The organism is Fibrivirga algicola (assembly GCF_011742925.1).
GTDB classification, from domain to species: Bacteria; Bacteroidota; Bacteroidia; order Cytophagales; family Spirosomataceae; genus Fibrella; species Fibrella algicola.
Genome location: NZ_WAEL01000012.1, coordinates 57,672 through 159,377 on the forward strand (window position 1 = coordinate 57,672; position 101,706 = coordinate 159,377).

General features: G+C 47.5%; 84 protein-coding genes (1 of these 84 cut by a window edge). 32 read left to right on the forward strand and 52 right to left on the reverse strand.

Annotated features, from left to right (window positions below):
• The 7 genes from F7231_RS25060 to F7231_RS27510 form a co-directional block, all read right to left on the reverse strand.
• Window positions 1-3,103: the 5' portion of a cellulose binding domain-containing protein gene (locus F7231_RS25060; RefSeq protein ID WP_166693979.1), read on the reverse strand. It extends 1,727 nt beyond the left edge of the window; the window shows 3,103 of its 4,830 coding nt (coding positions 1-3,103); its start codon is at window positions 3,101-3,103; the stop codon falls past the left edge of the window.
• Window positions 3,104-3,214: 111 nt separating this feature from the next.
• The gene (locus tag F7231_RS25065) at window positions 3,215-4,963 is read right to left on the reverse strand and encodes a RagB/SusD family nutrient uptake outer membrane protein (protein WP_166693980.1); all 1,749 of its coding nucleotides are present in this window, start codon (window positions 4,961-4,963) and stop codon (window positions 3,215-3,217) included.
• 78 nt (window positions 4,964-5,041) lie between these two features.
• Window positions 5,042-8,578 carry a TonB-dependent receptor gene (locus F7231_RS25070; RefSeq protein ID WP_166693981.1) on the reverse strand — a complete coding sequence of 1,179 codons (3,537 nt, stop codon included), beginning with the start codon at window positions 8,576-8,578 and terminating at the stop codon, window positions 5,042-5,044.
• 258 nt (window positions 8,579-8,836) lie between these two features.
• Complete coding sequence (locus F7231_RS25075; protein ID WP_166693982.1) at window positions 8,837-9,967, reverse strand: FecR family protein; 1,131 nt, start codon at window positions 9,965-9,967, stop codon at window positions 8,837-8,839.
• A 186-nt stretch (window positions 9,968-10,153) separates the two neighbouring features.
• Window positions 10,154-10,747, reverse strand: coding sequence for an RNA polymerase sigma factor (locus tag F7231_RS25080; protein ID WP_166693983.1), 594 nt, complete (start codon window positions 10,745-10,747; stop codon window positions 10,154-10,156).
• Between the two features lie 556 nt (window positions 10,748-11,303).
• Window positions 11,304-11,960: a recombinase family protein gene (locus tag F7231_RS25085; RefSeq protein ID WP_166693984.1), complete on the reverse strand. Its 657-nt coding sequence runs from the start codon at window positions 11,958-11,960 to the stop codon at window positions 11,304-11,306.
• Between the two features lie 1,558 nt (window positions 11,961-13,518).
• On the reverse strand, window positions 13,519-13,872 hold the full coding sequence (locus tag F7231_RS27510) for a recombinase family protein (protein ID WP_229370347.1): 354 nt from the start codon (window positions 13,870-13,872) through the stop codon (window positions 13,519-13,521).
• A 746-nt stretch (window positions 13,873-14,618) separates the two neighbouring features.
• Here F7231_RS27510 and F7231_RS25095 point away from each other — a divergent pair.
• The 6 genes from F7231_RS25095 to F7231_RS25120 all read left to right on the forward strand — a co-directional run bounded on the left by F7231_RS25095 (window position 14,619) and on the right by F7231_RS25120 (window position 21,472).
• Window positions 14,619-15,146 carry a response regulator gene (locus F7231_RS25095; protein ID WP_166693985.1) on the forward strand — a complete coding sequence of 176 codons (528 nt, stop codon included), beginning with the start codon at window positions 14,619-14,621 and terminating at the stop codon, window positions 15,144-15,146.
• Between the two features lie 40 nt (window positions 15,147-15,186).
• Window positions 15,187-15,513 (forward strand): hypothetical protein, encoded by a 327-nt coding sequence (locus tag F7231_RS25100; protein WP_166693986.1) that lies wholly within the window; start codon window positions 15,187-15,189, stop codon window positions 15,511-15,513.
• A 63-nt stretch (window positions 15,514-15,576) separates the two neighbouring features.
• Window positions 15,577-15,816, forward strand: a complete 240-nt coding sequence (locus F7231_RS25105; RefSeq protein WP_166693987.1) for an RNA polymerase sigma factor — start codon at window positions 15,577-15,579, stop codon at window positions 15,814-15,816.
• A 44-nt stretch (window positions 15,817-15,860) separates the two neighbouring features.
• A complete protein-coding gene (locus tag F7231_RS25110; RefSeq protein WP_166693988.1) occupies window positions 15,861-16,316 on the forward strand; it encodes a response regulator in 456 nt (151 codons plus the stop codon).
• Between the two features lie 958 nt (window positions 16,317-17,274).
• Window positions 17,275-17,769: a response regulator gene (locus F7231_RS25115; RefSeq protein ID WP_166693989.1), complete on the forward strand. Its 495-nt coding sequence runs from the start codon at window positions 17,275-17,277 to the stop codon at window positions 17,767-17,769.
• Entirely contained in the window at window positions 17,699-21,472 is a 3,774-nt protein-coding gene (locus tag F7231_RS25120; protein ID WP_166693990.1) for a CheR family methyltransferase, read from the forward strand. The genes F7231_RS25115 and F7231_RS25120 overlap by 71 nt, the downstream gene beginning before the upstream one ends.
• Here the strand turns inward: F7231_RS25120 and F7231_RS25125 are convergent.
• The 3 genes from F7231_RS25125 to F7231_RS25135 are packed head-to-tail and all read right to left on the reverse strand — an operon-like array spanning window position 21,453 to window position 23,921.
• Window positions 21,453-22,703, reverse strand: a complete 1,251-nt coding sequence (locus F7231_RS25125; protein ID WP_166693991.1) for an acetate/propionate family kinase — start codon at window positions 22,701-22,703, stop codon at window positions 21,453-21,455. The two genes, F7231_RS25120 and F7231_RS25125, sit on opposite strands and share 20 nt — an antisense overlap.
• Window positions 22,676-23,014 (reverse strand): phosphoribosylpyrophosphate synthetase, encoded by a 339-nt coding sequence (locus tag F7231_RS25130; protein WP_208295692.1) that lies wholly within the window; start codon window positions 23,012-23,014, stop codon window positions 22,676-22,678. Before F7231_RS25130 ends, F7231_RS25125 begins: the two co-directional genes overlap by 28 nt.
• A gap of 31 nt (window positions 23,015-23,045) precedes the next feature.
• A complete protein-coding gene (locus F7231_RS25135) occupies window positions 23,046-23,921 on the reverse strand; it encodes a universal stress protein (RefSeq protein ID WP_166693992.1) in 876 nt (291 codons plus the stop codon).
• Between the two features lie 202 nt (window positions 23,922-24,123).
• On the opposite strand from F7231_RS25135, the gene F7231_RS25140 reads away from it, so the two are divergent.
• Complete coding sequence (locus tag F7231_RS25140; RefSeq protein ID WP_166693993.1) at window positions 24,124-26,631, forward strand: cation-translocating P-type ATPase; 2,508 nt, start codon at window positions 24,124-24,126, stop codon at window positions 26,629-26,631.
• Window positions 26,632-26,869: 238 nt separating this feature from the next.
• Window positions 26,870-27,325: a hypothetical protein gene (locus F7231_RS25145; protein ID WP_166693994.1), complete on the forward strand. Its 456-nt coding sequence runs from the start codon at window positions 26,870-26,872 to the stop codon at window positions 27,323-27,325.
• Window positions 27,326-27,329: 4 nt separating this feature from the next.
• On the opposite strand, the gene F7231_RS25150 is transcribed toward F7231_RS25145, so the two are convergent.
• The 6 genes from F7231_RS25150 to F7231_RS25175 form a co-directional block, all read right to left on the reverse strand.
• Complete coding sequence (locus F7231_RS25150; protein ID WP_166693995.1) at window positions 27,330-29,912, reverse strand: cation-translocating P-type ATPase; 2,583 nt, start codon at window positions 29,910-29,912, stop codon at window positions 27,330-27,332.
• A 6-nt stretch (window positions 29,913-29,918) separates the two neighbouring features.
• Window positions 29,919-30,749, reverse strand: coding sequence for a universal stress protein (locus F7231_RS25155; protein WP_166693996.1), 831 nt, complete (start codon window positions 30,747-30,749; stop codon window positions 29,919-29,921).
• Between the two features lie 69 nt (window positions 30,750-30,818).
• Window positions 30,819-31,646 carry a DUF6544 family protein gene (locus F7231_RS25160; RefSeq protein ID WP_166693997.1) on the reverse strand — a complete coding sequence of 276 codons (828 nt, stop codon included), beginning with the start codon at window positions 31,644-31,646 and terminating at the stop codon, window positions 30,819-30,821.
• A gap of 224 nt (window positions 31,647-31,870) precedes the next feature.
• The gene (locus F7231_RS25165; protein WP_166693998.1) at window positions 31,871-32,245 is read right to left on the reverse strand and encodes a hypothetical protein; all 375 of its coding nucleotides are present in this window, start codon (window positions 32,243-32,245) and stop codon (window positions 31,871-31,873) included.
• A gap of 196 nt (window positions 32,246-32,441) precedes the next feature.
• Complete coding sequence (locus tag F7231_RS25170) at window positions 32,442-33,482, reverse strand: response regulator (RefSeq protein WP_166693999.1); 1,041 nt, start codon at window positions 33,480-33,482, stop codon at window positions 32,442-32,444.
• The gene (locus F7231_RS25175; RefSeq protein ID WP_166694000.1) at window positions 33,460-35,079 is read right to left on the reverse strand and encodes a sensor histidine kinase; all 1,620 of its coding nucleotides are present in this window, start codon (window positions 35,077-35,079) and stop codon (window positions 33,460-33,462) included. Before F7231_RS25175 ends, F7231_RS25170 begins: the two co-directional genes overlap by 23 nt.
• Before the next feature lie 199 nt (window positions 35,080-35,278).
• Between F7231_RS25175 and F7231_RS25180 the strand changes: the two genes are divergently transcribed.
• The 4 genes from F7231_RS25180 to F7231_RS25195 all read left to right on the forward strand — a co-directional run bounded on the left by F7231_RS25180 (window position 35,279) and on the right by F7231_RS25195 (window position 39,946).
• Window positions 35,279-35,617, forward strand: coding sequence for a thioredoxin family protein (locus F7231_RS25180; RefSeq protein WP_166694001.1), 339 nt, complete (start codon window positions 35,279-35,281; stop codon window positions 35,615-35,617).
• A gap of 164 nt (window positions 35,618-35,781) precedes the next feature.
• A complete protein-coding gene (locus F7231_RS25185) occupies window positions 35,782-36,429 on the forward strand; it encodes an HAD-IA family hydrolase (protein WP_166694002.1) in 648 nt (215 codons plus the stop codon).
• A 73-nt stretch (window positions 36,430-36,502) separates the two neighbouring features.
• Window positions 36,503-38,884 (forward strand): phosphoketolase family protein, encoded by a 2,382-nt coding sequence (locus tag F7231_RS25190; protein WP_166694003.1) that lies wholly within the window; start codon window positions 36,503-36,505, stop codon window positions 38,882-38,884.
• 3 nt (window positions 38,885-38,887) lie between these two features.
• Window positions 38,888-39,946 (forward strand): class I fructose-bisphosphate aldolase, encoded by a 1,059-nt coding sequence (locus F7231_RS25195; protein ID WP_166694004.1) that lies wholly within the window; start codon window positions 38,888-38,890, stop codon window positions 39,944-39,946.
• 169 nt (window positions 39,947-40,115) lie between these two features.
• Here F7231_RS25195 and F7231_RS25200 read toward each other — a convergent pair whose 3' ends face one another.
• The 7 genes from F7231_RS25200 to F7231_RS25230 form a co-directional block, all read right to left on the reverse strand.
• Entirely contained in the window at window positions 40,116-40,910 is a 795-nt protein-coding gene (locus tag F7231_RS25200) for an SDR family NAD(P)-dependent oxidoreductase (protein WP_166694005.1), read from the reverse strand.
• A 15-nt stretch (window positions 40,911-40,925) separates the two neighbouring features.
• Entirely contained in the window at window positions 40,926-41,480 is a 555-nt protein-coding gene (locus F7231_RS25205) for a Dps family protein (protein ID WP_166694006.1), read from the reverse strand.
• Between the two features lie 36 nt (window positions 41,481-41,516).
• Window positions 41,517-41,816 carry a hypothetical protein gene (locus tag F7231_RS25210; RefSeq protein WP_166694007.1) on the reverse strand — a complete coding sequence of 100 codons (300 nt, stop codon included), beginning with the start codon at window positions 41,814-41,816 and terminating at the stop codon, window positions 41,517-41,519.
• Window positions 41,817-41,922: 106 nt separating this feature from the next.
• A complete protein-coding gene (locus F7231_RS25215) occupies window positions 41,923-42,594 on the reverse strand; it encodes a BON domain-containing protein (protein WP_166694008.1) in 672 nt (223 codons plus the stop codon).
• Window positions 42,595-43,176: 582 nt separating this feature from the next.
• Window positions 43,177-43,899 carry a LytR/AlgR family response regulator transcription factor gene (locus tag F7231_RS25220; protein WP_229370349.1) on the reverse strand — a complete coding sequence of 241 codons (723 nt, stop codon included), beginning with the start codon at window positions 43,897-43,899 and terminating at the stop codon, window positions 43,177-43,179.
• A gap of 5 nt (window positions 43,900-43,904) precedes the next feature.
• Window positions 43,905-45,314, reverse strand: a complete 1,410-nt coding sequence (locus tag F7231_RS25225; protein WP_166694010.1) for a sensor histidine kinase — start codon at window positions 45,312-45,314, stop codon at window positions 43,905-43,907.
• Window positions 45,315-45,383: 69 nt separating this feature from the next.
• The gene (locus F7231_RS25230; protein WP_229370351.1) at window positions 45,384-46,352 is read right to left on the reverse strand and encodes a GNAT family N-acetyltransferase; all 969 of its coding nucleotides are present in this window, start codon (window positions 46,350-46,352) and stop codon (window positions 45,384-45,386) included.
• A 307-nt stretch (window positions 46,353-46,659) separates the two neighbouring features.
• On the opposite strand from F7231_RS25230, the gene F7231_RS25235 reads away from it, so the two are divergent.
• Entirely contained in the window at window positions 46,660-46,926 is a 267-nt protein-coding gene (locus F7231_RS25235; RefSeq protein WP_310589395.1) for a hypothetical protein, read from the forward strand.
• Window positions 46,927-47,075: 149 nt separating this feature from the next.
• Here F7231_RS25235 and F7231_RS25240 read toward each other — a convergent pair whose 3' ends face one another.
• Window positions 47,076-48,290: a tyrosine-type recombinase/integrase gene (locus F7231_RS25240; RefSeq protein ID WP_166694012.1), complete on the reverse strand. Its 1,215-nt coding sequence runs from the start codon at window positions 48,288-48,290 to the stop codon at window positions 47,076-47,078.
• A gap of 2,255 nt (window positions 48,291-50,545) precedes the next feature.
• Here F7231_RS25240 and F7231_RS25245 point away from each other — a divergent pair.
• A complete protein-coding gene (locus tag F7231_RS25245) occupies window positions 50,546-50,872 on the forward strand; it encodes a hypothetical protein (protein ID WP_166694013.1) in 327 nt (108 codons plus the stop codon).
• Window positions 50,873-51,159: 287 nt separating this feature from the next.
• Here the strand turns inward: F7231_RS25245 and F7231_RS25250 are convergent, their stop codons facing one another.
• Complete coding sequence (locus F7231_RS25250; protein WP_166694014.1) at window positions 51,160-51,651, reverse strand: hypothetical protein; 492 nt, start codon at window positions 51,649-51,651, stop codon at window positions 51,160-51,162.
• Window positions 51,652-51,678: 27 nt separating this feature from the next.
• Complete coding sequence (locus F7231_RS25255; protein ID WP_166694063.1) at window positions 51,679-52,650, reverse strand: replication initiation protein; 972 nt, start codon at window positions 52,648-52,650, stop codon at window positions 51,679-51,681.
• A 727-nt stretch (window positions 52,651-53,377) separates the two neighbouring features.
• Between F7231_RS25255 and F7231_RS25260 the strand changes: the two genes are divergently transcribed.
• The 4 genes from F7231_RS25260 (at window position 53,378) to F7231_RS27550 (ending at window position 56,559) form a co-directional block, all read left to right on the forward strand.
• The gene (locus F7231_RS25260) at window positions 53,378-54,223 is read left to right on the forward strand and encodes a hypothetical protein (RefSeq protein ID WP_166694015.1); all 846 of its coding nucleotides are present in this window, start codon (window positions 53,378-53,380) and stop codon (window positions 54,221-54,223) included.
• 818 nt (window positions 54,224-55,041) lie between these two features.
• Window positions 55,042-55,353: a hypothetical protein gene (locus F7231_RS25265; protein WP_166694016.1), complete on the forward strand. Its 312-nt coding sequence runs from the start codon at window positions 55,042-55,044 to the stop codon at window positions 55,351-55,353.
• Window positions 55,354-55,459: 106 nt separating this feature from the next.
• On the forward strand, window positions 55,460-56,188 hold the full coding sequence (locus tag F7231_RS27545) for an IS1096 element passenger TnpR family protein (protein WP_166694017.1): 729 nt from the start codon (window positions 55,460-55,462) through the stop codon (window positions 56,186-56,188).
• 8 nt (window positions 56,189-56,196) lie between these two features.
• On the forward strand, window positions 56,197-56,559 hold the full coding sequence (locus F7231_RS27550; protein ID WP_166694018.1) for a plasmid pRiA4b ORF-3 family protein: 363 nt from the start codon (window positions 56,197-56,199) through the stop codon (window positions 56,557-56,559).
• Window positions 56,560-57,370: 811 nt separating this feature from the next.
• Here F7231_RS27550 and F7231_RS25280 read toward each other — a convergent pair.
• Both F7231_RS25280 and F7231_RS25285 read right to left on the reverse strand, forming a co-directional pair.
• Entirely contained in the window at window positions 57,371-57,637 is a 267-nt protein-coding gene (locus F7231_RS25280) for a PIN domain-containing protein (RefSeq protein WP_166694019.1), read from the reverse strand.
• 532 nt (window positions 57,638-58,169) lie between these two features.
• On the reverse strand, window positions 58,170-59,495 hold the full coding sequence (locus F7231_RS25285; RefSeq protein WP_166694020.1) for a radical SAM/SPASM domain-containing protein: 1,326 nt from the start codon (window positions 59,493-59,495) through the stop codon (window positions 58,170-58,172).
• A gap of 158 nt (window positions 59,496-59,653) precedes the next feature.
• Here F7231_RS25285 and F7231_RS25290 point away from each other — a divergent pair, with 158 nt between their 5' ends.
• The gene (locus F7231_RS25290; RefSeq protein WP_166694021.1) at window positions 59,654-60,694 is read left to right on the forward strand and encodes a hypothetical protein; all 1,041 of its coding nucleotides are present in this window, start codon (window positions 59,654-59,656) and stop codon (window positions 60,692-60,694) included.
• 356 nt (window positions 60,695-61,050) lie between these two features.
• Here F7231_RS25290 and F7231_RS27520 read toward each other — a convergent pair whose 3' ends face one another.
• The 10 genes from F7231_RS27520 to F7231_RS25335 all read right to left on the reverse strand — a co-directional run bounded on the left by F7231_RS27520 (window position 61,051) and on the right by F7231_RS25335 (window position 70,941).
• Complete coding sequence (locus F7231_RS27520; protein WP_229370353.1) at window positions 61,051-61,575, reverse strand: transposase; 525 nt, start codon at window positions 61,573-61,575, stop codon at window positions 61,051-61,053.
• Between the two features lie 66 nt (window positions 61,576-61,641).
• A complete protein-coding gene (locus F7231_RS27525) occupies window positions 61,642-61,848 on the reverse strand; it encodes an IS110 family transposase (protein WP_310589397.1) in 207 nt (68 codons plus the stop codon).
• A gap of 513 nt (window positions 61,849-62,361) precedes the next feature.
• The gene (locus F7231_RS25300) at window positions 62,362-62,709 is read right to left on the reverse strand and encodes a hypothetical protein (RefSeq protein ID WP_166694022.1); all 348 of its coding nucleotides are present in this window, start codon (window positions 62,707-62,709) and stop codon (window positions 62,362-62,364) included.
• A 12-nt stretch (window positions 62,710-62,721) separates the two neighbouring features.
• Window positions 62,722-63,471 carry a hypothetical protein gene (locus F7231_RS25305; protein ID WP_166694023.1) on the reverse strand — a complete coding sequence of 250 codons (750 nt, stop codon included), beginning with the start codon at window positions 63,469-63,471 and terminating at the stop codon, window positions 62,722-62,724.
• A 5-nt stretch (window positions 63,472-63,476) separates the two neighbouring features.
• Window positions 63,477-64,949, reverse strand: coding sequence for a hypothetical protein (locus F7231_RS25310; protein ID WP_166694024.1), 1,473 nt, complete (start codon window positions 64,947-64,949; stop codon window positions 63,477-63,479).
• Between the two features lie 463 nt (window positions 64,950-65,412).
• Window positions 65,413-66,744, reverse strand: coding sequence for a tetratricopeptide repeat protein (locus tag F7231_RS25315; RefSeq protein ID WP_166694025.1), 1,332 nt, complete (start codon window positions 66,742-66,744; stop codon window positions 65,413-65,415).
• A gap of 11 nt (window positions 66,745-66,755) precedes the next feature.
• Complete coding sequence (locus F7231_RS25320) at window positions 66,756-67,916, reverse strand: matrixin family metalloprotease (protein WP_166694026.1); 1,161 nt, start codon at window positions 67,914-67,916, stop codon at window positions 66,756-66,758.
• A gap of 498 nt (window positions 67,917-68,414) precedes the next feature.
• Window positions 68,415-69,959: an RNA/DNA-binding domain-containing protein gene (locus tag F7231_RS25325; RefSeq protein WP_166694027.1), complete on the reverse strand. Its 1,545-nt coding sequence runs from the start codon at window positions 69,957-69,959 to the stop codon at window positions 68,415-68,417.
• 69 nt (window positions 69,960-70,028) lie between these two features.
• Window positions 70,029-70,601 (reverse strand): ImmA/IrrE family metallo-endopeptidase, encoded by a 573-nt coding sequence (locus tag F7231_RS25330; RefSeq protein WP_166694028.1) that lies wholly within the window; start codon window positions 70,599-70,601, stop codon window positions 70,029-70,031.
• Window positions 70,573-70,941, reverse strand: coding sequence for a helix-turn-helix transcriptional regulator (locus tag F7231_RS25335; RefSeq protein WP_310589398.1), 369 nt, complete (start codon window positions 70,939-70,941; stop codon window positions 70,573-70,575). Before F7231_RS25335 ends, F7231_RS25330 begins: the two co-directional genes overlap by 29 nt.
• Before the next feature lie 137 nt (window positions 70,942-71,078).
• Between F7231_RS25335 and F7231_RS25340 the strand changes: the two genes are divergently transcribed.
• The 3 genes from F7231_RS25340 to F7231_RS25350 all read left to right on the forward strand — a co-directional run bounded on the left by F7231_RS25340 (window position 71,079) and on the right by F7231_RS25350 (window position 73,788).
• Complete coding sequence (locus tag F7231_RS25340; protein WP_166694030.1) at window positions 71,079-71,303, forward strand: DUF2188 domain-containing protein; 225 nt, start codon at window positions 71,079-71,081, stop codon at window positions 71,301-71,303.
• 82 nt (window positions 71,304-71,385) lie between these two features.
• Window positions 71,386-72,138 (forward strand): SMODS-associated NUDIX domain-containing protein, encoded by a 753-nt coding sequence (locus F7231_RS25345; protein WP_166694031.1) that lies wholly within the window; start codon window positions 71,386-71,388, stop codon window positions 72,136-72,138.
• Window positions 72,139-72,150: 12 nt separating this feature from the next.
• Window positions 72,151-73,788, forward strand: a complete 1,638-nt coding sequence (locus F7231_RS25350) for a nucleotidyltransferase domain-containing protein (RefSeq protein WP_166694032.1) — start codon at window positions 72,151-72,153, stop codon at window positions 73,786-73,788.
• A gap of 3 nt (window positions 73,789-73,791) precedes the next feature.
• Here the strand turns inward: F7231_RS25350 and F7231_RS25355 are convergent, their stop codons facing one another.
• A complete protein-coding gene (locus F7231_RS25355) occupies window positions 73,792-74,148 on the reverse strand; it encodes a hypothetical protein (protein ID WP_166694033.1) in 357 nt (118 codons plus the stop codon).
• 257 nt (window positions 74,149-74,405) lie between these two features.
• Here F7231_RS25355 and F7231_RS25360 point away from each other — a divergent pair, with 257 nt between their 5' ends.
• The 6 genes from F7231_RS25360 to F7231_RS25385 all read left to right on the forward strand — a co-directional run bounded on the left by F7231_RS25360 (window position 74,406) and on the right by F7231_RS25385 (window position 83,634).
• Window positions 74,406-74,747, forward strand: coding sequence for a phospholipase D-like domain-containing protein (locus tag F7231_RS25360; protein WP_166694034.1), 342 nt, complete (start codon window positions 74,406-74,408; stop codon window positions 74,745-74,747).
• Window positions 74,748-74,824: 77 nt separating this feature from the next.
• Window positions 74,825-76,783 (forward strand): hypothetical protein, encoded by a 1,959-nt coding sequence (locus F7231_RS25365; RefSeq protein ID WP_166694035.1) that lies wholly within the window; start codon window positions 74,825-74,827, stop codon window positions 76,781-76,783.
• Between the two features lie 11 nt (window positions 76,784-76,794).
• Window positions 76,795-77,163 (forward strand): hypothetical protein, encoded by a 369-nt coding sequence (locus F7231_RS25370; protein WP_166694036.1) that lies wholly within the window; start codon window positions 76,795-76,797, stop codon window positions 77,161-77,163.
• 14 nt (window positions 77,164-77,177) lie between these two features.
• The gene (locus tag F7231_RS25375; protein WP_166694037.1) at window positions 77,178-79,664 is read left to right on the forward strand and encodes an Hsp70 family protein; all 2,487 of its coding nucleotides are present in this window, start codon (window positions 77,178-77,180) and stop codon (window positions 79,662-79,664) included.
• Window positions 79,665-79,763: 99 nt separating this feature from the next.
• Entirely contained in the window at window positions 79,764-81,560 is a 1,797-nt protein-coding gene (locus tag F7231_RS25380) for a DUF262 domain-containing protein (protein ID WP_166694038.1), read from the forward strand.
• A 562-nt stretch (window positions 81,561-82,122) separates the two neighbouring features.
• The gene (locus tag F7231_RS25385; RefSeq protein ID WP_166694039.1) at window positions 82,123-83,634 is read left to right on the forward strand and encodes a protein kinase domain-containing protein; all 1,512 of its coding nucleotides are present in this window, start codon (window positions 82,123-82,125) and stop codon (window positions 83,632-83,634) included.
• A 629-nt stretch (window positions 83,635-84,263) separates the two neighbouring features.
• Here F7231_RS25385 and F7231_RS25390 read toward each other — a convergent pair.
• Window positions 84,264-84,458, reverse strand: coding sequence for a hypothetical protein (locus F7231_RS25390; RefSeq protein WP_166694040.1), 195 nt, complete (start codon window positions 84,456-84,458; stop codon window positions 84,264-84,266).
• Between the two features lie 161 nt (window positions 84,459-84,619).
• On the opposite strand from F7231_RS25390, the gene F7231_RS25395 reads away from it, so the two are divergent.
• The gene (locus F7231_RS25395; RefSeq protein ID WP_166694041.1) at window positions 84,620-85,312 is read left to right on the forward strand and encodes a recombinase family protein; all 693 of its coding nucleotides are present in this window, start codon (window positions 84,620-84,622) and stop codon (window positions 85,310-85,312) included.
• 229 nt (window positions 85,313-85,541) lie between these two features.
• Here the strand turns inward: F7231_RS25395 and F7231_RS25400 are convergent, their stop codons facing one another.
• Window positions 85,542-85,871: a hypothetical protein gene (locus F7231_RS25400; RefSeq protein ID WP_166694042.1), complete on the reverse strand. Its 330-nt coding sequence runs from the start codon at window positions 85,869-85,871 to the stop codon at window positions 85,542-85,544.
• Between F7231_RS25400 and F7231_RS25405 the strand changes: the two genes are divergently transcribed.
• Together F7231_RS25405 and F7231_RS25410 are read left to right on the forward strand one after the other, a co-directional pair.
• Complete coding sequence (locus tag F7231_RS25405) at window positions 85,850-89,227, forward strand: T9SS type A sorting domain-containing protein (RefSeq protein ID WP_166694043.1); 3,378 nt, start codon at window positions 85,850-85,852, stop codon at window positions 89,225-89,227. The genes F7231_RS25400 and F7231_RS25405 overlap by 22 nt on opposite strands.
• A gap of 275 nt (window positions 89,228-89,502) precedes the next feature.
• Window positions 89,503-89,925, forward strand: coding sequence for a hypothetical protein (locus F7231_RS25410; RefSeq protein ID WP_166694044.1), 423 nt, complete (start codon window positions 89,503-89,505; stop codon window positions 89,923-89,925).
• A gap of 583 nt (window positions 89,926-90,508) precedes the next feature.
• Here the strand turns inward: F7231_RS25410 and F7231_RS25415 are convergent.
• The 9 genes from F7231_RS25415 to F7231_RS25455 form a co-directional block, all read right to left on the reverse strand.
• The gene (locus tag F7231_RS25415) at window positions 90,509-91,159 is read right to left on the reverse strand and encodes a hypothetical protein (protein WP_229370358.1); all 651 of its coding nucleotides are present in this window, start codon (window positions 91,157-91,159) and stop codon (window positions 90,509-90,511) included.
• Between the two features lie 301 nt (window positions 91,160-91,460).
• Entirely contained in the window at window positions 91,461-91,640 is a 180-nt protein-coding gene (locus F7231_RS25420; RefSeq protein WP_166694046.1) for a hypothetical protein, read from the reverse strand.
• 45 nt (window positions 91,641-91,685) lie between these two features.
• Window positions 91,686-92,051 carry a hypothetical protein gene (locus F7231_RS25425; protein WP_166694047.1) on the reverse strand — a complete coding sequence of 122 codons (366 nt, stop codon included), beginning with the start codon at window positions 92,049-92,051 and terminating at the stop codon, window positions 91,686-91,688.
• 106 nt (window positions 92,052-92,157) lie between these two features.
• Entirely contained in the window at window positions 92,158-92,571 is a 414-nt protein-coding gene (locus tag F7231_RS25430) for a hypothetical protein (protein WP_166694048.1), read from the reverse strand.
• Window positions 92,572-92,626: 55 nt separating this feature from the next.
• Complete coding sequence (locus tag F7231_RS25435; RefSeq protein ID WP_166694049.1) at window positions 92,627-93,016, reverse strand: DUF3846 domain-containing protein; 390 nt, start codon at window positions 93,014-93,016, stop codon at window positions 92,627-92,629.
• An 89-nt stretch (window positions 93,017-93,105) separates the two neighbouring features.
• On the reverse strand, window positions 93,106-93,774 hold the full coding sequence (locus F7231_RS25440) for a hypothetical protein (RefSeq protein WP_208295693.1): 669 nt from the start codon (window positions 93,772-93,774) through the stop codon (window positions 93,106-93,108).
• Between the two features lie 411 nt (window positions 93,775-94,185).
• Window positions 94,186-95,553: a toprim domain-containing protein gene (locus tag F7231_RS25445; RefSeq protein ID WP_166694051.1), complete on the reverse strand. Its 1,368-nt coding sequence runs from the start codon at window positions 95,551-95,553 to the stop codon at window positions 94,186-94,188.
• Window positions 95,554-95,605: 52 nt separating this feature from the next.
• Window positions 95,606-97,039 carry a DUF3945 domain-containing protein gene (locus F7231_RS25450; RefSeq protein WP_166694052.1) on the reverse strand — a complete coding sequence of 478 codons (1,434 nt, stop codon included), beginning with the start codon at window positions 97,037-97,039 and terminating at the stop codon, window positions 95,606-95,608.
• A 17-nt stretch (window positions 97,040-97,056) separates the two neighbouring features.
• Window positions 97,057-99,042 carry a DUF3945 domain-containing protein gene (locus F7231_RS25455; protein WP_166694053.1) on the reverse strand — a complete coding sequence of 662 codons (1,986 nt, stop codon included), beginning with the start codon at window positions 99,040-99,042 and terminating at the stop codon, window positions 97,057-97,059.
• 505 nt (window positions 99,043-99,547) lie between these two features.
• Here F7231_RS25455 and F7231_RS27875 point away from each other — a divergent pair.
• Window positions 99,548-99,946 (forward strand): M23 family metallopeptidase, encoded by a 399-nt coding sequence (locus F7231_RS27875; protein WP_166694054.1) that lies wholly within the window; start codon window positions 99,548-99,550, stop codon window positions 99,944-99,946.
• A gap of 10 nt (window positions 99,947-99,956) precedes the next feature.
• On the opposite strand, the gene F7231_RS25465 is transcribed toward F7231_RS27875, so the two are convergent.
• The gene (locus tag F7231_RS25465) at window positions 99,957-100,340 is read right to left on the reverse strand and encodes a helix-turn-helix domain-containing protein (protein WP_229370360.1); all 384 of its coding nucleotides are present in this window, start codon (window positions 100,338-100,340) and stop codon (window positions 99,957-99,959) included.
• Window positions 100,341-100,359: 19 nt separating this feature from the next.
• Window positions 100,360-101,706: TraM recognition domain-containing protein (locus F7231_RS25470; protein ID WP_166694056.1), on the reverse strand; the 1,347-nt coding region annotated here is incomplete at its 5' end.

A 101,706-nucleotide genomic window follows, 5' to 3' on the forward strand; every position in this document is an offset into this window, starting at 1 on the left:
CAACATCATTTCCAGTTCCGCCCTGGTAGGTTATCTGAAAGCGAATCGATCCTATTGTCACACTACTTCCTTCGGCTAGCTCAGCAAATGTTCCTGTAACGGGATTAGTCGACGTGTTGTCGATGATCACGTAGCTGGTGCCGACTGGCAGGCTGCCTGCGTTTCCAAGGTCACTGGAAACCAGGTTCGCCCCATTGAGCGAAACCCCGTTGGCCACTAGTTTATCCATAGTACTGTTGCTGCTGTTCGACTCAAGCTGATAGGTTGCACCGGTGCTGAGGAGTAACTCTGCTGAGGAAGTGAACGTACCTACTGAGTTACCTGGTGCCACGAATGCCCCACTGCCAATGCTGACTGAACCACTGGTCAGGCCAGTGCCAGCTAAGGTGCCGCCGGTTACAGACACCGGGCTGGCCAGCGAACCATTGACAACCAGTGTGCCGCTGTTGACGGTAGTAGCTCCCTGGTATTCGTTTGCGCCAGTTAGCACCAGTTTGCCGTTATTTACTGTCACCGACGAATAAAAAGGCGTTCCACCAATGGTTGTCGTTCCGTTTTTGATCGATCCCGTGATGGTTTGCGTACCGGTACCGACTTTTTCCAGATTGACCCGACCTTTATCTACGGCATCGGCCGTAGGACCCGATCCAATTGTGCCATCAAACGTACCGTCCTGATTATCAATACCAATCGCTAGGGTCGAAGCCCCGTTTGTCAGGTTGCTGCGCGAGATGATGTAGGCATCAGAAGTGCCATCGAGCGCGCCGATGGTTTGTTTGTTGGCATACAGGTTAGCCCCATTATAGACCAGTACAGCCGTCGCATCAGTTCCCATCGTCAGGCGGGTGGGGGGCAGCAGCACGTTGTTGGCATCGGTAAGGCTATTGGTGGTGTTGTGAAGTTCAATAGTACCCTGCGCCAGATTGAGGCCACCCTGCAAACCGCTCCAGTCCATAGCCGCCTGTATCCGCAGGCCTGCGTAGGAGCCGCTGCCCCCGTAGACCGGGGTCGTAATTTTCAGCCCCTGCGTCCCGGCGATTTTTAACGGTACCCGCGAGTTGTTGTTGGCATTTCCCATGAACAGCTTCCGGGCACCCGTGTTGATCATATTGATCGCGGGCGTGCCCGACAACGTTTGAAACGTTAACGTACCCCCATTCAGGCCACTGGCCAGCGTTAGTTCTGAGGTGCCGTTGGCGGCATAGGTCAACGTACCTACCGTGATAGTACCATCCAGCTGAACACCCCCAATATTTCCAAAACTGGTAGCCCCAAAGGTCGCGTTGGCCTGAACTCCGCCCGGAACCACTGAATTGCTCCAGTTGGTCGCCGTTGGCCATTTCAGGAACCGGTTACCCGTTCCGTTCGAGATGGTTGTAGTAGCCGTAATGGCCGTACCACCTGGCCGTTGTGAGAGCTGTATTGCCGATCCATTCACGGCCACAACGGCATAGTTTGTATTGGCCGTAAAACCACCCGGAACGGTTCCGCTCAGCCGCACGAAATCCCCGACAGTAAATGTCTGACCTGGCCAGTTCAGATTGGCGCTGCCAGCGACCGATGAAAGGGTGGTTGTCAGGATACCCGCCGTGTTCGTCCAGGTACCATCCGTAACCCCGGGAATTTGATTTACGGTAAAAACCTGGTAGACAACAGGTGCCGGATTGTATTGGCTGTCACCCATTTGCTGAGCCGTAATCGTTGCTGTTCCGGGCTTTGACACGTGTATTGTTCCATCGGCGTTGATGGAGGCCACGGTCGGATTTAAACTGGCATAGACAACGGGTAGCCCTGAACTGGCGGTTGCACCCGGCGAAAAATCGGCAGCGCCAAAGTCTTTGTTTGGAATAGGAGGGAACGTAATCGTTTGATTAGTAGGTTTTGCTACCTCCTCAAGCGAAAAGGTCAATGTGCCAAAACCCAACTGGTCGTAACCACCACTGTTGGGGCCGTAATTTCCTCCGCCCCCTTCCGGCCGTACAAGCTGGGCAAAACGAGCGGAATAGGGAGCACTCAATCCTTTCCGATTGACGTAGTGGTTGTAGACCATCTCCCAAACCGGGCGAAGATTACCGCGTTGATCTTCCGATACAATAGTCTGTACAACACCGATGCAGTTTCTGTAGGTCGTATATGGGACCTCGTAACCCAGGTTATATTTAGCGATATATTCAAACCCTTTCAGCATCCGGTTGTCGTCGTATCCGTATAGGTCGTCACCCTGACTCCAGGCCATCTCACAGAACGAACCAGCCAGCGCCACGCCCAGCACCGTATGTCCCTGATCGCGGCCGCTTTCCTGCCACTGACCCAGATCGCCATACACGTAAGGGACAACGTTCTTAATTGAGCCCGTTCCTGCTCCATTTTTGAAGTATTCAATAGCTTCGTTGTAAATGTCCCGACGATCGCAGAGAACACCGATACTGAGTATGGATGCCATGTTGCATAAATCCCAGTTAGCGTAGTAATTGCTGATGCAGGCCCCGTTGTGATTCACCAGAAAATCGTGGTTGATCGGATACCAAACGGTCAGCATCCAGTTTTGAAACCGGGTGAAATCAGTGGGTGCCCAGCCGCTGTATGAGCGCATAATCTCGGCAGCATTCGCCAGTTGATACCCCTGAATACCGGCCAGCAAAAATCGGTCGGCTGTACCACTGATGGTTGTCATCCCCGCCGACCAGGCATTTAGAATAGCGATAGATTTCTCAGCGTACGCATCATCGCCCGAAATTTTCCACCGAAGCGCTGTCTGGAAAGCCGAGGCTGCATCCCGGAAAATGGATGCATAGTTTTCTGGGTTTGTTCCGTTGAAGCCCCGGTAGATGGTGGCCGGAACCGGGTTGGTGAACGCGCGCGACAGTGACGAGTGCGAATTGGCAGTCAGCACGTCCCAACCGGCTTTCCAGGGTTGGGCACCGGCAGCTACCTTGCTTTTCATCCGGTCGAAATCGGCCTGCTTGTGCAACAACCCCGGATGAACAAATGGCTGTGCCTTTACGAAGGGCGTTACTGCTAATAGCAGCAAAATGAGGCAAAAGGCTTGTCGAAGGGCAATAAAACCCTTACCCCAGCCTATGGAGAAGGAAAATCGATTCATGATTGATTTAGGAGAATTGTTGAAGTAAGATTAAAGAAATGGCCACCCAGTGTGTGTGTTAACCTTATCTGGGTGGCCTTCCTGTAGCTAAGTAAGCGACAGTGTAGTTGCTTACCAGCCCGGATTCTGGCTAAGCTGTGGATTCAACTGGATCTGCTGCGTAGGGATGGGCAACAGGTAGTTTTTGTCACTGAAGGAGCGGTTGGCATCGACGATGATGTTGCCATTGGCATCCTTAGCCGTTGAGGCTTGCGAGGGCCATAACGTCTGGTATTCCGTTCCCGTCCATTTGATGCCGATCAAGGGCTTTTTCAATTCATCAATGGCGGCCCAGCGTTTCAGGTCGTCTACTCGGAAGCCTTCGTAAAACAGCTCCACGTTGCGTTCCCGGCGGATTTCAGTGCGCATATCTAGGCCGTTCGCCTGTGCGAAGGCATTACTCAGTTTTGGCATCGTTTTGTTGACGCGAAGCCGAACCAGATTAAGCGACTTGTCCAGGTCAACGTCGCTGATTGTGCCGTTCCGTTCATACACGGCCTCCGCGTAGTTGAGCAGGACTTCGGCATATCGGATAACGGGGTAATCATACGCTTCTTCGTTGTCGGCCACGGCCCGTTCCGACACCCATTTCTGATGCCCATACCCGCTGACCCCGTTGGCATAAGGCTTGAAGGGCGATGCATTGGCAGTGGCCCGGTCAGCGGCTCCACTCGTCCAGTCGACGCGGGGATTGTTGATACCAAACCAGTAGTAGCCACCCGGCACCTTCAGGGTGTACTTCATTCGATTCTCCCGGTTCTGAAACTCCGAAATCATGGTTGCGTACCCTTTGAAGAGCGGAGACTTCTCGATGGGAAGCCCATCCTGACACAGGAACTGATTAACAAAGTTCTTGGTCGGTCCTAACACCTGGGATTGACGCGATACGTTCTGGCGAATTTGCCGCAGCGTGAAGTCATAGCGGTTGGCCAGTATGTACTCGTTGTTGGCGCTTTTCGTAATGTTAGCCGGATTCGACTTCTGGTTTTCCAGGATGAACAGGTATTTCTGGGCTGAGTCGCCCAGGGCTGCTGGAGCAAACAACTGGTATTGCGCGCCCGTAATAACCGCCCCGCTAGCGGCTGCCGACGCATCGAGTAACGTGTTGGCGCGGGTGGCATTGTTGCGGAACTTCTGCCAGGTACCCTCGTACAAGGCTACCCGCCCCAGAAAGGCCTGTGCCGCCTCCTTGTTAATCCGGCCCTGTTCGGTCGATGCGTTCTGGGCCGTTTTAGCGGGTAGGGCCGTAATGGCTTCGTTCAGATCCTTCAGGATAAAGTCAACCACTTCGTCCCGCGTATTGCGCGGAGCCTGTAGTTCAGGCGCATCAGTTGCCAGTGGTGTGCTGATAATGGGTACGCCCCCAAAGATCTGAAGCAGGTCGAAGTAGACATAGGCCCGGAAGAACTTGGCTTCGGCAACGTATTTGGCAATGTCAGCCTGATTACCGTACGCGCCAGCCTTGCCCAGCATATAATTGATCGTGCGAATTCGACTGTAGTTATTGTTGTAGTTCGCATCGGTAGTGGGCACAGTATTCAGGCCCCGGCTAAAGGCGTTCTGAGTCGCCGCAAAGTCGCTTTTCAGATCAGAATGGTAATTCTGGGTAGATCCATTGGCGTCGTAGAGCACATCGATGAATGATCGCTCGTAAGTATAAAACTGGTTGGCGGCCAGCATAAAATCATTGGGCGACTGCCAGTAGGCCGCGTCTGAAAGCTGATCGAGCGGATCCAGATCCAGGGCTTTATTACAACTGCTCTGGGTTAGCGACAGCGACCCGGCCAGTAGTAGAATAGCTAGTTTACGAAAGAATGTCATAGTCTAAGTAGGTTTCAGGTGTAGCGTAGCGTCCAACCAACCAGGTTGCTGGACGCTACACAATGAGCCACCGATCAGTTAAAAGGTCAGATTTACACCCAGGGTATGAAGCCGGAAGAATGGATAGCGGCTAAACGTGGTCTCACTATTGGCGCGGCCAACGTTACGGGTTGCTTCAGGGTCCCAGCCATCCCGAATGTGGCTGGCTTCCCAAAGGTCATTGCCCGAATAATACACCCGAAGCCGGTCGACCTTGATCCGTTTGGTAACGACGGCGGGCAAGGTGTAACCAACCACCAGATTCTTCAATCGCACATAAGCACCGTTTTCTACTGACCAGTCCGAAATCTGATAGTTGTAGGTATTGTACGTAGTGCCGTTTTGCCCCGTCGACAGAATAGGGTAGTAGGCATCGGTGTTGGTTGGTGTCCAGGTTTTGCCAATCCAGAAATCAGTCTGGCCCTGGAAGATTGAGCCAAACGGTACCCGCCAGTTTCCTTCCCGGAAGATCGTCCGTTGTCCTACGCCCTGGAATACAGCCTGAAAGTCAAAGCCTTTCCAGTCGGCACCCAGATTCAGCGCAAAGCTGTAGCGCGGATCGTCACGCCCAAGGTATTTCAAATCGCCAGGTACGGTCAATTTACCGTCGCCGTTAAGGTCCCGGAAGCTGTTGTCGCCAATACGTACACCCGGCAGGGTAGCCGTGGTCAGGGGCATACTGATATTGTTGCCAGTGGCCAGCGCACGGGTAGCAGTCAGTTGCTCAGCTGTCTGAATACGTCCGGCGTACTCGAGTCCGAAATAAGAACCGAGGGGATACCCTTCTATGGAGCTGTTGAAACCGGCGTTGATGACATTGGCTCCACCGTAGCTAACCAGCACATTCTGATTATCCGTCAGGCTACCACCGATGCGATAGCCAAACTGACCGATCCGGTCGTTCCAGTTTACGGCCGCTTCCCAACCCCAGGTCTTCAGGTGCCCAATATTGGCGGATGGCGCGGTGGCTCCCAGTACAGCCGGAAACGTCTGCCCTAGCAGCATATTCCGGTTGTGTTTCACGAAGTAATCGAAGCTGCCCGACAAACGGCGGTTCAACACCGAAAAGTCAAGGCCGAAGTTTGTTGTTTCAACTCGCTCCCACGTACGGTTCAGACTGACCAGACTGGCCGTTGGCGATACAGTGACGACAGGGCTTGCACCGATAATCGGAAAGCCTGCGCTGGTTGCGCCACCCGTAGCGCCCACGTTCAGGAGCTGGACGTAATCGTACAGGCCAATGCCGCTTTGGTTCCCCACGGTTCCGTATGATCCCCGTACCTTCAAGTCGCTCAGGAATGTCAGATCCTTCATGAAGTTCTCCTGCGAGATGCGCCAGCCACCAGATACCCCGTAAAACAGCTGCCAGCGGTTCGAGGCATCGAACTTTGAGGAACCATCATACCGTGCGTTCACTTCGAGCAGGTATTTCTGCTGATAGGCATAGTTGAAGCGGCCAAAGTAAGACCCGATGGCGTAATGGTTCTGCCGCTCATCGATACTCTTGGTCGTTGCATCGCCAATGCCCAGATTCAATGAAGGTACGTTGTCATTGGCGATGTAGCTGGTGCGGGCCTGATACCAGTTAAATTCGTCCCGTTCGTAGTTGGCTCCAACCGTTAGGCTGATGTCATGATTCTGAGCAAACGTCTTCGCGTAATTCAGGTACGTATTCAGCGTGGTGTAGGCATCCTTATCCAGCCGGCGACGGTAGAACGAGTTTTGCCGGGTAGGGTTATCTGCCGCCTGGATGTTGCCTAGATAATTGTACCAGGTAATAACCTTCTGCTGTTCCTTGGTATCGGTAGCCGTCCAGTTATAGCCCGCCTGCCCCACCAAGGTCAGGTTGTTGCTCAACTGGTAGCTGAGCCGGAAATTAGTGAACACCCGGTTGTTGTACTCCTTATTCTCGCCCCCCAGTTCAGCCTGCCAGTTTGGGCTATACTGCGTTCCCCAGGCATAAGGTTTACCATCAATCGTCGACACCGGAAAGCCGGGTTGTTGATACTGTCCCATCACAGCGCCAATGAGCGTAGGCTGAATGATGTCGTTCTTCTCGAGTGAAATGTTCGACTCGAGTTTCAGCTTACTGGTGAACTGGTAATCGTGCGTCAGGCGAATGTTGTACCGACTGTTTGAGTTCTGCCCCCATTTCAGCATACTGCCGTCATTCAGATACCCTACCGATACCCGGTAGCCCGCCCGTTCACTACGCCCAGATATACTCAGGCTATGCTGGGTTGAGGTAGCTTTCCCCCACAATACGTCGACCCAGTTGGTGTTGAAAAACGTCTGATCTTTCACATCGCCAAAGCCTGGATTCAGTGGGTTATTAGCGGGCGATACAGTACCGTTATTCGTGTAATCAATATAGCCCGCAGCGGGTGGATTAAGCATCAGTTGCCCAAACTTATACCACAGAAACGAAGTGGGTGGAACGCCATAATAATCGTTGGTCGTTCCGTCAACCAGCCCCTGCCCAAACTGTTGAACGTTGATCAGATGCGGTTGCAAACCAAGCATTTTCTGCGAAACGGATCCATCGTATTGAATAGTCGTTTTACCGGCTTTTGCTCGTTTGGTCGTTACCAGTACAACACCCCCCGCAGCCCTGGCTCCATAGATAGCGGCTGACGCATCTTTAAGAAACGACATGTTTTCGATGTCGTTGGGGTTGATGGAATTAAGGGCAGCCGGGCCACTGAGCGCGACTCCATCAACAAGGATCAACGGTTCAGTGCTGTTGGTCGAGGTAGCACCCCGGATCTGAAAGTTCCAGCTGGCCCGGCCCGGTGCGGCTGAAGTGCGCGTAACAATTACGCCTGGTACCTGACCCTGCAGAGCCGAGAGCGGGTTATCGACAACGCCTCTATCCTGAAATACTTTATTATCGATCGTGGCGATAGAGCCGCTCAATGTAGCTCGCTTTTGTGTGCCATACCCTACAACTACCACCTCGTCTAACCCACGAACTTCCGCCTTGAGTTGTACTGTCAGCGACGTTTGCTTACCCACCGTTACTTCCTGCCGCTCATAGCCCACGAATGAAAAAACCAACACGGCACTCTCGTCCGGTACGGCAATCGTATATTTCCCGGTAGCGTCGGTCGTTGTGCCGCGCGATGTATTTTTGATGGCTACGGTAACCCCGGGTAGTGGTTCATTCTTTTCATCGGTCACCGTTCCAGAAAGAGTTTGTTCGGCAGCCGCTATCAGGATGGCCTTCTCAGACAAACTGGTTGTTGCCTGGCTTGTGCTACTACTGCGCAGTATGATTTGTGAACCGACAACCTCGTACGATACCTGAAGCGGCGTCAACAAGGAGTTCAGTACGTATGACAGCGGCTGACTCTGTACCGATAGATTTACCTTCCGTTCAGATTTAATAACCTGTGGACTATAGATAAAGCGGACTGACGCCAGTTTGCCAATTTGTTTGATGGCCTGCTCTACCCGTTGGTTCTCAATGGTGACGGATATAGAGCGATTCAGCACCTCCTGGCCTTTCCCATCCAGGGCCAGAACCAGACTGGAACACCAGATCATTACAAAGATCTGATAGCCTGCTTGTCTCATGATTCTAGAGAAAATCTCTCGTCGTTTTGTAGTGATTAACATAGACAAATTGAAAAATACTCGTTTAGGATTGGCACAAAAAATCCCCTTACCCAATTCATGACTGGATCATTTCACTAAAACAGGTGAGGGGGGAAAGTCAGCGGGCGGTCAGGCAAGTAGCCTGTTGCCGGCGGGTGGGCTATCTATTGAAGGATGAACGGATTTGGCCGACTGGAAACATCTTGTTAGTTAATGCTGGAATGTCAGATTGCTCCATTACCGACATCCTTTGCTGTATATAATTATCTGGGCATCAACGACTTCATAACGAGAATTGGTTGCCCGACAAATCAGATCGAGCTTCTCAAACAGGGACTCTGACCCAAATTCAGCAGTCAATTCACAACCGGCCAGCAGGTCGGCGTCATAGTTTATCGTAATTCCATAGGCGGCTTCCATTTTCTTAAAAACAGTTACGACCGGGGTGTGATCAAAGGCGATAGCCTGGGGTTGTCCCGTTGGGATTGCCAGCGGCTCCGGCAGGGCTACGAGTGACCGCTCCAGCTGTCGGTCGCTGGCTTGATAAGTTGCCTGCTGGTTAGGCGTAAGGATCAGTGCAGGTTCACTGCCAGCCATTTCACCCAGTTTCCCGTCGGGCTGTGTCTTAAAAACCGATACTTTCCCCGTCCGGACAATTACTTTGGCTTCTTTGTCATTGGGGTAAGCACGAACGGTGAAACTGGTACCAAGCACCTTCGTGGTCAGTTGGTTGGTATACACCATGAACGGTTGCTTTGGCCGTCGGACCACGTCGAAGAACGCTTCACCAACCAGGAACACTTCCCGTTGCTGAGCTGTAAATTTTCGGGGAAAACTGATCTTACTTCCCTGAAAGAGGGTCACTTTACTACCATCGGGCAAACGAACCAACTGACTGGCACTGCCAGTGTTATGTACTTCCTGTAATGTTCCGGCCTGTTGCTCAACCGTGTGCTGGTAAACGGCGAGGGGCGTAGCGGGAGTACGCCAGTAAAAGGTAGCTGTCGTTCCCAGTCCGATTATCAGCGCGATGGCAGCGGCGATACGTGTCCAGCCCGTAAAACGTTGTGGTAGCGGCTCCGACTGTAATTCGTCCAGGTCCTGCGCTTTTTGCCGATTGATGCGAATCCGGGCCGCCTCACTGGTTAACTCTTCATCAGACAGTTCTTCCTGTGCCTGCTGCATCTGACTCACAAACTGCCGGGCGGCCAATACCAGATCAACCTTATCCGGATGCTTCTGTAGCCACTCGGTCCAGAACGCCTGATCGATGGGTGTATTCTTCAGCACCCATCGCCGAAACAGATCGTCCAGCACAAGCTCTTCAAAGGTATACGTTGTGTAATCGGGCATATAAGCGTCTGACATTTTCCCTGGTCACAAAGAAGTAGACAAACACTTTTGGAGCATACCCTTTTTTTATAAACTTTTTTTAAGATTTTTTCAGCACAGCCTGATCCTTGGCTTTAGCCGTAAACTCAACATCCCGGCCACTTCTGATCTAATATAGGTAGGTCAGAGGTGGCCGGGATGTTGAGTTGGTTATCCAGTCGATCAGGAAAACAAGCGAACAGGTAGGATGGTCCGCAGTTGTGCCATGGCTCTGTACAGGAAATTGGCAACCGTTTGTTTTTCAATATCCATTACCTGAGCAATGTCGTCATTGGTCAGGCCTTCGTAAAACTTCAAAAACACAACTTCCTGTTGCCGTTTTGGTAACTGATCAACGGCTCGCCGAAGGCTCTGTTCCGTTGAAACCAGCATCTCATCGGCAATCCATTTATGATCAGCAGTTAACTCATCCGTTGCTATAGTCTCCCATTCTAACGGCTCATCGGTATTCAATGGGCGGACCGAATCACGTCGTATCCGGCGAAATAAGTTGTTTCGGAACGCTTTGATCAGGTAAATGGTCACATATGGTGTTTCAACAATGACAGTCCGGCGGTTCCAAAGCTCAAGGAATAAGTCCTGAAGACAGTCTTTGATCAGATCACGATCTTTCGTGAACCGAGTAGCGTAGTTGAATAGGACCCGGTACCGCGCCTGCACCAACTGATCGAATGCCCGTTCATCACCCGATTTAAATCGAATCCAGAGCTGCGCCATCAGCTGTTCATCCGCAGGAATTGACTGTGAGCTCGCCATAGTTAGTTAGTGTAAATCAGTAGACAACCCTCGTGCGTATGTGACACAATTGAAGCGAAAAATGTAGACAATGTTATGAGTCAGCTTTGTATTAAAAGGAATTCAATCCAGGTAAAATACAATTCAGGTGCTAGCATGACCAAGGTTGACTAGTACGTGTTATCACCCTTTAAATCTCTATTCTGGATATATTCTACTAAAATACTGTATAAGTACAAGCGATTAACACAGAATTCATTTAACGATGGCTTAATAGCGTTAAAAATTTATGCAAACGTTGCCGCAAACGTTTGCATTGTAGTATAATGACTAAAAAATAGAGGGATTTTCTTTCCAAGCATGACTATTCTAATTTTTATATCTCTGATAATCAGTACGTATTAAAATGGTCTTTTATTAGAATTGTTATATTTATCTGATTCGTATTCAGTTTCAACATATGGTTACATTACACTCTATTATAGACTAAGTGAATTGAAATTTTCATGCTGTATAACAATGTTAAACGTACTGTTACTAACTATTCCTTCGGGTTGTTATCGCCGCTACTTTACGATTAAATTGATTTGTTGACATCCAACCGTTGCACGGTCATGGCTAGAAACTCTTTACCCCGCCTAGTTCTGAACCCCATCCTATTGAGCCGAGTAGCAATGGCGTCATAGGTTAACCCTTCATTCCGATAAAGCCTGATTAACTCCGCCGCCTGTAAATTGGCTGGATGAGAGCGTGCGTTTTGCTGATGAATCTGCCGACCCAGTTCACTAATAGCTGGAGTCAGGTTAGGTGTGCCGAGTTTATGTCCCTGGGCTTTCTTGGCGGCCAGGGCTGCGCGGGTACGTTCTCCGATGAGTTCCCGTTCATGCTGGGCCAGTACGGCCATGATACCTACGGTCAGGGTGTTGGCATCGGGAATATCGCAGGCCACGAAGTCAACTTCCGAATTACGCAGCGAGAAGATAAAGGAGACGTTACGACTTAACCGGTCGAGCTTGGCGATCAGGAGTCGGGCCCCTTGCTGCTTGGCAGAGGCAATGGCCGCTTCCAGTTGTGGCCGGTCAGCTCGTTTGCCCGACTCGACTTCGACGAACTCATCTAGGAGCTCATCGCCCTGTTTGACGAAGCGATTGACGATCTCGCGCTGAGCCGATAGACCCAACCCAGACTTGCCCTGGCTGGCGGTCGAGACCCGATAGTAGGGAACGTACTTCATCAGTCAATAACGACACAAGACGAAAGGGAAAGAGAAGAGGTGAACTCGTGCCTATACCCAAGCCATCTTCGGATGGATCAGCCAGTGAGGGGTGTTCCACGGGCAAAGATAGGAGCGAAATTGGTTTTATAACATATTAAAAACGGTCGTTCTTACTATGTTATAAGCATTTGTAAGGTCTTGCCTGCTCAGACACAACATCGTGCCGTTTGGCTGGCCCTCCTCCCACACAAACCACGCATGCGCCGTTGGTGAACTGCTGCCCCGTTGATCGGCAGAAATATCATGCCGCCAACAGTCGGCATGATCTGAACAGATATAGATCCGGTTGGGCGGGTACTTCTGCCAGAACTGACGGCGACGTGCTGATTCCCACCACGCGAATCGCTGAAAGCAGACGATCCTCCGTGCACCCAGTTCAAACGAATTTTAAACAAACTGTACGGCTTTGGAAAACGGCGGATTCATAAAAACGGTATCACCGTCAATGCGTCGCTAATAATCAAGAAAGTCGTGCACGTACGTGTCTAAATAACCCCAACCCTGGATGTCGATTGACAGAGGGACGTACCCGGCGCGCAACGCTCCATCACTCAAGATACCTGATCCACAACATGGATCAATAACCCGTGATGATAGTATTTCCTCTTTTAGAATAGCATTAGCTGCCCATGTTGGCGTTTTAAAATGCTCAAAGCGTTTGCAGATTTCGGCCAGAGTTTCGGTCACTGATAAGCTCCTGTCATAGCGGTTTAAACAGGCCCTTTCAGTCTAACAGGATTGATCGACCTGCCGGGTATGCCTACCCACCAGCGAAGACACTAGAGCACAGCTACATAGGACGGTCAACAATTGTCAAAACGGACGAGGAGACGATGAATTTCATGCGCTGGAGGCGTCAGTAGAACGTTTTTAAATCATAACAACGTACTGATTTTCAAAGCTTTATAACAAGACATAACGGTGAAAAGTAGCGAAAAAACGGTCGAAAAAATGACTTTTGAGAAAACCAACGGTTTTTGGAAAGTTTTTTTTCGACCCATCTATTTTTTTATACCTTTGTATTACCATTTGCTTACATTTGATCGCATTTGTAAAAGCAAAAGCCCCCTGTCGGCTAAACAGAGGGCTTCGCTTCAGTCGGATTCAGAAGGGGTGTTGATGGAATAAAATCCAAAACCTTTCAAAAATCCCATCAGCCAGCAAAATCCACGGAATTGCTGATTGGTAATCCTTCATCAAGTCGGGGACTGACCTTCCCTTCTTGGTACGCTTGGGCTTAAGCATAAGTGCTTATGATTTAACCCGCACCTCCACACGAGAAGTGCGGAGAGAAAAGGCATCTGTTCGTATCAGGTGTCTTTTCGTTTTTAAAGATACGGGTATTACACATATATTTTTTGGTGTTACCAAAATTTGTATTTATATCAGCTTTACCCTACTCATTAAATAGACTAAAAAGGCTCCTTGTCGGGGCTTCTGCATTCATATTGCGTATTATCACTAAACGGTAATGCCGATGATCCCAAATGAAAGCCCGCCAGTGCCGCAAGCAGGGTCATAGATACCAGCGGGGCTGAGCGAAGTCTGGTACGTACGTCCATGCTGGAGGATTACTAATGCCGGTGAGATTTACCGTTTCAGCCACCGATAAGCCGCGCTCCAGAGCTTTCTTGACCTTGGCAAACTTCTCGGCATCCAGCCCGGCAGGCCGAACAATGTATTTACCCTTTGCTTTGGCCAGCCGTTGACCAGCCCGGGTTTTCTCCAAAATACTCTCCCGATCATTCTCGGCTAAAGCCGCAAAGATCTGTAAGACCAACTTGCCGGCTTGGGTGTTGCTGTCAACCCCTAGATCCAATGCCTTGAAATGAATGCCTTTCCGAGCAAACTCACCCAATAAGCCAATCAAATGATTCCGGCTCCGACCTAATCGAAAGAATCGGGCCACCATCACCATATCACCGGGCGTAATTGGGTCAGCAGAGTGTCGAGTGCCGGTCGGCTGGTACTGGGACCGGTGATTTTATTCTGGAAGATGTCGTCACGCCCTATTTTTTGCAGCGCATCCAGTTGCGTGTCCAAGTTCTAATCCAGCGTAGAGACACGGGCATACCCAAAAACTTTGTTCATAGAGGCTCAACAAGTCAGTATCACAAAGGTAAATACTCATTTATTTTAGGCCCTACTTTTTGAAACCTGTTTTTAGTGGTGCGGTAACGGTATTGGAACGAGTCAAGGGCAGGTTCAGAAAGGTATACCTTTTTGAACCTCTGGGAGATATGAATGTTAGTGAAGGATTGCGACCCACTTTACCGTGTCAATCTGCTTAAGTCTTGATCAATGCAAACCACTAAACGGCCCTTTTCTCAATCGCTTTATTGGTTTGCCTGGTAAACTCTCCACTAACTGGACTACATCTCTCTAATCCAGCCGGGTTATTCTATAAATGAGCATTAGGAAAAGGGCCAGTGTTTCAGACCGCTAAAACTCTTTCGTATTAAAGTTACCATCCAATAACTTCCTATCATTAATCATATGAATGATAATTGATAGGAAATTAGGTTACCTTTCACCCAATCAGTTTTACTGAGCCACTTCTCCGCCCCCTCTGCTTTCCAAGCTGTCGGTCTAGCTATCTCGCAATCTACAGCTCTTATGGTATCAGTTGATCTAATGCGTCATGTCCACCTGTGGGCACGTTTCTATATTGCTTATTCGGTGATCAGGAAATGGATTAAAGACTCAATCATCAATCATGAGCGGATGCATGCCGCACGGCTTTATCTGGCTCGTCGTCAAGTTAACGGATCACAGCTTACTTGTACTCATCCATCTAATGAGCTTCTAGTTTGGGTGGTTTACGACGACCAGCAAGAACACTGGTCGCACCAAAGTGACCAATTCCGGCCTGATTCAGGGCAAGCCAAGACCTTACCTAAGGTAATCTTACTGGACTTGAATATGCAGCGTCAGAGTGGGAGAGAGACATTGCAAGGGCTGCAAGCGACCATCGCTTATTATCGTTTGTCAATCGTGGTTCTAACAACCTCTAATGCTCAACTAGACGATAAAATGTCGATGGGGTTGGGGGCTAAAAGTTTCTTAATCAAGCCAGTAAAGAAAGCCCTTTCTGTAAAAATGCTTGAAGGCTTAGCCTTAAAACAGCATTTGAAATTACATTAATAAGTTTTGTTTTCAAGCATATTTTAATGATACTAATTTTATGAAACTGTCTTTAAAGCCGGTTGAAATTCCGTTTACAATTGGGGCTGCGGTCTGGGTCAATCAAGCTTGCGGCGATTTAGATCAATACCCTTATTTCCAAGCGACTATCATTCAAATAATTTTAGACGGTTCTTTGACTAATAGTATTGTTATTCGTCAAACTGGCGACATTCACGAACTCGTGATTAGTAGTGGTATCTATGATCTAAGACCAATTGGCCTTTACGATAAAGAGAGCAGGGTCACAGCAACCGTGAATTTTATAGGGCCACAAAATATATTATTCCAGACCGAGAAAGAATTACTAGCTTATCGAGCTAACTAACGGCGGGCTTTATTTACAGACGCATAACCAATTATGCAACAGAAATTAGCTTAGAAATATATCATGGCCGCCAATCAGCAAGCCCTTTTTATGAAATTATACGATCAATATGCACCAAGTATATATGGAGTGCTATTGCGTTCGCTCAACAATGATGCAGAAGCTGGACGACTACTCGAACTTACTTTTCTAAAAGCTTGGCATCAAATAGAAAAGATGCCTTCACAACACAAAATAAGTTGGTTACTTGGCTTGGCTCATTCAGTTGGCTTTCGGTTGAATCTTCCATTCATTATTCGTTGAGCTTAACATATCCTATCGAGTTATCTTCCTGAAATACTATAGTTATGCCTCGCAAATTTTCCATTCTTTTGATAGATGATGATATTGAGCTGGGCCCCATCATCAAACGTGCTTCTAAAGATGTTTTCCCTGAGGCAGAATATGTTCAAGTGTTTAGTTGTAGCGAAGCTCAAGCCTACTTCGAAAAGCTGAACACTTATGGACCTAATCTTATTTTATTAGACATTGATATGCCGTCTATTTCCGGCTTAGAATTTTTGGTTTATATAAAAAAGAGCACGCTTAAAGCGGAAAATACACCCGTTATTATATTAACGGTGAGCGAATTACCGGTTGATATTTTTAAAGCTTATCAACTTGGTGCAGTGGCTTTCACGACCAAGCCATTTTCCTATACAGACTGGAAAGATTATCTAAAAGTCTTGCGCGGTTACTGGTATAATACAGTTACCACCGAACAGATTATATTTTATCCCCAAGTCTCAATCCCTGCCGCTTAACTATTTCGCTTCAATTGGCTGATCGAAGAGTGTCATGCGTAAACGAACGTTTACAACCATGGACAGAACGTCGGCCAACGCGTTTCGGCCGACATGAAAATGTACCTAAGCTTCACGTTTGATAGCCCAGTTTGCAAGTTTTTGGTCTCTCTCTGCCTGTTCGGTTCTGTGCGTTATTGGTCAGCTCTGGGGGGGCACTTACCTCGGACCCGCCAGACTAATGCGGCAGTCCAACGTGGGCGAGGTGTAAAGGTCGAACGTATCTGAGCATGGTTTTACTTGACATCACTATTAAAATTTGAGGATGTTTTGCGAACTAGTCACAAAGTGCTCGCGGAACGGGGCGTAGGGGACAGGGAGGCGATTAGCTAATCAATGCAAAGGCATTAGATAATAAGGGTAGCAAAGTCTTAACTTATGTGCATTACATCCTTTTTGATACCCGTTTGATACCTAACATAAATTGATTATATAAGTATCTAGTAATCAGCACTGTTGAGTGGTCCCGTCCGGACTCGATCTGTAAATGTAAAGCCTCTATCTTGGAATAGTTCATTAACATAACATCTCGTCCACAACCCAACCAGGGATAGTACAATTCGCGTGCGTTTGCCACGTCGTATAAAACCTCCTGGTCACTTGGCAATCAGCCAGCGCGTAGCTAGACATTCATCGTGTGTATTTTGGTCACTAAGTAACACTTGGCGGTCAAGGGCCTACCAAAATTTTAATCCATTTAATGGTATTAAATAACTAGATTTAGTAGAATTTACTTAAATACTCAATTGCCAGCTATAAAATAGCGCAAAATGGGCTTTTACTTACTTCAACGGCCCAAGAGCCAGCCAACGAATGCACGTTCGATCAGTGCGTCCGCCTGTTCTTTTTATTGGTAAGCATTACTAGCTGACAGTAAGTTTCTCACCCCGTAACTCACTTGCTAGCGCAGGCCCCACCTATGAATACAAAGTCTATTCAGCTACTGCTGGCCGATGATGATGAAGACGATTGTTACTTTTTCAAAGAGGCATTACAGGGTTTGCCCATAACATCAATGCTGACCGTGGTCCACGATGGGGAGCAACTCATGGAGCTACTCCATAACAAGGCATCAGCCCTACCTTATATTTTATTTCTCGACCTTAACATGCCGCGTAAAGGGGGGCACGAATGTTTGATGGAGATCCGGCTTAGCACCCGACTAAGACACCTTCCAGTCATCATCCTGTCTACGTATATCAGTCCGGAAACGGAAGAAAAACTCTACAAAAGTGGAGCTACCCATTGCATCGTAAAACCGACCAACATTGGTCAACTCAAAGACGTTATTCAGCGGGAACTGACGTTATCCGGAGAAGCTGATAGTCTGCCAACAGCCAACGATGACTTCCTTGTCAAGGTCGTTCCGGCGCAAAAACAGCGTGAAAGAAAGCAAGAAAATACTATCCGATAACCTGTTCCCGGTGGTGGGTATCGGTGCATCGGCGGGTGGACTAAATGCCTTTCGACACTTCATCAAAGCCATTCCTGACCAGTCGGGGATGGCCTATGTCCTGGTGCAACACCTGGATCCTAATCACGATAGCCTGCTGCCCGACTTGCTGCAAAAGGTCACCACTATTCCGGTGCTGGAAATTGCTGACGACGTCAAAGTGCAACCCAACCATATTTATATCCTGCCCAGCAACAAAATGCTGGTGGCTAATGATGGCGTATTACAGCTCAGCCCCCGCACCACAAAAAAAGGGGAGCTCAATCTGCCCATTGACCTTTTTTTTACGTCACTTGCCGCCATTCATCATCATCATGCCATCGGTGTTGTCTTATCCGGTACCGGCAACGATGGAACTAACGGTCTGAAAGCAATAAAGGCTAATGCAGGAATCACCTTCGCCCAGGACGAAGCGTCGGCCATGTACCCAGGTATGCCCCGAAGCGCTGTGCGAGCCGGGGTGGTCGATTATGTGCTACCACCTGGCGAAATGCCCCGAAAGCTTCAGGAAGTCGCTCGGAGTATCAATGAGGTTTCCGCCGATAGCTCACCGGTTATACCAACTGATAACGACGTATTTGGCCAGATACTGTCGCTGCTACGTGCCCGTCGAAAAACTGACTTTACCTACTACAAACAGACGACGATCCGGCGGCGAATCCTGCGCCGGATAGCGATCAACAAAAACGAAACCCCGGCCGAATACCTTCAGTATCTGCGGGAAAACCCGCTGGAGCAGGACGCCCTGTATCAGGATCTGTTGATTTCGGTAACGTCATTCTTCCGCGATCACACGGTATTTGATAACCTCTGCGAAACAGTTTTTCCGCGAATTGCCCAAAAGGCGGCCAATAAACCCATCCGGGTGTGGGTAGCCGGGTGCAGCACCGGCGAAGAAGCCTACTCGATTGCCATGTGCTTTAGCGAGTATCTGGGCACCAAAGCGGAACGGGTGCAGATTTTTGCCAGTGATTTGAGCGAACAGGCTGTGGCCAAAGCCCGCACCGGCCTGTACACCAAAGCCGAGGTGAATGGGGTGAGCGCGAAGCGGTTACTGGCATTTTTTACAAAAACCCAGGGTAGTTACCAGATCAATAAATCGGTACGGGCTATGTGCGTGTTTGCCTCGCACAATTTCCTGACAGATCCGCCTTTCAGTAAGATGGATTTTATCAGTTGCCGCAACGTGTTGATTTACATGAATACGTACCTGCAAAAAAAGGTGCTCACCACCTTTCATTATGCCCTGAACCCGACCGGATTTTTACTGCTTGGCAAGTCAGAAACGATCGGCGGTGTACCTGACCTTTTTGCTGCCATCGCTAAAAATGAGAAACTATTTTCTAGGAAAGACACACCCACGCGCTTTATTCCAGTCGACCTTGGCCGGAAGGAGTTAACACTCCAGCCCATCAGGCAGAGTTCTGAGACTAAATCAATGAAAACCGATTTTCAGAAAGCAGCTGATGAACTAATTTTGAGCAACTATTCGCCTGTTGGCGTGATCGTGAATGAGTCGCTCGACATCGTGCATTTTCGGGGTAATACAAGCAATTACCTGGAACAATCGTCGGGTAAACCCACGCATAATTTGCTGTTGATGGCCAAAAACGGGTTGGCATTTGAGCTAAGGAATACACTGCACAAGGTCAAAAAAGAAAAAATTCCGGTTAGTAAAGAAAACATTCTGGTGGAGGTAAATGGACATCCGACCAACATTACCATCGACGCCATACCGTTGCCCAATACCATTGAGCCGCATTATCTGGTCCTTTTTCACAGTAGTCCGGCCGTTAGCGCCAAGTCGACACGGGGTAACCGGAAAACGGCCAACGCATCGGAGAAAGACGATAAAGACCGGCGCATTCTTCAGTTAGAGCAGGAATTGGTGCAGCTTCGCGACGATATGCGGAGCATCACCGAAGATCAGGAAGCCGCTAACGAAGAGCTGCAAAGTGCCAACGAAGAACTGCTGAGCGGCAACGAGGAATTACAGAGCCTGAACGAAGAGGTAGAAAGCAGCAAGGAAGAGCTGCAAAGCACCAATGAAGAGCTAACGGTAGTGAACCAGGAAATGTCGAGCCTGAATGAACAGGTAACCGCCGCCAGAGATTATGCCGAAGCCATCATTGCCAACATTCGCGAGCCGCTGCTGGTGCTGAACAGCAACCTGCGAATAAAACTGGCTAATCAGTCTTTTTATAAAACATTCCGGGTCAGTGAAGTCGAAACAGAAGGCATGCTGGTGTATGACTTGGGCAATCGGCAGTGGAACATTCCCCAACTGCGTACGCTACTAGAGCATATTCTGCCCGAAAAATCGACGTTCAGCGATTTTGAGATTACCCACAACTTTGCCACGATCGGCGAGCGGGTGATGCTGCTGAATGCCCGTGAGATTGTCGATAAGAAAAGCGCTGATCGACTCATTCTGCTGTCTATCGAAGACATTACCGAAACCGCCAAAGCGCGTGAAGTTGAACAGCAGGCAACAAGACGGTTTCAGTTTATTGCTAATTCCATGCCGCTGAAAGTCTGGACGGCCGATGCTGTTGGCAACATGGATTATTTTAATCAGAGCTGGTACGAGTATACGGGCCTTTCATTCGACGACCTGAAAGATTGGGGATGGATAAAAAATGTTCATCCCGACGACCGAAAAAAAACCAGAACATGTTGGCAGCAGTCTATTGATTCCGGCAGCGATTTCGAGATCGAACACCGCTTCATGAATGCCGCAGGTGACTACAAATGGCATCTCAGTCGCGCTGTTGCTTACAAAGACAAAAGCGATCAAATTACCATGTGGATAGGCACCAACACGGAAATTCAGGAGCAGACAGAACAAAAAGAGCAGTTGGAAAAAGCCGTTGTTTGCCGGACACAGCAGCTCCGATTAGCAAACGAAACGCTGGGCAGAAAGAATGACGAACTGAAGAAGATCAATAAAGAACTCGAATCATTCACCTATGTATCGAGCCATGATTTACAGGAGCCGCTCCGAAAACTACAAACCTTAGCCAACAGTATTCTTGATAAAGAGAGTCAGAATCTTTCGGTCAGCGGTAAAGATGCATTCAGGCGGTTGCAGAAATCAGCCGAACGGATGCAGCACCTCATTCAGGATCTGCTTGCCTTCTCCAAACTGAGCAGCCCTGAATTGCCCCGCGAGACCATTGACCCCGCCCTGGTTTTAAAGGAGGTGATCAAAGACCTAAGCGAGTCGATTGACGAGAAACACGCCATTATTGACGCCACTGACCTGTGCCCGGTTACGGTGGTTGCCTTTCAGTTTAGGCAGCTGCTGACCAATCTCATTGGTAATGCCCTAAAATTCTCAAACCCAGCCGTCCCCCCTCATATACGCATAACCTGTGTTTTGGCGAAAGGTAGCGACTTGCCAAATGGGCTGCTGGTGTCAAACGAGACGTACTATCACCTCACCGTTGCTGATAACGGCATTGGTTTTGATCCGAAATACGACGAAAAAATATTTGACGTTTTTCAGCGGCTTCATCGAAAAGAGCAGTATGATGGCACCGGTATTGGCCTGGCCATCGTAAAAAAGATTGTCGAAAATCACAATGGTATAATCGTCGCTACGGGTGAACTGACGAAAGGAGCCCGTTTTGATATGTACCTGCCTACGCCAGTTGCTGGCTAGCAAAACGGGCCGCCTGGCAAGTAAGGTGCTGTGACACCAACCTGGCTATTACCAGCTCCTCATTTGTTGGGATAATTCGAACCGTTACCCGGCTGGTTTTGGTCGATATAACAGCGCAATTAGCCTTGTTTCGAGGCTCGTCCAGGTCGATCCCTAAAAAACGAAGACCAGCGCAAATTTGAGCGCGGACTCCGGCCGCGTGTTCGCCGATGCCGCCTGAAAAAACCAGCGTATCGACGCCGTTGAGGGCAGCAGCGTAGGCACCGATGCCTTTTTTGATCTGGTAACAAAACAAGTCGACCGCTTCAGCCGCCCGGCTGTCAGTTGCCCGGCTTGCCAATAATGCCCGTATATCTGAGTTGGTTTCTGACACGCCCAGCAAACCAGATTCATGGTTGACCAGGTGATTGAACTGAGCAGGGGTCAATTTTTCCGTGTGCATCAGGTACGCCATTGTGCCGGGGTCGAGATCACCCGGCCGGCTTCCCATCATGAGTCCGCCCGTTGGCGTGAATCCCATGGTGGTATCCACACTCCTGCCATTCAGAACGGCCGCTAGGCTTGCCCCGCCGCCCAGATGGGCAAGAATGACCCGGCCATTAGCCGAATCTGCTCCGGCGATCCGGCTCAGTTCGCTCAGTAGGTACGTATACGATAGCCCGTGAAAGCCGTACCGTCGAATGCCCTGAGCGTCGAACCGGCGGGGAATGGGCAGCAGCTGGGCTACACGGGGCAGGGTACGGTGAAATGCGGTATCGAAACAGGCAATCTGGCGCAGGCCGGGATACCGCGACTGAATACATTCAATCAGGGCGATTTCGCCGGGTAAGTGATCGGGATCAATCGGGGTAATCGCCCGAAGTTCAGCTAGCAACTCGGGCGTAATGCGTTCAGGTTCCGTGTGCGCCATGCCATGAACAACCCGATGGCCAACGGCCTGAATAGTCTCGAAAACGCCTAGTCCTGCGAGCCAGTCAACCAGAAACGCAACGGCTCCCAAATAATCAGAGACAGGTACGTTTATCGGATCGGTGCCAGGAGGCCGGAGCGGCTGACTAGTATCCTGAAGACCAGGTACGTCATTGACCACCAGTGATGTACACTGCTGACCAATCCGGTCAAGCTGGCCGTGCCATTGTCGTTCAGGTACGTTGCCAATGGCATACAAGGCAAACTTGATGCTCGATGAGCCACCGTTAATGATCAGGATATATGTTTTAGGGGCAGGCATATAGGATCAGCTTTTAGTGGGTGCTCGGGCCAACGGGTCAACCTTGCTTCGATGACAGCCGTGAGGGCATCGGCAGAAAGCCCATACCCATTGATGAGCACGCCTTTAGTTCCGTATTTCGTTGACGACAACGCATATAAAATAGACTCGTCGTCAGGGTTGGTCGGCCCCTCAAACCGAAATATCTCATCGACTTTATAGGCTTCCGGGTCAAGCCAGAGTGGGTTATCCTCATGTCGATTCAAGTCTTCAGTATAGCCTTGCTGACGAAGCTGATTAATAACCTGCGAGAGTGTGTCGGGTGATTCCATAGGAAAGGGAGTATCGTTCGCACAGAGTCATTTATAACCCAGCGGCCACTACAGATACCTCATTGATCGGCCTGGGTTTATCGTCACTGTTGTCATCGTAGAGTGTCAGCAGCGGTACGGCTGGCGCGAAAGCCTGTAAGCGGGTGACCCGTCCACTGGTCAATGTCTGCGTCCCATCGTTGTATTTGGGGATGGTCACCAACAAATCAACCAGATGCGCGGCCAGGTAATCATTAATGCCTTGCCGCGCATCAGAAGCTTTCACGCGAGCGATGACTGGTTGTATCGGCTTTAAAAACTGACGGATATGGGTTTCCTGCTCAATCTCAATGATATGTTTGTCGGGCGTATCTATGGTCAGTAAAGTAAGTTGTGCCCCCTTGAGGATCACCAGCTCTTTAAGCGGGCCAAGTAATTTAGCGTTCTTCAGCCGGGCAAAATCAGCCGCCAGCACAATCTGGTTAACCGGGCGTTTTTGGTTCGTCAGCTCTTGAGGTACCACCAGTATATTTGCTTTGAGCCGATGGACCAGCTCAATGGCGCTGTTGCCGAACAAATCGCCGGTTTCCTCAGGCAGAGGGCCGACAACCACAAAGTCATACAACTCGGCAGCGAATGCCTGTTCGACCAGGTCTACCAACTGCCCAGGAAAGGCGGACGAGCGAAAGGTATGCCAGTCATTCGTAGCCTCCCGGCGTAAGGTGGTTACCACTTCATTAAGCTGATCGGCCTGAACAGAGGGAAGCAGTTTACTAACCAGTAGTGGATTACGCCGCCCTCCAGGTGTAATTGGATAGGCACAGAGCAGGTGAAAGTCGGCAATGGTATCACTAAAAAACGAACGGGCAAACGTCAGTGCCTGACGGGAGGCCTCCGACAGGTCGGTCAGCAGAAGAATCTTTTTCATAAACTATTGAGCGGGTAAAAGCTGGCTCAACGCCTGCACGTCGTGTTGTACCGTTTCGTCCGTTTTCATAGTCGTTGAGTGGGCTTTACCTGGCACCACCACAAATGTATCCCACGTGCACACGCCTACCCATGAGCAGCGTCAGTGCCGGGCTTGTTGCTACGCAGTGCATCCCATTGATGGGGTACCGTAGTTTGCGGCTATGCTGCCAACTTCTACGCCCACGACAGGCCTGACCGATGAAGCCGTGGCTAACTCACGCGTCGAATACGGCCAGAACAGTCTGTCTATCAAAGCCCGTTCCGGCTTAGTGGTAATCCTGAAAGAGGTGTTTACCGAGCCAATGTTTCTGTTACTGCTGGCCGCCTGTGCCCTATACGTTGGACTGGGACAGCTTGCCGAATCCATCACGTTAATCGTAGCACTAGTCCTGGTCGCTACCATTTCGATTTATCAATCGATTCGAAGTGATCGTGCCTTGGACGCCCTGCGCGAACTGACGCAACCCCGTGTACGGGTACGTCGACATGGTGAACAGGTTGGTGTTTTGGTTCAGGAGTTGGTTGTCGGCGATGCCGTGCTGATAGCAGAGGGCGAACGAGTGCCGGCCGACGGTATCATCAGCGAAGCAAACGATTATTCCGTAGACGAATCCATTCTGACTGGTGAGTCAATGTCGGCGGCTAAAAAACCGGGCGATGGGCTTTTTTCAGGGACAATCACGGTGTCGGGAAGCGCCTGGTTTACTGTATCAGCCGTTGGCGGGCAAACTAAACTGGGGCAAATCGGGCACAGCCTGGCCACGATTCCAACGGAGAAAACACCCCTGCAACGGCAAATCAGTCTGTTTGTCGGGCAAATGGCGTGGATTGGCTTTTTTGCCTTCGCGCTTGTCTGCGGGGTGAACTATACCCGTTCAGGTGATTGGGTTACGGCGCTGCTCTTCGGCCTGACGCTGGCCATGTCGATCCTACCCGAAGAGATCCCCGTTGCCTTCAGCAGTTTCATGGCGTTGGGAGCCGCCCGTCTGAGCCGGGCTGGGGTGCTGACCAAACAACCCCAAACGGTCGAAAGTCTGGGTTCGGCCACCGTAATCTGCACCGACAAAACCGGCACCATCACGCAGGAAGGCATGAGCGTGCGTCAACTCTACGACGGCACCACCAGTAAGCTGGTATCGTTGCCAGGCGAGCTGTCCTACACGGCTCAATCGGTGCTGGCCTACGCGCGTTGGGCCAGTGAAACAACCCCCTTCGACCCGATGGAGAAAGCGATCATCGAAGCGTTCAGCACCGCATTTGCTGACATTGATCCGACAACCATTGCCGACACGTACCCCATGCTTCACGAATACCCGCTGGCTGGTACGCCCCCTATGATGACCCACGTCCGGAAAGCACCAACGGGCGAGGTGATTGTGGCCGGAAAGGGAGCGGTAGAACATATTCTGGCCGTTTGCCACCCCGAACCGGCGAAGGTTGACCAGATTCGACGGGTAACCCAAACGCTTTCTCGAGACGGATTGCGCGTGCTGGGCGTAGCCCGTGGAACGTACCTGACGCCCAACTTCCCGGCTGACCAGGACGGATTTAGCTGGTCGTTTCTGGGCTTGATTGCCCTTGAGAATCCTCCCAAACCCAACGCTAAAGCGGTAATACAAGCCTTTGTTGACGCCGGTATCCAGGTGAAACTGATCACCGGCGACTTTTCAGAAACGGCGCAGGCCATCGCCCGGCAGACGGGTTTGCCTTATGCAGATACACTGTTGACGGGTGGTCAAATTATGGCCATGGACGAACTAACCCTACGACAGCAAGCCGGGCAAACGGCCGTTTTTGCCCGCATGTTTCCCGAAGCTAAACTGAGAGTCGTGAACGCGCTCAAAGCCAACGGCGAGATTGTGGCGATGACGGGCGATGGGGTCAATGATGGGCCGGCCCTGAAAGCGGCACATATTGGCGTGGCTATGGGCAAGCGGGGTACCGAAGTCGCCCGGCAGGCCGCGTCGCTGGTGCTGGTAGATGATGACCTCGGCAATATGGTTGAGGCCATTGCACAGGGGCGCAAGATTTACCAGAACCTCAAAAAAGCCATCGCTTACATCGTTTCCATCCACATCCCGATTATACTCACCGTAGCCGTACCCTTACTGGCCAATTGGCGGTGGGAAAACCTGTTCAGCCCCATTCACGTCATTTTTCTGGAATTGGTCATGGGGCCAACCTGTTCGATCGCTTTCGAGAATGAACCCGCCGAGCCTGGACAAATGCAGCAGCCTCCCCGCCGGGCTACCGAAACCTTTCTGGCTGGTAGGGAACTAGGCCGAAGTATCGTGCAGGGATTGGGAATTTCGGGGGCTGTGCTTGGGGTTTACTACATCGCCATGCAACAGGGCGAATCTGTGGCGGTTGTGCGAACCCTGGTCTTTGCGACGCTGGTACTGAGCAATATGTTGCTGACGCTGGTTAACCGGTCGTTTACGCAGTCGATCGTTAAAACGATCCGAATCCCCAATCCGATCCTATTTCTGATGGTAGGGCTGACGTTCGGACTGCTGTTGGCCACGCTGCTTGTGCCTGCTACCCGGCAGTTGTTCGGTTTCGCGCCGGTCTCAGCATCAGCGCTGGGGTGGTGTGGACTAGCCGCGCTGATTGGTGTGGGCTGGATCGAGCTATACAAGGCAGTTCGGTTAACAAAAGCTACTGAATAATACTCTATGATTACCCATATTGCAGGAGTCTGCTGCCTGTCAGTAGTAGTCCAGCCACGTGCAGCGCAGTAGCCACACCACTTTTCGGCAAACCACCCATATTCCTTCCGACTACCCCTGTGTTGAATCGTCATCCGCACTGATACATGACAGTAAAGCGGAGTTGGGACCGAAATAGAGCTTGAATAAGCCTACTTCAGCAGATTAACGATAAACTCAACAGCCAAACAACTAAATCATGACGTATAAAACCAACCCTAACTCAACTGTCCTGCTCTACCTGCTGGGATTCCTTGGCTTAGGGGCTATTGGCGGAGGAGGGCTATTTATACTGTCACCTAGTGGCAAGCTATTCGGAATGCCGCTGTCGATGCTTGATACATCACCATTCCCGGATTTTCTAATTCCCGGTATCATCTTATTCGTCGTGCTGGGGTTGATACCTTGTGGACTGGTCGTTGCCTTGCTCAAAAAACCAGTGAGTAAATTGGCCGAGCGCATCAATTTCTTTTCGGATATGCACTGGACCTGGACCGGAACCGTTTACGTGGCCTTCGCGCTGATCATATGGCTACAGGCCGAAATGATGTTTCTGCAAGCGGTGGGTTGGTTGCATACGCTCTACATGGTTTGGGCTATTGCTATTTTGTTTTTCGCGCTCCTGCCGGATGTCCGTGGTTTATACAGAAAATAACCAGCTACTTACTCTGGTTTGCACGCACCCGCACAAGTAGCTTCTTACCCTCTACTGCCCAGAATACCAGGCTCGACACGGCTACGGTGATACCCAATTCGGACCATGACAGCGGTTGGGTATGAAAAAGGTCATTGAAAAAAGGAACGTAAATGACCATCAGCTGCAAAGCAACAGTTAGCGTAATGGCGTACAGCATGGGTTTATTGGCTAGCAAATTCAGACTGAACACTGACTCCCGGTGCGATCGGATAGCGACGGCGTTGCCTAACTGAGCAAAACACAACACCGTAAAGGTCATCGTTTGCCAGTGTGGGAGGCCGCTTCGAATAGCCCACGCCTGAATGCCGATGGTTACGGTCCCGATTAGCCCGCCTACACCCAAAACAAACCAGGGCAGCTCACCCGTAAAAATGGTTTGCCTAGGATCAATCGGTGGGCGTTTCATGGTATCTACTTCGGCAGGTTCGTAGGCTAAAGCCAGGCCGGGCAGTCCGTCGGTGATGAGGTTGATCCACAGGATATGAATGGCCAGCAGGGGAATGGGTAAGCCAAAAAAGGGGGCCAGGGAAATGGCGAAAAGCTCACCCGCGTTGCCCGACAGGATGTAGCGGATAAATTTGAGGATGTTATCAAAAATACGTCGCCCGTGCCTTACTGCTTTCACAATAGTAGCGAAATTATCGTCCAGCAGAATCATGTGAGCGGCTTCTTTCGCGACCTCCGTGCCGGTAATGCCCATCGCCACACCAATGTCTGCGTTTTTAAGGGCGGGCGCATCATTGACGCCGTCGCCGGTCATGGCCACAAACTGGTGGCGAGCCTGCAACGCACTGATAATGCGAAGTTTCTGCGCCGGGTCGACGCGGGCATATACCCGTACTTTTTCCACGATTGCATCGAACGCAAACTCATTCAGCTGACTTAATTCTGGGCCCGTCAGCACTTTATCGTCATCTGAGGTAATGATGCCGAGTGTTTCGGCGATGGCTTTGGCCGTCAGCTTGTGGTCGCCGGTAATCATGATGGTGATGATACCCGCTTCCCGGCATTCAGTTACGGCTTGCCGGGCTTCGTGGCGGGGTGGGTCCATCAGGCCAACAAACCCAATGAAACGCAGCCCGGTCTCGATGGTGGCAACATCAACGGATTGGGGCAGTTCGGGCAGCAGTTTGCCGGCGTAGCCCATGGTGCGGAATCCCCGTTCGGCCAACGCATCCACGCGCGTCCGCAACCCAGGTACGTCGGGTTGCTGGTCCGCATCGAGCTGGGTGATCAACGTACCAACGGCTCCTTTGGTGACGACCAGCACGCCCTGATCGGTCTGATGCAACGTAGTCATACACTTGCGGTCCGAATCGAAGGGTAGCTCAGCAATGCGCGGAAACCGGCTTTCGAGCTGAGTACGTACATAAGCCCGGTCGGCAGCATATTGGGCCAGACCTACCTCCGTCGAATCGCCCAGTAGCTTCCCATCCTCACCGGTTGAAACGTCGTTGTTGAGCGCCATGGCCGTTAGCAGTGCGTCGTCGTTGGCCAGCATCGGCAGCGAAAAATCGGGCGAGGCCTCTGTTTCGTCCACCGTCATTTTGTTGAGAGTCAGCGTGCCTGTCTTGTCTGTGCAGATATAGGTGACTGAACCAAGCGTCTCAACGGCCGACAGTTTTCGGACCAGCGCCTGACTTTTTACCAGCCGTTTGGCACCAAGGGCCAGCGCAACGGTCACCACAGCAGGAAGGGCTTCGGGTATGGCAGCCACGGCCAGCGAGATCGACACCAGCACCAAATTCAGCCACGGCTCACCACGTAATAGACCTACCCCGAAGAAGATCAGGCAAATGACCAGGGCCGCTGCCGCCAGCTGCTTACCGAACGTGCCCAGCCGCTTTTGCAAGGGCGTAGCCACTTCGTCGGTCTGAACGAGTTGGGCAATCTTCCCCAGTTCAGTGCTCATTCCCGTAGCCACCACATAGGCGGTGGCTCGTCCGTTGGTGACGAATGTGCCTTTGTAGCCGATGTTGAGCCGGTCGCCAAGCGGATATTCCCCGGCGGGCAGCGTATCGGCGTTTTTCTCCACGTTATCCGACTCGCCCGTCATCGACGATTCATCGACTTTCAGGGCGTGCGTTTCCATAAACCGGACGTCAGCGGGAATGATATTCCCCGCGTCGAGCAAGGTCACATCGCCCGGCACCAGGTCAGCCGCGTCTATGTCGATGGTCTGTCCGTTGCGCAGCACCCGCGCCTTAGTGGCAGCCATCTTTTTAAGGGCTTCGACCGCTTTTGTAGCCTGGTATTCCTGCGCAAACCCGATCAGAGCGTTCAGCAAGACAATGGCCAGAATGACATAAGCTGAGTTGAGCTCACCAATTACCGCCGATATAATCGCGGCTGTAATCAGTACCAGCACCATCACATCGGTAAACTGATGAAACAGCATTAGCCAGATGGTTTTCTTTTTCGCGTCGGCAATCTGGTTCTTTCCTGTCTCGGTCAGCCGCTGTTGGGCAGTGGTCGAATCAATCCCGGCGGGGGTCGTGTTCAGCGACTGAGCCACGTCGGCAATTTGGGAAGTGTAATACTCCATGCAGGCTTAGGCTTTACTAAAAACCAGCAGCGGCACCGTGGTCAGAAATGAGTAGTCAATCGAGTTGCCAGACATGAATAATTGGGAAAAGAAACCTTCCTGCTGTGTGGTGAACATAATCAGCACCGATGGCTTGTGAGCGTTCATTGCCCCTTCGATGTCTTCAGTCAATGTTTTCACTACGTGGCGGGGTGTCAGCTGCACCGCCACAGGATAGTCGGTCTGTTTTTGAACAGCTACACGGATAATGTCCGGATCAATAATCGGTTCCAGGGGTTCGCTGAAGTGGAGCAGCCTGACCGCTGCTGAGACAGGCCGGGCAAAATCAACCACTCGTATTAGTTCGTCGAGACGGGTCAGATCTGATGCGTATAGCACGTTGGTCAGTTTGGTTGACCGGTAGTGGCCTGGTACAATAATCACCGGTATCTTTGACTGATTGATCAGATTCGAGGTAGTGGTGCCAAACAGTTTATCCAATAGGCCCGCACCGTGTGTGCTAATGCAGATATAATCGAAATCGTGGTCAGTCGCATAGTCCAAAATGGTGCTATCAGTAAAGGGCGAGTTTTTGATAACGCAGCTGTAGTCGAATGGATCAGTATTTCGGCTTTTATACACCGCTTCGACGAAGTGGTCAAGGGCCTCTCGTTTAGCCCCTATCTCGCTTTTTTCATGCGCTGTGTATGCGGCTTCCGTCCAGGTTGTAGGACGAGGAATGTGGCTAACGTGCAAAAAAGTGAGGGCGATGTCGCACTGCGAAGCCAGTTGAATGGCGAAACGCATGGCTGCTTTCGAGCTACTGGAAAGGTCAGTGGTGACGAGGATCTTTTTCATAACGAAAGGGGGGGGGGTGACACGTTTTCTTTTAGCTAAAACGTGTTTGTATTATTGAAGGAATAGTGCTTAAAAAAGCTTGGGTTGATCGTATTTGATTTCACGAACCGTAAACCGGGCATAGGGTTGTTCTACCCCGTCGATTACCCAGGCAGCTGTAGCCTGGAACGGGATTTTAACGCCATTACATTCGCGGTAGTCAGCTAGCTGCCCGGTCCAGGGAAGTCGGTGCGTGGTATCACTGTATCGTTGCGCCTGATACCGCACGATTTCGCCTTGCTCGTTAATCTGCATTGTACAGGAAACAGTGATGCCGTTATCGGTGAGGGTCAGCGTGGCGGAATCGTTGTCGATGGGTGACCATACGGCCGGCCCGCCAGGCAATAAACTGGTTGGAAACCAGACTGCTTCGGCCAAATAGCGTAACAATTCGCCCTCGTCGACAGTGGGGCCGCTGGCGTGTTGAATGGGGAACGTACCTACCAGCTGGACGGTCAAGCTTCCCCGTCCCGCTACATACTGGTCGCAGGCCGTAAACCAGGTGGTGGTACCAACCCAGATATAGGCCGGTTTGTCAGCTACAAAATATTCGTCGCCGGTAATGGAAATCCAGTCCTTTTTCAGATTCGTCTTAAACTGGCCATCGTGCCGAAGCCGAACCGAGCGGATGTAAGGTTGGCTGGGCGTCAGCACATGCCGGAAATAGCGTTGCACGGGAGCAGGCAGACCGGTCAGTTGAACGGGATCATAGGTTTTAACTAGTCCGGTCTCGACCTGAGAAAATAAAGTCGTCATCTGCTTACGCGTCTGACGGGCAGCTAGCCACTTGCCAATCAGCAGCGCACCCAAAGGAAGCGTTAATGCTGAAAGTATCAGCCAATTCGTACTGCGTCTCATACTGATCGTTGAGGTTTTGTAGACGATGAACCCAAGTACTGGAGCCACGATCCAACGCGTAGGGAATAGCAATTTTTCCCATATCTCTATCATGTCAAAGCTACGGATAGGGATATGCCGCAGGCATTGATACGGAACAGCAGGCATCGTGATTGCAATTAGTCTCCGGTAGCAGCACAGCCCTTTGTTGCGACGCTACCAGAGACTAATCGTAATCACGGTACCTAATTTTGATTCGATTTAGCAGTAGACTGAGCGGCTTTTGCCGCCAGCTTATCGGCCTTGATGCGTTGCTTTTGTGCTTTCTTTTCAGCTGCTACTGCTCGCCTGGAATCTCGGGCGGCGTCGGTAGCATCGTGATCTACCTTACTGGCGGCCTTAGCAATGGCTTTATTTTCTTTCGACAGGCTCTGTGCCTCCTGTAGGCGACTGGCATTTTTCTGCGCAGCGGTCTGTGTTGCTTCGTTCTTCTGAATTTCTGCTTTCAATAGAGCCGCATTTTTGGTGGCCTGGGTCGTATCAACTTGCGCTGTGGCCCCAATTGACAGGAAACAAAAGCAGCCGATGAATACGGCGGAATAGATAACATTGTTTTTCATACGATGTGATTCCCCCGGTAGGAGTCTTATCCGGATTGGTCATAAAAGCATCGCTTTATTTAGCGTAACTTTCTGTAAATCAAAAGTATGAACAAGGTAATTAGTAGCCACTAAGGCCCGTCATGTCAACCCCTGACCTTGCTCACGATACAGGTACGCTATCGTGAACTGCGCACGAACGACCGTCCGCTCTAGTTTACCAGTTGGCCTGCCGAAGTTTTTTAGGTTCGGTAACCAGAATCCCGCCTGTAGGGGGCAATTCGATGAGGCCATCCTGTTTGAACTCACTCAATGTACGGATCAATGACTCGTTGGCCGTGCCAACGATGCCTGCCAGATCGGTGCGACTGAGTTGGATAAGACCATCGGGCTGGTGCTCGTGTAAACGTAGCAGCGTATCGGCTACCCGACGGCGCAACGAATTGTAGGCCATGCCCAGCAGTTGTACCTCACGGTCACCTACCTGACTCGCCAGTAGCTTAATGAACTGCGCACTTACGGCCGGGCTGGCCGCCAGGAGCTGCCGAAAATCATCTTGTGGAATGTAAACAAGTACCGAATCTTCCAGCGTCAAGGCTGAATCGGTGTAATCGCTTTCTTCGAGCAGGGCAAAATAACCGAAGAAATCACCCGCGTTGTAGATGCCCGTAACCAGGCCTTTCCCGTCGGCGGTGCTGCGCATGGTTTTGACCGTACCTGACTGGATGAAAAACAGGCGCGAGGGTTGGTCGCCTTCCAGATAAACGTACTGCTTCTTCGGTACGGCATGTACCTTCCGATCGGTTGATAAGCTTTGTAAATCACCCACCTGATGGGTCTCGGCGATGAGCGCCTGGAGCTTGTCTTGCTCCAACTCCGCCTTCAGATTGGTAAAGCGGTTCAACCTACCCTCGATGGCGCTGATTAGCTCCGAATCGTCAAAGGGTTTAGTAAGGTAATCGTCGGCCCCCAGTTCCATGCCTTTCCGGAAATCAGTCCGCTCGTTTTTTGCCGTCAAGAAAATGAACGGGATGCTGGACAGGAGCGGATTTTTATTGAATATATGCAGCACCGCGTAGCCATCCATCACTGGCATCATAATGTCGCAGATGACCAGATCAGGTCTGCAAACCAAGGCTTTCTCTACACCGACACGGCCGTTTTCAGCCATTACTACCGTATATCCGGTCATTTCCAGAATCTCGGCGGTGTTTTCCCGGATGTCTTCGTTGTCTTCAATCAACAGAATGGTGTTCATAAGGAAGGTGTAAAGTGACGCGTGTACCCTGATTCAATTCACTCTGTAATACAACATGGCCACCCATGATGGCTACGTAACGACCAACGATATGCAGGCCAAGGCCGGTACCGGCAATGTTGCTTACATTGTTGGCCCGGTAAAAGCGCTCGAAGAGGTGCTGCTGGTCCTCACTGGAAATGCCGATTCCCTGATCCTGCACCGACAAAGTCAGCACCGACGCCGTACAGCTTCCCGCCACGGTGACGGTTGAGCTGGGCCCCGAATACTTAATGGCGTTGGTCAGTAGATTGACCAGCACTTTATGCAACAGGGATGGGTCGAGCCAGACCGGCTCCGGACAGCTGATCTGAACAGTTACCGTCTGCTCAGGTTTCATCAGCTCCTGCATATCGGCTACGGTTTCCTGTACCAACTGATCCAGATTAACCCCGGCGACGTGCAGCTCTACTTTGCCTTCTTCCAGCTTACCCACTAGAAGAAACTCCTCCAGAATATCATTCAGGTGCTTAATTGACGAACGGATACGGTCGAAATGCTTTTTACGCTTATCGAACTGGGGTACGTCGATCAGTTGCCTTTCCAGGATGGAGGCCGACGTTTTCAGCACGGTCAGGGGCGTGCGAAACTCGTGGGAGGCCATCGAGACAAAGCGGGATTTCAGTTCGCCCAGTTTCTGCTCCGTGACCAGGGCGCGTGCCAGTTCGTCTTTCGACTGCCGTAACTGATCAAGGGTGTTCATCAGCGCATGTGTGCGGTCAGCTACTTTATGTTCCAGTTCAGCGTTGAGTTGCACGATCTGGTCACGTTTTGTCACAAGTTGCTGCTCGGCCTGCTTCTTGAGTGAGATATCCACGATGTAGGCTACGGCATACAGTTCGTCCTCGAGCCTGAAATAGCTCAGACTAATTTCAACGGGAAACGTGGTACCATCCCGACGGCAGGCCTGCAGGTCAAGATGTTGGCCCATCATACGTACCTGGGGAGCTTCATTGAACTGACGTCGAAGTAGTTCATGATGGCCGCTCAAGCCCTGAGGTACCAGTTGTTCGATAAGTAGCGTGGTTAACTGACCGGGTGAATAGCCGAACACAACCTCAGCCAGTTGATTAGCCGACACAATTACGCCTTGCCGGTTGCAGACAACAATCGGCAGGGCCGCGTTGCTAAAGATCGCCTCGTAGCGCCGGTGGCTGTGATCTACTTCACGCTCAGCGTCGTGCAGCCTACCCTGATCAATCAGTCGAATCAGGGCGTAGGGGCGTTCCTGGGCTATAAATGATGTGACAGTGAGTTGTCCCCAGAATATCCGTCCATCCCGACGGTCAATCTGGACCATCTCCTGGTATTCCTTCCCCTCCCGGAGCCGGGACGCTAACAAGGCCCGGTGGTACGCATCCAGGGGCAGGGTCCGCAGTGACTTTGAGCGAATGGGGTCCAGTAATAAGTCATCCTCCAGCGTGTAGCCAAGCATCGTCAGGCCAGCTTGATTGATGCTCACGAACCGCTCGGAAGTCAGGTCATAGATGCCGATACAATCTACATTCGTCTTGAACAGCAAGTCAGTCAATGCATTCGAATAGAGATTGGGTAGCATATCGGGTTCTACACGGATAGGGAAGATACGGGTGAGTTTATCGGATTAGGTGAATAGTTTGGAATCTGACTCAACGGGCCAACAATCACGGGCTCTGCTGATGTGCGTCAAGATCATTTGTGGGGTAAACAGTCAGTTTTGTATCCGTTTAAGCGGTTGTCTCTTCACAGCTGTTGAAGCCAATCCGTACCCACCAATCATGAAAAAAGCATCCGCTACTCAACCAAATACAGCGCTACGGTCGGCTCAGTCTGCCGTTTTGCTGATCTTTTTTATGCCTGCCAACCTGAATACCCATCCGCACCGTGCGCTACTTACGGCACTGGCTGAGTCAATTCAAGCGCAGTTTGGCTCGCACCTGCGCGTGCTTCAGATCGATGAAGTCGAGAATCCTGACGTAATGTCGAGTTTCGGCATCACCGAGACCCCCACGTTTGTGCTCGTTAAACAGGGCGTCGAACTCTGGCGGCAGGTAGGGATTTGCACCGAGAAAGTGCTGGTCAGTCTAATTCGCCAGCATCTTACCGACAACAAATAGGCCCACCAACGGCCAGCACGTAGTCCTTCACGATTAATCCAGGGCTCTAGTAGCGAATCAGTGGGCTGCCTGACGGGTGTCATGGATACACCTCACGGCAGTGCTCACCTTTGTGGTACCCGATGTCAGCAACGGCTTTGGGCTGATGCTGACACTCAACCACTATGACCGAACAAACTGGCAACAAGCGGCTTACCACACTCTTCATCGACATTGGTGGCGTGTTATTGTCCAATGGATGGGGCCACGAAGCCCGCCAACGAGCGGCCATTCGGTTCAAGCTCGATCTGCCCGAGTTGGAAAAGCGACACCTGCTGACCTTCGCCACCTACGAACTGGGTAAACTAACCTTGACGGACTACCTTGGCTTCCTGGTTTTCTACGAAAAGAAGGCGTTCTCAATGGCTGATTTTCGGGCCTTCATGTTTGCTCAGTCAACACCCATGCCCGCCATGATTGCGCTGATACGCCAGCTAAAACAGACGTACCAGTTAAAAATTGTGGTGGTCAGCAATGAAGGGCGCGAACTGAACCGTCACCGTACTCAAACGTTTGCTCTCAACGGCTTTGTCGATTGCTTTATCTCGTCCTCCTTCGTGCAACTACGCAAACCTGACGCGGATATATACCGGCTTGCCCTCGACATCGCCCAGGTGTCAGTTAATGAAGTCCTCTATCTGGACGATCAGCCCCTGTTCATCGACGTTGCCCGGAAACTGGGCATTCAAAGCATTTGCCACCTCGATTACCCCACTACGGCTGCTGAATTGGCTTCACTGGGTTTTTCGGTTACGCATCACGAACGCGTTTAGTTCGGCGCTTACGCTTTACAAAGCGTTGTAAACCCTCATTTTCTGTCTCTTACCTACTCAATATCTATACGTTATGCATACTACCGATCAGGCCGTTGACGCCCTATCGCCGACGCTGCTGCACCAAATTGATGCCTACTGGCGTGCGGCCAACTACCTGTCTGTCGGCCAGATTTACCTACGCGACAATCCCCTGTTGCACGAGCCGCTTGCGCTGAACCACATCAAGAAAATGCTGTTGGGCCACTGGGGCACTACACCGGGGCAAAACTTCATTTACGTACACCTGAACCGGGTCATCAAGGCGCATGATCTGAACATGATCTACCTCTCCGGGCCAGGTCATGGCGGCCCGGCGGTGGTGGCCAATACGTACCTGGAAGGCACTTACAGCGAGGTGTACCCCCACATCACGCAGGATGAATCGGGGCTCCAAAAGCTGTTTACGCAGTTCTCCTATCCCGGCGGCATTTCGAGCCATGCGTCTCCGCAAACACCGGGCTCCATTCATGAAGGCGGTGAACTAGGGTATTCGCTCAGCCATGCTTTCGGCGCCGTGTTTGACAATCCCGATTTGATTGCAGCCTGTGTCATTGGCGATGGAGAGGCCGAAACCGGCCCACTGGCCACGGCCTGGCACTCCAATAAGTTTCTGAATCCAGTCAGCGACGGGGCTGTGTTGCCCATTTTGCACCTGAACGGCTATAAAATTTCGAACCCCACCGTGCTGGCCCGTATCTCGCATGAGGAACTGGATCAGTTACTGCGTGGCTATGGCTGGACTCCCATTTTTGTGGAAGGGCACGAGCCGGCACTGATGCACCAGGCTATGGCAGCCGCCCTTGATACGGCCATTGCCGAGATCAAACGGTACCAGTATGAAGCCCGAAGTGAAGACAGTACCGACCGTCCCCGCTGGCCGGTTATTGTGCTGAAGTCTCCCAAAGGCTGGACTGGCCCCAAAGTCATCGACGGCTTGCCCAATGAAGGCACGTTCCGGGCGCACCAGGTTCCCTTGTCGGTGTCGGCCACTACGCCACCAGCACATCTGGAACAGCTCGAGGCCTGGCTCAAAAGCTACAGGCCCAACGAGCTCTTCGACGCGACGGGGCGGTTGCTGCCCGAATTGGCCGGCCTGGCTCCGGCCGGTGACCGGCGGATGGGAGCCAACCCCAACGCGAACGGTGGGCTTTTACTGCGTGGACTACTCATGCCCGACTACAGGGATTATGCCGTACACGTACCTGCGCCCGGGGTTACTCTCGCCAGCGACACGGGCGTTAGTGGCCAGTTTCTGCGTGATGTGGTCCGGCTGAATCAGGAGCCCCGCAACTTCCGCGTGTTTGGTCCCGACGAAACCCTGTCGAATCGACTGGAAGCCATTTTTGAAGCTACCAACCGGCAGTGGGATGCCCCCGTTGCCGAAAACGATCAGTTTCTGGCCCCGGAGGGTAGCGTATTGGAAATGCTCAGCGAACACCAGTGTCAGGGTTGGCTGGAGGGCTACCTGCTCACCGGGCGGCACGGGTTATTCAACTCCTACGAAGCCTTCGTGCACATCGTCGATTCGATGTTCAATCAGCACGCCAAATGGCTGAAAACAAGTCTGGCAATACCTTGGCGCCGTAACATTGCCTCGCTCAATTACCTGCTGACCTCCACCGTCTGGCGGCAGGATCATAATGGATTCACGCACCAGGATCCTGGCTTTATCGATCACGTGATCAATAAAAAGGCGGGTATCGTGCGGGTGTACCTGCCTCCCGATGCCAACTGTCTGCTGTCGGTGATGGATCATTGCCTGCGTTCGCGTCATTACGTCAACGTGATTGTTGCGGGCAAGCACCCGGCTCCGCAATGGCTCTGCATAGAGGATGCCCGCATTCACTGCGCTCAGGGAATCGGTATCTGGTCGTGGGCCAGCAACGATCAGAACGTTGAACCCGATGTGGTGATGGCGTGCTGTGGCGACGTACCCACGCTGGAAACACTGGCGGCCGTAACCCTGCTGAGGGAGCACCTCCCCGAGCTTAAAATCCGGGTTGTCAACGTGGTCGACCTGCTCAAGCTGGAGCAACGCACCAACCACACACATGGACTGACCGATGCCGATTACGATGCCCTGTTCACGAAAGACAAACCGGTGATTTTTGCGTTTCACGGCTACCCGTGGCTAGTCCACCGGCTGACCTACAACCGTAGCAACAACGTGAACATGCACGTGCATGGTTACCGGGAAGAAGGCACCATCACCACCGCTTTCGACATGACGGTTCTCAACGAACTCGATCGGTTCCACCTGGCGATGGATGTATTGGACCGGTTACCTCAACTCGGTAACCGGGGAGCGTATCTGAAGCAACTGCTGAAGATAAAGCTGGTTGAACATAAACAGTACATCACGGAACACGGCGAAGATATGCCCTCTGTCCGCCACTGGACCTGGACCCTTTGAGCTATGAACACACACGAACTATTGATTACGACGCACGCCCTGCTCTCTGCTCATAAGGGCTTACTGGCTATGGACGAGAGTACGTCTACCTGCAACGCCCGCTTTGCCGAACTGGGCATTGCCCAAACGGTCGAAGCCAGACGGTCGTATCGGGAGCTGCTCATCACTACCCCCCGTCTGCACGAATGTATCAGCGGGGCGATTCTCGTCGATGAGACGATCCGGCAGTCAATGCCAGACGGACGGTCATTTGTAGACGTGCTGACTAAGGCGGGCATTTTACCTGGAATCAAAGTGGATCTGGGCGTAAAGGAACTGGCTGGTTTTCCGGGCGAAAAAATCACTGAAGGGCTGGACGGGCTCCGTCAGCGGCTAACCGATTACCGACAGATGGGGGCCCGGTTTGCCAAATGGCGGGTTGTCATCTCGCTAAGCGAATCAGGCAGTAAGCTGCTGCCAACGACGGCTTGCGTGGAGGCCAATATGCACGACCTGGCCCGGTTCGCGGCCCTTTGTCAGGAAGCAGACCTGGTTCCCATCGTGGAGCCGGAAGTGCTAATGGCTGGCTCCCACTCGATTGCTCGTTGTGAAGAGGTAACTGAACGGGTGTTGCGCACCCTTTTTCGTCACCTCAATGAACAGCAGGTACAATTGGAAGGCATGATCTTAAAAACGGGAATGGTTGTTGCCGGTTATTCATGCACGGATCAGGCGACGGCTGACGAAGTGGCAGCAGCTACGCTACGTTGTTTAAAACGAACGGTACCGGCCGCAGTACCGGGTGTTGCCTTTCTGTCGGGTGGTCAAACGCCCGACCAGGCTTCCACCAATCTGAATGCCATGCACGTGTATACGGATAAACAGGTGCCCTGGGTGTTGACCTTCTCATTTGCCCGAGCGATTCAGCAGCCCGCCATGGCCCTTTGGAATGGTCAGTCTGAAAACGTGGCGGTTGCGCAGAAGTCTCTTCTCTATAGGGCCGGTTGTAACAGTGCGGCAACCATGGGCAAGTACCGGACAGCAGATCATACGGTTATCCCAGCACGGGCTCTTCAAGCCTGAGAAGGACAAACACCGGATTTGCAGGAAGAAAAAGGAAGCTGGAACATACCTGACTCAGGTACGTTCCAGCTTCCTTTTTCATAAGTCTCTAATCGGACTAAGCATTTTCAATAGTCTGCTCGCCTTTGCAATCCGGATAAATCCACAGGAGAAAGCAGTCAAATCGCTATTAGCACATAGCGCCCCCGTCAATCACCAGTTGAGTTCCGTTGCAATAGGAAGAGTCGTCGGAGGCCAAGTAGATAAATGCTTTGGCTATTTCATCGGGCAGGCCGAGCCGTTTCATGGGTGTACCGTCAATCCAGCTTTGGCGAATGGCAGCTGGAGCCTGCGCCAACAAGGGCGTATCGATGTAATAGGGACAAATGGCATTGGCCCGAATACGCTGTTCGGCATATTGCACGGCAATGTTCTGTGTCAGCCCAAGCACGCCATGCTTCGCTGCTGTATAGGGAGCTAAACCGTGTTCGGCCTTCAAACCGGCCAGCGAAGCCATATTGACGATTACGCCACCACCCTGCTTCAGGAACTGCTGCAACTCATATTTCACGCAGTAAAACTGACCCGTCAAATTCACATCGATGATTCGCTGCCAGACAGCATCGTCCATGTCATGAATACCCCCGTATGGTCCGCCAATACCAGCATTATTCAGGGCAATGTCCAGCCGGCCAAACTGAGCAACGGTTGCCTCGACGGCGGCTTTTACACTGGCGGAACTGGCTACGTCAATGGGAACGAAAAGGGCGGCCGAGGCTATTTCGCTCAGTTCACGCATGGTTTCTTCGTGGGCACTGTTAGCCAGATCAGCGATAACGACCCTGGCCCCTTCTCTGGCTGCCTGCAGGGCGCAGGCTTTACCGATACCGGCATTGCCACCGGTAATAAACACTACTTTGTCGGCTAGTCGACGCAAACGTACTGGGGCAACGGGATAAGCCGACGCAAAAATTGGGTTTTCCATAAGGTTGTTTTGTGGTTACCGCATGTGGCTACGTAACTGCCAGACCTGTTTGTCAAGCATACGGCTTAGTGTGTCTAACAGCTGAGAGGTAGTACTATCCACTGAGCCAAGTTGCTCGATACGCTGACGAATCCGAACCGCTACAATGTAGGTACGTTCGGTCATGCTGGTCAACAAGTGACATTCAGCCAGAAAGCCTGTTGGTAACTCGCCGAGATTGGCGGTTTCGGCCACGGTTGCCAGCCGCAGATCAACCGGTGAGCCAATGTGCAGCGACCGTTCAGCAATCTGATCACTAAAGTTCAGGTACTCGGCCGCGTATTCGTTCATTCTATCGTGGAGTGCGTAAAAAAGTGCCCCCTGAACATTCCATCGTGCCTGTTTGGCACTCAAGTGTAGCGCTACCAATTCTGCCAGCGTTGCCTGAAGGATCCCGACGACGAGAATTTTCTGGTCTGGGTTAGCTACATCAAAGGGTACCCACTCGTTAGCCTCGAATTGGTTGAAGTTGGCCAGTTCGTCGGCATTACGAGTGGATGCTACCGGAACGGCTGCGTGATCTTTTTTCATGTATCCAGGTACGTTCCGGCTAGCTGCCTGTAAACCTTAAATTTTCGCCTTAACCTTCGAGACATCTTTTTTTACCTGGTCTTTCAGGAGCTTTTTCTTTCCTGTTCGCAGTGCTTTTCGGTCAGCCTGAACAGCAGGTTTATCCTCGTTCACTTTATCATATTCTTTTTGGTCCCTCAGGGTGGTCAGCGTTGCTTTGTCCTCAGCTACCGTTGCTTTTCGGGTGACCAAAACAGCTTCGTTGCGGGCTTTCGTGTTTTGTTTCTTGGTTTGAGCCTGAGCTGCTGAAAAGAGCGTTGCCAGACAGAGCGCGCTACAAATGATTATTTTTTTCATGTTCGTATATTATCAATGAACTACCAATTGTGAGAGAGGGAAATCGATCGGGCGGGGTAACCACCCGTGAAATCTTAGAGCGGAGATTAGTCCCCGCTCTAAGTAATTAGGCCATCGCGTAGCTGTAATCGACAATCAGTTCGTTGTCTACGGTCCAGACGCCAGGCGCTTGCCAGGCTAGGTGGGCTGCTTCGTCTTTCTGGAAAATTGAATCGACGGTACCAGTCAATATTACCCGGTTCTCGGAAACACTGACATAGATATCCTGGTCGCCAACAGACCAGCTCCGTTGTATGGCCCGTTCGATCGCCGTTTTCTCGACATGGTCTTTAATCGACGAGTTGATCCTGATCAGGTTGGTAACGCCCTTCACACCGGCCAGATGCTTCACGGCTTTTTGCGCTGCTTCTTTCTGGTAATTCCACTCCGTGGTACCTTCCAGTTTAACCCATCCGTTTTCAACGAACACCTTCACCATGTCACTGGGAACCTCCCAATTCCACTTAAAGGCGGCCATTATTTCTCGGGCTATATCGTTATCAGTATGCGTGCTTGTTCCACTATACTCGACGGTGATCTTCTCGACCAGTGCGTTTACGCCAGCTACGTTTTTTGCCGCTGATTCAGCTTCCACTTTCTTGGCGTAGCTATCGACTATACCTGTAAGCGTGACGATTCCGTCCTGTGCCGTAACACCAATCTCGGCTGCATGCAGTAATGGCTCCCATTTAATAGCGGCCATCACATCTTTCTGCAGCTCTTCGTTTGACTTGTTCATAATGTTGGGGTTGTTTTAAGACACCCCAAACCTACTATCCCTTTGTAACCCCCATCTTGATTTGAATCATCATACCTGGTGATTCGTACTGAAGACGATCTACCTGTCAGGCCAGACGCCGAAGGGGTGCCATCTTAATGGATTCGAATCGGCAAGATTACCTACTTTTCTTAAGTCAGATCATGCCGCTACCTGAGTGTGCTCATAACGGAGTAAAACAAGGGGCTACTTTTGATGCCGTAGCTGATTAATCACAACAACCTCAATGAAAGATGGTGATGAAATCTCCTTTAAGATCTTAATTGTCAGTGTTTTAATATATAAGAGGTGCTAATTTTAGCAGTAGACTAAGGCTTTGGCTGCAAGAAAGAAATCTCTACAAATGCTCGTTTTTTAAGACAGCATACGCGAGTCGTAGTGAATCATGTGTAATACGGAAGAACCACTCAGTTTACTGAATCTGCCCAGATTAACATAATTGGCTTTATTAGCACGCAAAATGAACCCCTAATCTGTTAAGCTAATTCAAAATGGCTCAAAGGCTTAATACACAGAGTCTACTTGTAGCTTATAAAGGCGGGCCTATTTCTTCATGATTTTATTCTCAATGAAATTTATGAACTCTTTCCTGTAGGTGTCACCAATGGGTATTTCCTGTAGCTTGCCTTGCCGCCGAACGCAGATCGAGTCTTTGTTGATTAATTCAGCTTTAATGACAGGGATGATGTATGATTTGTGAATGCGGAAGAACTGATTTTGAGGGAGACGAGAACCAATGTCCCCAATTGTTAAAGCGGAGTGGAAGCGGTTGGTTTCCGTGTAGAACCAGATACCGTTACGTTCACTCTCAATCCAGCATAAATCGTCAAAATTAACCCGTTGTAAATTCCCTTCTACCCGTACGAATGTGTACGCGTCAGATGCTACTGTATCTTCCCTTTTAAGTATGTCCAGGAGCTGTTTAGCCCGTTGAACAGCTTTTGTGAAACGCTCAAACGAAAAAGGTTTCTCAAGAAAGTCAATGGCTTTATGTTCATAGCTGGGCGAGGCGTACTTAGGATGTGCCGTAGTAAAGATGTAATTCTGGGAATCTCCCATAATACGGACAAAGTCTAACCCATCAAGTGCCAGGTTAGGCATCTCCATATCTACAAAAATGAGGTCAACCTTTTCGTGCTCAAGGTACAAAATGGCGTCACTAGGATTGGTAAAACAAGCTTTGAGGTTTAGCGTGGGTACTCGCTCAATAAACTTGCGCAGCTGATTCACACTCATTTCCTCATCGTCGAGAATTAAGCAGGTCATGACCATTAGTTAAATAACTTGAGGGTACAGGAGAATGTATCATCCGTTTCATCGATCTCAAATGTGTAGTTTTCATAGGTTCGCTCAAGCCGTTGCCGGGTGTTGGCTAGCCCAATGTTGTTGCTCTCGAATCGCTGTTTTCTGTTCTTCAAATTAGTGGTGAAAAATTCAATCCGATCGTCAAATGCTTTAATATCAATGACAAAAGGGAAGTCTGGATCAGTCATATTACCATGTTTAAAGGCATTCTCAACCAGGCCAATAAGCAGGAATGGAAGTATGCCTTTAGCTTCTACGTTCCCCGTTACCGAAAATCGTATATGCATACGATAACGTAGCTGGTGAAGACTGATGAACTGCTTCATATAGTTGATTTCTTCGGATAGCTTGGCCGTATTGAAATCCTCACGCATGCTGTATCGCATGATTTCAGAGAGTTTAATAATTGAGTCAGCTAACTCCGGATCAACTTCCTGTGACCTGATATAAAAGTAGTTTAAGGTATTATAAAGAAAGTGCGGGTTCACCTGTGCTTTGAGAGCCTTTAGTTCAGTGGTCAACGTTTCCTGTTGTTGCAACAGACGACGTTCTTCTGCCACTTTGGTGGCATCGATGGCATCTTTTATGTCATCGGTTACTTCGGGAATAACCTTGAAGAGATCAAGAGCTACGCCAGCGAAGAAATAGGCAGTAGCGGTGGCCACACCTATAAAGATTATCCAAACATTAAAATAGCGCGAAGCCTGTGGCGGATTAAGATGATTAGCTTTGAGAACAGCCTGTCGATTAAGCGCCCATGCCTTTCGTTGTACCAAAGCAGATTCATAGCTAACGGATTCTGTCGGTGTCAGGTAATTGAATCGATACGAATAGCCTAACTTTCCAAACGTCACCCATGTTAATATTGCCACTATCACTACTGACCATGTAAGCATGGCCGTCCTGCCTAGGATTAGAGCGGCTAAGACAATGAGCGAATGGGCAAAGGCAAAATCGGTCAGTAACGAATCGGTCGATGGATTGCCAATGCCTAATGTGTTAACCACGCTCAAACACATCACCGATACAACACTCATCCATCGGAGTACCTTGTCAATGCGTGAGTCGCGCTTTAGTTTGGATGAGTCCAGCCGTTTCCCAAATACAGTGAAGCGAGTTTCTTTTAAGGTTACAAACGCGTAAATCCCCGAAACAAGGTTGGCGATCCCGACAAAGCCATAAATGAACCATAATCGGTAGTTAGGTACGTATGAGCCAGTGGCCAGCTTTTCGCTAATAAGAAAGATAGGAGTTAACACCAGATAGGTGATGTTAATCACATATAGTAATCGGCGTTGAACGTTGGAAAAGGGAAGGGTCAGTTGCTGCCGGGAGCGTTCGAGTAACTGTTTTAATTGCGTTTCTGCTTGATTCATTGGACAGCGGCTTTCAATTCTCTAACTAAATGGAGGAGGTATTGCTCGCTAAAAAGCAATGAACTTGGGCTAGGAGTAGTCGAAACTAGATATGTATGCGGGTGCTCTACTTAATTCAACTGATAAAGGCAAACCAACCGCTTTGATCATTACGTGCGTAGTTACACCTGGCTGAAACTGGCTCAGTCGACCCATACTTGGGCTATTTAGCAATTGATTGAGGGGGTCCTTATGATCAATCTGCCACATAGCAGTATGTACCTTAAAGTGAGCCAGTACGCTTTCCAACAGGACAGGTAACAGTTCGTTCTGCCCCTCTCCAATGTAAACCCCTTCCAAGGCTACAAACGACTGTTTTGCTGGATTAAAGAAACGACGGAGGCCTGGTGCCAAAGGGGCAACATACCGGATAAACGGTCCCAGCTTACCCGGAACATGGACCAGTTTCCAGATGATTGGGTTCGCCTGAACCCCAGCCAGTATGCGTCCGTTTTCTTCAAGGAAAAAATAGTTGTTGTTATAATTTATGTTCAGAAAGTTTTGAAAGCCGTAGCCGATATACTGACGTTGAACAAGTTTCAGAATCTTGTCAATGTCATTTGATGAGGCCATCTTCAGGCGGGCATCCTTTTTAGGTGAGAATCGCCTGAACATAAATGTTCTAAGCTCAGCTACTGACTCAAAATTTTCCCGCTTCGAAGCCGCCATCGAGCGAGTGTTTTTGCTTTCAATGTAGGAGTAGAACAGGTATGGTGCTGAGACGTTTTGGCTGATATAATTGATAGCGGTTGTTTTCAGAAGCTGCCCGTATCCTTTGCCCTGTACATCGTCACGAACGGCCAGGTAACGGCCGTAATAACCAGAAAATGATTCGCCGGAAAAACCCACCGGACGTTGATCAAGGCAGTATAATCCAATCAGTTCCTGCTGCTGGTACAGATGGAAAAAATAGGGATTATGCAGTTGACTTAGTTTAGCTTCCTGCCCGGTTTGACAGTACCGTATGCCCTTTGTGCCGTAGGTAGTATGCTGAAGCAATGTAACGGCTCGTTGGTCTGCAACAGGTGATACACACAGTGTTAAAGCGCCATTGTGGTACAAAGTCGTCTGTTCTGTAGCTATAGGATGATTTGGTTTCACAATGAATTTTACAGAAGGTAATCTTAAATATATCTAATTAGTAGAGTAGTTGGTTTGTTCGGGAAGTAGCTATTAATTGTACTCCGAAGTCCGGATGGCGGTTTGTCCTTGAGAATACCCTGTTTGTCCTGAAATCAAACCGGGTTAGCACGGTAGCCGTTTGCTAAATTTATTTGTTTGTAAACTTGCTTTACGCTTGTAGCATGTGCTGTTTGAAAAAGTTGATTATTGGGCTACACTAGCGGTGAGAAATATGCAAGTTTCTGAACCGACCTATTTGTTTACTATTGCCTCTTTACATCAATTATCGCGTGATTTGGCAAAATCAAATTTTGTACCTACTGATGCTCAGAAAGTGATTCTTGAACGGGCTCTTCAACTTCTGGATTTGGAGATAGGCTTTCAGATTTCTGAACACCCCGATTTTTCAGTCACGCTTAATCAATGGTTGGCCCTACGGGATGAGAAATAAGTTGCATACCCTTTAAAAAAGGGTATGCAACATGATATGGATATTTTATTGCTGAACGCTGTGTCGATGACACGCATAATGGCAGAGTGTATACGCGCGGCTCTGTGGCGCTGTACACAATCAAATCAGCCCAGATGATTTATGAACGTTCAGTCTGGCATTTCCTTAAAATACGTTTTGAGCGTCTTCTTTTTTGTGTAAAACTGGGTTGTTTCCATTGTTTCGTGACGTAGGTGCTGTTGAACATGTTCCAAGCTAACACCTCCTTCCAGTAACAGCTGGCCCACTGTATGCCGTAAACTATGTGCCGACATACCGGTTCGTTTAAGGCCATGTTTCACGAGTTGCTTATCTACAATGTAGCGTATTTGATGAGTCTTCATATCATCGAATAAATACTCCCCTCGACGGCCATTAGGAATTGGCCAACGGCCTGTCTCTTCCAGATAGGCTTGCAAGACATCCCGGCATCCAGCGAAAAATTTAATAGATTTCTTCGTGCTTTTACCTTTGCCCAGCACCTGTAGCTGATGTCTGTCGAAGTCCAAATCGCCCAGCTTCAGACGGGTAACCTCGACCGTTCTTAAGCCCTCCAGCCCCAACAAGACCAATACCGCCTTGTCCCGTATAGTCTCCACATCTTCCAGAATCTGGTTTCTTTCGTTCGCTTCCAGGCTGTCTTTGTAAAAAGTCCTTTCAATGGCCAGTCCCCGCACGTCGTTAATGTCGCGCAGCGCATTAAGTTGATCCTCCCCCAGCGTAAGATCATCACGTCGGCGAATGCACCAGGTTGCCAATTGCTTGATCGCTGATAGATATAGGTTAATGGTAAAAGCTGAATACTGATTGTCTTTCAAGTGCTGCACGAAGTCAGAAACCACCATCCCACTCAATGAGGCAGCATGTCCCAACGAATGCTGTTCGTCAACATACATGAAGAAAGCATTAAGCGCCTTCGTGTAGGTTTCTTTGGATCGATCGCCACGCAGGCTTTTCGCTTCGCGAATGAATCGCAACACCAGTTGGTTAGCCGCTGGGGGGATTTTGGATGTTTTAGGATCAGCTATAACGGTGGGGGAACCGATGGCCTGATAGAACAGTAGGAACTTGCGAATGGGTGATATACGATTGGGAGGTAGATTGGCCGTATATCGGGCGAAGCTCAACCCATCAATGCCGAAACCTTCTGCCAAGCAAAAGTCTACGTAAGCCCTTGCGTGCCGGGGATAGTTACTTGTCTTGGGCAGTTCAGCTGCAAAGTAGCGAATCAACTGGCTGACCGTGTAGCGGGCGATTGTCTTACCAAGGGCTCGACTAGTCTCTTCATCTTCTGCGTGCGATAAACGGATCGATGCATCAGCCATGTTAAATCTGTTGCTTTGTGAGCAAAGCTGGCAAAAAGTTTTTATTTCACCAATTCACGCAAATGAGAATTTGCAAGACGGTGAATAAGCCAAATCGCCGGAGTCTACTCTTAAGTTCATCTGGATACAAGTTGATAGTGGAGAAGGAATTACAAAAGCGCCAAACTGGGTGAGTCGTTTAGGCGATCAGAATCCGGGTTGGTAGGCTTCCTGGCTTGTATGTCGCCGTAGCATTGGCCGAAGTTGAGCGAGACTGTAAAATCGGCTTTTAAGTACGTACCCAGCCGTATAGCGTTTAATACAGAGCTGATTCCGACGGATGTCTCCCCTGGATGTCATTCGATATAACTGGCCATCCTCGCCAAAGAAGTAAGCCGGGTAACCTTCAATATCCCATACCCGCTCAACCCGGTTGTTTACAGTAACTTTTTTAGCCATGTAATTTGATTAAATCGGCTGGTGTACCTATGATTGTGCCGACGAATCCAAGCAACCAATAGCCTCTACAAAAATAGTGGTCAAAAAGGGTACAAAGAACTATTTACCATTGTCTTTCAGTATATTATAGTTCCGCGTCCTTGCGCCCTTTACTATGTTGTGCGAGATGCCCCCTACTTGCCCTTGCTTTTGTCCTATTTTTGGGCTAGCTTGTGGGCGCGGGCAGCTCGCTGTCAAGGGAACACAAGCTAGCCCAAAAATGCACGGCCATCGCGTCAGCCCATCCCCCGGATTAGATGGGTGTAGACTAAAGCCAAGGTTGGTCGAGACCGGGGGACCGTCGCCACGACTCCTGCAAGGGTGAACACTCCCTATCGGTCGCGTCAGCCCTTGCAGGAGTTGGGTGATTCGTTCATGTAAGCGGGTGTTTCACGTCTCGTGCGACATGATAACGACTTGGTAATGAACTTTCTTTTGTTGGTGTTTCGCGTTCCGGTCGACAGGTGAATCACCGTTCGACAGCGCGTTTTGGTTGGTGTTTCTGGTCCGGTTGGACAAGTTAAAGTCTGGTCGACAGCACGTCGACAATGCGTTTCAGCCGACACGAGAACGTACCTGAGTGCCGCCGTTCGACAGCTTCGGCCTCTCCCGGCATGTTTGCTTCGGCCTCTCGCGGCTTATTCGGATTTGTGCGTTGTTGGTCAGCTCTGCGGGGTCCACTTACCTCTGACAGGAAACTATCTGGTTAGCCAGCGCGGCACCCAACTCAAACAAGGATGAAAAGGTCAAAGGCACGTATCTTATGGTGAGTAAAGCGACTCCATCAGCCCTTGTGGTCGTTGGGTGACCCGGCCATGCAAGTGGGTATTCCACGTTACGTGCGACAGGATAACAAACTGATAGTGAACGGTATTTGTGGGTTTACCACGTACCTGTTGACAATTTGATCACTGTTCGACAGCGGGTCTTGGTTGGAATATCTCGTGTGGTTGGACTGGTCAAATATCCGTTAACAGCACGATCAAAATGCGTTTTTTGCGACACAGGAACGTACCTGACTTGCATCGTTTGACAGCCTATTCTGATCGGCTTCGGCCTCTCTCGGCTTGTTCGGTTACGTGCATTGTTGGTCAGCTTTGCCGGGTCCACTCGCGGTGGACAGGACACTGCCCGTCGCGCCACGGGATCACCCAACAAGGGCAAGGTTGCAAAGGTGTAACGTACCCAGTTGTGGCTTATCTTGTGGTGCACCATCAGCCCTTGCGGTCGTTGGGTGCTCTTTCAAGCGTAAGTGGGGTAAGCGGGTTCCGGTTGACAAGGTAATGCATTGATTATGAGTCGGTCCGCAGGTGCGGTTCTTTGTCGGTTTGCCACATACCTGGCGACAGAGCCAAATCTGGCGGACAGCACGTTACAAAAGCGTCACGGCCGACAAAGGAACGTACCTGACTTATCTCGCTTGACAGCCTCGGCCTATAGATCAACGTCAATGATTAACCAGTGGTGATTTATCTCCTGACCACTGGTTAACTACTTAATATCAACGATTTATGAAAACTATGTATGTTATTGCTCTACTTACGCTGGTGTTTTCGTGCAAGCGAGAACCAGAAAGCCCCGTACGAACAATATTCAAGGGGTCAATCATAGCTACTGTAAATGGTAAAAGCTGGCCCAGCTTAGTTCGAAATGGATCTGCTGTTGAGGTAGGTTATTATAGAGGTAATGGCTTCTGCAGTCCTGAAAGACGCCCTACTTTCGGTGTGTCCATTAGATACCAACCAGATCCGGGTTATCGGCTTTACGAAGAGACGAGTATGGCTTTTTATTTTCCATCAATTGCCCGCAACCTAGTAGTAGGTCCAGCTTCGAACGCAAACGAGATGGAATGTCAGCGACTAGCCCGTGGTGAAGCAATCGGGCGTTTCAACTACACTGGTTTCGACGGAACCGATGTGGTTCGATTCTCATCCTACACTGTACGAACAGATCGAACCAATCAGCTCATAATAAGTCGCATAGATACCGTCGCCAAAGTGATGGATGGTAGTTTTGAGGCTAATTTCATACGGCAGGGTTCTGGCACCTCTACTTACCCCGATACGATCCAGATCAAGTGCAGCAAGTTCGTTGCGCCCTTTTAATCAAATACTATATAGGCTCCCCAGCATCGCCGTAGATTTAGACTCGATCCACACAGATGAACGTAGCTGAGCGGTCACGACTGACAGCCTAGTCTATTCGCATCGGCATCTCGCGGCTTGCTTAGTGTTGTGTGTCGTTGGTTAGCGTTGCTGGGTCTACTCGCGGCGGACAGGAAAGTATCCGACTATACAAAACGGCACCCAACGTGGGCAAAGGTGTAAAGGTGGCAACGTACTTAAGGCCTATCTTATCGCTCTCATCAGCCTTAAAGTTTTGCCAGGTGATCTTAACGTTTCACTAATATGATCGTGTATACGTGAGTTTTACCGTCAAAAGGGGAATTATATTCTGTTCGCTGCCACGCCATTGTTTGGGGACTTTGCTCAGTTACAGTGTAGGAAAGCGCATCGTAATTGCCCTCTATGCGTAGTTGCCGGCCGTTTGTACGCCAATTAGCCGAGGTGAATCCGAAAAGGTTGGTCAACCTATTCTGGCAATCGGCTGAAGACGCAAGCTGTAATGCGCCGCCGGCTGCAAATTCATAGCGGGTTGGTCCGACACAATCTTTACCAATGTTTTGCTGATATAGCTGTAGTACATCCGTGGTAGTCCCATCCGTGGGGGAAGTAACCGCAGGATCAGCCGTAATCGTTATAATCTGCCAGCTACCGATTATTTGTGCAGAGTCAATTGCTGGCCCGGCATCCTCTTTCGAACAACCGGCTAGCAGAAACAAAGACAGCAGCATGCCGACTCTTGGTACCGTTAATCGTATCATAATCGTTGAGTACTAAATTCACTTAACTCACTTGGTAGCCGCAGCTTTCGGCTTTTTGAACAGGATGCCGGCGATATACCTGGTTGGATTTGTTTTTACATCAATGTACCCTTTCTGGATCAATACATCGAGCCGAATAAATTCTTGTAGTAGATTCTCATTACTAATAATTTCACGTATCTGGGCGCTTGTAAATCGATAATGCTGTAATAGAACCTGAGATGCTTTATTCTTCAGTTCTTCAATCGGCTGGGCATACACCAGGTCCATTTCCTCGTTGAAGGCATCAAACGCTTTATTGTCTTTTCGGGACTGTCTGCGAATTGTAAAAATGAGCGTAGTAATGAAGCGGCCTTCTCTCTTTTCGTTGACGAACACTTCGATGTCCGTCTTCTGATTAATTTCCTCCATGGCCCGTGACAAAACGGTCTGCTTGAAGTTGGACCAGCGTACGTACTGCTGGGCGTCGAGGATATCTTTCAGATCCGTAACACTAACTCGCCAAATACCTGTATCCAGAAATTTACAAAGTCTGGTATATAGGTTCTGAGCGTACTGACTGTTAAGGGACAAAGCTGCTTGGAGCTGGAGCTTGGTATACCCCTTACTGAGGTCAATCATGTACGGTACTAAATGCTTGTTCACTTCGACGGTCAGTACACCTCTGCTGTAGCGGGCCATGGGAAATACAACCACAGACGTAAATTCATGCTGGGCAGGCGAATCGAGGTACAATTGCCGGGAGGTAAGTCGCTGGGCAACCCGTTTGTATGTCGAGTAGTTAACCTCGGACGACGAATTGGGTAGCTGCAAATCAGTGATGGGAATCTTGAATGCTGGAAATTCACTTGGCAAGGTCTCCATTTCAGCAGGCCTCAGGATTTGGAGCTGCTTAATATGCCTAAGTATCAGCCAGTAAACTCGCCTTTCCAGTAAGTCGAAGTTGTTTCTAGACAGTAATAGCCGAAGTGGCTCCTGAATGTGGACGAGTTCTCCCATATTATTCGCTGATAAGTATAGCTCAAAAATATATAAAATCGATACCAAAGCAATATCAATAACCGCCATCTTGCTTTACGGTACTTCATAAACCTACTTTTATATTGCTTTATTATGCTATACGACTGAATATAAAGAACTTAGATTAATACGTTGTTACTATGTACGTATAGTCCAAAATCAACGAATCATATGTATGATATATTATTTTGAATTACAAAAAATAACATATATATAATCTGAATATTATACCTCTTAAAGCATCATTATCACAACAGCTTCTTGCTTTAAACCTACTTCTAGCTTGCCCGAATCTACCTTCATCTTGCTTAAAGAACCAATTGTGGATACTTCTATCTTGCCTGAACCTACTTACAACTTGCCTGAACCTACTTTCAGCTTGCCTGAACCTACTCGCTTCTTGCCTGAACCTACCTGCAGCTTGCCTTAAAATGACCAAACTTCCACCAACTTACTGATGAACAACTAATTCGTGTTCCAAAAAAGCAACCTATAAGTATCAAGTAGTCAAACTCTCAATTTCAGAACAAATAAAAAGAATAAACAAGTTGTAATTGATCAAAGAGGGTATAATGATCATTGCTCCTACCATAATTAATCAAATTTTTAAATCAAGAATATTAAAAGTGCTTCACAAAAATTAGTTTTACTCTCAGAGTAAAATAAGTACTTTCTCGGCTTTGTACTAAATGACTGTTCACTTACTATGAAAAAAAAGACAAAATTCAGCGATAAAGAATACCATTACCTACTCACAGGCTTATCCGAGCAAATTACTAAAGTTCCAAAGCTGAAGCCCAACAGAGATGAATGGGACATAGAGGGTAATTGGCAGGAATGTGGGGACATTCACTTTGTCGACAGTAAATACATGGCCGAGTTCGCCACTTGGCGGGATTTCGGATGCAAAACCGTGAAAATGATCAACTATGGCCGACCAGCTGTACGCATGAGTTTCTTTAGTAAGCATAAATATTGGCTCAAAAAGCCGCATGACCTCACCGAAGAAGAGCGCGACGAACACATTAATGACTACCTCAATGGCTTGTCATTATCGATTAATCAACTCCAGAACAAAATAGATCATTTACCACCACTGGCCCAGGCTGAATCTCGTCGCAAAATATATGATGCCCAACAGGAGATAGAAGCCTGGCAGCAGGTTCAGCAACAATCAGCTCAATATGAGTTGGCCGTTTCAACCTACCAACGGGGTTATGCCTATTTGTACATAAGCTACAAATACCTCTTGCCAACGGGTGAGTATGATAATGCTTCAGAGCATTTGCTACACCATATTCGTGATCGGGTCGGTAACATCACCCAAAGTAAACAAAACGTTATTTTTGTCAACATGGCAGAAATAAATCGGGTACATCCTCAGCAGAATAAAGAGATTGAGAATTACCTGAACCGTTTTTCGCTCAAGAGTACATCAGGACCCAAGTGGCTTTATGCTCGGCCAAGACCCGAGTTAGAAAGCCAGGCAGCTTTCGGTGTGCTAACGCCAACGAATGATCAGGCCCAATTAGACTTATTCGATGAATTTTAAGAAGTGCACTGGCAGCGAATAGAATGTGATCAAAAGCTACAAAGAGGGGGAGTGGCCCACATTCGTGCGAAATGTTCCACCGACTATTTCTAAGGTGTAAAACAACCCGTTAAACTGAAAAAGATTCTTGCCGTTGATTCATTGACTGAGTTTGTTGCCCGAAAACTGGCTTTAAAACACTCATTTGATGGCGTCAATAAGTGGTAAAGAAAACGGACATTTCCTTTACCACTTACGTAAACTGCACATTATTATACCGTTGGTTTATGGTTGGAACTTCATGGAACATTTCGTACGAATGTGGGCGGCCCCCCAATGTCCGACAGGGTCAGAATATCGAAATTAATGTAAGCGCTCAAGATATCGCTCAGCAAGTCCTGCTTATCGGCTAGTGCCTCAGCGAGAACCACTTTGGGAAAGCCTCCAAAATGAACGTACTCCACCTAGTAGCTTTTAAGCCGCTCGTACTCGGTCGGCACAAACTGAGCGGCCTCCGGCCACAGGTCAGGGCCGAAGCTACCACGCCCCGGAAGGTGGGCAGTTCGCCAATGGTAAGGGGGTAGACACGAAAGAAACACTGCTTGCGACCCGCCAGTGACTCGGTAAATCGGTTTTTCAGGGATTATGCACTGGATTCGTTGAGCATAAAGTAGTACTATTCTATAAGTGCAGTATACGAATAGTACTACTATTGTGAACAGCAATGGCTCCGGTCGCTGAGTCTACCCCTCCTAAGTCCCTCTTTCATGTAACTATCCCTGTCAAGTTGAGGTAAGGGTACGTAGGGTATTTATCCATTTTCCCCCTAGCTTTAACCTATGGAATATGATCAGGAATTAATCGCCATCGACTGCCTCAACGCCCTGTTCTGGAACTACAGCCGCGACGACATCAACGCCTTAAAAAGCGGTTCGTCAGACTTTGCCTACGTTTGGGATACCTACATCGCCGATAAACAGGGCGAGAAATCCTTTAACGAGCTGTGGCACTGCTGGATGGTCAAATTCAACCTGACGACTAAAACCCTTTTGCTAGACCATGCCCTCGCGCGTTACCGCGCGGAGAAGCAAGAGGCGCTGCAGAGCGCACGGGTAATGAGCCGGTTTCTCGACAATCAGAATGAAGAATAAGCCCCTTGACTTAACGTTGATGAACGTACCCAACCAGCTGGTGACGGAACTGGCTGGCCCGGCCTATCACCAGGAAATCAGCTAATTAGCACAACCGCTTAACTAGATGCCTACCACTGCTCCATCAACTCATTCTGCATTACCGGCCTGTTGGATTCTGGATCGGACTGTCGTTAAGTGGCAACGTAAATCCTTTACGGTCGTGGGAATTATGGATTTACGGATTCGTAAAGCCCTACATTGGCAGGTGCTGCGCCCGGTTACACCCCAGGCCGTGGCCCAGGTGCTCGACGAGACAATCCAGCAATACGGTTCTCCGCCCGCATTGGTAATCGGAGTCGACCCACTCTTTAAGAGCCCGGCGTTGCTGGCCGCCTATCAAACTCATCAGTGTCTGCCCCTCGACTTGCGGCAGGGTAAATCGTCAGTTTCTATATTTATTCGAAGTCTGTGGCGTAATCTGGCCTGGGAAGGGTTGAGTTGGAGCCAGCCGGAGACGGAAGCGGCATTCCGCCAAACGATTGATACCTGGCTCAAACACTACAATCAGGAGCGCCCGCATCAAGCCCTGGGCTATAAGACCCCAACGGCACAGTGGCAGCAAACTGTTCTTGCATCGGTGGAAAAATCTGTGTCGCACCAGCCAAGGGATGAGGCGGCGATCATTCCCTTAACAATTCGTCTTACAGGAACAAACCCGCTGATTTGGCGGCGGGTGTTAGTCTGTTCCTCCATGACGTTTTCTCAACTGCACCAAGTCATTCAGCTCGTAATGGGCTGGAAAAATGCTCACATGCATGAGTTTAGGGTGAATGCACTCGCATCGGGCCAATAAATGAGGCGTTGGAGACCGACGACGAGCCCATCGATGAGGCGCAGGTGCGTTTGCAGGAGGTGCTTTCGCCTTCCAGTACGCAGTTTCAGTATACCTATGATTTCGGAGACGGTTGGGAGCACCAGATTCAGATAGAACCAGAGCAACCCGCCCAAGCGGCGACCCAATATCCCGTCTGCACGGCAGGTGAGCGCAATTGCCCGCCCGAAGATTGCGGAGGCGTACCCGGCTTTGAAAACCTGCTGGCGGTGTTGCATAACAAAACACATCCTGCCCGGGACCAATGGCTGAACTGGTTGGGCGGCGCTTACAATCCCGATTCGTTTAACCTCACGACCATCAACCGGCAACTGGCTAAACGGTTTCTCTGAGGGGCATTCTATCCGTTTCGTACCCGTTCTACAACTGATCTTTCCGAGCATTGGCAGGAGAAGCAACTGAATGAATATATTATTCGTTTTTTTAGCTCATTGAGTCTGGCTACATCAACTCGAGGTACTGGCCGTAGTGTTACCCTCATTTGTGGTTACCCTGTCGCATAACTTCCTGCTTCACACGCGGCAGTTCGATTTCTTAAGCCAGGTACATATCCTGAAGAGCTGACCATTCCAGATCGACGGTCGGCCCATTCGGGATACACAAAGGGGCTTGCAGGCAAAGCTATACACCAGATCGTGTCAACCTATTTCATGGAGATGCCTACCGTTTCATAAAGCCAATTATGTTAAGCAAAATGTCTAGGTGAACCATCAAAATTGGATTAGCTCGCTCCAGAGAGTACACATCAAACCAATTGGACAGCCTTACTAGCCATCAACCCACCGATTTGAAGAAAGGCTTAGCGGGGGGCAGCAGTTACCGGTTTGGCCCTGGGCTCACCAAGCAGAAAAACGGTTCTCAATCCGTTTGTATCCGTTAGAAGACCGATTCGGTAACCGATTCCAAACCGTTTTATCCGTTTTTAAGCCGTTCACGTAACGGTTTCGGCCTACGTTTCACCTACTAACAGCGCTCTTAGGAATAATACCAATGCGGTTCACGGCTAAGTAAAGCTGGTAAAAACGCGGCCCTGAAGCGGCATAGAACGACGGACACGGCATGGGGCGGATAGGCTTCACTCGCCTTGCTTAAAAAAATTCGGATTGCGGAGTTTACCGTATGAATTTAAGGATGGCTGTCCTGCTAAACAGGATGCTTTATTAGCTTCAACCCACTGATCAGCAAATGATCAAAATCATGATCAGCCGTATGCAACTCCATATTCAGATACAAAGCGATGGCGGCAATCCAGAGGTCATTCTTACCCATATTACGGGCGCTGATGCCTAGTGGCAACGGCGTCTGTTTTGATCTTCCCTGACTGAATACATCGATCTCAGCATAGAAGCGCGTCACCTCCCAGTTCAGGTTCACGATTGGACATGAGTCGATCAGGTGGATGAATTTCACTTTTTAACACCCCCAATCATTTTTCAAGGCTAGTGCTTCCAATTCGCTAACGACCACAATCGGCATCACTACGCGGATGGGCAACAGGGTCTGCGTCCGTAACATGACGGATAACCAGATTGGTATTGAAGATCATTGGTCAGACCGGAGTTGCCTTTCCATCTCATCCCATTCAGCCTCGGAAAAACCTAGATGCGGTACCGTAAGCAAATTGAAAAAAAATTGATCAATAAGCAATCTCCAAACGACGGTTTTGTACGAAAATACTCGTATTAACAAAAATGTAGTGCAAGAGATAATTTTTGCACTACATTTTTGTTAATCAATACTACAGATATAGTATTAATCGCTGAGTACAGTTATAAGATTATCCTACAACTGAATTCTTGTCAGCGCAGACCATCTCGTCGCTAGTGCGAGCTTTCCCTATGTATATAAGGCCGCTATTTAGCGTGTTAATAGTCTGTGCGTTCGCAGTTTTGCGAAGCACCGGGAAGCTGATTTGCTTCTTCATAGTTTTAAATTGTTTATGTTAAACTGAAATTAAATTTACTATAGAATCAAAAGATTTTTGTTGTCTCTCAAACTGGTCAATTAGACCTAAATAAAAATTCTGTCTATAACTTGACAAGCACTCATTCTGCGAGATAGGTAGGCTCTTCGTAAGCTGTGAGAGATGACAACGTCCTCCACACAAGTACCTCAAATCGCATGATTTACATAGGGGTAATTTATCAACAAGCGATGCTTGATAACCCCTCATAATACCCTCTACAATTTCTGTAGCATTTGTCTTAAGAAAATTTCCTTGAATAAACCGAGGTGTTAAACAAGGTGAAACACTGCCATTTGCGTATATAGCCAAGGATGTACCATAGCCACAGTTGCTACGTTTAGCAATCTTAGATGGGACGAAATTTCCCCTAAGTAATTGCGGGGTAATGATGTTTAATGTTGTAACAAACTCTTTATGAGTGAGCGGTTCATGAGTATTAGCTAATCCACGCCCTTCTAATATATAATTGGCTATTTCCACATTTACCATGAACGGAAGACCGTCAACAAACGAAACCATATTATTTAATAGGTTCTCGCGGTTGCTTCTCATCAGAGTCATATTCAACGTGATTGGTATCCCGTTTTCAGCAATAATGTATAGTCCTTTCAGTGCCTTTTTATAGGCACCATGGCCCCTGATTTTATCATGCACCTCCTCAGTTGATCCATCAAAACTTACAGACACCTGCTCTAAGTATGGACTGACCTTTTTAGCGAATTCATTGGTCCATAACATTGCATTCGTAAGCATACTTATTGAGCACCCGAATTGGCTGTACGCTTCTTCAACGAAGTCCAAGAGCCAAGGGACCGTAAGAGGCTCCCCACCGCTTATACTCAAATGTACGTTCTCATGATAAGCTGCTACAGCCTTTATTATTTCTATCCAATCTTCTTTCCCTAATTCATTGTTAAAAGGCTTCCCCGACTCTACATAACAATGTGAGCATCTGATATTGCATCGGTTTGTTAAGTGTACTTGAATAGTGAAGTAATCTTTCTTACGCGTAGAAGATTGTTTCTGAAAACTATGATTATTAACCTTAGTCAGCAAAGCTTGTAAGTACTTCGCGCTCACCTCGTCGCTGTAGCCATACGAGCGGATAGCATCAAATGCGTCACCAATTGTAGCACCTCTCAGTAACCTTCTTAATGCTTCAGTCTCTGGGTTTTCCAAAGCAACCCAGCTCGGCTGCTGAACATCGATAAAAAGTGTCTTCTCGCCAATCGTATGTATAGATACATCCTCCGGCAAGCTCAACTTGTCCTCGAAATCCAATGTAATGATGTCCGATTGCATAGCGATTAGTTTTATCTAACTTACACGTTGAAACCCACGAAAAATCTCACTATTTGATCGAAGTAACAGGAATTATTTTCCTAGAGTTCGTTTTTGCCAAATAATTGTTGGGTTTAATGGGAAAATTCATAATAATATTTTGTTATTTTTCTTATTAATTGAATTTTATTCTATCTGAAAGATTTACCAACTTAAAACGCTGTTACACAGCAGTTTATGCAATGACAAAATATTTACTTTCTCAATGGAAAGCAATTGAATTGTTTTGTAAGGTTGTATGCAAATATGAGATTTTGCAAAAAGAAGGAGGCAACAATAGCGGGCTTAACAAGCAGACATCATTAAAAGTATCTGATTTTCAAAACAATAATTTGCTGTTACAAACTCTACGCAAGTATGAAAGTCCTAATTACTATAGGCCTTTCGGTGATATATACATGAAGCAAATTGCTGAGAAAGAGGGCATATCAAGGCATTATCCAAAAGCTCTATACGATCTTAGTCTTGAGATACGCTTCTCAGAACCAGTCGTAAGAACGCTAGATGAGCTTTTGCTACTACTAATTTTTATAGGTGAGCGAAGCAGCCTGACGAACTTCACAGCTTTAGAGGAATGGAGACCAAGCGACAGACAACGTAAATTTGAGAACAGCCGTTGGTGGCTATATTACTACGAACAATATGTTGATCCTGAAAATCAGACAGAAGTAGTAGGTCTTACTCGGGCAGTAGTACATCTAAAGCCGTTTGCTGAACTAGTCATAAACAATATTGACGCTTCTGAAGGCTTACCAGGTAAGCTGGGAACGTACAACGGCCAATACAGTATATACGGTCGAACAGGAAAGCACCTTCTGCTTCAAGGACGCTTGGGTAATGACCAAGCTAGAGACTTACATATCTTACTACATATTGGAGATGAAGAGTTTGACGCAGGCGAAATTGCTTTGGGTCAATTCCATAATGTAAACGACACCATATACTCTGGTACTATAATATTGGAAAAAGTTTCACAACGAGGAAGTTTGAGACCAGCCTTCTTTGAAGCGGGTGATAGCCAGATAGATAGTGTATACTGGGACTTCTTTAAAGAGAAACATAAAAACCGTATTAGGGTCAAATCAGATATGAAATCGAAAGGTAAACTAAGAGTTTGGATCGACAAAAAACGGAGAAAAGAAGAAAATAAGGGCAAGTAATGTTTCTGGCTCACGGTGGGGCGGAACCCCAGGATCCAAGGGTTTCTTATGCATGTGCCGCCCCTGATATACGCAGAAGTCGAGTATGAAGGAATTTGAGCGTATATCAGGGGCGGCACATGCTTATGAAACCCTCATGGCCTTAGGACAGGTAGCTTTGCCGTCTCGTACAAAATCCGTCATTTCACCTCAATCAACTGATTTAAGGTAAGTTTGACTTATACTCTGTTCACGGCGATCTGGAGGGGTTACGCGTTCGTAGAGCCTACAAAAGCTTGCCCATACTGTAAATCTGAATAGATTTTCCTGTAGCATACGTCAGGTTTCAGACGACTCATTATGAACTGTGTTAAAAGTCAAGTAAGCGAGCGTAAAACTGGCCGATAATTAGGGTCAAAATCCTCGTCGAACTTTATAACCGCAAAAGCCTGACGAAGCAACTTGTAAACCACAGTCACCAACGCCAGCGTGGTCGACTTACCAGCCGCCTTTAAACGTTGATAAACCTCTTGGCAAGGCTTATTATAGCGGATCGCTAACCAAGAGGCCATATACAACATGGCTCGTAATTGAGGATCGCCGGTCTTACAAATCCCCTTGGTGGTTTTGGATTTACCCGACTGATAAACCACCGCTACCACGCCAATGTATTTAGCTAATGCCTTGGTCGTATGAAACTGGCGAAAGCCTCCCGTTACGTCAATCAAGGCAGTAGCAATAGTTGTAGAGATACCCACAATGGATGTTAATCGATGGATCTGGCTGGGGAAGTGCTGCTCAGTCAACTGCTGAATCTCGCCCATTAACAGGGTAATAGCTTCCTGAAAGTGAGCTAACATCTGCGTCAAACTCACTTGAACCTGATCATCCTTGATAGGCAAAGGCGAGAATGAATGGGCTAGATTAGCCAGAGCGCGTTGCTGCTTTTTGTACTGACGAAGCAGCGTTCATTTTTGTCTTAGACACAGCATCATGTCACTATCCATCTCATAAATAGGAGGTTGTGCCATCTGTCCATAGCGAGCTAATAGGACCGCATCACTCATGTCAATCTTGGTCACGGAAAGTTGCATCTTGCCGAAATGGTGGCTCTGCTTGGGGTTAATGACCGAGATGGCGATACCTGCCTGGCAAAGTAGGTAAATGAGTAGCACCGAGTAAGATCCGACGGTCCGCCGCTGCGGTGGCTTCAAGAATAACGTGAGTCTCTTTGAGGAGTGCTTTGTTTAATCGACGAATACCCTCAGGTGCGTTCGTAAAGTTACTCACTTTCCAGGTGTCTGCGCTTAGCGGGAGTGCTACCGCCAGGGTGTCCTTAGAGACGTCAATGCCAACATACGTTTTCATGGGTCAAAGGGGGAAAAGAAGACAAGGAGTAGCGTACTGAGCGCTCAATTTTGCTAGCTTAACATACTATACACGGCGTTGACCAGTTGAACTGTCCAAGCTTCCAAAATTGACCAATGTGGGTCGAGACATAAGATACGGGCTTGGCCCATGTTATGTCTCGACCCACATTGGTTGCTCTTCTTAGCAGTCAAATTAAGCAGGAAGGGGACAAAATCGGACTGCGCTTCAAACGTAGTATGTTAAGGGAAACCTGACAGCTTGACCCACTGTAAGGACAACCGCTGCGCTAGCATAGCGGCTATCCCTGCCCTGAGAAATCAGGGACGGCAGATGGGCACACAAGCACCCGTTTTGGGGTCGCAACGGTAGCGCAAGACACCGTTTGAACAATGCACGTCGTTTAAGTCGGAAAACCGCTCGCGAAGGGGCGCAAAGTTTTCGGCAAATCTATCGAACGAGATTCTTTGTGCACCGTCTGGCACAAATTGTGTTTCCCATGCAGCCTCTATATCGCTAGAGGCGGGAGCATCGATTTCACACACCCGAAACTGCATCAGCTCAAACGGCAGGTTCCTTTCCTGAAAAAAATGGTTTACCATAGCGGCAAGGTCATCGACATTGTCTTCGAGCAGTTCAAAATTTTTAGGGCTAATTGGGGTCAGCATCGGGATAGGGAGTTAGTCGGTTAAACGAACATGGAGTTTGAGAGTATCGGTGGCCGTAGGCACAGTCTTGACAGTAGCTCGCAGTATTACGTCGGTAGCAGCAACAAATTCACCAGGTGAATAATAGGCGATCACCTGTCCAGTATTGTCACTGGTTTTCAGGGTGTTGCCTGTTCTAAACCGCCCGTTTGCGGAGGTTGTTCCGTTGGGCATTAGATCCGAAAACTCCACCTCGGTCCCTCGGGAGGGTGCCCGGCCGTCTTTGTTGAGTAGGCGGGCCGTCAGCACTACATCACCCCGAAATCCCGACAGTGCGCCAAGGGTATTTGCCGTTAGTTGCAGCTTCTCGGGTAGAGAAGGGAGCACACTTATCACTTGTCGGGCTATATAGTCGCGACGGAGTTCAGCATAGGCCATTTCGGCAGCTACAGTCAGGCTTGTTGGAGAGGCGACGATGGGGGCCAGTAGCGTGACGCTGGCCACCAACCGGCCATCCACAAATTCGGCTGCTTTGGTGGTGCGACCGTCTTTAGCTTCAGCATAGCTACCACCGGTGGTCTGAAAGACCACCGTCCGTTTATCGGAGTCTATGTTAGGGTTTAGAAAGGCCGATACAGTCACGGTCGAAGCCCCGTCGGCGGTTACGGTCGAGCTGCTAACGGTCATTTCGCTAATAAGATTGGCCGTTAGCAGTTCATCAGGTTTGCAGGTCAAGAGTAACAACGAAAGGGTTAGTAGGTATGTCAGGTACGTTGTTTTCATGGCGTTCAGAAGAAGCGACGGGTGAGCTGATTGATTGCATTGGTAATGTCGACATCGAACGAGAGCGATACGTAAGGAGCTACAATGATGGGCTTCTCGCTGATAAGCGGGTTTACGTTTGTGCGCCTGAGGAAGAAAGGCCCTGTACCTAGGCGGATGCTGCGATTGAGCCGATAGTTGACACCCACGAACAACGATGAGTTATTGAAGAAATCGCCAAAGTCAGGGTGTTTGATTGGCTGTACCGTAATAGCGACCGTAAAAGAAGTACGATACCAGAACCGGGCTTCACGGGGTGCATACCTGGGTTTTAAATTTTTGTCGATAGGCCGAAACCCCAGGTTAAAACCGAGCAACAGTTTAGGCAGATAGGTAAAGGTACCGTCGGAGCCAATGGGAAGCGTATTGGCAACACCAATCTCAGGAATCAGGTAATAGCTTGAACCTGCCTGGATGGTCTCGAAACCCGACGACGCAATCAGCAATTGTCCATACCAGAAATCAGAGTTCCTCTGAATCTGCTTCACCATCTCTTTATAGTTGTCAGCCAGTAGCTTTTCTTTGTCAAAAAGGGCGCTTTCTAGCTTGGTCACCACCTGTTCAAACTGAGAGAAATTGGGATCAGTGGGCGCTTTCTGTCGCAGGTTGAGGGCCAACAATTTGAGCCGCCCCACCATTCGCCGCGAATTAGCGAGGTTGACAAGCCGGGCCGGGAAGTCGTGAGCGTCGGTGGGTTTTTGTTGGGCTATAGCAAACCGCTGGGTGCCACGAAGCACAGCTTCAAGGTAGGTCTGCTCTGTAAGTAGGTTCATCGCCGCTAACGCATTGGAATCAACTTTAAGCGTGAACGCTTCGGGAAAAATGAGTTGTTTGGGGAGGTTGTCGATCGCTAAGCGCAACGAGGCTGCCGCCGAAACATCCTCAATCCCGTTGAGTAATGGCGTTACTTGGGTAGCGTAAAACGTTTGTGTGCTTGAGAACGTAGCGTGGTAGTAGTTTTTGGGAATGACATTAAGCGTGGATGGCTCAACCTTCGAGACGTCTAACTTGTCACTAAATACCTGTTGGGCATCAAGGGGTTTTGAGGCGTGTAGCAGCGAAAAAACCTTGAAAAGGTGTTTCAGCAGGTCATCGGAAAAGGCATTTATTAGTACAATATCGTAATTGGTATTGGGTTTCAGGGGAGGAATACCCATGTAGAGTACGCCGTCTTCGAGAGAAAAGGTGGTGCCCTTAATGGGGTTGATCATTTTAAACAGGTTCTTACCTTTTGTATTTGCCGCCTGATTAAACCGATCAATTGATTCTGCCTCAGCGACGTCATAGACAAATACGTTTTGAATAGTTGCCTCTCTGGGCACTGTCATCTTGAGGATAAACGGGCGATCAAAAGGGACGCGCCTGCTCGGCTTAAAGGTCGCCATGTCGATGCTTATTACTTCATCGTTGAGGGGCGAACCACTCATGGGTTGTGCCATGGTGCGATATGTCCCTATCAGAAGTAGGCTATAGAGCACTAAGAAAAGGGAACGAGTAGTAATTGTATGTCTCATGTCGAATGAACGGCTACGTCGAGCGGAAGATAGGCCGCTCAATCAAGCACAGCTATGGGAAACCCCTCGTATTTAAGGTGGGAAAGCGCAGGATTAATTCCAGCCAGTTTGGCTAATAGTGAGTCGAGAAATGGTGAATTTGTAGGAAAACCAGTGTCGTCCTCTTCCGAATAATTACCTGACATTTGTCAGCTTAAAGCACGGCATCTTGTTGTCCTTGTCCTGACCCCTAAAAGGGAGCCGATGATAAGTAGAGTAAAAAAACTAACTTCCTTTTTGATAGTTGTGACTGTAGTTGAGGCAAGCACTGACTATTCTGTCATTTAATTACTGTACCTACTATGCATTGGTCAGTTGTAGCTTACAATCGACAGCCTGACCGTAGCCATCAACCATTGAGTTCAGGAAGACCCGCAGCCGCGCGGAAAACAGCGTCAGAGGCAAATACCTCTAAGTCGTTTTCTGCGGGGTCTTTACCGGGAAAATCTTTATCCATTAGTTCCCGGACTTTTCTCTTCCAGCGCTCGCCCATGCTGACAGTTTTCTGCACTACTGCCAGCGCCCGTGCTTTGGTCTGATCCAGCGTAATCTGATCGGTTGAATTATTGGCCAGTAGCCATTTCATTTTCTGCCCATAGGCTGCAGCCAGATTAGTCCACACCCCCGCCGAAACCAAGTTTTTGCTATCACCAACGTACTCTTCCCCAAATCGGATTGCGTCATCGAAGCCTTTTGGTGGATCTAGATAGAGTGCCACGTACGTTAAAAACCGATACACGTTTCGGCGCAGAACTTTGTCTGTTTCGGACGTCAGACGGTTGTACGCCTCTCGTAATTGCTGATAAGCCATTTCTTTGGCTCCGCTGTAGTACAGGGCTGTAGCGTAGGCAAACCGGCTGGCCGGGTCTTCGCTCAGTTCGCTTATAACTGTGCCATAAGCCTTCACAGCATTTGCATAATTACCCAGAGAAAGCTGCGCTTTGGCCCAAACCGAACGCTCAGTGGGAGTGCTTAGGTTGGCAAGTGGCTTGCTTGCTACGTTTTTAGCAGCTTTCTTGTCATCATCAGTCAAGGGCGTAACCTGTTTTTCCTGACCTGGTTCCGGTAAGATCAAATTCTCAACCCGCTGCCGGTCCTCTTGCTGCTGCAGCATAGCGTTCTGGTCGGCCCGGCTAAACGCACCAGTGATGTAAAGCCGCGTGATGAGGTAAGCCCCAATAAACCCTAGTATGATGAAATAGACAATCAGTCCGGCCGCAAAATGCTGTGTGTTCGGGCCGATTCCGGTGGCAATGTAATCGGCCGCCCGTTTGAGCCGGGCCGGGGCCGTTCGCAGCTCAACCAGCCCCAGCCCAACAATAATTTTGGTGAGCCAGTCAGAAATCTGCTCTAAGTTGGTGTTCACCCGCAAGTCGTAGCTATTGGGTGTCCGCTGCGCCGAGGCAGCTGATGGCGCTACTGAAGGTGTGGCCGCGTTGAGAGGCACCGCCGTTACTGCGTTCCCTTGAAGCACCTTTGGAATACCAAAAAGGAAACCAATCAGGGCACCCAGCATAAAACAGGCAAACGCCCACAAAACCGCCGTGTGGGGTTTGCCGCTGACCGATCCGTTCCAAACAAATCCTATTCCTATACTGAAAGCAATAAACAGGTAAACAGAAACGCCGACAGTATCGCTCAACAGCCGTTTCTTTGTGCTTAATTCGTCTGTGGTTTTCATCAGCGCTGAGACTACCACATCATAACGGCGTTATTCTCGGCAGATCCCGTATAGTATAGCCGGATACGCAGTTTGTAGCGCCGTCCTTTAAACAATTTAAGACGTATGGTCGCGTTGCGGTCCTGCCCGCTGTCGTCGTCGGCCGTTTTAAAGCGAAATACCCCATCAACTTCCTCAAAAAGGGCGGCTACTGTATCCGACGTGCCAAAAACCTGTACGGTGTAGTAGCGGGTATCAGCCGGCTCGATCACAAAGTTTTGCTGGTCGCCAGGAGCTAGCTTCAGCTGAACAGACTTAAACGGTTCGAGCGTTTGGTCGTTAGCGGGATTGAGTTGCGGATAGAATTGTTTGACCCAGACTTTATCAAAATCCGACAGCCCACCTGGAGGATTCAGTCCCTTTAGTCTGTATTCTTCCGGTGATTTGATCAAACCGGGTCCGAAAGGATAATGCATTATTGAGTTAGGGTCCCAGTTAGACCCCCTAACTGTATCGGGCGCAATTTTTCGGATGATGTTGTAAATGGTCTTCTCCCGTGACCAGTTATTGGGTGGGGCCGCCAGCGCGTTGATAACGGCCTCTTCATCCCAGACAATGCCAGAGTTCGGGTTCTGGTGTTCATGTGGAAAGCCCAGTGTGTGTCCAATTTCGTGGATGGCCGTGTCAATTTCGCCGGGCCGGGTAAGATCCCAGCCAAAGTTCATTGTGCGCTCATCGGGCCCTTTGCCCAGAATGTCCCGGCCAAGAAATGACCAGGCACCGTCGCCCTGCATAAATCCGATTCGTATTTCAGCTTCACCACGGGTGGTCACTTCGGTAAACTCGAGACCAATACCGACGCTTTTCCAAACCTTAAAGGCATCGCGCACAACGTCTTTTTGAGCCTCTTCGCCGGTCCAAGTTCGAAATTCTTTTGTTCCGTTTTGGAAGAAAACAAATTCACCATCCGATTCCCGGTCGAAGAAGTAATAATGCAAGACAGTGGCATTAGCCCATTTGTTACCTAATAACAAAATCAGCGCTTCGCGACTTGGATCGATATTGGGACTAAAAACGCGGGCGGGCCTTTGGGGCATTGCGCAGAACGACTTTCCCTTGTCGTCATTGGCAATGGGAGTTGCATCGAGGGTTCGGCCCTCGGACTCTGAATAACTTTCTTTCTTCTTTGCCATGAGTCGTATTAATCAGCGGATTACACCAGAAATTTAACTTGTTACTCAGGGCCATAAAATGGGGAAATACCCGTATTTATTTTAAGGTCAATCCATTTCAGTGGTAATCTGTCTATTTTTGTCACAGACATACATTATCGTATGCTAGTCAAGTAATTGACAGTTGTTGAGACAAGTAGTGCCTTGAAATGCCCTCTCACTAATCAGCATCTCATTTTCAGTCGCTGATTGAGTTGGTGATATACACGATTGGTATTTAGCTACTTGCTTCCTGATTGCTAAGTAACTGCAACGTTTCACATGACCTAGTGAACACAAGAATTTGCACTATTCTTGTGTAGGTTATGGACGACTTATTATGTTAATGAACTATTCCAAGAGAGCCCATAATATAAACACAGAGCCGGTTTCTTTAACCCAAATGCTTAGGTGAACCGCCAAACATAACTGGCGTATATAAGCCAATGAGTTTCATGTTGCTCTTGGTATACCGCGATATTATATGCCCTCTTTTGTTTCTAATAGGCTTACTCCCGCTGCTGTGGTCTGATATCTTTGTTGAGAGCTATTGGGCTTGTCAGGGATGGTTTTACGAAGCAACCCCGCAGTTTCAAGCGGCAGAATCAACTTTCGGTATGCTTTGAATTGATTAGAACGGCCTACGTGTGCCAACAATTCTTCCCGGCGACGGGGAGTAGTGGCTGCAAACTTAAGTAGTTGATAGCTTACCTCGTCCAGAGGAACCAAGTTCGGAACTAAGTTCGGAACTAAGTCAGGAACCAAGTTGATTGACTCAAAAGCTGGGTGCCGGGTAAGTTCAACCAGAAAGTAGGTCCGTTCATCGTCTGTCTCGAAGCGGGCTTCCTGGGAGCCGTTCTCGCGTAGAGCCTGTTGTACAATGGGCAGTCCTGTCGCCCGGCCTTCAGTTAAGTCGAGTTCTTTTAGAAAATCACCTAACCGCCGATTCCGATATCGGCGCGCTCTCACGGTGGCTGCAGTGAGTGTTTCCAGCCGTAGGGAACGGTCAGGCCCACCGAAGTTGACGATAACCATCGAGCTTCGATAAACGCGAATCTCTATGGGCTCGCGAATCTGGTAGTCCCGGTGGTACACGGCATTAGCCACCAACTCTTCCAATGCCCGGAAGGGATAGTTCCACACTCTAATCGCTTCAGCTTGCATCGGTACTTTGGTTACCAATTCTTGTAAAAACTGAGTGCGTAAATAGTGGAGCACGTCCCGAATCTGCTGCTGAACCGGTCCCGAGAAACGCTGCTCGGTAAACGTTGGAGCGGATTCCCCGTCGGGAAAATAGACCACATCAATGTAAGCATAGGGAAAGAACCGTTCAGGATGTTCGTTAAAAAGCATCAGCGCCACGTTGCGTGGCAAAAGCCGTTCGACTGGCCCATCAAGCAAGGCCATTTGTGCTAACAGTTCCGCTTTGGGTAGGGCCTCGGACTGCATGGCTAACCGGCTTTTGGTTCGGCGCAGGTGATCGCGCAGCAACAACATATCGATATCCTCTACTGTGGCCTGCTGATTAGGCCGGTCGTCAAAGGGTACCTGATTCGTCATGGCAATCAGTTCCTGTTGCTGGAACTGGTTAGCTCGTACAGAATTAGCGTACTGCCGAACATAGTACTGATAAACCTTCTGAGAGGCTGTAACATTCTCCGGTACCTCATGTGGTCGGTTGGCACTACCGGGTACCCATAGAATCCCAATTCGCTTATCGTCCACCTCTTCAACAAAGAGCCGGGGGTGATAAACCGGTCTAACAAGGTTATTATAACCGATCATCCGCTGTTGAATGAGACTAATCTGTTGATCGTCTAATCCCAATACCGGGCGTTTGGCGCATCCATTCTCTTCGGCCACCCCCACCAGAATATACCCACCACCGATGTTTTCGAAGTCATTGGCAAAGGCACAAATACTGCGGTAGATAGAATCGGGATTCCAACCTTCTTTGAACTCGATACGGTCAGACTCAATAGCGTGTGCGGTGAGTAAGTCGTTAATGTTAATGGGTAGCGTCATACCGTTTATCATAGAAAAGCCGGTTTTACCCGGCTTTCTTATCTCAATACAGGAATAGTAAGACTGGCTCTACCAAACCTGGTCGAGGTTAGTCAGTCGATAACTCATAGCCAACTCACTGACGTTAAACCGTCGTGCCAGTGGACCAATCAGATTGTAGTTTTCTTCACGCCTGATGTCAGCGGGGCTCACGGCTTTGATGGCTTGACTCACCAAGTCGAGGGGCATTAACAGAGCCGCAGCAAAAGCGTTGGCTTCACGTTCCTGAACGTTCTCACCGGTTGATGAATTACTGTCCCGAAACAAGGTCAAATACTTCTCTACCGTATCGACGAAAACGCCTTGCCGACGATGATCCAACACGTAATGGCCCAATTCGTGAGCAATTGTGAAGCGTTGTCGTTTAGGGCTATTGTGAACCGCATAACCAATCTGGGCATTAAGACCGTCACGCAACAGTACGCCAGATACGTCTTCTCCAAAGTCATAGGGGACAAGCGCAATACCAAGCTGAGTAGCTACCTGGTCAACGGGTATGCCCATGTCGTCAATCAAATCATCGAGACGCGCCGGGTAAAATCCTGTCTGCCGGAGAATCGTTGAGGCGATCTCCTCAATCTGTTTTTGACGTTTCTTGTTCATGGCTGTTGGTCCGCTTCATAAAGTCTGACAGGAAAGAAGTGAGTTTGGTAACATCCTTCTCGGGCACGGCTTTCAACGTGTTTGCATCAAGCATCGTACCATTGGAAAATGCCGATTCAGTCGGCACTAAGGTTTCCAGCGTCACATGCAGTTTTTGGGCAATCTCAACAAGCAGATACAGGGGTGGGCGTTGTCGTCCCTGTTCGATATTTACCACCGACGTGCGGGTCAGGTCGATTGCAAAGGCCAGTTGTTCTTGGGTCAGCTCCCGTATGTTGCGGTGCTTCTTGATGTTTTCGCCCAAAAGCTGATAAAACCGTTGTTGCTCGTTCTGATTCACGTCACAAAGGTAGCTTGAAAAATACAAATAGTCAATATTGCAAACGTTTGTAATATTGACTATTTTAAACAGGTTTATAAGATGAACTATTTAAGTTGACGGGGGGTTAATTTTATGTATCATCAAATTAGACCACCATGTCGAAAAAGAATCAACACATTGTCCCACGCGGGGAAGGCTGGGCTGTACAGGGCGCAGGAAATAGTAGAGCGACCCGACTAACCGATACGCAGCAAGAAGCGATTCGGGCAGGAAGGACGATAGCCCAAAATCAGGGGGCTGAGTTAATAATCCATAGTGAGAATGGACGGATCAATCGGCGGGACTCTTACGGTAATGATCCGTATCCACCGAAAGGCTAATGATTTTGTGGGAGCCGGAAACGACACGTTTCCGGCTCTTTGACTTTTCGTCAGTACAGTTCACTAAAACAGCCCCCTTGGTATGCCCTTGATGGAAATGATTTCTGGCATTGGTTTAAGCATAGTCGCTAATCGACTTGATGCTTTTATAGTAGATAAGCTACCTCCGGGCCACCGACGAAAACTTTTTCTGGCCACCTTCAAGAAGACTGACATTCGTGTTTCGATCGCCTACCTCTATCGCATCGAATTGGATGGTAGCTACCTGCTAGTGAAAGGAAAGCGCATAAACCAGTACCAGCCTGTCGGCGGGGTACGCAAATTTTACAAAGGTGCTCAGTCTACATTCCGGGAGTTAGGTGTCCGCCCCGACGACTTCCTCAAGATTGATGATATAAGCCGTGATGACTTGCGGGTCCGGATGCCTGCTAAAAACTTGTTGAAGTTTCTGGATTGGTACGAAACTAAACATGACCGCGAAATCTGTCAGCAGCGCGAGTTTCGGGAGGAATTGATTGCTCCAGGCTACTTAAAACCAGAAACTTTCACCGACTTGGAGGTTCAATACCTGTACACAGTTCCTACGTTTCATTACTCTCCACATTTTCAATGCTGGGAGCTACTGTATCATGAGGTGTTTGAGCCAGTATTTACACCTGGTCAGGTGGCTGCCGTACAGAAATTGAAAGAAGGGTCATCCGATGAGTACGTGTGGGTGGCTGAAGAACTGATTCTCTCCCTAGGGCATGATAAACGATTGGGAATGAAACCTTTTCAGATAGGCGACCATGCTCAACTACTCATTAGCAAAGACAATAGACTGTTTAAGCACTAGTTCCCACCGTATATGACCCCGACCACTCCTTTTACAACGCCCTCCAGCCCTGATTTTCAAATTAGTGATCTTGACGATTTACTGAACCGATTGGGCGAAAGCTTACAATTAGACCCAACCCGCCGACGGTTAGCGGAGGAACGATACAAATCGGTGGCCGATTACATTGAACGGGATGAAGCATTTTTTAAAAATGCACTGCTCAGCGTATATCCACAAGGGTCATTTCGTATCCGAACAACAGCCAAACCCTACAAACAGAATGAGTTTGATCTCGATTTTGTCGTACATCTTGACTTCTTGACCGGCAAGAACTATCCACCGATGGAGGTACTGAACCAGTTGGAACGGCGCTTGCGCGAGAATGATACCTACAAGGGCAAGATTGAGCGGAAAAATCGGTGCATTCGAATCGTCTATGCAAACGATTTTCACATGGATATCACCGTAGGCTGTCAGGAGACGTTCCATGAAGAGAACCGAATCATCGTCCCTGATCGCAAAACAAAAACTTGGACGGGAAGTAATCCCGTTGGCTACGGTGATTGGTTTACGGCAAAGGCAACATTACTCCCCCAGCAGCAGGAACGCTTACAGAAAGCCTATAATGCTCGTAACATGAAGATACGGGCCAGTGCCGATCTGCCAGCTGAACCGGCGTACGAGTTCAAGGTACCTCTTGAGCGATCGGTACAAATTCTGAAGCGTCGGCGGGATGTATACTTCTATAGACAGGAGGAGCTGACTACAGCCAGTATCATTCTAACCACATTGGCTGCCGAAGCCTACCAGGGTGAGCTGTCTGTATTCGAGACGATTGATCGGATCATTACCTACATTGAGCAAAAGCCTCGCAACATATTCGGTCGAATTCAGCCGTTCCAAGTGTTGAATCCAGCTAACGCGAAGGAGAACTTCAGCGAAAAATGGTTTGAGGACCATACGCTTTTTGAGGCCTTCATGAAATTCGTCAGTGATACGCGTCAGGTCTGGAATGGGTTAAAAACCGCCACCAATCCAACACTTAGAGAGTCATTACTGGAACGAGCATTCGGTGAGAACCGTGTCAAACGGCTATTATCGGAACAACGTAGTTATCAAGCTATGGCTCAAAAAGCACAGCGCTTGGCTCCAATCGCTCAAGCAGCCGGATTGGGCGTGCTGAATACTACACCTACTGCAAAACCGACGTTTGAACCAACGCCTGTCCATAATCAACCTGCCCGTCGCTACGGTGGCAAGGCGTACTCTTTACAGTCAGTTCAGTTTTCAGCTGGAACAAACTACCTTCAAAGAAGGTGGGTTGAGCAGACTTATCCGGGCATCTTTAGCTGTACCGTTCGCAATGGAATATTGACTTGTACAGGTAAGATCAAGCCAACAGATGACTGTGAAGAATATCGCATTTGCATCAGGTACGTGCCGGGTATACCTCCGCAGGTCTTTATCAACAGCCATCGGATAAAATCAAGCAAATCAATTCATATGTACAGCAACGGTGCATTATGTCTGCATTACCCGCCCGATATCAACTGGAACCATCGTACCTCAATAGCGACCTACACTATACCCTGGATTGCCGAGTGGATCGTTTGTTACGAGTTCTGGAAATTAACAGATAAGTGGGAAGGATCTGAATTCAAGCATTAGCGATCACTCTGGTTTTGAGTCGAAGGAGTCAATTTTTGTTTTAATGATTTCTAGGTATTCCTTCATGTCGACATAGAGGTCACGCGGTATTTTGAACTTTCTCATAAATCGCTCCAGCCTATCCGCGGCATCTTCGGTACGCTCTACCGTATGGCCTTTGCTCAACAACAGGTAGAGAGCCTGGCTGTTCTCTTCCAGAAAAAGAAGTCGGTCTGCTTTTTCGATTAAAAAATCAGCCTGTTGGCTCGAAGCTTTTCGAGCTTTCGGACTCCCGGAGCTCATGCCATAGTGTGATGTTCTTAAATCTGAATGTATGCTACTCAATTCTTGATAGAGCACTTGCCATTGCTTCTTGTCCATGAACGTTACTGATTGGTAAGCTGATCAGAAATTAGATAGGGGCTGATCTTAGTTCCGATAAATTTATCTCATTATACATAATAGTCTGACAAACAGAAGGTCCTAGTCATCTAGTTCACTAAAGTATAAATCTAACCGTCAGGGAGCATAGCTCACAGTAAAGCAATTTTTATCAAACACATATATACTAATAACCAATATCGTATTTTACCCCATTAATCATATAGCACCAGCGCGGTTGATCCAATAGCTTTTACATGTCCAACCAACTCTTTACAAATCGGGACGGCAATACACTGATCAAGAAGTTTGAGGGTGTGTTCACGTATATGCCCGGAATTGCCTGTTTCGATGTGCTGGTTGGCTATTTTCGGGCGTCGGATTATTTTCGGGTACGTCCTCTTCTCGACAAAATCCCAAAAGTCCGAATCCTAGTCGGGATCGATGTGGATCGGCTTACCAAAGATTTTCATGAACGTGGGCAGACGTTTCTGAAGGACGGGAACCTCACCCATACCGAGATACTGCTCATTGATCCGCAGTTTGCCCTTAGCGAGGCCGAGTATCTGGTGGCCGGGGAGAACATGGCGGTTTTGTAAAGAAACAGAGTAGCTTTCAGTATGTAACCACCACTCCAATCAAAAAAATAGATTCGAGACTTAAATATTTTATTTTCATGCAGTATATAAATCCTATCGAATTATTCTATTTACAGAATATTGATCCGTCTTCACTTACTGTGCAAGATATTCGTAAGGCTAAAAAGAAACTAATCGCCGATATCGAACTTTCAGACTCAGGTAGTATAATATATAGAGGTAAAGAACTCTTTAAAGCAGATATTGAGGATGCTTTCGAGTTGCTAGATACGCGGGATAACCGAATTAATTACCATTACTTGGCAATGTTTTCTGCCTTGAATAACTTTTTAGCTACCGGGCATTTAGGATACTTTGAAGGTGGGCAACACCAACAGCTTAAAACGCTAACCCCTCTACCGTCTTTTTTAAAGTTAGTAAGCCCGTATTTTGCTGAGCAGTTTAATAGTGCGTTGACCTTAGCTTTTAGGAATAAAGATGAAATTAAGTTAAAAAAGCTGCTTAACAGTCCAATGCTTGTAACGTCAGATGGCATAGATAAAGCATATCGAGGCGTAATGTCCGAACTACGTAAACGTTTAGCTAGAATAGAAGCAATCAGCCAAGAAGTAAAAGAACGAAAGATTAACGACTTTGAATTAGATACACAGATTGAAAAACGAATTTGCACTGAAGTTGAAATAGACTTACTAAATCTATTTCATAATTATTTTCAACCAGTACGTAATCAATTCGCAATGGCGATCCGATCTGTGGCCATTGATGTATTTAATGAATATAGTAATGCAAGTTTATCCATAATGCTAATTAATATGGCGCTTTCAGTTAAGGTTGATGGGCTTTCAAAAGATAAGCTGATTGAAGACAAAAAACAAATTGATGATATAGTAACCACTCAGCGAGAAAATGATTATAACGAGTCTATTTTCCTGAAATATGGCGAGCATGTTAAAGGGTTAGTGAAAGTATTTGATCAAATACAGGCTAAGACTATTCTACCCTCCACTGCTCAGGTTTGGGTAGATCGAAATATATCTGTCCACGATATTAATCAGTTAGATGGAAGGTTTTCAGAAATAAAAAATCAGATTTCAGCCGGTTTAAGAGCCCTCTCTGTAGCAATTTGGAATTTACATAATAATATAGACGCTGCAATTTATATCATAAACAAGGCAAGTCAGATTGATGTGTCGGATGCAGAGATTAATGATAGTATCAAGCGGGATAAAATGCAATTGAATGTTATTAAAAATCAACAGACCCGCCCTTTGCCTACTTCTCAAAGGCCAATTTCTACTCCTCAAAGATCGACTCCACAATATAGTGCGCCTGGAACGTCTAATAGCAATGGAGGCTTATATGTTTTTTTAGGATTTATAGCATTTGTGTTGTTAATCATTTTTGTGGATTCAGGTAGTAAGACATATACTCCCACTAATTCTGATGAGCGTACTTCAACAATTGTAACGACAGATTCAACAATGACAATGTCTTCAGATACTACACTGACGATGTCTTCAGATACTGCGATGGGTATGTCATCAGAACCGGCTGTCAATTCCTATCAGGAAAGTCAATTAAGTGCTTATGCAGGAAATCAGCTTAATAACGGTGATTCTCCTTTCAACTCATGCTTTAGTCAGGGAATATACGAGGGTCAGGCATACATAGTATTTGAAAATAGTAACGATTACGATGCTGTAGTATGCTTAGTTGAGGTTTATTCTGGCCGTACTGTTCGTAATGAATACATCAGAGCCGGCAGTGATTTCAAGATGTCCAGAATTCCTACAGGAACGTACTACCTTAAAGTGTATTACGGAAAAGACTGGAATCCAAAAAAGCAAAATTTTTGTGGCACATATGGAGGATTTGAAACAGGTGAGCATTTTAGTAAATCAGATGATACAACGGATTATCTACAAGTAGAGAATTCAGAATTCAGTTACTCAACTGGCCGTGTAACGCTTTATACAGTTCCAGGAGGAAATATGTCAACGGAATCGACAAATGCTTCAGATTTTTTCAATCATTAACTTAAATGAATATGCAAGAGAATATTCGTGTGCCTAAGCTTTATCTCGATATTATTAATCAAATCTTTGAGATAGAGAAAAAACTAACTAAAGTTCAGGAGCCTAATTCGATTCAACGTAATGTCAATAAACTGAGAGAAATCTTAGAGAATGACTTATCGGATAATGGTGGATCTCCGATTGGTTTAATGTATTATAACCCTTTGGGCGAAGTGTATAATGAGACTCGTACGGATTGCGAAGCAAGTATAGCTGGTTCAAATACAGATGATTTAGTTATTACTGACGTCATTAAGCCTATAATACGATATCGACAGGGAGGTATGAATTTAATTGTTCAGAAAGGAATTGTTATTGTTGAGTCTAATCAGAAAAATTAAAACTCTATAGTTTCATGGAAAATATGGTTAATTATGGTATCGATTTAGGTACTACAAACTCTGCTATCACAAAGTTTATTAAAGGGGAGGTTGCGGTTTTCAGTAACCCCACAGATTTCGGTCGTAACACATTACCATCTGTTGTGGGATATAAGAAAGATAAAATTCTTGTTGGCAGTAAAGCCAAAGAATTACTTGAAAAAGACCCACGGAATGTAGTAGGTACGTTCAAGCGGAAGATGGGTACATCTGAAAGTTATAAAATTAAGGCTATTAACGATTCCAAGACGCCTATTGATTTATCTACAACTGTTCTCAAGGAATTGAAAACTTTCCTTCCTCCCGGTGAAGTACTTGATGCTGCAGTTATTACTATACCCGCTTCGTTTGATACGATTCAGTCTAATGCTACGAAGGAAGCAGGGATACAGGCTGGTTTTAAGCAAGTAATCTTGCTACAAGAGCCAATTGCAGCTAGTTTAGCTTATGCTAATATGAAAAAAGAAAAGGATTTACAGGATGGACAATGGCTAGTGTATGATTTTGGTGGCGGAACTTTCGATGTCGCTCTAATTCGTATTAAAGAAGGAGAAATGAAAGTACTAGATCATGAAGGAGATAATTTCTTAGGTGGGGCAGATTTTGATCGTTTAATTGTTGAACGGATATTAGTGCCAAAGTTAGAAGAAAAGTATTCGTTTGATGATCTTGCCACGTCCTTGAAAAGTGCCACTGGTCGGCTCAATGCGCAGTATTATGTTATGTTGCGTCACGCCGAAGAGGCTAAGATTATGCTCTCTGCAAAGACTTCTGCTGACATAACTGTTGAAGGATTTGAAGATGAGAATGGCGAGTTAGTCGATGAAGAAATCATTATAACTCGCTCAGAGCTTAATGATCTTATCCGTCCTTACATTGATGGAACAACGGATATGATAAAGAAGATACTAACTCGTAATTCTTTAATGCCTTCTGATGTTCAGTTTACGCTTATGGTGGGTGGCTCAACCTATATTCCTTATGTTCGCAAGCGCGTAGAAGAGGTACTTCAAATTGGTGTAATCTGTGATATTGATCCAACAACAGCAGTAGCTATTGGAGCTGCCTACTATGCAGCTACAAAACCTAAAGAGGTACGCGAAGTAAGTAAAGAAAAAATCCAATCGAGGATTTCGATCAAAGCTGCTTATGAAAAAGTATCTAAAGAGCGCGAAGAGATTTTTTCAGCTAGAGTAACAGGTAGCTTGGATGATCTTTTTTATCGAATAATGAGGGAGGATGGAGGCTTTGACACCGGCCTGAAGACATTAACCGAGCGAATTAATGAAGACTTACCGCTTGTTGAAGGTGTTTATAATTTTTTTAAGCTTTCCATTTATGATAGGCATAATAATATTATAGAAACCGATTTAGGGCTGATAGGTATAAATAGTGGTTATGGGATCAGTGGACAGCCACTTCCAGAAGATATATGTCTTGAAATAGATGATGAAGATCTTTATGGTGCAACCAAACTTTTACTTGTATTTCAAAAGAATGCTGTGCTTCCACTTCGACGCACCATCACGCGCCAATTGAATAAGGCTGTTGTTAGAGGATCGGAGGATAATATTATCCGTGTAAATGTATTGGAGGGACCACATACTGCTCTTCCTGAGGCTAACAAGCCAATTGGTTACCTGACATTAACAGGTCGCCAACTTACTCGCGATGTGCACAAGGGGTCAGATATAGAGATTTTGGTACAATTATCAGAGTCTCGTGATTTGACTATTTCGGTATATCTGATGATGGCCGATCAAGAGTTCACGGAAACATTTAATCCTAAGGTTCGCCATACGCCAATAGGAAAGTTGCGGTTAGACATAGATACCTTGTCAGAGAAACTTGAAGAAGAGATTGAAGAGGCAACTGAGCAAGAAAACTATGAGGTTGCTAAGGAGTTAACATCCCTACGTAAAGAAATGGAGGTTGTTGCAGAGCAAATCGGAACTGTTGCGGATGATGATGTCACTGATGCCCGGTATCAGCTGGAAGATAAAAAGCGAAAACTCGCCCAGGCAATTGATTTTGCCACAAAAGATAAGCGCATCTCGACGGCTCGAATTAGATACGCTGAAATTAGAGAAAAGTGTTCCGCTATAATAAGCGAAGGGGGGAACGATCAGGAGCAAAAGCACTTCAATGATATAGTGGCTCAAGAGCCTAGCTTTTTGAATAGTCAAAACTTAATCAAAATTCAGGAGAAGATAGATGAGTTGTCTGCTATACAAGGGCAAATTCTCTGGCGTTTGCCTAAGTTTTTAACTGGCACTTTCTCTTACTTATGTAATGAAGTTCCAAAAATGAATAACCCAGAGCAAGCGCGATCACTTGTAGATGCTGGTCGCTTCTCAGTTGAAAGTCAAAACTGGGAGCGGCTACGTGAAGTGAATATTTCATTGATAAACCTACTTCCAAGGTCTAGAAATCAGGACATCAGTACGATTATTGGTTTTTAATCTAATGATAAGCTGTAACAGGAAGGACTGGTTTTATTGACTCTTTTTCTGTTCGGAGCTAAGCATGGCTTTCATAATTCGACCTTTCAGTAACTGTTTATGATTCAATCAGCCAGTAATTATCCGCTGTCTATTCTGTTCAATCCAGATCAGAATATCAAATACACCATTCCCAAGTACCAGCGCGAGTACGTTTGGCAGCAGCACAATTGGGAAGCGCTATTCGACGATATTCTGGAAGGGGACAAAGGCCATTTTTTGGGGTCCATCATCTGTATTAATCACAGCACAGATGCCTTGCAAACCCTGCGGCTCGAATTGGTAGATGGGCAGCAGCGCGTAACCACTACGTCGCTGCTCTACACAGCGCTGTATACTTGGCTGAAACAGAATGCCGACCAGGACGATGATGATATACGGGTCGAGATGGCGGGCATACGTAATCGGCTGGTACAGAAGAATAGCCCGGGTGTTACACGGCTCGAACCCTCATTGCAGGGCAAAAACCTGCCCGATTACGAGTACGTACTCCATCAGGCAAGCCTACTCAAACGCGATGTCGATAAGCTCGCGAACGTAGGCAAGCGGCGCATTGATCGGGCGTACCGGTATTTTCTGAGCCGACTGAACGAGACCGACGAAAACAACGTACCCGTATTTACGAGCCAATCAGTGCTTGATCTGCTGGAAAAATTAAACAGCGCATCGATGGTTAAAATCGAAGTCAGCAGTCACTCCGATGCGTTCACGTTGTTCGAAACGCTCAACAACCGGGGCGAGCCACTATCGGCCCTAGATCTGATCAAAAACAAACTACTCGATGTGCTGGAGAAGCAGAACATCAACACCATTGATCAAAACTTTAACCGCTGGACCCGCCTGCTCGATAACCTGACCGACGATCCGGCCACGCAGCAACGCTATCTACGGCAATATTACAACGCCTTCAAATACCGTCCCGAAGTGGCCGTGAAAGGGTTTTCGAAGGCCACCCGTTCCACTATTCTTACTATCTATGCTCGCCTCATCGACGCCGACGTGCGCCCGATTTTCGATGATTTATACGATAAGTCGCAGCTATATAGCCGGTTGGTACGCCCCGATCATGCCGATAACGCAGCCACGGTGACCAGCGCCCTGCTTGATCTGCAACGTATTGGGGGCGTCACGTCGCAGTCGTTTTTGTTGTTTTTGCTGGGTAGCTATCCGTCGCTACCGTCGGCTGAGTTGGGGGCTATCATTCAGGTACTGGTTACGTTCTTTGTTCGCCGTAACGTCACTGATTTGCCACCTACCCGTGATCTCGATAAGCTATTTATTGAGCTGATTGACTGGTGTCGGCAGCAGGATCAGCACCCAACCAGCAGTCATGTTCGGGCATTTTTGCGTCAGCCAGTCTGGTACGTACCTGACGAGGTATTCAGTCTGAAATTGATGGGTAACCTATATCAGGATAATGCCGATGCGGCCCGGTTTGTCCTGTGCAGTCTGGAGGGCAACCATCAGACCCACGAAACCTACACCGATTTATGGCGTCGATCAGAAAGTAAACAATACGTCTGGACCATCGAGCATATTTTGCCACAGGGGAAGAACCTGCCCGCTGCCTGGGTCGACATGATCGGGAATGGCGATGAGGTTGCGGCCCGGCACCTGCAGGAAACCCATGTCCACCGATTAGGCAACCTGACTATCTCGGGCTATAACAGTACACTAGGTAACCAGCCTTTCAGCGATAAACGCGACCGGACCGATAAGAAAGGGCATCCAGTGGGTTATAGAAACGGCTTGTATTTAAATCGGCTTTTAGCTGAAAAGGATAGTTGGACAGCCGAGGACATAGAAACTAGAACAATTGAAATGGTTAAAGATTGCATCAAGCTTTTTTCCATTTGAATCCTGCACAATGGGGTTAACTATACGGGCATTGAGACAATTCTTCATTGCTTGATCAACTCAAACCGATCAGTTAACTACTCTTCATTTAAAAACCATAATTTTTTATGTCAATAAACATCTCAGAGCATTTTGAATAATCATATTTAATACAAGTCTTGATGCGTTGCAACCTAATCTAGGTACTAGCCCAATAAAGCTGGCCATCAGCAAGAAACTTTATACTAATCTAGGCTGCCACAATTTCTCAAAATCTACGCTTTAACGGGCAAGCTCTTTGGCAAATACACCATTGTGGACTTCCTCCTCAAAAGCCTTCTTTAGTCTTCGAGCCGGTTAGCTTCAATAGGTTTGGTTTTGCTAGGGATGCGAATGCGCAGCGTTGTCATATTGGCTGAAGAAATGAATTTCTGCAAGGCTCATATATTATTAATTTTCAATAGGTATTACTTATTGAAAATTATTTATTAAATCGCTTCATCTTAGAAAGATACTCTAAGATGGACCTTGAGGCAAACCTCAATATTACGATTCTTGACTTTACGCTATACCACTTTGATTCATGGCAACCCCTATTGATCGTTTACAGGCATACATAAAAAATTCTAATTACAAAATTATTCTTTCCTTAGGGGAAGTAGTAATTGAAAAAACGCCAATAGGCCAGGGAGGAAATGGCGTTGTTTATGCTGCTTCAATAGATGGAAACGAGGTTGCATTGAAATTTCTGGTTTCAAATGAGACCGGTGAGTCAAAGAAAAGGAAAACTAAAAGATTTTTATCTGAGTACTATAATGTTGTTACATTGAGTAACACAAATAATATAATACGATACATAAACTATGAGAACTTAACTATATCTGATTCTAACGAAGATATATCAGTCCCGGTCATCATTATGAAACGGTATAAGGGATCGCTTGCCGGGTCAAAGACTAGTAAAAGCTTAGAAGAGTTTATCAAGATTTTTAAATTTCTGATCAGTACTGTTAAAAATATACACAATTCAGGTATAATCCATCGAGACATAAAGCCAGAAAATATCTTACTTGATGAATTCGGTTTTGTATTAACGGATTTTGGCATCGCAAGCTATAATCCAGAATTATTCGCTATTAGAGCAATTACTAAAAAAAGTGAGAGGCTTGGCAATCGCGTCTTTTCAGCTCCCGAACAAGAGAATGGTGGTATTCATGCGGCAGTAACAATGGATATATATGCAATTGGACAAGTCTTACAATGGTATGCTACAGGATCAACGCATCGAGGTACCGGAAGAACTAAGGTAGAAGATGTATTTGCTGAGACTAGTCTATATGACAAAATTATTGACAAATGTTTAGAACAAGACCCTCGTAGAAGGTTTCAATCAATCAAAGAAATTGAAGCGTTTATAGAAATTCAGAAAGAAAAGCCTTATTTTACTTATTTAAGTCTCTTTAGCTCGGTCTGTAGACGTTCATTTCCAAGAAATGATTTCGGCATAGTTCATTCTAATGAACAATTAAAAATAGATAGATTATTTAATAATTTATTAGAAAAAATAAGCAATTTCGACGATAAGCTTTGGTTTCTTAGCGATACTATATATTACGATGCTTTTTCTTTAAAAAGTCAAGGGAAATCATCTTGGAAATTCGATGACGATGAATTTACCATTTCTGATGTTTGGGTACATTATAATTCAAGTGAATACAACGATTTTATTCTTGTACGTTTCAAGCAATCGGAACCATTCTTAGTTAATGGAGTTGAGCAATATGAGACTTGTATAGTTGATGATATTCATCATATATCACACTCTGAGTATCACAATAAAATGGCAGATATTAATGGTGAAATATGGGAATTATCAGAACACAAATCTGAAAAAATAATAAGATCCGAAGAGTCTGGTTATTTTTTTCTTTGCACAGAATTCCACTGCGTTTTTCAAGACGAGAATAGAAGTGTAATCGACAATTTTTTAATCGACAAAAAAACAGATGGGCAAATACCTACTATTGAAGAGATTAGTATCATTAAGGAAAAAACAAAAAGGAATATAGATTTAGAGGTACGTTCGAGACTTTAATTACATGACTATATATTTATAAATTTGTGTCATCATAATATATATGTTCCACTTGTTCCTTATAATATAGCATGAGTAATCGCTATGCCTTCTCTTTTCAAACCTTGCCTTCCTTTTTACAAATATTGAACGAGTACCCACTTTATGCAAAGTTCAACTTTGACAAAACTATTCTGCTTCTGGAATTGCATACAATATATTAAGAATGACCGCTATTACTACGTCTAAATAGCGAAGAGACTAGTGAGTTTTATTTACCTTACGATTACGCAAGTCATGCCCGCTATGCAGTAGAGCAACGCCTAAGATCACCGCATTACTGGGCTAATTTATTAATCTAACTTAGGTTTACTGCCACCTTATCAGTTGATCCCTTTCAAGTCGGGTAGTGCCGTTTGACCACTTGGTACCGAACTTTGGGGCGATCAAAGAGCCCATTCCCCTAAAATAGAGATTCCCCACTGCAACATCATAGTACCACATTAGCTTATATAAAGAGTAAGCTATTTGGCGAAATTTATCGATAAATGACCCGGCTGTTGGAGGTCGAGTAAGAGGAAGGCAACCCGATCCACCCCATTAAGCATGCCTTCGAAATGCAACTCCCGCTGAACCCACTGTGAGGTCTTCTACATATGGACTGCTTGCTTGGGTACAACGGTCACGATGGCCGCCGTGCGCTCCGGTCTTTGGATGGTCAGCAGCATTGTGCGCAGGATCTCCATGCTATCGGCGTAGCTCAGCCCATCCGCGGGTCGTCGGGCGGCTAGCCAGTGGTAGGCCAGTTGCTGAAGGGCTTCTTGGTAGGGGGTGGCGTCTAGCAACTCAGTCCAAATGCGCAGGTTCATAGCTCTAATTTATAACTTGATCCGTCTATTTACATGTGTTAAACGGACGTTCAAGACCCGTAAAACAACCCGTGGAACACCTATCTTTGAAGAACGTTAGGGCAGTTTGTCACTAATTACCCCCTCCCTCCTACTTCATGACCCTACCCCTATCCACCCCTCTCCTTACCTCCTCTAACCTGATTCGGTACGTGGCCTACTACCGGGTCTCCACCAAACAACAGGGCGACTCGGGCCTTGGCCTGGCCGCCCAGCAGACGGCCGTGGCCAGCTTTGTTCGAGGTCCTATCGTGGCCGAGTTCACCGAAGTCGAGTCAGGTAAGAACAATGGGCGGGTACAGTTGACTCAGGCCATCGAGCGGGCCAAGAAAGAGGGAGCGATTCTGGTCATTGCCAAGCTCGACCGGCTGAGTCGCAACGCCTCCTTCATCCTGACCCTACGGGATTCGGGCGTCAACTTTCAGTGCGTGGATCTGCCCGACGCCAACACGCTGACCATTGGCATCTTTGCCACTCTGGCTCAGCATGAGCGCGAACTCATCAGCAGCCGCACCAAAGCGGCGCTGCAAGCGAAGAAAGCGCAGGGGGCCGTCCTGGGAAAGCCCGCGAACCTCACCCCGGCCGCTCAGGCCAAAGGAGCCGCCGCGAATGTGGCTCAGGCTAAAGCCAACGAGAACAACCGCCGCGCCTTGTCAATGGCCCTGGCCTACCGGGCCGCAGGCAAGAACCTGGTGCAGATCGCCGATGAGCTTAACCGGGCCGGGTTTCGCACCGCTCGGGGCAGCTCCTTTCAGGCCACTCAGGTCATGCGCCTGCTCAAGCGGGGCTAGCCGTTCCAAGCTTATCTGTCAACAAGTTCGTGAGTGCCTCAGACCCAAAAAGCAGGTCATTGATTTGCGGATGTCACCACCTGTGCGTAAGCTTGTGAGACAGAATTTGACAACCACTGTAGATGGCTCAAACGCACTCGATTGGTGACATCAAATCAACTATTGTTTGTTGATTATCAGCTGGTTTTAGTTTAGTGCCCTTGCGCCCTTTACTATGTTGGGTGAAAGTTCAAGCAGTGGCTTGTGCGTGTGCCGTTTTCCGGGCGACAGGGAGCTTGCCGCTGGTTGCCGTCGGGTGGTGCGTTAGGTAGCGTCGGTTGACAGTGGGTACGCCCCGGTTAGGTAAGCAGGGGCAAGTGAGGTTAGTTTCGTCTGACAGTGCGAACGCCTGAGTTGGAAAGTTTGAGGTTTCCACTTTTAGGGTTACCAGCGACACAGCGAACGCCCCGGTAAGGTTGCCCCGACGAGTCAGGTAGGTTGTGCCCGACAAGCCAACCGCTCCGGTCGGGAGAACAGGGCAAAGCAAATCACAACGTAATGAAGGCTTCGCGTTCGGCATACAAAAGGATATATAAAATGGGCATCGGTAAAAAAATAATTATTTTAATACTCTTAGTGTGCAGCTTGCCCTCCTTGGCGCAAATCACATTTGCTCCTCCCATATGTTCAGAGCTTACGAATATACAAGTCGGCTCACACTTCTATCCGTTAGGTGATTTTAATGGAGATGGTAAGATTGATATGGCGATACAAGAATTGTCAAACAATAGAAGGACTTCTAACATAGCTATTTATTTTGGGAACGGCGATGGAAGTTTTAAGTATTTTAAATCAATTGATTTGAGTAATCACGTAGGTATTAGTGGGATAATTTCAGCAGACTATAATAATGATAAGATATTAGATTTGGCAGTCTATATCACAAATAAACTGAATCTTGGTTTTAGCGATGTCGATGAATATTTATTGATATTCAGAGGAGATGGAGCTGGTAATTTTACTCAAATAAATAGTATTTCACTCGGAATTAATCGTTCAAATATAATTTACAGTTTTACGAATACAGATTTTAATGGTGACGGATATACTGACTTGGCAGTTTCCAAAAAAGCGGAATACGTTATCTCTATTTATATAGGTAATGGTAAAGGTGAATTCTCTGTCGCTGGATCCGTAAACTTTGGCTTTGGTTCGAGTATTATTGATGTTATTTCGATGGATATGAATGGAGATAAAAAAGATGACCTAGTTTTATCAGATATAGGTGATAATAAAGGAATTAGCATTATACTTGGAAATGATAAAAACAATTTTTCATCTAAAAATATAAGGAATTTTGATGGAGGAGTTTTAAGCTGTAAAGATTTCAATAATGATGGCATAATTGATATCGCTTCTTATTCCCCATCAGGTCTTACTATTTTATTAGCGGATACTAGCTTACATTTTTCTCATTTACCAGCATTAAAACTATCAGATACATTTTATACCTCCCCATTAATTGGCGAAGACTTCAATAATGATAACAAGATAGATTTGGCTGTAAAAGGTCCAAATGAATTATTTATTTTGATTGGAGATGGAACAGGAAAATTTATCACTGGAAAAGAACGGTATCAAAATGGTAGTTCCTTCATGAGTTCGTCAGATTTCAATGGCGATGGTAAGATCGATATATTTATTCCACAAACATCTTGTAGTACATTATCAAATGGCGGATTCAGTACTTTGTTAAATACAACCTTAACCCAAAGTATAGATTTCTTTCCAAAAAGCTCTGGTAATGGTGGTGATGTGACAATCAGTTTCTCTGGTCTTTTGATTAAAACGGGTATAAATGTTAAGTTAGTTAAAAATGGCGCACAGGATATATCTGCATCACAAATTTTATTGCCGCGTGAATTTGAAGCAAAGGCAACATTCGATTTAAGAAACAAGGAATTAGGAGACTATGATATAATCATAATAGATGCTTCAGGGGTAGTAATAAACCGTCTTAAAGAATTTAAAATTGTTTCCTTTAAAAAACCAGATATTTGGGTTCAAATAGCAGGCCCTGATTTAATTCGTTCAGGAAGACCTTCCACATTTATAGTCCAAGTAGGCAATAAAGGAAATTGTAACGCAACTGGTATACCTATTTTTTTATTTGTCACAGGTAATAATAAAGTTGAATTTATGAATAATTTTTCAGGATTAAATGGTCAAAAATTAGATACTTTGATTTACTCTTCTCGTGATTCCCTTTTTGGAAGTAGTATCAGAAACAAATCTTATTGGCTTTTAATACCTGAATTAAGTCTTGGCTCAATTAAAAATATTGAAATTCAAGTAACATCACTTACAAATAATGAAGAATTTGAAATAAGAGCAGTAGTAAACTCTCCTTTGTTTGCTTCTCCTTTGCCCGCTGAAAAAGAAGAGTGTCATTTTGCATTAGCTAAAGTTGTAATGGGTGCTGTTCTTTCAAATATTAAAGACGAAATAATTGGCGATGCACTTCAGTGCTTAGATGGAGGAATAAGTACATTTAATAATGGCTTAAATATATATAGAAATTGGGGTTATAATAACAATATAGATATTATGGATTTTGGATACGGCTTTGCTAGCACTTTATATTCCTGTGCTTCAACAGCATCAATATTTTTACCCCAATTGCGTGTAGTTAAGGTTTTAGATAAAGTTTTTGACGTATTAGATAATACGGTTGGCTCTGGTTTAAATGGAGCTCAAGCAGCTGTTAAATGTAGAGATGTCTATGATTTAGCTGGAAATAGAGGTTCTAAAAGAATTAGAAGTCTTAATTCTGTCGATCCAAATGACAAAATAGGTGTTGGTATTACGTCTAAGCATCACATTACAGGAAATGAACCTTTACAGTATGGCATTAGGTTTGAAAATAATGCGAAAGCAACAGCGGATGCCCAGGTAGTTAGAATCATAGATACCCTCGACCGTACTAAGTTTGATTTATCCACATTTCAACTCAATTTTTTTAATTTTAGTGGTAAATACGTTAATATTATTCCAGGGCAGAAAAAAAGAATTGAGTTAATAGATTTGCGACCCCAAAAGAACTTAATACTTAAAATAGTAGCTGAACTTGATGAAATGTCAGGAATATTTACGACAGAATGTATATCGTTAGACCCTAAAACATTGAAGCTTACTTCTGATCCTATACTAGGATTTCTTCCACCAAATGTGAATGCACCTGAGGGGGAAGGAGGTATTTATTATACGGTTGCTGCTAAGTCAGATTTACCCAATAACACAACAATTAACAACAAGGCATTAATTTATTTCGATACTAATGCTCCGATTTCTACACCTGTTTGGAGTAATTCGCTTGATAAAGTCGCTCCAAGCAGTTATGTAAGTGCCTTACCTGCTATTACTACAGATACAACTTTCACAATAAAATGGCAGGGAACAGATAGAGAATCAGGTATTGAGAGATATGATATTTATTACTCAGTAAATAATAAAATTTTCAAGCCACTAACTTTAAATACCAAAAATATTTCATATAAATTTACAGGTAAAGCTGATTCTACTTACTCATTTTATTCTATTGCAGTCGATAGTGTTGGAAATAGGGAAATTATTCCTACTTCTTTTGATGCTAAAACTACAATTGGTAGGATTTTATCTATTAAGCCAATTCTAAATGACAACTTTAATATATATCCCAATCCAGCGAAAAATACTATATATATTGAAACTGAAAAGTCAATAAAAATTGATCAAATATCACTATTTTCTATAAATGGGAAAAAGATTGAAGCGAAAGTAAAAAGTTTTACAGACGGAAAATATCAATTAACTATCAGTAATATTCCAACCGGAGTTTACTTGTTAAATTTGGCAAATAAATATAATGTCGTAACTAGAAAAATAATAATTGAATAGATCAAAGGTGCTTTGTGTTTCGCTCCGCGTGTGAGCTTCCTGGTGACAGGTTGCTCGCCTCCGAAGGAGGGGTTCAGCCCAACAAAGGGTGTAAAGGTAGCAGGCACGTCTGTTTAGGCGAGTAACTCGTTCGCCATCAGCCCTTTCGGGCGTTGGGCGGTGCGTACAAGTAAGTGGCATGGGCGCGTCTTGGTCGACAGGAATCATACAGGCACAGCGCGTTAAAGTATTGAGTGACCAGAGTTTAAACTTCACAACGGGTAAAATGTCTATCTATGACTTTTAGCGATTTTGCTACAGTTGCTTCCAACTTAGCAACAGTTGGAGCATTTTTTTTGGCATTGTTTTATGCGCGGAAAATCAACGAAAATGTGGAGAAACGAAAAAACGACATTCTTAAAGAAAAAGAATGGCAAGTAATATGGGCGGACAATTTTTTAAAAAAAGCAATTGAATTTAACGATACACTTTCTTCATCACTGGTGAAATTTGCCATTGCTCACAAGCTTGATGATCAAAAAGAATCACTTGATCTAGTTTCTAAATCAAGACATGACCTTTATAAATTGTCTGAATTAGAATGGAATTTAAAGAATTATACTTTGTTTACAAGCGATTTTCAAAAGAATAAGCAATTAAACGAAATACAATTAGTGCTTATGAATTTCATTACGAGTTTACACACGACAAAAGGATAAGTAAATCTCGAAGATTTTAGAAAAAAGCAGTTTGAGTATTCTAAACTAATTCGTGAGATTCATTCAGAATTACTAGAAATAAAGCCATCGCAAAAGACCTTTGACTTTCACAACCTCAATCCTAACTAATGCGATTGTACACATTAGGGCAAATCGGTTGTGTGCTTGCTAGTCAGCTCTGCGGTGGCGTGTTACCTCTGACAGGTGACTCTCGGCGCGTTCAACGAGACGTCCCAACAAGCAAAGGGTGCAAAGGTGGCAACGTACCTGTGAGGGCAGCCGGGTTAGGCTACCAGCGATACTATTTTTCAGGCTTGGCTAGTAATTGTACTATCCCGATGTGAGTTTTAGATGCCATCTTATGTAAATGAACTATTCTAAGAAGCAGCCCATAGATCATTTATAAGCAGTTTTGTTGGGGGCTTGGGTGAGCTTAACTACTAATTTTGGGTAATAATCAATATCATTCGTGACGCTCCTGTTACCAAGATCGAGATAAATGATCGCAATGATATTTCCCTAAACGATATACGTATAATCAACTGCAAATAGCCTATTTGGGGTTTCACGGTTCAGCCAGGGACTATTTACAGTTAATACGGATATCGAAGTAAGCGAGTTGGTTACGGAACTGTTCACAGTTCATTTTTCGCTGACGCAGAATAGCTTGACGAAGGTGCTGCCGTGTGTAGCGACTACCTGGCATCAGACCGTTAGCTTCACAAAAAGCATCCAACTGCTGCTGGGTAAATCGACTGGATGAGCCAAGTTTAAGCGTTATTTCAACTTGTTCGACGTTTTTTCGAGCGGCCAGCTTGCCCCGCAAATCAGTTATGGCTGCCCGAACTGTCAACCCAAATCCTAGCTCTCCCCGGTAGTTTACGCAATAGTCCCAGAATTCGGTCTTTAATGCGCGCTGATAAAGAATGGCTCCACCAATGCGGTGCTTTACATGTACGGTCAGATACCCATTCCTCTGTACGGATGCAATTACCTTATCGTCGCTTAATTGGTAATTGAGCCGAAAGAATCGACCGATGGTCCTAATTAACCAGTCTCCCGACCATTTTTCAATCGGTACGCTTCTGACTAGTCTTCCCCACTCTCCTCTTCCTTCGTAAAAATGAACAACAGCCTGTGCGCTATCCACTAAAATTCGGTAATCATCTACCACCGCAAAGGCATTGGCAGATTGGTTAGTCTGTAAGTTGTTTAAAGAAGTCTCCTGCTCCATAAATCGGCGATTCCAGCCAGGCATCATATAGGCTCGGCCTAAAGCGGCCTTGCCAAATATACGCCATTTGGTGCAAGAGACTGACGGATAACGGACGTATGAACAGAGTAGGGGTAGTCGTCTTCTATTTTGTCCACCCTTGGATGTACCAATCATCGGTATCCGATTATGATCAAAATGGGAAGCCAGGATAGACAACAGACAGTTGGTTTCGTGTGAACGTAATTTGTTTGGCAACTTAGTAAGCATTCGACGTGCCCGGTGTAACATCCCGGAGCCGGACAATTAACCAATCGGCGGCCTATTCCTGCCACATTTGCAGTAAGCCGATCAGCAACAAAAATGCGATTACCAGTCCGCAAATAGCTTGATTGGAGGAAAGCAGAGTAGCCCCCTTTATGAACCAGCCGTACAGGTCAGCAAGCTGATCATTAATTAAGAAATATGGACGACCAATGAACTCGGCTATACTAATCTCCATCGGGTTTATTTAAGTGGTTGCAGCACACTAACCCCTATTTTATGTTTAAGCCACGCTGCTCACGCCAACCTGATCGACGCTAACTCGTGCTTCATCGAAAGCCTGACTGAAATAGCCGTCACGGTAATCAGCCATGAGTTTACTTGGGCTACTGTATGCATAGGCAATGTCCACATGACCCAACCACGTTAGACTTTCTGTCTGCTCTGCTTGATTGAAGCTGCCAATGTCGTGGCCGTTTGTCAATAAGATGCTGACTATTTCAGACGCTAATACCTCATTATCAGGATACGTTTCGTAAATAATACCCATACTTCCTGCTGGATTAGGGCCAAACGGTTCAGTTGTCCGAACTATATCGCCAACCTGGTAGGCCTGAACTATTTTTTCGTCTGATTTCATGTTTTTCATGTTGAGGACAACGACTAATTGAGTTTCAAAAATATGTATTTTACATTAAAACTAATAAATATAATATAAAATACATATTATACTACCCATAACTGGTACCGAGTAGTTAGTCCTGATCCGGCTCCTCTAAAGGCAAGCTTTCGTCATCAAGCGTAGACCGATTTGCCTGCGCAGATGCAAGAGAAGTAAAACCTAAAAATTCCACCTGGCCAGTTAATTCCGATTGGGTCCAGGCCGGTGCTTGCAGCCTTCCCTCCTGCGTTACCCGATGCCAGAGGGCACACCCATATATAATGTGACCAGTCGACCGTAAGCGAAATGCAGGCGGCAGAGGTTCCGTGTAGAGCGCTTCATCATCGCAATAGGCAGCATCAGAACAGTCGTCTGTACCGATTGATTGTTGTCCGGCAATGGTAAGCCGACGAGCCCCAATTTGTCGACAAACGTCGACCAGCGAATCGTCTATGTCAACGGGATATACTTTTTCCAGATAGGGGTCAATTTTTAACAGCTCAGTCATCGTTGATAAGGAGTTAAAATCACGGCCGTCTTTCTGCTAAGACGGCCGTGATCATTTACCATGAAAGCACATAAATTGGCGCAGGCTTGTAGGCTATTGGGCCCAGAAACTCAATTTCGGCAGTTACCTCCACGAGTGTTGCGTCGGGAGTTACCGTATCACCCTCCCTATTACTTCCCGTCCATACCCCATTACCGTAAATAATCTGTCCGGTGGAACGCAGCCTGAAAGCTACCTGGTAAGGATCATCAGGGAGAAGGTCATTGCAGAAAATACCGTCTCCATCAGGTTGGCGGGCCGTATAATCTATGGTGTCACAATCAATCCACTTATACAACTGCTCCAATGAGCCATCATGTGAAACCGGACGTACCTGTTTATTAGTAGCGTCGATCAGAAATACCAGTACAGGTTGCTGAGGAGAGGGAACGGGTTTCGTTGCCATTAGTTAGTGCCCGCTGTAACATGACGGAGCCGCACAGAAACAATAAAAGGTAAGGAAGAGCTGGACACTGTTGTCCAGCTCAAATCGCATTAGGCCAATACAGTCTGTTCAGTGGCCCCTTCCTGCAACTCCTCTTGCTCGGGTTCGGGAAGCAGATCCACAAACGGATTGAATACGTTTTTAGCTACCTGCGTTTTCCCCGTCTCGGTGAGTGTCTCACGACGGTACAGGTTGATTGTCTGCACGTAACTGGTCATTTCCTGCGTAATGGCTTTATCAGCGGCTTTATAAGTAAATGACGCGATGTAGTATATGCCTTTGGGCTGTATTTTGTTATTCTCCCGCTTATCCGCGTTCACCGTCAGCACCACTTCGTTGAGTTTGATACGGTTATATACCAAGGGGGTTATAAGTCGCTCCAGGTTAGCTACACTGTAACCGTGAAACAAAATTTCCGAAACGCAATCGGCCTCGTCAATGAAGAATAATTCAGCCCATTTTTTCAGCCCCTGACCCAAAATGTCATCCGAAAAGATACGCCAGGCGATGGGCTGAAACGACAGCGATGAACCCAACTTTTCAATGTTGTTCTCATCATAATGAATGGAGAACTTGCCCTCTTTGGCATCGAAACGGTACTGTTTGGGGTTACCTAGAATGTACAGGTATTTGTCTACAACTTCACCCGTTTCAGTATCAATAATCTGAAAGGGACCAACCGGCGACCCGGCAACAGAGGAATTCGCTAACGCTTGCATTGTCTTTGCCCGAAGTAACACGTCGGTGCCGCGCAATAGGAACACTATAAAGATACAGCTAAATAAGCATATAGCAAAGCTATCTACCTGTTAAACAGGAATATAAGTCAACCTTCCGCTCCCTTTCGTTCGCAGTTCGTTTGAGGATTATTCATGCATTAAATCAGCTTTCTTTGCCAGCTCTAATCGTAAAAGCTTAAGGCCAAAGCTAATGGTCAGTTTGTCAAGCTTAGATAGGCTCACTCCCTCCGAAGCAACGTTGATGCGCTCAATGAGGTCATTTACTAATCGCTCATACTGTACGTGCTCAACGTACCTACTCTGTATGTCCATTTGTTGCTCAGCATCCATGTTTTCATTTAGTCAAGTATTGACGTCAAGTCAATGGCTGTTAATATGGTTATCAAGCAATTACATTAATTTTTGTGGCGTAGCTTTAGAAGGTGTGTTCCTCAAAGTGGGTTGAGGCCGCTCGACATTTGCTTTTTGCGTCTGAAGTTCTTCGTTCCAATCCTTTGCAAAGGGCCGTTTAACAACCAGTTTGTCGGTTAGACCCCGCCATTCGATGGCCAGTTTTTCAATTCGGGTCAGCATAGGGCGGTGGTTGGGCAAGTGAATGGTCAGCAAACTGTGGTTTCCCTGATGCATAATAGCATCCTTCGTCGCCCGATTCATGTCCGGTGTGTACCCCTTGTTTAAGGTTGTCAACACTCTTTCTTGTAGTGATTCAAGGTGCACCTGCCGTTTTGCTTCTTCAACCGGTAACCCATATACGTCAATTGATAAAATGTTACTGTGCTTGTTGTGACTGATACGTAGTTGGTGATTCGCCTGTTCAATGGATTGACCGGGAAGTTGAAGTCGACCAGCCCAGCCAATATTGAAGCGAATACCGCTGTTATCATTATCGTGTCCCAGAATCACTTGCTCCGGCTTCACCCGGTCAATTAACCGTTGTACGGTAAGGGGCTGAAGTGAAGAGGGTTGCCCACCTGTAGCCACATAGACCCGGTCGTAGGGTTCCTTCGGTGGGTGAAGCTGGTGATACGACAAGGCGTCAATCGGACTTTCACAAATCAGCATTTCTTTGGGTTGATGGCCTTTGGGTAGGTTCGACACCCAGATACTCTCTAGGCGTTCGCCCCAAGTATGTCCATTAACTAAACCCGTTGGACTGTCGTTTTTCAGCAAAATGGCCGTAATGCCCTGTTCACTCTCCATTGGGAATACTGTGTTGATAACCGTTTCCCCTGTCTTCTTACTGACAAACGTCTTGTTGAAAATTTTGCCAATAAACGCCCGGTGGCCAATTGTATCGACCGTCAAGCCCCTCTTTTCCATGAGATAATCCGTGTTGGTCAACGGATCAAGCCTGAAGTAATGAGACATGGCCTTACTTCGGGTCGCTTCAGCGGGCGGTTGACTTTCAACCGTATCAGTGGAACGGCTTTTAGCAAGATGTGATAAATCACCCGTGTACCGGCCAATAAACTCGTGAAGCTGCTGCCAGCCTTCCCTTGTTGCCGTGTCGATGTGTAGTTTATCAATTACATAATCAACAATCGTCCCCCGATCACGGCTGTCCTCTGGGTTGTAATAAAAGTATTCGTTCGTTTTTTGATTGTTGCCGATGATGAGCTTTCGACCTTCAGCGTTTTCAAGCACTGGCCAGCGCCGGGTCGATTTTCGCCGGTCCTTCGAGAAACCCTCTGTCTCCAGAAACTGCACCAGGTCAATCTGCTGCTTGTAGTCGGATAACTGCGGCTTTGTAGTCAGCATACGTGTATGTTAGTCAGTTATAACGTTGAGAGATGTTGCTTAAGGATTTGCTTTAGATGACCGTTTTGCCCTGATTTGTATCGTTGTTGCCTATGCTGTCAGATGCGATGGCCGAACCGTTGTTTTCGGACGTACCGGTTGGAATGTGGTCGAAACGTAGGCCTCGGCTTGCCGCAGATACACGCACATAGGCCGAAAAGGCTGTGCCGGCTTTACTGGTCATGTTATCGAGCCGAATGGCCTTTCCCTGAATCAGCCGCTGTTTTTGCAAGCCATTGAGCGTTACTCCTTTCAAATGGGACATCCGCTCAATTTTCGGTCGAATTACATCTGCACGAAGTACCGTAAGTGTCTTCGTGTCTTTGTCAACGCCAATGAAGCCGGTGAACTTTTGGCCGCTTTGCTTGTCGATTAGCTCGGCTACCCGGCCCATGTCGCCATACTTATGAAGATTAGCTTTATCCGTTTCGGAGAAGAGATGCCCCAGGTAACTTTCTTGGAGTGTCAACTTTTGCTGAACGCCCTGAAGAACAAGCTGTGGGCCGTCTTCTGGCGTATTTAACACATATAGCTTACCGGTATTGCCATCACCCGTTGTGACAACATCCGTTTTTTGGCCATTGAGCAAGCGCTTTGCATTCTCCCCGGTTAGCTCGACAGCAAACTGACGGTTAGCCTGTTCGAGCAGTGAATCAGGATGCCGAGTTTCCACTACTACCAATTGGAGTTGATGGCTTACTACCGGCCTTTCAGCTACCAGTGACCCAACTATCAATTCACCCGGAACAAATTTTGCCTGACGCAGATCGACAAACTGACCTGTACCCGGTAAAGGACCGGCGATAGACACAACCTTAGGTGACTCCCCCTGATTGAAAACTGTTACGTGAAATTGACTACCAACGTACCCGTAGCCAACTAGTGGCATGCCCGGGTCATAGTGGCTATAAAGTATGGTTTCAAGGGTGCGTAAAGCTTCCCGATAACCCAACCGGTAAAGATTAATTTCTGTAGGATAATTGGGGTCACCAACTAAGAGCACAGGCTGTTGCCAGCTTATGGCCCTGAGCGCAGGAAAAAAAAGCGGTTCGTATCGACGGTACTTCTCCTCCATCAATACGACGGCCGATTGATCGTTAAAAATGTATACCTCTACCTCCCGTTCCTTTCGTATGTCATGAGGTTTGTGCTGATTTATCGTGTTACGAATTGTCGAGGATAAAGCACAGTGCACATCGATCTGTGGATCAATTGGTAAGCGCTGATACAGATGCTGGGTATGAGACGTATTCTCAAATCTCAATTCGATTGAAGGGGGCTGACTAGTTGAATCAATTTCCGACACATACCGAATCGGCTCCTCCACCGGTTCGTCGCTGATTAGTACTTGGCGAATCTCTTTAAGAATAGCCTCCCCTACCAGATCAAGCACCTGCTGTGCCCTTGAAGCCCTCACCTGCGCTGTTACTTTCGGTCCTACAAGCATACAACTATATTGTTAGTTTACCCTACTTTTAGCCCTTCCTGCTTTTTCACTTTCCTGGGTTTAGCCTCCTCCCCTATTGGCTTCGGCGCGTCCTGTTTTTTCTGTTTGGCTGGTTTGGGTGCTTCGATCCGTTGGGCGGCTGCCTGCTTTAGTTCTTTCTTTGGCTGAATCGTTTTCTTCCCACCAGCCCCATCTCCTCTGAGTTGGTGTACGGGTTTGGTTAATTCCTGGGCTGTCTTCTGATCGACCGTCTGTTTGACCACGTTATCTGGGATTTTCGCGAATGTGAGCGAGCGTTTGGCCGCCGAAACCTGCACGTAAGCGTTGAAGGTTTGACCATTATTACTAGTCATTCCTTCCAGCTTGATGGCCCTCCCCTGCTCTAAGATTTTTTGCTGGGGTTTAGTCAGTGTAACCCCTTTGATCGTCTGCGGGATATGTAGGCGCTCGGCCCGGAGGACAGTCAGGCTTTTCGTGTCTTTATCAACCCCAATGTATCCCACGAACGGCTTGCCAGTCATTTTGTCGGTTAGGTCTACCCGCTTTCCCATCTCCCCGTTTTTCTCTAGATTTTGCTTGTCACGGGCTGTCAGCTCATAGCCGAGAAATTCTTTGGGTAACAGCAATTGCTTACGTTCCGGCTGGATACCGACAATTGGCCCATTGTCTGGCGTATTGACGATGTACAGTTTCCCGGATATTTGAAATGGTTTACCTTCCTCCCCCGCCTGCGTCAGCTTCATCAACCCGGTCTTTCGGCCGTTGAGCAAATCATCTAGGTGGCCTGCTTTTTCTAAATCCTGCCGGGTCACCCCAACCTTTTCGAATTGAGGGGCAACTTCTGCCCACTGGTAGCGAGTTGGCCGACCCATTACAGGTACTTCTACACCCGGTGTGTTTGTCTCGTTCATGGATATAACTTGAGTCTGATTAGTTGCGATTGATTGCGTAGTCGATTGTAGCGATATGCCGGCAGTTGTGGTTGCTCCATCGGGCGCTGGCATACGTTCCATCGCCTTATTAACCGATTGGCTTTCAGCAGACAGATGCTTCTCGGTTATAGCTGGTGCCTCAGTAACTGAGCTGTTATGACCCTGGGAGGTCTGGGCGTTTATAAGTTGGGAGACTTGAGCACATGTCTTGTCGACAGTTCCCAACCGTTCTCCTACCTGAGACGGCTTTGGGGAAGAATCCGGTTGACGTGCTATGTCATACGGTTCCCGGTTGTCAGGTGTTGTTTTTGCTGGCGCAATCCAGTCACTTACGGACTGCCGCAGACGTTGCCAGGCAGTTAAAGAGGGGCCTGATTCCTGGAGTAACTGGTATGATGGAGTCTCAACAGGTCTGAATTTTTCAGAAACAGCTTCCTGCATTGGCTGAAGACGGTCATTGCTCTGGAGCTGGCCTTTCAGTTCTTTATGTTGACGTTCCAGATCGGTTATAAACCGGCTCATCTGCTCATGGTTAAGCTGAGCATTGTGCAGGAAATTGGCCAGGAAACCCCCATTGATATCCAGGTGTAAAGTCACTGGACTTACCTGGCTTCGCAGTTGTGATGGGTTCAGATCGCCTACCTCTACGTTGTCACTACGGGTTTCGGTTTGGGATTGTCGGCCGGGCGTATCTACCACCTCTATACGGTACGTCTCTTTCGAATCGATGAACGACAGTGGCAAACCCTTTACCGTTTCATGGATCTCCCACAGGTAGTCAGTAAGTTTAGTACGGTCGCTATCAGTTGCTGTTTGGGTACGTTCGTCAACGCGTTTAGCTAAGTCCGCTTTTTTTAGCGTCTCGTCATACAGGCATCGGGTGATCTCCTCGTCCCACAGTAAACCATCGTTGGCCAAGTACCCCCTCAACTGCTCATATTGTGCGGGCAGCACTAGCTGGTATTGTTGCGTTTCTAATCGATCAAATTCCTGTAGTTGCGCAGCTTCCAGGTGTGTGCGCTCATTGGGTTTAGGCTCCACCGTGCTTTCGGCAATAGGCATCGGTTCCATATATATTTTGTGTTGTTTCAGACAAAACTATTGATTTTATATATTATTCATATATTTTTATTATAATTAATTTATTATATATATTATCTATGCATTTAAAGACCCTTGGAGTAAGTACGACTCTTTTACTGATGTGTGTAAAGACGCTTCAGGCGCAGGTTGTTTTCTCTTCCCCTACCTTGTCCTTGGATACGTGATATCCCAACACGGTCAAGTCAGCTTTCGAGTTAGTTGCTTGGAATCAACGATAAACCTGCCGCATGAGGCTTCCCTTAAACCGGTTGATATCAAACCGGACATAGACTCGCTACTGTCTTGTTTTACAGACAGTATTTTTAAGGGATTGAATGCTCCTAGACTTTCTTCGGGCAACCGTACACACCTGTTACAGTTTATTCCAGCCATACCACCCCTACGATTAGTATCCTGGCAGGATTACCGCGTTACCAGTAAGTTCGGCTGGCGTACTCATCCAATTCGCGGAAATAGTAGCCACCATAATGGTATGGACATAGCTCAACCAGTAGGCACACCGGTTTATGCAACTGCCTTTGGCGTTGTAAAATGGGTAAAGTGGGAAGTTGATGGATTAGGACTAGCCGTCTGTGTAAAGCACCCAACGGGTTACGAGTCCATCCATGGACATCTTTCTACCCATGCAGTCCGAGAGAGGGATATTATCCAACGAGGAGCGGTAATCGGACAGGTAGGCAGTACGGGGCGCTCTACGGGACCGCACCTACACTATGCAATACTATTTCAGGGTAAGCCTGTTGATCCAGATCGGTATTGTTTTTTGTGGACCAAGCTAGCCCGTATCGATTCATCCCAGATCCAACAGCATCGGTTGATCGGGCCAGGTGTATTTCAAAAAGGTGCCAAACGTATAATTGAGCGGGATTGAGCAACAATTATTAGTCTGGCTTTTGCTCAACCTTACTTATTTCTTCCATAAACTGATGGAGTAGGGCAAGGCGTTGGGCTTCGCGCTGGTCATTAATACGCTGCCGCTTGATTACTTCATTGGTGAACATAGGTACGTTCGGCTCTTCCTCCTGCTCGGGATTGAACAGCCACTCGTAACTTACCTTGTGACGTTTTACGTAGTAGAGAGCAATCAGCGTGAACATTTCACGTGAGACTTTCAACCCGTTCTCCAGACGATAGATCAGATTTTGCGTCGTGCCAAACTCATCGGCAAGTTCCTGCTGACTCATTTTCAGGAATTCGCGTACTTTAGCCATACGCCGGGCTACAAGTGCTGCATAAGCATCATTTTCCTTTTCTAATTGTTCCATTCCTGGTACTATACGGTCATTACTCATCTTTAGGTTGCAGGTTTTCGACCAGGTGCTTCAATGCTGGATCATTGGTCAGCCGCTCAATTTCGGCTTGAATTAACGCATAAATATCTTTTTTCACCCCGTTGTAATTTGTCTCCAACATATAACTTAGTTGATGGTCAGAGATTTGGGCAAATTCAGCACCCGGCGGAATGGGTTTTACCCGCGCTAATTCGGCTATCATTGCTGGTTCTACCTGTAGCCTGGCATGAAATATTTTCTGCTTGATAGCCTCATCGAAGTTATCAGCCACAGCTCCGACAAAATGCCCCTGCGATAAATTCGATATTTTCGACTCGGGGATCACCGAATCCAGATTTTCGGAAATAGACAAGTTGGTATCCCGTTCTGTAAACGAGAGTGAGTGGCGAATTTGTTTGTTTTTCCCAAAGCGGCTGGACATTGTTTTAGCCGTTTCGCCCAGCACCTGCCCCGAAAACACATTTCCGATCGTGTTAAAGATGGTGGTAGCTTCCTTATCTCCGTAATCACGCTTTAACTGACTTAGATCCTGTAAGCCCAGGCAGGTGGATACCTTGTTACTCCGTGCGGTCGCAATCAGATTATCTAATCCCCGGAAATAAATAGTGGGCAGCTCGTCGATGATCAAAGACGACTTCAACCGACCTTTCTTGTTGACGAGCTTAATTAGCCTGGCGTTGAAGAGACCTAGTGCAGCGCCATACACTTCCTGGCGTTCCGGGTTATTGCCTACACACAGCACTTTGGGATCATCCGGGTTGTTAATGTCCAGGCTAAAATCATTACCCGTCATAACCCAGTAAAGTGCCGGGCTGGAGAGTCGGGAAAGGGGTATACGTGCCGAAGCAATTTGGCCTTCCAACTGCTCGTAGGCCTCATTTCTAAGAGCGCTGGCAAACGGTTTAAGTAAGTTTTCGATCTCGGGTTCCGATTGTAGGATCGGGAAAAGCTCGCGGTATTCAGCTCCGGCAAATTCAATGATATGGGGAAACGTGCAGTAGCGTTGGCCGTCATCTGGCAACCCCTGCTGGGCCAGACCCCGCAATCGACGCTCATCGTATTTTTTGAGGTACCAGATAACGGCCGTCAGAAAGTTCATTGGCGACTCAACGAAGAAATCGCCTTGTTTCTGAATCCATGATTTGTTTAGGTTTAACAGAATCGTCCGGGCTGCTTCCTGTGCATCAATAATATCAGACATCAGTTCCGGCAATAGCGGGTTGCACCGATTAGAGCGCCGGGGATCGTCAAAGTTGATGACGTAGAATGTCGGCATCCGTTTAAACGCCCGACGGTTTTTCTGTAAGTAATGGTACGCGATATTCGACAGATCGGGAAA

Excerpts from the sequence above, each read along its gene's own strand:
- F7231_RS25065 (WP_166693980.1), bottom strand. The coding sequence starts at position 4,963 with ATGACATTCTTTCGTAAACTAGCTATTCTACTACTGGCCGGGTCGCTG.
- F7231_RS25070 (WP_166693981.1), bottom strand. The coding sequence starts at position 8,578 with ATGAGACAAGCAGGCTATCAGATCTTTGTAATGATCTGGTGTTCCAGT.
- F7231_RS25075 (WP_166693982.1), bottom strand. The coding sequence starts at position 9,967 with ATGTCAGACGCTTATATGCCCGATTACACAACGTATACCTTTGAAGAG.
- F7231_RS25080 (WP_166693983.1), bottom strand. The coding sequence starts at position 10,747 with ATGGCGAGCTCACAGTCAATTCCTGCGGATGAACAGCTGATGGCGCAG.
- F7231_RS25085 (WP_166693984.1), bottom strand. The coding sequence starts at position 11,960 with ATGAAGTACGTTCCCTACTATCGGGTCTCGACCGCCAGCCAGGGCAAG.
- F7231_RS25095 (WP_166693985.1), top strand. The coding sequence starts at position 14,619 with ATGGTATCAGTTGATCTAATGCGTCATGTCCACCTGTGGGCACGTTTC.
- F7231_RS25100 (WP_166693986.1), top strand. The coding sequence starts at position 15,187 with ATGAAACTGTCTTTAAAGCCGGTTGAAATTCCGTTTACAATTGGGGCT.
- F7231_RS25105 (WP_166693987.1), top strand. The coding sequence starts at position 15,577 with ATGGCCGCCAATCAGCAAGCCCTTTTTATGAAATTATACGATCAATAT.
- F7231_RS25110 (WP_166693988.1), top strand. The coding sequence starts at position 15,861 with ATGCCTCGCAAATTTTCCATTCTTTTGATAGATGATGATATTGAGCTG.
- F7231_RS25115 (WP_166693989.1), top strand. The coding sequence starts at position 17,275 with ATGAATACAAAGTCTATTCAGCTACTGCTGGCCGATGATGATGAAGAC.
- F7231_RS25120 (WP_166693990.1), top strand. The coding sequence starts at position 17,699 with ATGACTTCCTTGTCAAGGTCGTTCCGGCGCAAAAACAGCGTGAAAGAA.
- F7231_RS25125 (WP_166693991.1), bottom strand. The coding sequence starts at position 22,703 with ATGCCTGCCCCTAAAACATATATCCTGATCATTAACGGTGGCTCATCG.
- F7231_RS25130 (WP_208295692.1), bottom strand. The coding sequence starts at position 23,014 with ATGGAATCACCCGACACACTCTCGCAGGTTATTAATCAGCTTCGTCAG.
- F7231_RS25135 (WP_166693992.1), bottom strand. The coding sequence starts at position 23,921 with ATGAAAAAGATTCTTCTGCTGACCGACCTGTCGGAGGCCTCCCGTCAG.
- F7231_RS25140 (WP_166693993.1), top strand. The coding sequence starts at position 24,124 with ATGCTGCCAACTTCTACGCCCACGACAGGCCTGACCGATGAAGCCGTG.
- F7231_RS25145 (WP_166693994.1), top strand. The coding sequence starts at position 26,870 with ATGACGTATAAAACCAACCCTAACTCAACTGTCCTGCTCTACCTGCTG.
- F7231_RS25150 (WP_166693995.1), bottom strand. The coding sequence starts at position 29,912 with ATGGAGTATTACACTTCCCAAATTGCCGACGTGGCTCAGTCGCTGAAC.
- F7231_RS25155 (WP_166693996.1), bottom strand. The coding sequence starts at position 30,749 with ATGAAAAAGATCCTCGTCACCACTGACCTTTCCAGTAGCTCGAAAGCA.
- F7231_RS25160 (WP_166693997.1), bottom strand. The coding sequence starts at position 31,646 with ATGAGACGCAGTACGAATTGGCTGATACTTTCAGCATTAACGCTTCCT.
- F7231_RS25165 (WP_166693998.1), bottom strand. The coding sequence starts at position 32,245 with ATGAAAAACAATGTTATCTATTCCGCCGTATTCATCGGCTGCTTTTGT.
- F7231_RS25170 (WP_166693999.1), bottom strand. The coding sequence starts at position 33,482 with ATGAACACCATTCTGTTGATTGAAGACAACGAAGACATCCGGGAAAAC.
- F7231_RS25175 (WP_166694000.1), bottom strand. The coding sequence starts at position 35,079 with ATGCTACCCAATCTCTATTCGAATGCATTGACTGACTTGCTGTTCAAG.
- F7231_RS25180 (WP_166694001.1), top strand. The coding sequence starts at position 35,279 with ATGAAAAAAGCATCCGCTACTCAACCAAATACAGCGCTACGGTCGGCT.
- F7231_RS25185 (WP_166694002.1), top strand. The coding sequence starts at position 35,782 with ATGACCGAACAAACTGGCAACAAGCGGCTTACCACACTCTTCATCGAC.
- F7231_RS25190 (WP_166694003.1), top strand. The coding sequence starts at position 36,503 with ATGCATACTACCGATCAGGCCGTTGACGCCCTATCGCCGACGCTGCTG.
- F7231_RS25195 (WP_166694004.1), top strand. The coding sequence starts at position 38,888 with ATGAACACACACGAACTATTGATTACGACGCACGCCCTGCTCTCTGCT.
- F7231_RS25200 (WP_166694005.1), bottom strand. The coding sequence starts at position 40,910 with ATGGAAAACCCAATTTTTGCGTCGGCTTATCCCGTTGCCCCAGTACGT.
- F7231_RS25205 (WP_166694006.1), bottom strand. The coding sequence starts at position 41,480 with ATGAAAAAAGATCACGCAGCCGTTCCGGTAGCATCCACTCGTAATGCC.
- F7231_RS25210 (WP_166694007.1), bottom strand. The coding sequence starts at position 41,816 with ATGAAAAAAATAATCATTTGTAGCGCGCTCTGTCTGGCAACGCTCTTT.
- F7231_RS25215 (WP_166694008.1), bottom strand. The coding sequence starts at position 42,594 with ATGAACAAGTCAAACGAAGAGCTGCAGAAAGATGTGATGGCCGCTATT.
- F7231_RS25220 (WP_229370349.1), bottom strand. The coding sequence starts at position 43,899 with ATGACCTGCTTAATTCTCGACGATGAGGAAATGAGTGTGAATCAGCTG.
- F7231_RS25225 (WP_166694010.1), bottom strand. The coding sequence starts at position 45,314 with ATGAATCAAGCAGAAACGCAATTAAAACAGTTACTCGAACGCTCCCGG.
- F7231_RS25240 (WP_166694012.1), bottom strand. The coding sequence starts at position 48,290 with ATGGCTGATGCATCGATCCGTTTATCGCACGCAGAAGATGAAGAGACT.
- F7231_RS25245 (WP_166694013.1), top strand. The coding sequence starts at position 50,546 with ATGGCTTTTTATTTTCCATCAATTGCCCGCAACCTAGTAGTAGGTCCA.
- F7231_RS25250 (WP_166694014.1), bottom strand. The coding sequence starts at position 51,651 with ATGATACGATTAACGGTACCAAGAGTCGGCATGCTGCTGTCTTTGTTT.
- F7231_RS25255 (WP_166694063.1), bottom strand. The coding sequence starts at position 52,650 with ATGGGAGAACTCGTCCACATTCAGGAGCCACTTCGGCTATTACTGTCT.
- F7231_RS25260 (WP_166694015.1), top strand. The coding sequence starts at position 53,378 with ATGAAAAAAAAGACAAAATTCAGCGATAAAGAATACCATTACCTACTC.
- F7231_RS25265 (WP_166694016.1), top strand. The coding sequence starts at position 55,042 with ATGGAATATGATCAGGAATTAATCGCCATCGACTGCCTCAACGCCCTG.
- F7231_RS27545 (WP_166694017.1), top strand. The coding sequence starts at position 55,460 with ATGCCTACCACTGCTCCATCAACTCATTCTGCATTACCGGCCTGTTGG.
- F7231_RS25285 (WP_166694020.1), bottom strand. The coding sequence starts at position 59,495 with ATGCAATCGGACATCATTACATTGGATTTCGAGGACAAGTTGAGCTTG.
- F7231_RS25300 (WP_166694022.1), bottom strand. The coding sequence starts at position 62,709 with ATGCTGACCCCAATTAGCCCTAAAAATTTTGAACTGCTCGAAGACAAT.
- F7231_RS25305 (WP_166694023.1), bottom strand. The coding sequence starts at position 63,471 with ATGAAAACAACGTACCTGACATACCTACTAACCCTTTCGTTGTTACTC.
- F7231_RS25310 (WP_166694024.1), bottom strand. The coding sequence starts at position 64,949 with ATGGCACAACCCATGAGTGGTTCGCCCCTCAACGATGAAGTAATAAGC.
- F7231_RS25315 (WP_166694025.1), bottom strand. The coding sequence starts at position 66,744 with ATGAAAACCACAGACGAATTAAGCACAAAGAAACGGCTGTTGAGCGAT.
- F7231_RS25320 (WP_166694026.1), bottom strand. The coding sequence starts at position 67,916 with ATGGCAAAGAAGAAAGAAAGTTATTCAGAGTCCGAGGGCCGAACCCTC.
- F7231_RS25325 (WP_166694027.1), bottom strand. The coding sequence starts at position 69,959 with ATGACGCTACCCATTAACATTAACGACTTACTCACCGCACACGCTATT.
- F7231_RS25330 (WP_166694028.1), bottom strand. The coding sequence starts at position 70,601 with ATGAACAAGAAACGTCAAAAACAGATTGAGGAGATCGCCTCAACGATT.
- F7231_RS25340 (WP_166694030.1), top strand. The coding sequence starts at position 71,079 with ATGTCGAAAAAGAATCAACACATTGTCCCACGCGGGGAAGGCTGGGCT.
- F7231_RS25345 (WP_166694031.1), top strand. The coding sequence starts at position 71,386 with ATGCCCTTGATGGAAATGATTTCTGGCATTGGTTTAAGCATAGTCGCT.
- F7231_RS25350 (WP_166694032.1), top strand. The coding sequence starts at position 72,151 with ATGACCCCGACCACTCCTTTTACAACGCCCTCCAGCCCTGATTTTCAA.
- F7231_RS25355 (WP_166694033.1), bottom strand. The coding sequence starts at position 74,148 with ATGGACAAGAAGCAATGGCAAGTGCTCTATCAAGAATTGAGTAGCATA.
- F7231_RS25360 (WP_166694034.1), top strand. The coding sequence starts at position 74,406 with ATGTCCAACCAACTCTTTACAAATCGGGACGGCAATACACTGATCAAG.
- F7231_RS25365 (WP_166694035.1), top strand. The coding sequence starts at position 74,825 with ATGCAGTATATAAATCCTATCGAATTATTCTATTTACAGAATATTGAT.
- F7231_RS25370 (WP_166694036.1), top strand. The coding sequence starts at position 76,795 with ATGCAAGAGAATATTCGTGTGCCTAAGCTTTATCTCGATATTATTAAT.
- F7231_RS25375 (WP_166694037.1), top strand. The coding sequence starts at position 77,178 with ATGGAAAATATGGTTAATTATGGTATCGATTTAGGTACTACAAACTCT.
- F7231_RS25380 (WP_166694038.1), top strand. The coding sequence starts at position 79,764 with ATGATTCAATCAGCCAGTAATTATCCGCTGTCTATTCTGTTCAATCCA.
- F7231_RS25385 (WP_166694039.1), top strand. The coding sequence starts at position 82,123 with ATGGCAACCCCTATTGATCGTTTACAGGCATACATAAAAAATTCTAAT.
- F7231_RS25395 (WP_166694041.1), top strand. The coding sequence starts at position 84,620 with ATGACCCTACCCCTATCCACCCCTCTCCTTACCTCCTCTAACCTGATT.
- F7231_RS25405 (WP_166694043.1), top strand. The coding sequence starts at position 85,850 with ATGAAGGCTTCGCGTTCGGCATACAAAAGGATATATAAAATGGGCATC.
- F7231_RS25400 (WP_166694042.1), bottom strand. The coding sequence starts at position 85,871 with ATGCCGAACGCGAAGCCTTCATTACGTTGTGATTTGCTTTGCCCTGTT.
- F7231_RS25410 (WP_166694044.1), top strand. The coding sequence starts at position 89,503 with ATGACTTTTAGCGATTTTGCTACAGTTGCTTCCAACTTAGCAACAGTT.
- F7231_RS25415 (WP_229370358.1), bottom strand. The coding sequence starts at position 91,159 with ATGGAGCAGGAGACTTCTTTAAACAACTTACAGACTAACCAATCTGCC.
- F7231_RS25420 (WP_166694046.1), bottom strand. The coding sequence starts at position 91,640 with ATGGAGATTAGTATAGCCGAGTTCATTGGTCGTCCATATTTCTTAATT.
- F7231_RS25425 (WP_166694047.1), bottom strand. The coding sequence starts at position 92,051 with ATGAAAAACATGAAATCAGACGAAAAAATAGTTCAGGCCTACCAGGTT.
- F7231_RS25430 (WP_166694048.1), bottom strand. The coding sequence starts at position 92,571 with ATGACTGAGCTGTTAAAAATTGACCCCTATCTGGAAAAAGTATATCCC.
- F7231_RS25435 (WP_166694049.1), bottom strand. The coding sequence starts at position 93,016 with ATGGCAACGAAACCCGTTCCCTCTCCTCAGCAACCTGTACTGGTATTT.
- F7231_RS25440 (WP_208295693.1), bottom strand. The coding sequence starts at position 93,774 with ATGCAAGCGTTAGCGAATTCCTCTGTTGCCGGGTCGCCGGTTGGTCCC.
- F7231_RS25445 (WP_166694051.1), bottom strand. The coding sequence starts at position 95,553 with ATGCTGACTACAAAGCCGCAGTTATCCGACTACAAGCAGCAGATTGAC.
- F7231_RS25450 (WP_166694052.1), bottom strand. The coding sequence starts at position 97,039 with ATGCTTGTAGGACCGAAAGTAACAGCGCAGGTGAGGGCTTCAAGGGCA.
- F7231_RS25455 (WP_166694053.1), bottom strand. The coding sequence starts at position 99,042 with ATGGAACCGATGCCTATTGCCGAAAGCACGGTGGAGCCTAAACCCAAT.
- F7231_RS27875 (WP_166694054.1), top strand. The coding sequence starts at position 99,548 with ATGGACATAGCTCAACCAGTAGGCACACCGGTTTATGCAACTGCCTTT.
- F7231_RS25465 (WP_229370360.1), bottom strand. The coding sequence starts at position 100,340 with ATGGAACAATTAGAAAAGGAAAATGATGCTTATGCAGCACTTGTAGCC.